The organism is Rheinheimera sp. UJ63, assembly GCF_021568285.1.
Lineage (GTDB): Bacteria > Pseudomonadota > Gammaproteobacteria > Enterobacterales > Alteromonadaceae > Alishewanella > Alishewanella maricola.
This window is the reverse complement of sequence record NZ_JAKGTQ010000006.1, coordinates 1-115,343: the sequence shown is the minus strand read 5'-3', so window position 1 is coordinate 115,343 and position 115,343 is coordinate 1. Positions and strand designations below refer to the sequence as shown.

The window sequence follows — 115,343 nt, the reverse complement described above, 5'->3', positions numbered from 1 at the left end:
AACAAACGAAATAATTCTTCAGGTAAATTACCAAATTTAACCAAATCACCAATAGAAGATTTACTTACATCAAAAATAGCTCCTGCTTTTCTTAACGAAAAAGCCTCCCCTACTTCATTTTTATAATCTTTAATAGAGAGAGCAACATCTAAAAAAGATGGTTTTTCATGCATGTCTGCAGTCTTTGAAAGTACCTGCTTATCAGATTCATCCATTTTCTCTGCGTAATGGACAACAAGACTAGTACCAGGGGAAATGCTAACCGCATAACTTCTTTTCATGCCAGAAAGAATTTCAAACTTACCATTCTCGTCTTTAATTGCAAGAGCAGCGATAGTATTACGACCAGCTTCTCTAATTGAAGGAAGAATATTCATCACCGTAGCGGGTGTTAACAAATTCTTATTACGTGAGTTATAGCGTGATTTATAGACGCTATCCCATACGTTTTCTGATGCAATAACGATTTCTTTTAATGGGATCTTTATACCCGTAGTAGGAGACGCAATATAACTGTTAGAGTTTTCTTTTGGCGGAAGTGCTAAACTACCCTTCCTATCCATGCTATACATTTTAGATGGCCCTGAGTTTTCAGAAAGCTTAGACATATTAGTTTTCCTCACTAAAATCAACGTCTTCAAGTGTAAGCAATAATTCTCGTATCGCATCATTCAAGCTAGAAATTGCTTTATCAAGCTGTCTGTCTGGACACAAATTATCTTTTTTTCTTAAATCAAAAACCGTTCTATAATTTCTGGAAGCTGCTTCAAATGCAGATGAACGTTTGATGGTTGCGTTTAAGACATCTCGACCAAGAACGGTTTTAATTTGATGAAGCATTTCTATGTCCCTACCCTGCTCTTCATCATAATTAACTGTTATTGCTTTGAAAAACTTAACATTATCTCCCTTACTTGGAAGATATGACATTTGCTCTGGCAAATTAGAAAGAAACTGCCCAGTACTTACCCAGTCAAGTTTCCTAGGACAAACGGGTACCAGTAATGCGTTACACGCTTCCAAAGCAGACCAACTAAGAGGATTAACATGGGGTCCAGTATCTATCAAAATTAAGTCATAGTGGTTTGATAAAGGTTCAATAATCTTAGATTTGAGCCTTTTAACATGCATCAACTCACCTGTCTTAGCATATTCCATCCAAGCGGCTTGTGAAAAACGTTCATCCGTTGGAAATGATGGTAAAACATCAAGGTTAGGAATATGGGTTTTAAGTATGCTGTATTCTAAAATTTCCTGGTGAGTATAACCATTAGCAATAAGTTGTGCGTAATCGCTGTCTTTCTCTTCACTGCCCAGCATAATATCAACAGCACTTAAAACTAATTCACTTGAAGCATCACTGTCACGTAATCTTGGAGCTGTAACTTGTTGTAATGTACCCTGAGGATCTAAGTCAATAATCAATACTCGCCTACGCTCATTCATACGTAAAGCGATACCCGCGGCTAAAGAAATAACCGTAGTAGATTTTCCTGTTCCACCCTTCTGATTAACGACATTAATTATAATATTTCCTTTATTTTTGTCTGACCATTTGGGAATTCCCATCCAGTCCATCAATGCATGCATGTGCCCCAGACTATAAAGGTACTTATTTGACTCAAACATAACATCATCGATAACGCCCTGCTCTTTTGCTTCGACAACCCTATCTTTGAACGTATTTAAAGACATCCCACACATTCTGGCTGCGTCAGCTTGTGAAACGCAATGATGAATAATTAGACTATTAATATCATCAGTTGTTTTAGTGCTCTCTATTACCGCTTGCAGTCTTGAAATTTCGTTTTGCTCAATCAGAGGCGTTAAATTACTTAACCGTTTAGAAATGTGCATAAAAACCTAGAATATTTAATATTGATAGCGAAAGCCTATTAGAGTTGGCTAAGACTGTCAAATCCAATCTAAATTTATAAAGTAAGCTTTAACTCATTAAACGCTCGGATTAAACTGATAAACGTTAAAAAAATCAATTTAAAATAAATTAATTGATTAGTTTTCAACACCTTAAATCAACATGTCCAGCGCTGGACATATGATCAATTCTACAAGTTGAGCAAGATTTAAACCATCAACATTAGAGTTCAAGGTGGCTATGTGAAATTTAAAAGTATTGAGAATCTTTTCGGTGTATCTGACGAAAAGGCCGCGCACTTAACCATTAAATCTAAGATTGATAAAGATTAAATGGTATCGTACTGAAAAATTCAAAGATTTAAGGCTATCAAAATGTTTAACTGAAGCACAACGAAGACGAGGGGGAGATCGAACACATCAAAAGGGTAGGGTGATTAACATCATTTAGATTGAGAAATATAAGTATTGAGTCTAAGAATTTCTTGAATAAAGATATTGAGTAATTTAGAAAGTGAATCGCGTAATAATTAAAATAGAAAACAAATCATCATCTACACTTCTATTAAATGTTACTCAAACCAGATAACCAATCATTAATACAGCAAAAATACCAAATGACCAAAGATAAACAGATGAGAGGGGAGGGTGGTAATGGAAGAAAATAAAAACGAATTAAACAATAGATTGTCATTAATTATGAGTAGCAAACAACTAACTTTTACTAAATAGAACGTCTTATTATTATAAATAAATTAGACCAATTACTCGGCAATAAAACCTGAGGTATCCCGACAAATGCGTTCAATAAAAACAATTAGTTAGGCGATAAGGGAACATTCATTGCGGTTCCTGATCTGATCTTTCGCCAAAAAAGTTAAACTGAAGCACACAATGAATGTTCAAGTAATGCTCGCCAATTTTCTGTCGTTTGTCACTCCAAAAAACACACACAAAACCAGGAACGCTGCACTTTGTACATCGTTACAAAGCTTGGTGACCAAAGGAATATGCACAGTGACTGCAATCGACAATGGCATTCGAGACTCTAAGTCTGAAAAAAGTAAAACCATACGCCGAAGGGGGTTTTAAGCAAAAGTCGGTGCAAAATCATTTCATTGCTATCAATTTAGCGTGTGCTCTCTTTGTGCTTAGCAAAAAACTATTATCACAATCAGGCCAAACAGAGTAACAAGAAGACTAAAATTGCTGACTAGTTTATCCGGCTAAAAATAACACACTGCAGTTAAGATTTTGGGATGCTTTTTTACTTTTACGCAACGTGAAGCGCTTCAGTTAGTACCAAAAACGGGTGTTGAGGATTCATAAAGCGCTGGAGCTTAATCTACAGATAAAGCCTAAGTAGCACTCAAAACGAGATAAGTCTAACGTACTGGCCGTGCCGGAGTTCATTAAAAAATGGGTAGTCTATGGATCATATGAATGACCTAATTTAAGTTGGTCACACCTTCAGGCAACTCAATATTATTGATGATTTTAACCGTGAACGCCTAGTAATGACGGTTGATTTCTTACTGCCGACTGAACGTGTTGTCCACACGATAAACTTACTTGTTAAATGGCTTAGCAAGCAAAAGCAAATTCGTATTTGACACTGGGCCTGAATATATCAGTGCGTTAAGGGCTAAGTGTGCTGAAAAAGATGATATTAAACTAAAATTCATCCAACAAGAAAAACATAGCAAAATACTTATGTGGAGCAATAAAACCACTCCGTTCGCTTCTAATGATTAACAAGCAGTATTGCCAAAGTGAAATATCATACAACAGAATGGCTATGATTTTACAGTAATGGACGGCTAAACACGACAATTGCTGTTACACCACCGAAATACAAGCAGGCTTTAATAACGCAACCTTCTGCTTTTAGCGTCATTTAAAAATGGGTGTATTACCCTCTGTTGCTAATAAAGTACACATGATATAAATACTTACTTTTAGATGGAATGCTGTAGTTAAGGAGAAGACATGAGATTGGTAGTAGGTTCTTTAGTTGAGGGCGCACCTTTTTTTAAAGGTATAGGTAAAATTCTATCTACATCTGCAGCTGATCAAAGCGCAACAGTTGGTTTTTTCACTTCTCCAATTAATCCTTATGATAAAAAAATAAAAGTCAAAGGAAGTGATTTAATTGGAAAGAAAAAGTTGTTTGAAAAAACTGTTGTTTACGTAAAGTTCGGATCTACTCAACGATGGAGAATGGGTTTTTATGATGGTGAACGACCTGGAGACAAGCACTTAATTTACTTTAATCATGACGAATCGGATATTTATGAAATTGAAGAATTATTTGTTCCAAACTTACTAGCGCTGTCTTCTTTTCCTGCAGCGAAATTCCTAGCATCTCAGGCTACATCCGCTTTTAAGCATTACGAAAATAGAACAAACTTTATTACCTCATATATAGAACAAAGAGCGGCATGTAACTCTATATCTTCTTTATCAAGTAGCGCAGTAAACCTTGAAATACATCAATTATCAGTTGTATTACAAGTTTTGAAAGACTCAAATCAAAAATACTTACTCGGTGATGAGGTGGGTTTGGGTAAAACCATCGAGGCTGGTTTTTTAATCCGAGAGCATATTCTTGAGTTAAAAGATGATGCTTGCGTCTTAGTTATAGTACCTACTGCTCTGATAAACCAATGGAAACAGGAGTTGACATTAAAATTTCACTTGGAAGATGTACTTGGTATTGAGTTTGAGGAAGACCAGAAAGTTTTTGTCTGTGATTATTTTAACTTGCCGTTGTTTGATACAACTGAAAAAAAACCAACTATGGTCGTAATCGATGAAGGACATAACCTTGCTAACTTGGCATGGAATGATGACAACAACACCAATTATCAAAAAATAGTCTCTTTTTGTTCAGATGCTCGTTCAACAATTATTTTGTCGGGTACGCCAATTGCAGGAAATGCAAAAAGCTTTTTGGCCATGCTGCATTGTCTTAGTCCTGACAACTATAAAATCTCTGAAGAAGGTATTGTTGATTTCAACAAAAAAGTAAGTGAGAGAGAGCTTTTTTCCGGAATATATACAGCATTATCACCCGAGTCTGACGACTTCACACTAAGTGGGATATTAGATGAATTAGAAACTCTAGACCTAGGAGACTTTGAATTATCTAAGTTGATCGAGAATTTAAAGCCGGAAATTGATTTTTTCAATATAAATAAAAATGATGTTAAAAGAAATTGCGCTATTTATGAGCTTAAACAGTATTTTGGTGAAAGGTACAGGCTTTTTCAACGATTTATTCGCAATAGGAGAGGGAGCAAGAACAGTTCGATAGAATTACTTTTTCCAGGCCTTGGTAATTGTGAATTACAAAAATGGGGATCTGCTAAACAGTTACCCTATTTAGATCAGCAGTTAGATGACTATAGAGACTACCTTGTTAGTGAGGGGCAAGAGCATAAACTACCAAGTGTAATGCCTCTTCTTGATGCACTGTTAGATTCACCAAGTTGTCTTTCGTCTGAACTAGATAGATTGATTAATATTGATGATTATCATGAATTTTTTGAAATATTCTCAATTCTGAAGGAATCTGCACTTTGTGAACAAAAAAACAAAGATGAACTTACAAAAAGCATACTTGATGAATGGTTGAAAAATAACACCGATGGTAAAGTAGCTATTTTCTGTGGAAATAAAGCCGCTGCAGATTGCCTTTATTCATTCTTAATGAAGCATAGAGACGATATTGAAAGGCACTCTTCTCATACCACGCCACTTTTTGTTACCAATCCTTCAATTAAGGTACTTATTATTGATGAAAAAGGTGAGGATGGGTTAAATTTACAGGGACCATCTCGATTAGCAATTCATTACAGTTTGCCTCGCTCTTTAGTAAGAATCGAGCAACGTATTGGTAGGTTAAATAGGTATAGCGCGACTTCGAAAGGTATGAAACCGATTGAAAATTATGTGCTTATTCCAGGTTCTGACAGTTTCATTCAAAACTGGGCTCTTTTTTTAAAAGATATTATAGGCGTGTTTAATGAAACAACAGCAAGCATCCAATTAGCTTTAGAAGATGTTATTCAACGTGAAGAGCAGAATCTGCTAACTAATGGGTTCAGGCAATTGAGTAAGATTAGAAAAAATTTAAGCGGAGAGAAAGGAATAATTGCAAAAGAACGGAAAAAAGTCGCAGACCAGGAGGTTTGGAATGAAATGCAGGTTGACCTCACAAAAATAAAGAAGTTTGCTGAGCAAATGCAGAAAATTGATTCAGATGCTGAATCTTTGCATAACTCATTACAAAACTGGATCAGACAGAGCCTGAAATTTAGGGTAACACCTAAAGACGAATCGACATTTGTTTACCAATATAAACTTGGGATAACTCGTCTTAATATCGACGATTTTTTACACCACTGTATTTTAGGGATAGACTTTAATAGTGGTTTACGAAATCCTGCTACAAAACCTATGACACCAAATAGAGAAATCACCGCTAAAACCGGTGCCTACCCACTACGGTATGGTCAACCTTTCATAGATACAATATACAATTTCACACAAGGGAGCATACTAGGGCTTGTGAGTTCAGTTTTGAGGCTAATAAAAATAAAACTCGAAAAGCCAAAAACATTTTTGAAGTTAAATTGGCTAGTTTCTTGCGAGTCAAGCGAAGATTCAGTTGTGGAGCAGAGAAATCTTGACGAGGAATTCGAACCTCACATAAAAACAGAGTGGATAGATGACTCTGGGAACATAGTCGAGAATGAAGCGATACTGAATTTACTGAGAAAGCCGGTACAAGTATCAAAAGGTGAACATGATAACAGTTATAGAGATTTTGAAGTCCTAGTAACTGCAAAACAGGACCTGTGGGAATTATTTAATTCGTTTTGTCTGAGAGATGAATGGGAAAGAGTCATTGAAGGCGCCATAACTCACAGAGAATCTCAAATAATAAAGAGTGTTTTGCCCAAAAATGAGCAATTAGACTTAACAAATAAGTTAACTGTTAGGTTGGTCTCCGCTCTTAGTATGACATTGGTAGGAGGACTATAATAGTGTCTGAAGTAAAGTCATTGAGATTAAATGAGAGTGAGTACGAGTCTGTGACTAAAGAGGTGTCAAAACGCCATTCCACCTTTCAAGATAATTTTTTCTTTAACAGACTTCTTACAACTCTGAAATCCGAAAACATCAATTCAGTAGATACTATGTTAGCTATAAAAGACTTCTTAGTATCCATTCAGCGGACAACTGATCAAAACTACAGTAGTTTCGCCTTTCCACGAGAATTGAGAGGACAAGAGTTAGAAGTTGCTAAAAAAACAGGTTTGATTCAAAGACAAGGGACTAATTTATTACAACTTGATCAAGACAGTCTTCACGAGCACGATTTAGATGTTTATACCCTGCAAAACAAAAGAAAAACGGAACCCGTACAACTAGATGCGTGTTTAAAAATTAAACTTGATGGGCTGGGATATAACAATTACCAAACGGCAGGTCAGAGATTGGCTGTCCGGACGTGCCTTACCGCTAAAAAAGGTTCAACTATCTTTGTAAATTTGCCAACAGGATGTGGTAAAACCCTGATTTCACACGCCTCTATACTATTCCAAAGGGCGCTTGCTAACACCATTGTTATTCTTCCTACTGTTGGTTTGTCAATAGAACAAGCGGACAGAGCTAAAGAAATAATTCATCACTGTGGCATTCCAGTTGTATCCAATTACTGTTGGCATGCAAGTTTAACTCAGGAAGAGAGAGAAGAAATAAAGTTAAATATGCAAACGGGCCGTCAGAAAGTTCTCTTTACATCACCAGAATCACTTACTGGAAGTTTACTTTATTTGCTTTTTTCATTATCGCGTAGCGATCAAATTGCAGAAATTATTGTCGATGAGGCTCATCTAATTGATAGTTGGGGCACCAATTTTAGGCCAGACTTTCAAAAATTTGGAGCATTGCTAGCAACACTCAGAAAGGTTTCAAAAAGTAAGTTTAATACTGTCCTGATGTCGGCAACGTTTACTCAATCGAATATAGAGGCAATCAATAAAGTTTATGGTGATGGAGTTAGCGATCCCATTATCGTCAATGGTAATTTTCTTCGCCCAGAAATTAAAAGCTCTGTGTTAAAAGTTAATAGGCATGAGCATCTTTGCACGGTGTGTAAATATACTTTTTTATTGCCGAAACCATTGATTTTATATACCACAACAAAGTCTGAAGCTGATGAAGTGCACAAGAAGTTAAAGGAATACGGATGTACCAGGGTTGCTAAGTTTGACGGCGACACCAAAAATGAAGAAAAAAAAAGAATCATAGAAAAGTGGAAGAGCAACCAATACGACATCATTGTAGCAACGTCTGCTTTTGGTGTCGGGATGGATAAAGCGGATGTTAAAACAGTTCTACACGCTAGTGTTCCAGATAACATTGATAGGTATTATCAGGAAATAGGAAGAGCAGGTCGTAATGGTGACTCAGCAATAGCGTTAATGATTTATCATCATGAACAGTTAGATATTGCCCAAGGTGTTAATAGAGAAAAAATAATATCAATCGATTTAGGATTTGAACGATGGATGGATATGTTCAAGCGCAAACAGTCTGCCGAAGGTGATTTGTTTGAAAGTGATGATATTTATAAGCTAAACACCTCATTTTTTCGAAATAAATTAGGCCAAATGAGCGATAAAAATAGCGAGTGGAATTGGTTGACCTTGCTGTTTATGCAGCGCGCTGGCGCTATCAAAATATACTATGAAGTTCCTAAATTACCTTCAACGTCAGATGAAAGTTATGAACAATTACAATTTCAAAAGTTCTGGGAAGATTATTCTGAAACAATAGTAATAGAGTTGTTAGAGCCCAAAGCACTGAAAAAGGATTATTGGGAAACTGAAATTAATAGATACCGAGAACGTGAGTTAACTGTGCAGAATGACCGATTTAATGTTTTGAGGCAGTACCTAGAAAATAACTCAGTAACACTTTGTAAAACGCTGTCTAAATACTATTCGATTAATCATGTACCTGCACAGCGAGCCTGCAGGGGGTGTCGCAATTGCGACGGATTCTCCCCTACTGTTGGAGGGGCAGCCTATCTGGATAACTATACATCTCAGGCAACTTCGACGCCCAGATTACAACCGCTGATTTCTAACAGGAATATGTGCATGGTTTACTACGATAATAATGATATTTTCGATTGGAAAGGTTTACTGAAATCAATGTTAGTGAAAAATATTATTTCGGGTATTCAGGCATCTGATAGGTTTTTGGCAGAGCTCCAAGAAACCTTACCAATTGGCTTTGAACGGTTCTGGATTTCTCAAGAATTTGAGGATGAATCGAGCTTCTGGCCTACCATATTGATTGCTGAGGAAAGTGCAAAAGTAATTGATGTACCAAAGGCTAGAGAGAAGGTGACGTATTTCTTTGCAGAAAGGTCACAAAAAGAGTCAGGTAAGGAATATCGCAATTGGTACGAAAATTATTCATCGTCATTATCAATAAGTAACTTTAGAAATCTGCTAGGACAAAACTGATGTCAGTAATAAACAATGCGAATCCAGGCAGCCATATAGCTTCATTACATTTCATTGACCGTTTGGTTAACCGACATTTTTCCAAAAAAAATAAAAGCGAAGAACATTTACCATTGACCGCTATTTTGTCATCGAACATGCCAGATTATCTTTTTATCGATGAGGAGTGTGATTCTCAGGGAGAGTTTAAGAGAAGCACTAACCCCGAAAAAAAGCTGAGAGAAACTTTATTTTTTTGGAAGGAAACTGGTTTATGGCAGCAAAATGAAGAAGGGATCAAGGCTTGGTCAGAGTTTTCATGTGATGACAACCTTGGAGAAAGAATTACTCAAACTTTATTTAAAGAGAAGCTTGATATCGTCGATGGAACTGGAATAGAGCCACTGCTTCGAGGCATGGCTCTTTTTTTGTGTCTGGACTCATTTACATTTGCAGGTGGTAATTTTTTTAAGCCTACAGAAATCGAAGCCATCGTTGGAAAGTATCTACCACCAAGATCTGGAAACGATACTCGCCTTACTATTAACAGTTCCGAGACTGCTACTTTTGCCAACTATGGTCTTCTTTTAGGTTTTCTAGAACAAGTAACCAAAGATACGCTTGTGGTTGATCCAACTCGCTTAATTAGACCTGCGGTTATCAAAATATTAAAAAATTCAGGTGCTGCTAGTGAGATGCCAGTAGAAGAATTTTTAATTCAACTAAGTGGAATACTTCCCGTAATTGATGGTGGAGCGTATCGCTGCACCATCGAGGAACTTATTCGCTCTAAGGTAAAAGATTGGAAATCTTTGCCTGAGCACGAACTATCGGCAAGTCTTTCTCAGGCTTTGTACCGACTTAATATTGAGGGGGTTATTTTTCTTGTGCCTAAATCTGATGCTGAAAAAACAATGCAGTTGAACCTACCTGGAAATAAAAAAAGACCAGTTAGTCACATTAGATTTGGGGTAGAAAAATGAGTTTAGAAAGATACTGGCCATCTGTACAAAACGTAATTGATTGTATCAAAACTGAAGCTGAAGAACTCTCTGATGAGGCATTGCTGGCTGTTCATGAACCGATGCAGTTGACAAAATTTAGTAGCAATACATTCGAAGAAGAGGCTACCGAAAAGGACCTTCTAGAACATTTTTTAAGAATTGATAGGCCTATTCCTATCGTTGCTGATGCAGGGTTAGGTAAATCACACCTCATAAGGTGGCTACATGCGAAGCTTAAAAATGAGAAAATAGTTCAGGAAGAAAACTGGCAGATAGTGCGAATCCCGAAGAATGCAAGTTTAAGACAGACCCTTCACCTTCTTCTTAACGGTTTGGAAGGAGATGTTTTTGAAAACGCGCGAAAACAGGTAGACGAAGTCGGAAATACTCTAGTCGCTAGGAAAATAGCTGATCTTTTTGGTACTCACTTAAAACATGGCATTCAGGATATTGGTGAAGAGAGTGTTCAACTTTTGGATAACTGCCAACCTGGTTCTGCTGAAGCACAAGAAGTAATAAAAAGGATACAATTTGCTAAACAACTCCCTAATTTAGTTGACGATATTGAATTTAAATCAAGACTCATTGGTGATGATAGTTATATTTACAATATAGCAACTAGGTGGATAAAAGGGGCAACAGAGGAAGAGTTGCACCAAAAAGAATTTGCTTTGTCACAGAAAGATTTTGACTCGATGATTGAAGAGATTGAAATAGATGATTTGTCGTTACCAGCTCGTAAAGCGTTAAGTGCACTTAGATTAGACAGCCCCGAGCGAAGTAAAAAGGCTTTAGAAATAATAAATGAAGGGGTTGGCCGCGCCTCACAAACTGCTTTTCAACAATTATTTCAATTTGGCAGTGGTAACTTTCAAGATTTATTTAAAGAAATAAGAAAGCACCTAAAAGCTCGTAATCAAACCCTTGTTATTTTAGTGGAAGATCTCGCTGCAATTTCGGCTATCGAAGATGTCTTGATAGATTGCCTGTTAGAGGAGGCTAAAGATGAATTATGCACTCTGAAATCAGTACTCGCTGTTACAAGTGGCTACAGCGGTTATACAAGAAGACAAAACACTATTAGAACGAGAGCAAAATTTGAGTGGCAAATCAAAAATAATCAGGACAGCCAAGAAGATATCCCTACTAAAATAGTCGACTTTTGTAGTCGGTATTTAAATGCGGCTCGCTATGGGAAGTCCCAATTACAGGATGTCATTAGCCTTGAGAATTGGGATGATAATATTCCTATATGGAATGACGAGTTAGATGAGAGTGATAGCTTGTGTTTGGAAGCATTCGGTAAATCTTCTTTACAGATCCCACTTTTCCCGTTTAATAAAGAGGCCATAGTAAATCTTGCCAAATGGTATTGTTCCAACGATTCCGGTTCGTTAATCTTTAATCCACGAGATGTGTTAAATGATATTTTACTTAATATTTTAAGATATCAACGAAACGATTATGAAGCGGGTATATTTCCTAAGAATGTTGAACTTAAAGAGCGCAAACCAACACTTCTAGCTGAATTGAGCAATTTGGGTCTTTCGACTCCGCAACAAGCTATAACACTTTGTTCAATCTGGTCAGACAAATCTAGCATGGAAGCTTTGAAATCAGCTTTACCCAAAGAAGTTGCTATTTCATTCAATTTACCAGAACTCGCTCCCTACTTAGGAAGTGAAATTCATATCCCTACACCACGCCCTATTGTGGTAGCACCACAGAAACCGCCTGAGCCCGTACCTATTCCTGCCCCAAATAAGGCGGATTTATTGGAGGAGCAACTTGGGAAATGGTTCAACAATGAGGCACCTATCGATTCTAAGTTGGCGAACTTCTTCAGAAGCCAACTCTATACAATGATTGAAGAATCTCCACTTTCTGAATGGACTGGTTTTGAAAATAGTAAAGTATTTGAGGTGGGAAAAACAAAAAAAACAGCCATTGAAGCAATTCTTAAGTCAGATAAACTCTTTTTAATTAGCCTACCAAACTCAAATAATAACAATGCTTTACCGTTAGTTGAATTTTGCTCAGAGCATGATTTCTATGATGAAAAGTCTTCGAATGTACTACAACGGACTGCACTGGCGATAATTCGCTATCACAGGACTAACAAAGATAACCCATCTACGGGGTGGAATTATGAAAAAGGATATGAAGATTTTGCTTATTATAAAAATTTCGCTGAAAAATGGGTTCCACATGTTTTAAAGGTCGCTCTCAAGGCGTTACGTAAGAAGTATTTAGTACGCTCGGTGGATAAGCAGTTGATGTTGCTAAATGGTTTAGGACTAAAAGAGCAAGGTAGTCTTGAAAATACGCTTTTAATGAAAAGTGTACACATCAAATCGATTCTAAAGGAACCGTTAAATTCTGGTTTCGAACAATTAAGGACTGCTTTGTTAGACCAATGGGATGATACGCAAAAAGTTTGGTCCAGTCTTGTTCTTATTGAAAATGTTGCTATCGACTCAGACATATTAAAGGCTGCAATCAAAGAAGCCAGAAAAAATGGCGAGGAGAAGCTTGATCCAGCATTGCGGCGACTTAAGAAAGCGGCAATCGATGAAATAAAGCCTAACCTCCTTAAAATAAAAATGTTTATTAGCGATTGTGAGAACAAAGAGGAATTTCAAGATTTACTTGAAGATATAAGAGAAGTTTACAAATCTATTCAAGATTTGGGATTTTATCCAGATGAAATCCTAAAACGTAAAACGGCCAATCAGGATATCAAAATATTGCTTGAAACTTTAAGTTGGATTGAGGTTAAAAATGCCATCAAGCTAATAACCGTTGAAGATGAGCAAAAAGAGATTGAAATACTAGCCAACCTTGATGGAGGACTCATTACCTTATTGTCAAAAGTTCTTTCGCAATGGGAAACTTTTGAAAGGCTAGCATTACCGAAAATACAATCAGTCAATAATACTGTTGGTAAACATCAGTTGAGTGCACTCAATCAAGGTATAAAAAATACCAATCTTAATTTAAACCAAACACTTTCACACTTAACTACGTTCACGGAGAACGATTGTAAATGAATAGCTTGAAGGAAAGAATTGCCACCTTTAAATCAGAGATTCTTTTGGCAGATAACTCCCAACAGAATGAAGTAATAATTGAAGGTAACCAGGTCATTTACAGTGAATTACGTGCTGTTAATGATAAACTCTATGCGCAATTTGAATTTATTCAGGCTTTGAATTTTGTGAACAATATATTAGATGAAACACCAGACTATTCGTTAGTTTTCTCTGAAAGTGGTGTGTATCGAAATGGTGTTAGTTCTATTGTATTCAATCAGGAGTTAACTGTTTTAATTGACAAAGCTATTGCAAAGTTTAAAGAGTTTGAGCAAGCGTGGGAAAAGGAAAATTATATAGTCCAACAAAAAGATTCATATATCCATGCTCGCGACGTATTAAAAGAATTATTGGCAAGAATAAAAGAGGCCAATGAATACTGTTGGAATGAGTGGTTAACGCTGATAGATAAACGTGTTTTTATTGAAGAGCAGGTATTAGAGAGTCAGAAACATAATCCATCCCAAAAGGAAAACTATCAAAAATTTAATAGCGATATTTCTAATTTAGAAAAACTCAAGCAAACTAGAATAGTCACGATGGATTGTGCAGTTAAAATTCAGGGGTTACGTGATTCATTGGTGAAATTGAAAGCACAATTTGATGTTTCCGACTTTCCGGAAGATGTTGCAAGGTTTTTTAAGGCCTTGAACTCTCGATTTGAACCAGCAACTTTGGATTTACTGACTCCTAAAGTTCTGGAATGGCTTAACGCCAACAGTAAATTAACGAATTTCAAGGTAGAAAGAAAATAATTAGGAAAGTAGTATCTATGATAAATGAAGAAGATCTTCGACGTTGTCTAGATGATTGTCTAGACATTATTGAGCAGAGAGAGTATCGGTTGTTGGCTTGGGGCGATACTGAAGTGCGACATAATAAGAGTGAAATACTTGAAATTATAAAGTCTCAAACCTCACAAAATGCTCAAGATATATTTTTTGAATTATTAAAGAGATGTTTAATTTTTTCTGTAGCTGATATTTTTTCTCCCGATGCCTACCGTTCCAGAATGGCTGAGTCTGTTCACCTTTCTAAAAAGTTGCGACAGTGGTTCCATGGACAAAGTTTACAGAATACTAAGACTCTCGTTTCTGACTACAGATTTATACGTAGAGCGAGAACATATCCAAAAAGGGATATCGCACCTAACTTCATTGTTGATGAGGTATGCAAATCGAATAAGTTAAGCGAAAAATATAGAGAATCGCTCTGTGCCATGCTTGAAGGTAGTCATAAGTTGATGCTTTCTGGATTTCAAAAAAGAGCGACAATAAGAATTCTTAACAAACTGACTAAAAAAAAGAACACTACCTCTGCAACGATAGTCTGTGCGGGAACAGGTAGTGGCAAAACACTCTCATTTTATTTGCCAGCACTAGCCAATTTGGCAGTCGAACTCACTCAAAACCAAGAAAGTAAAGTAAGAATCTTAGCAATCTATCCTAGAAAAGAGTTACTAAAAGACCAATTTCAGGAAACCTTTCACCAAGCAAGGAAGCTAGATCCTTTTTTGCAAAGAAACAACACTCGAAAAATTAGGATTGGAACGTTTTTTGGTGATACTTGGAGTAAAGAACTACTAAAAAAAGAAATGAACAAGGGCAGCGTTTCTTACAATATGTTGAAGTGTAACTGCTCCGGCGTATTAAAATGGAAAAAAGAAGATTTTGACACTAACAAAGAAGCACTAATTTGTGGAGTTTGTGGTGCGAGACACGAAGGAGATGTCATTGCGCTAACAAGAGAATCTCCTGCGCCTGATATCTTGTTCACAACCACTGAAATGTTAAACCAACATTTAGGAGATGGTTATTCTAATCATCTATTTGGTGCTAACAACCAATCTATTCCCTTAGTTCTTTTAGATGAAGTGCATACTTATGAAGGCTCCACTGGGGCTCAGACGTCCTATTTGTTAAAGAGATGGATGAAATACACGAATTCTTCACCACATTTCGTGGGGTTGTCAGCAACATTAAATAATGCATCTAAATTTTTTGCTACATTCACAGGTGTAACTGATGAACAGGTTGAAGCAATTGAACCATTAGAATCCGAAATGCTAGAGGAGGGCGCCGAGTACCTTTTGGCTCTGCGAGGTGACCCCGTATCTCAAGCCGCGTTACTTTCTACGACCATTCAGACTACCATGTTGTTTCAAAGAATGATGGATACTAAAAATCACTCTGTTTCAAAAGGTACTTATGGAAGCAAGCTTTTTGTATTTACAGATGACTTAGATGTAAACAACCGCTTATTTGAAATGATGGCAGATGCTGAAGGGTGGGAGCATGCTTTCAAGAAACTCAAACCGACGAAAATCCCATTAGCATTTCTACGAAGCAGCAAGCACCCCGAGTTTGACACTCAAAAAGAGCAAATGGATGCATTAGGCCAGAACTGGTCTAATTGTGAGCGCATTGGCCATGCGATGAATGAGCATGCTAGAGCAAGAGTTGCCAGGACATCTAGTCAAGATACAGGTGTCGACCGTGATGCTGAAATCACAATTGCCACTGCATCACTTGAAGTTGGTTTTAATGATCCTGAAGTTGGAACTGTAATTCAACATAAATCGCCGAGAGGAATGGCATCATATATTCAGCGTAAGGGGCGAGCAGGTAGAACTAGAGGGATGCGGCCTTGGATGATCACCGTTTTGTCTGACTATGGTAGAGATAGAATTGCATTTCAACGATATGAGAGCTTGGTAGAGCCAAGAATCAAATCTAGTAAATTACCAATTGACAATAGTCATATCCAAAAAATGCAAGCATGTCTCGCAACACTCGATTGGTTGAGTAAAAAAGTGGGTAAAACAAACTTGTGGGCCAAACTGAAGAAGCCACAAGTTGATACGACTAAAACTTATTTTACAAATCTTAGAAACGTACTTGAAACACTGAACACTAATGAGCAAACCATTAATGAACTGAAAAAATATCTAATGGCTGCTTTAGCGTTGTCAGATGAAAAAATCCAACAGGTCTTTTGGCAAGGTCCTCGCTCACTCAGAATGGACTTTATACCAAACCTATTACATAAAATAGAAACTGAGTGGTCAGTAAATGGAATTAAGTGGAAAGGGCTTACTACGAACGGGTCGCCAATGCCTGATTTTTTCCCCCCGACTTTATTTAGTGAATTGGTTTTACCCTCCCTCAATGTTTGTACATTAAGAGGTAAAAAAGATGAAAGGAAGCAAGAATGGCACGATTTACCTCTTTTTCAGGGTTTAAAAGAATTCGCACCTGGCCGAGTATCCAAAAGGTATAGTGTCAATAATAGCAATGAAAGCGATTGGTTGGTTCCAGAGACGTTTTCACCTACTCCAGGTCAAGATATGAAGTGTAGTGTCGAAGTTCAAGAGGCTTTTGGGGAGAGTGCAGAACCAACTAAAAAAATCAAATTAGACTTAAACTGCAGTATTGAAATATTTAAACCGAAAGAATTGTTTGCAAAAAGGCTTGAAAACAAAAACATAACAGATAAAAGCAACGCATTCTTAAACTGGGGCTCAGATTTTTTTGTTGACTCTGATTCGCATCAATTCAAGATACCACAAAGCTCAGATTGGTTTGAATTTCTGAGAAGCGTTTGTTTTTTTAGACACTCTCAAATGTGTCCAATTGAATTAACTCGTTATTCAACCGGTTCTGAAGCCACCATAAAATTTAAAACGGGTGATTCGTCTAATATAGACTTTAATTGGGTAAACAATGGTTCGCCTGTTGGTGTTGGAACAGTGTTCTATGTTGATGGTGTTAGTTGGAAATTTCATTTCAGTGAACAGCGCTTAACTGAGTTATTGAAAGACCCTGTTCTTTTGAAGAGTCTGCGAGGTATTTATGTTGAAGCATTGTTTAAAGAGTCGGCGTTATTTAAAAACCAGTTTCAAGGAGGATGGGTTTTAGATTGTGTAACAACAGCAATATATTATCTTTCACATTCACAGGGCCGAACAATCAAGTCAGTAATAGAATCTATTTCAGAACCGGATATTAAGCGCGTTATTTGTTCAATTCCCTTGGAAGTATTTCAGTTGAAGGAAGTGGATGAAGGAAACACCGAAGAACAAGTTCTTCAAAAAGATATAATTGGATTTCTTTCCAATGACAACAATCTAGCTTCTTTGAAACCCTTGCTTCAGTTTTTATATGAAGAAAATTTGGCCACAAATAACTTTGTATCGTGGTTTAGAAATATTCTTGCAAATACTCTCTGTGGTGGGATATCCGCTACGCTTCATAGTCTTTTGCCCGATGTTAGTGAAACCGATATTAATGTTGATTTTGAATGGGCCAGAGATAATTTAACCGTGTGGTTAACGGAAAATGAAGCCGGTGGCGTTGGTATCGTTTCACGTTTTGAAGAGTTTTATATCGATGATCCGTTGAGTGTATTAAATCATTTATCAAGAAGTTTCGAAATCGGGGAGTACGAACAGGTTAACTATGATATGCATCAGTTATTGATTCAACTGAAAAAAAATAAAGAACTAGAAGATGCAATAAAAGGTTTTAGGCAAGCTTATTGTTACAGCGAACGTGTTTCAGCATTGATGCTACTTAGGTCTGCGATTTCAAAGCTTGGAATAGCTCAAACTCACAGTTTCAACAGTCTAATGCATACAAGGTTGCTAAAAGCCGGGAGTACACCAAAGAACGATGAAGAACTTTTAGATTGGTTAACTCAATGGGAAGAGCTAGAAAATAAATTTCACTTAGAAATACCCTTAGTCGCTATGGCATATCTGATTGCTAAAAAAATAGAACCTAAAGGAGAAGTAAACAAGTTGAAAGATAAAGTTTTGGCACTTCTTTGGCCTAAGGGACAAGCGATAAGACAAACATCTATTCAATTTTATAATCGGTTTGCGAAAACCCCTAACGTGTTTGAAAGACTTGCCGTGACTAGACTGTTCAAAGACAAAGTTCGATTTATCGAATATACATCAAATTGGAAGCAAGATTTATTAATTGCCTTGAGTTCGAAAGATCAAGGAAAAGTTGAACTTCGCTTAGGCTTTGAAGATGTCGATAAATTAAATTCTATAATCTTCCAAATTAATACTGTGGCTATTGAGTACTTGGGGTTGCTATTTCACACTCGTATTATCAAGATATTTCGGCAGAAAAACTATTTATCAATGCACTTGGAAATAGCAGAGACAATACAATGATTGAACTGATTTCGAGAGACATAATGACGAAATCTCCTCTTGGTAAGCGAGAATTAAGAGAAGTTTTGTCGAGCATATTTGCAGGCGTCATTATTGTGCCCCAGGATTTGTGGTTGGTAACAGCCTGGTTAACTGATTTTGATGTTTTGGACAATAGATCTGGCAACTGGAGTTACCTAAATCCAGATTGGGGGCCAAGACAGATAAGTTTTCTAGAACTATTAGAAACAGCGGTCAAGAGTGGATGTTCCCTCAGAGTTGTAGTTAAAAAAGACAATATTAACGAAGCGGCGGTGTATCGCCTTCAGACTAACCTTGGAAAAGAGCCTAGCTTTAGAATTTGCGAAAGCCATGAAGTTCATATAAAGGGTCTCCTTACAGAATCATGTTTTTTGAAGGGGTCAATGAACTTTACCTATTCTGGTGCTAATAAAAATGAAGAGTTGGTTTCTCTCACAGGAGATGAGCATCAACTCTCAAATGCGAGAATAGAATTTAGAGAAACTTATAAGTTTGAACCGAGGCATGACACAACTCAATACCCAACTAGTTATGTTGATAAGCATGATTCGAATATAGAAGAGGGCGAAGATGAACATGAATTCTTCTAATTACGTTGGCTGGTTGGATTCATTCTTTAGTTATGAAAACGGTATTGAGTTCAATAAACCAAATAGCGATGATTTACTCAACACAATCTATCCGTTAATAATAGACGCCAAAGAGAAATTACAGGGAAGTCACCCATTCTTTTTGGCCTCATATAACACCGGTGTTCTGTACTTTTACGGTTTTAGCGATTGCCGTAAAAATTTAGAGGAGTTAAGAAGTAGCTTGCACTTTGGTTTAGGGACTTCTGATACGAGCCATTATAGTTTATTGCAAGAGCCTTCTTTTGAATATGAAAGAGAAGCTTTACAGCTTTTTCCTCATGGGCTTATAAGATTCGAACTTAGTCAGCAAATAAACAAAGACAAGCAACTTGAAAGAGCGAAATATGTAATTGCAAAAATACTTCAGATATCAAAAAGGTTCGAAATAAAGCCTATTTTCAATTCGACTATCACAAGGCCCGTCGGTCGTATATTAAGAGATTTTTTTGTTGCCTGTAGACACCAAGATCCGGATTTAATCACTGGTTATTTTTCGGAAATAAAGTGCTCTGGAAAGCTAAGTCATAGAAACCTTATTAGCCTCGAGTTTCAGGCTTTCAAATCGCAAAAAAAATGGAAAGAAATACTTAGTCATGAATCTTTTAATGACTATGTAAGCGGAATAATCCCTAGTCGCATTTATCATATTTTGGTTAGAGCCATTGCAAATTCTTTTGCAATTAATGACGCTCGTCTTGAAGAGATAGATCTTGAATTAGTTAGGACTAAATTAGATAAATTTCAGCCCCTTTTAACCAATAAGTTAGCATTAAAAAACGACCCCAATTACCAAGAAGATTGGAAATCGTGGACCTTGTTGAACATAATATTAGGAGTAGAAAATGTAGCTGATATTGTCCCTAACTTTATAGATAAAGCTTGGATTGCAAGTACAAAATCATCAATAAAGAAAGCGGCACTTACTCTAGAGGTAAGGCAGTCTTTTAATGAAGAGTTCAAATCTTTATTGGAAGGCCCACAGAATATAGAAACAGCAAATGCCTTATTTAAATATGCTGAAAATTGTTCTTCGAGTGAAATTCCAGAAATCCTTGACTGGCTTGATAAGCTACCACACGAAATACGAAAAGAAATCAAATCGTGTATACCGTTGAGAACGAAATGGGCTGAATATGAAGACTATGTTTACGGTGTAAACGATGAACATATAAATGATTCGAACGAGGTAATAGCTAAAAGTGTGATTCACTCTGAGTTGCAACCTCCCACACTGGACTGGAACACTTGGTTTTCTAATGGTTATAAACGTTCTGTAAACATTGACCTTCTTATGGAATCTAAATTGGAAGGTTTCGATTTAGATCAAATTACAAATATGATAAAGGAATGCAATGAACCTGAAAAAATAAGAGACATATCACCCCACCTTATCAGGTGGATTGAAGAACAACAAGTTAAGACGGATGCCGAATTCTGGTTATCGTTAATTGAACTAATCTCGGTAGACGACAAGACATCATTCACAACAGTCTTACTTCTTAAAGACTTGATTAGTCACTTTTTGGAGGCTCCACACTCGGAAATTCAGTACAAGGAAGCTTTAGTTGCATTTGATCTAGTTCTCTCTGTAGAGTTAAGTCGCAGGTCACTTGGTGTAATAATTGATTTCATCGAGTCATTATTTGATTATCCATTTAAAGATGAAAGTTATTTAAAATACGAAATCTGGCCCAAATTAAGATCATTTTCTGCAGACCATTGGGATGAATATGAAGTAGATACACAAAGCGTCCTAATTTGGCTTGAAAAACAACTATCTCCAGAAACCCATTTATTTGAACAACGGCGTTCTGAAAGCTTCAGAGAGTTTTTCACAGAGAATTCTGAAAAATTAAAAGGTAAAAAAATTGGCATTTCTACTCTCACGGAGAAAGCCGGGAAACGAGCAGCTGAAATTTTGAAAGCCTTGTTCCCAGCCGTTGAAGTCATTTTAAACCATGACAAAGTTGCCACTGATAAATTAAAGAACTTGGTAAAAACAGCTGATTATTTTGTGTTCTGCAACAAAAGTGCTGCCCATCAATCATATTATGCGGTCAAAGACATAAACAAAAATATTATTTACCCAGATGGTAAGGGCAGTTCTTCAATTGTAAGAGCTCTAATCTCAAATTTAGAATTTGTTTAAGATTTATTAACTCAATAATGTGTAAAGTATTAGGGATTATATTGAGGGCGCCTCCCAATTGAATTTTGAAGATGAATACCCGAGTGCGCCCGGATAAATTATCTATTAAGTCAGCTACTTATCTTCATGGAAGAAAGGTATGGTAAAGGATCAAGTTTGTTATTAGCTACAAAGGCTTCTAATCTTTCAACACATGACCCACACTTGCCGCAAGCCTTTTCTAAACCTTTGTAGCAAGTCCATGTTTTTCCATAGTCTAGGCCCATCGATAAACCTTCTTGTAGGATGGTGGTTTTATCAGCATTTAAATATGGAGCTATAATCTCTATAGGCTCAAAGTTTGATACCTTTGCTGCTTGCCCCATAACTTTAACAAATTCTGGGCGGCAGTCTGGATATATAACATGATCACCAGAGTGTGCTCCGTACCAGACCTGAGTAGCATCTATATCGATTGCAAAACCAATAGCCAATGATAGCAAGATCATGTTGCGGTTAGGGACAACAGTTGACTTCATATTTTCCGCTTGGTAATGGCCTTCAGGAACGGGAATTTCGCTGGAAACAAGTGATGAACTGGTAAACAGGGAACTGATGCTTGTAATATCAAGAACTTTATGTTTAACCGCTAACTCATCGGTAACTTGCTTTGCGCACACGAGTTCTTTACTGTGTTTTTGGCCATAGTTAAACGACAGCGCAAAAACTTCATGACCACCTTTCAGCGCTTTGTGTAACACTGTAAACGAGTCCATTCCACCAGAGTAAACTACAACTATTCTCGCCATTTCTATCTCCAAACCTCATTTCTGTACTTGCGAAGTAAGAAATTAGTCAGCGTTTGAAGATCTTTTGAAATGTTCTGCAGTTCGTTCCATTTCACTTTGTGATCGGTACCAAAGTCCCAATAGCCATTAGTCCATTTACAATATGGCTTTAATAACTCTAGATCTTGTTTGAATTTTTCAGTGGAAACCATATCTTCGTGGTCTTCTGAATGATAGCGATCAAAGATTGCGTCCATAAGGTGACCCATTGAAAAAATTCCTGCACCATGAGTTAATCTAGACTCTTTAGGATTAACATTCCATGCTTCAGGGAATACTTGGCTAACTGCTGACCAATAATTACACATTAATTGGAACATTGCTTCTATGTCACCTTCACCATTGTTAGCGTCGCGAAAACGATAGAGCGCCCCCTCAGTTAAGCTACTTTCAATTAATTTAAGAATAGAATTATCCTTGATTTTTCCATTAGGATTTGTTGCAGTTTTTATCATTCGATACATTGGCGAATCAGGGTGATAATTAAGTTCGTCAAGTAACTTAGCAGGGAAACGTTTCCTCTGAAGTGGCCTTGCTAGTTTTGTGTCAGTGAATGGAAGTAACTCATAGATCAAACCTTTAGGAAGTGGCTTTGTTGAGTTAACCAAAATAAATTGCTCGCGTTGCTCTTGTGTATCATTCGTTATGAAAGCTGAGATTGGCATTTGGAACTCTCCACAATTAGCCTCTCGCAATGCTGCTGCACGTTGCTGGCCATCGACTACCCAGCCGGGCTTTTTGTTATCACCATCAATCAAAGGAATATGTATTTCACCAAACGTGCCGTCTTCAGATAGCGGCTTAAAGACCACTCTATCATCAAATGCAATAACAATTGCATTAGGAATCATTGGATTTTCGGACTCTAAATAGCGCTTTATTTCATTGATATGAGATGAAACTTCGGGTCTTTGATATCCAGCTAAGTGATTTTCTTCCCTTTTTACTCGTGATATTGCTGCAACACTATGGATATCCTTACCTTTAAGAGCAAAACTATAAAGCTCACGATTAGGACCTTGCATGATTTTCAGCGCGGGTATTTTTAACATTGTCATAATTTATTCCGATATTTTAGAGAGTTCTTTTTGTATGGTGTTATATGCGTTAAAAAGATTATGAAAACCACGTCTTCTATTTCGTGCAGCACCACGCTTTAACATCACATGAATCCCAATTTCTTTGCAAATATTACAAGGACAACTCACCCAAGGTTTATCCGTTAGAACTTTATTCATTAGCCCTCTTCTGGTTTTTGTATGGGCATCTTTTAAATAAAGCTTTTCATATTCACATAGAGCATCTAAGACTGTTTCCTTCGATACATATCCTTGATCGAATTGAATGATTAAATCCAGACATATTCGTTCAAGCTTAATGGCTAAATCTTGGTCTATTGCCCCACTAGCTATTAATTTTCGCATTGTGTTGTTTCCATCAACTTGTGGTATGGCAATGGAAGTATATTTATGTTCGGGTAGGTGATAGTTAAATTTGTCGTCTTTTAATCCCTGCATAAGAGGCGAGGTAGAGTCAAAACTAGTTACTCCAAAAGAGTAGAATTGCGAGATATGTTCTAAACGATTAATTCCCAACAAATGTAATTGAGTTGTCGGTTTTCTAACCTCTGCGACTTTGGCAAGAATCTCAAGAATATCCTTCGTTTTAAGCGGGATCATGCCACCTAATGCAATTTTATTGTATCCCATTGCCTGAAGTTGAATAACAGATTCACTAAACGAGTTAGGATTCCATCCGTGAGCGACTCCATATGGGTTGAATGGTTCAGACTTTGAGATTTTTAGGAATTTTGACGCATTTTCCAAATTCAGTTCAGTTCGTCTTAAACATTCTATAAGACGCTCGCCTACTATTTTGGAAGATTTAACATCCGCATTTTCATAGTCGAAAATAATGTGATCCATAGCAATGCCGTGAGTAAAACCAGAGTTTGTATAAAACTCTACTACAGCTTCTACTGAATATGGTGGCTCGAACTCTTTCACGTAACTGAAAGCACCACAATCACCAATTGTTTCGTAACTTTTTGGAAGTCTGAAAAATTTGTAAATTCCCTCACGGAAAAAGCGCTGTCTTTGAGCTACTGAATAGCGACCCTTCACCCCGCTCAACCCTTCTACAATGGCTTTAGATACAAGAACTCCATCGTAAACAGGAGCATCAAATATTTCATGGGCGTATTTATCGTCACGCTGGATAACGCGAAACTCATTATTAGTTTCGTTGATAAAGTCAAAAGTAGGATCAACAAAATCATGGCTGTCAGGAAAGAAAAATTTAACTTTTTTCACGGATTAAAACTCGAGTTTCGATATATAATTTGAATAAGGTTGAAAACCTTTTTTGCTCACAGGACATACCTTCTTTTCTTAATGCTTTTAATGCAGATGTAGGTGAGGTAAGGGAGGAATGTGGTAATTTAGATATTGCACACATGACCTGTGAATCTGTAAGCTTATTAGCTTTTTTACGGAAAATATTTTGTGTTGAAAGTTCTAGTTCTTTATATACCTCAATCATTTTTCTTAGCGGCTTTTTAGATTTGATTGATGCTTGTATGAGATATCTGGCCAGCCTAATATTTAAAGATACCATAGAGCCTTTTATTTCTTCGGATTTTGAAAATTTCTCCTTAGAGATTAAAATGTATGGGAATAATTCTGTATTAATGTTGTTTTTACTTGTTATTATTAAAAAGTTTTCTTTATTAAACAAACCTTCTTTGACTAAATCTACAAGATCATTTTCAATCGCTACCAAATATCGTTCGCTCGCACAAAAAATGAATATCTGTCCATGATTATCTTCGACAAAGTTTCGAAAGGCGTTTTTATTTCCATGCAGAAGTGCCCACCAATTTTTAGTTGGTTCTTCAGTGGTGGTATTTAATGTTATGTTGCCTACGAAGTTGGAGTTGGGCTTGTTAAATGTGGCATCGTAAGGCCGTGTCAATTTTGTATGATGAGAGAAACCTAAGCCTGCTGAAATCACCCATAGTGTGACTTTTTCGATTGTATTGATATTTTTAGCTATAGACCAATGGTCACCTTTGTATAAATCAATTATTGGCAACATCTCATGAGGATTACTGCTTAATGTATCAAGCCATTCTTTTGCCGTGCCGCAACCCTTGGAAAAGGTATCAGCTAAACCAACAACTCGACCAACAGAAGTCTTTTTGGCACTCACGCAACTTGTCACCAAATTAACATGCATTCTACTTCCCCTTATAAGAGACACCGCATGTGCAAGTTTCATTTAATTCTACCTCACATAATTGAGGAATTATTGGTTTTACTTTTTTCCAAATCCACATAGCGATCACTTCAGCTGTGGGATTTTCTAATCCTTTGATTTCATTAAGATAGCGATGGTCTAATTGGTCAAGTATTGGTTTGAACTTGACTTTAACCTCACTGAAGTCTATGAACCATCCCTTTAAAGGGTCGATGTTGTCTTTGAAATGAAGCTTAACTACATATGAGTGTCCGTGAAGTCGCCCACACTTATGTCCCTCTGGAACATTAGGCAATAAGTGCGCAGCCTCAAACGTAAATTCTTTATAAATTTTTATAGTCATGGTTTTTTCTCTAAATCTATATGTCAATAATAACCCAGTTCAGTTCAGACAGCTAGTGGAGTTATTGAGTTTTGATGTCGTTTTAGCTTGGTGATGAGTCTAAACCAAGGTGGTTGGACGAATCTTGCATTCTGATGTATATTAGTTGAAGTGTTAAATTACTGAATCAGAGATTTAAATTTTGATGGTACACAGAAAAAAAGAAGAAGAGTTAACACATAGTCTCCAGCGTATTGTTGAGGTTTTATCGAATAACAAACATGGCTGCAAGCAGGAAGCCATTAACATTGCTCTTGATGTTCTCGGCAATGTTGTTGAACATAACTCTTTAAGAGAATATCTTAATTCTACAAAAGAAGATTACCACCATTCATAACTCAAAACACTTACGAAACCTTCAGTTGATCAATTTCTACCTCTTAGACAACTTTCCTTAAATTAAAAAATTTAAAAGTTACTTCAAATTTTTTACACAGGTTAAAGCAGTATTCTTGTAATAAATTGATTGGTTATCATACTTGAGGTTTCCTTCTCTAAGTACTCACTTACCAATTAATACTTATCACTCCTTAGGTTAGCATATCCGAATAGTCTTTGCGGTGTGCACTTAGGATTGTTCTGATATCATTTAGTATGTAGTCTAACTTAAAGATCTACTGTTTCTACATTTATTTATATTTCAAGATAATCATTATTGAGTGCTATATTAACTCTTTTTTTTAAACATCATCCACATAAGGATCACTGAAATAAGATGAACGGTTAAAGTGTAGAAGAAATTCGTTAAAATGGGAATATGTACATAAAAATCAGCACCTTGAATGCCCCCCACTCAAGCTCCTTGAATTTATAGTTAAATAAATCCTAAAATTTATTAATACAACTTGCATTTATGCAGTCTATTTATAAAGAAGGGGATCGTACCACATTAACTAATAACTAAACTTACCGCCCATTTTTTCTCGCCATTTCTGCAGCAGCTGAGTTCTTAGCACGTATTTTTCTTGAATACAGAAGCGGCATTGCTTGATCTCGCCAGCCTCCAGCCAACTGAATTTTTTCGATGGAAATTTCTGCTTTTACCATGTCTAAAACAGCACCAACCCTAGCAGAGTGGCCTGATAGACTGACATTAGCGGCTTTAAAGGCACTAACTATCACTTCATAGCTAACCGGAGGGGATTCTTCATGCGCTATATAGGGTTTTATTGTTCCCGCTGAGGTCAATGCACGTACCAGGTAATCCTCGTTTGATAGCCCAGTTCTTTCTTTCCACTGCTCTATCAACTCCATTGTTGTTTTACTGATATACCTATATGCACCAATTGCTTCACGGTCTGATTTAGTTCTTTCAACGAACACAGTACCAGTTCCATCTTTTTCTCTATCGATATGACTCAGTTTGATCATCCTCATTTCACTAGCCCTGCATAACGAATCATAAGCGAGGTTAACTATCATGGCATTTCTGAGTGACATAAGATTACTCGCATCAATTTTACTGAGGTGTTCAATCAACATATCAGCAGTTAGTGGCTCCGCTTGCCCAGCTGGTTGAGCCACACTTTTTATCGTTAAGCTTATATTCTTCTTTAGTTCATGACTTGTTAAAAGTGGGTTAGGGCAACCGAAATAGCTAAATAATACCTTTAAATGATGCAAACGCCGCCTAATTGTCTTTATTTTGTATTTTTTACTAAGGTAGTCTACATAGGCCAACATGGTTTCAATCATGACATCTTCATCATCTGGTACAGCTATCAGTCCTATTGCCGCGTTCTCTTTTATAAATCGTTGGTAGCAGTTCCAGTCTGACTTCATCGCCTTTTGAGAGTTTATGGGCATTCTGGCAAATATGGTTTTTAAAAACCTAGCGAATTGATGGTTTGCGCGATCTACATTGCCATGAGTAACCAAGCTCTCACTTTTTAGGTTTTTTGCAGGAATGAAGTCACTTTGCATCACAAATCTCAATTAAGACATAAAACGGATAAACAATACCTTAAATTCGTGATAATGCAACAAAACAAGATAAGCCTTATTATTTTGTTATGTTATAAAAACACAAAATCAGGCAAGCAAAGAATTACCTGTAATCATTTACTATATTGCATGAATAGTCACTAGCTACGGAGTAAATCGGAAACAAAAAAGCATTACAGGTAATTAATTTGATCTGTAATTTTTGCTAATGCGAACGCAACCAAAAAGAATTACCTGTAACACTTTTTGTGTTGCGTATATTTATGAGTTGGAGTAGTATTTTTGAAAGATAAAAAAGAATTACAGGTAATTATTAAATGATTAAAGTAAGAGCGTCAAAAGTGGATAAAACACTGTGGCCAGCATTTGTATCACAGCAGAAACAATTTGAATCCATGCCAATAACCTTTTTTAAAGACGCATCATATCCTTTGCCTTATGTGTCCGGTGAAGACTTTGCATCCGACATGGCAGTTTTATCTGAATACCTCACCGCTGAAGCGCTTTCTAAAATTGTGACTCGGTACCGAACCTTTAAAACCCGTTCAAAAAGTAATGTAACAACCATTACCCTAAATAACAAAACAATCCAAAGGTTGAAGCAATTTGCATATTCAAACGGGTATGAATTCGATACCTACGATGGCCTGATTGAGTTGCTAATTGATCCCGAGGATAGAAAAGAAGCTGAAACCCTTGTCGAAGATCCAACATCAGCATTAACGCTTGATCAATCATTTAACATTTCAAGGGCAAAATTAAAACTTCGCAGACATACTTGGTCAACTATTGTGAACTACATAGACTACGCTTATCGCGCTGGTTGGTTAGCATGTAAGCATTTATCGGGTAAGAATAGAACTCAGAATGTATTAGATGAGCAAGCAGAACACTTCATGTTTGAGGTTCAAACAGGCATAAAATCTAAAAAAAACTAGTTATATTTTAGACAGATATAAACGTCTAACTACCATCACAGTTATTTAAAAACGGCAGTAAAAATGTAGTATTACTTAAAAGAATATTCAAAGACCCATCTCAACAAACGTATTACGACTATTGATTGCAAACAAACACGGTGACGATAGCTAAAAAGTAGTTTGTGGATCGATCTGAAATAAGAACTCGTAAGTTGCCTCAATAATCTTTTTATTTTTTCACCAAAAAGGCAGAAATCACTACAGTTTTCTGTACTGGAGTATATCAAAGTAGTCCAGACTAAAATTAACTACACTGGTAAACTTATCCTCTTCAACGGCGAGCATAAGCTTCTTACTTGTCATCCTTGTACTGAAATTCAGGTATGCAAGCATGTTCGGACAATCACCACGGTTTCAGTTTGTGTAAGAGAGCCATCTAGCGTATACAAACCTTATTTCTAATACACATATTCAACTTAATTATGAATATCCAAGCTTAAAAGAGTGCTTACAGCTTATTTCAGATCCAATTAATCATTACACTTACTTATTTACCTATTACTCAAACGTTTAAACGTTCCCTACGACATAGCCTTGGCTAATATTTAAGCTTAATAATAATACTCATATCTTCAAATTTAGATTTTCATCAAAGACAACTGTCGCTTTAAATGAACGTCTTAGAAATGACGTTTAGAAAATGTTCTAAACTGAAATCAAACCTTATTTCTAAGACGGTTTAGTCATCCTTATACCTTATTTATAAGACAGCGAGAGATTTTTATACCTTATTTCCAAGACGGCAGGATCAGAAATACAACTTTTAAAGCTTATTTTTGATCCAGTTCAGATTTATTTCTTAGTTTTAAGCTTATTTCTAATACATTGTATAAAAATCAGTTGATTTCATCAGTTCTTAAGGTAGGCTAGAGTGAATTTGTATTAGAACTAAGGTTAGTTTCAATCAGGGACTTCAAAATATGAGTAAGAAACAGGTTGAGATAAACGAGTTAGATTTTTTGCACAATGACTTTCTTACTGAAGTTAAAGGTGATCAACCTGTCAGCAGTTCTATGTTTGACAAGATCTTTATCATGGGCAACCGTGTGCCAAAAGAATTAATAAGCAGCATATTGTCATCTCCAGAGAAAATAGAACAAATGTTGCTTGCTAACTCACCACTTATCCAAACGCAAATTTTGAAACCTTATTGGAAAGGCAAAGATGCAAAATTTAATAGCATAGATGTCGATATATATGGGGCGGTTTGTCTTGCAGATGATCGGCATTTGCTTGATGTCATAATAGCGCACGGGAGTATGATAAACGATGCGTCTAAATATACATTAAGGCAGGTAGCTGAGGGCTGTAAACTTAAAGATGTGAAGTGGGAATATGTAAGGCAGGATGCTATAGATAGACCACTAATAAACCGTGGCGTCTTTTTTCATATTACATTTAATGAAATTTGCAAAGGTATGGGGATCGCCCCGCAAAAACAAAATAGATTCAAAATTTTAGAACGCTTACAAAGACTTTCTATCATGCATTTAGCTTTAACCCCAGTGAAAGAGGGAGTGCCTTTGCATGAATATAAAACCGCATTTTCTCTTGTTGATAAAGATTATTATGCTTTGCTAGACGTATCTAAAATTAGAAATGGTTCGTTTACGGAAGAGACCCACACTGATTTGATAGTGAGTATTTCTGAATATTACTTAAAAAGTCTAAAAAATGACGGGATAATCAGCAGAAAACGTCTTAAAAACCATTATGTCAGTTTGGTTGGGAAAAACTCGATCGAAGATTTTTATAAGTTTTTAGATAGCCACAAGCGAGATTTTATCCATGGACAAACATTGTCATTTTTATTAGAAAAATACTTTAACAATAAAATGACAACGTTTGGCATAAACCTTCGATTTAAGAAAAAACAACTTTTTGATCAAGTTGTACAAGACAAAGATAAACTACTGACGCATTTCAATTTTATTCTAACACCCGTCGATGAGCATAAATCTGATCATAAGCTTTTATATACAGAGAAACTTAAAGAAACAGAAGGTCTTAAGGCTTAGTCATGTCACTCATAAGAACAAACATAGATAATCTCAATTCTATAAGCAAATCCCAGAACAAAAATTATATTTTAAAAGGCCTTTCTAAGAAACGTATTGGATTTATTCTATCTGCTCCAGACGTAGGTAAAGGTTACTTATGTTTATCAATCGCCTATGAGTTAGCAAGCGATGTTCCATTTCTTAAATTAAAAGGCAGTCCAGGTTATTTTAAAACCCTGTACTGGCCAATTGAGGATGGTGTGGATGAAGTTGCAAAGCGTATGTTAGGACACATGCAATCAATGCCTGCTGAAGTTGTCAATAGAATTACTGAGAACGTCATGCTCTGGGATAGTCATCATCCACTTTGCACTTTACGTAATGGCTTGGAAATAGAAGGGAGCGAGCGAGCGCGAAATGAATTGATTAAAGCATGCCAAGGGGTTGATTTACTTATTATTGATACACTTCGTGAAGCAGCCGGTAATGCTGACGAGGTAGATGATGACCAAACTGTTAAAAGAATTCTACAAGATATAGCAATCCAAGCTGATGTTGCTATTCTCGTTGTTCATCATTTAACTAAGGCTGCTATTAGGGGTAATGAAAAAATTAGTAATGTAAGTGGCTCTGGTTTTTCAACCACTCAAGCAAACAGCCGAATGCATTTATATCTTGACCGTGTTGAAGGCAAGGTTAGGGGAGATTCAAAAACCACTCTTTCACATATTAAAGCTAATTATATTTCAAAAAATGACCGTTTACTCCAGCATAAACTGCAATGGAATGAAGATTCTCTACTTTTTGATGCTTTAAACACTGACCTTTATGCTGTAAGCAATCAAGTAAAATCTATCGAACCATCTTTATCTAATGTAGAGCAACTACCTGATGTTCCGTCACTCCAGGCTATTTTGGCGAATAAGCAAGAAATCGTTGAAGATGAACCTAAGGAAATTACTCTTAGCTCATTGATATTTAGTCAAAGCTCAATTGATAAAAAAGCGTTGCAACAGAAACAAGATGAAATAGTTACAGAAGAAGATAAAGAACAATTAAGGCTGTGGCATGAGCGTAAAAAAAGAGATCAGAAGTAAGTTTAAAAACTAACCAAAGGATCGCTAATAAGCCTTAATTTTAGACGGCTAGATCAGAAATAAGCTTTAATGTATTAGAAATAAGCTTTAAGAGATCGTCATTAAGCTTATTCCTGATCTTTAGATCGAATATAAGCCTCAAATCTTCCTATATAACTATATAACCATATAGTAAGGATCATGAATTACAACCAAAGCTGATGCTTTGGTCGTCAACCTAAAAGCTTTAACGCTCGCTACAAGCGACCATTAAAGCTTTTAGGTTTAAGTTAAAGTCCTGCTGTCACACTCAACGACTAAATACACTACATCCTAAACAAGTAAAAAAATTAATTATTCTTAATTTTCCATATTTAAGGTATTTTACTTTATTAACGAATTTTAACTTTACGTAATTACTAGTTGTTAATGCAGATAACGGCTAATTTAAACATGCTTCTTTTTGTGAGTAGGTTTGTAAATATCCCTTTTTGCCATTTTTTATCTTCTTAGAAAACACTACTAATTTGGTCCTTGCCATTTGTTAATGGATTTTGTTTAATAACTACATAAGTTATGTAAATAATGATTTTATCTGTGCAGTTTTTTCATTTTATTAGTGCAATATGTATGTGTGATATAAATAACTAGTTGTATTGAAACGGTTTCATATTTACACATTCAAGCTTACATCGGCGTTGGTTTTTGTCGAATATCAAGTTCAAGGGAAACAATTAATGGAATATACACTTGTGATAACAGTTTCGTATAAAGGATTAATCAAAGAGGTAAATGAACTTATAAAACAAGGGTGGGTTCCTTAAGGAGGGATTATGGAGGATAAAAATGGTAGGTGTTTACAAGCAATGATAAAAACTTAAATTATCATTAGTGCTTTTTTATGAGTACCGAGGCCCAACAAGGACCAGAATAAAGCCACCGTTTGTTGCTCTCTAACGCTATGTTAATTATTTATAGATTGGAATTACTATGAGATTAGAAAAAGAAATCAAAGTTTTAGAAGCTTTAGCAAAGGGAGTAGATCCAATTACAGGTGAATTTTTTGATAATCAATCTCCATATAATCAGCCGGAGGTAATTAGAGCATTATTTACTATTTTAGCTGAGTTGAAAAACCCAGTAAAAAAAATGAAATCACTAAAGAAAACAATAGAAGAAAAACAAGCTGAAAATATTAAAAATGGTTTACCTAAAAATGCAGGGCTTCCATGGACTACTGATGAGAAAGAACAACTTGTTCATAAATATAAGTCAGAATTGTCGATAGACGAATTATCAGTAATACATGGCAGAACTAAGGTAGCTATTGTTGCTGAGTTAAAAAAACAAGGTTTAATCGAAGATTAGCTGTTTATAAGAGGTCTATGCTCAGTCACTTCTACTATTAGCGTACAGTAAGCAAACTTGCCATAAATTATTGCATATGTCTATTGGGCCCGAAAGTCTCATGGTAGTTGCTTCGTCTCCTTCATTGATAGCTTTAGTACATATATTTTTTTTAGCTATTTATTGCCATATTTAGGAAAGTTGCGGTAGATTAACTTGATATTAAACTATGTGCATTAATTGAAAGGGACTTGAAAAATGCGTATTTTCAAAAAAATGATTATGGCTGGATTAGTTAGTGTATTGGTCGTTAGTTGCGCTAGCACTGATAGTTCTAAAGGTACAAACGGTTATCCAGTATTAAAGATATTATCGAGCAAACCTTATGTGTGGGATGACTCTATTTCAGAAGCGCTAAATGTTGCTCGAATGGCTCAACCCGCCGGCGTTGGCAACGGTATGAAAGACTTTGCTGATGGTACTGAAGCGAACACTGGGCGGATCGGCGGTGGTACACGCATATTAGATGCAGGTTTAGGCTTACTTAGCCAAGGTGTTTTTGGTGTTATCTCTATGGAAGCACTAAATTCTGGTGTGAATCGTAAAGTTGATTGGAAACCATCAATTGTTGATTTTGTACCTGTAAAGTCAATAGACGAGTTAAATAGATTTTCTTCCATTCAAAAAATTCTTAGTGAAAAAATTAAAGATTCATTAGCAGCAGAATATCCAGATCTCATTTGGCATGGTGCATATACTTTAAATGACAAAAGAAGATCTCATTTATTTAACACAGACTTTCTGTTTTTCGATAAAAAAGCTTGTGATGAATCTTATAAATTTTCATTAAGCGATAAAATTAATGCGAATTCTGGCTTTAATAAAATACCACAAGGCACTTTTTTTGAGGATACCAGTAGTATTGAGGAATATTGCGAACTGGGTGGCTTAATCTCTATTGCTGGTAAAACAGTGATTGACGGGGATGAGTACTATATTATTATTTTTAAAGTTGAATTTGGGCATTATTTTAACGAAGCTTTATCAAAGCATTATGATGGATACCTCATAATGCCAGATTATTTTAACTTTGTAGCCATTGATAAACCTGTGCGTATTAATGTAAATAGGGAATATGCTTCAGTATTTAAAAAAGGCAAAGAACTTCTTTTTCAGAGATAATAATGCCCCGCTTTGCGGGGCTTTTTGTTTACTCACCAAGTGGGTTGATGCCCATATTACATAAAAGTGGCCTGGGCGTTACGAAGGAATCATGATTGTTAATAATATTTTTATCTGTTTTTCGCTTTCCATGACACGAGCTTGCGATTTATAAATATAGCCATCGACTCTGACTCAAAATGGCATAGTCCTCCTCTAAATCTACAGGCTATGATTACCACCGCCGATTTAGGCGGGGGGAAAATGTCAAATTTCCAATTGTGATTCATGTAATTAAGCGAAGTGAGTTTTTTGCATCAAGGTAAACTGCGATGAAGACTTTTTCTACCCACAATGTTAGTACATCATACCTATATAATTCCTGCTAAACCCTGGCGCAAAGCGCCAGGTCTGAGCTTCGAATGTGGTGAGTTGATTACTGGAATGTTAGTGTAAAAAATTAATGGCAAATAAGAGCAATGTGCCAACTGTACTCTGGTCTCTTGGAATTTTGACTTGGGTTTGGATGTTGTTAATTTTCGAATGTTTAATATGGTATGATGTACTAACTTTGGTCTACAATATTTAAAAATTTTTGATATTGCGGCTGGATCGTAACCAGTAACCGTTGCGTTCAATAGGGTATCGCTAAAGATTAATAAGAGCACACTATGTCCGATTCACACATCACACCGAAAAAACACCCGTTAGTTGACGATGGCGAATTTGCCGCAAGAGTACAACTCTCCTTTGCCGATATTCGAAGCGAACTGACCTTGTTTGAAAATGAACTGAATGACCATAGCTCCCTAATCCGTGCCGAGGTCTTCCGCTTACCTCCGTTTCACGATGACGATATTGGCGAGTGGCCAGAACATATCTCCGTGGATACCATCACCGGTGATGACGCCTACCAAATTGCCATGGCACACTTAAAAAGTATGGATCTGGAGCATGACCACTCCAATCGTATTATTCCGCGGTTGCCCGGCATCATCTGCGTTTCGCATCCGGATCCGCTATCAATGCTAGCGAGATTAGCCACCATCAATAAGAAGAAAGCGGACTTTCACCAAATGGTGCTAAGTAGCCACTCCAACCGTGATGTACGCTTTGAAGCGTTACTGCGCTCGATGCCCAACGTTGTTAAACTTAAAGCGTTTCGAGGTACCTTGTTTGCTAATCGCGCACTTTACTCCGTGGGTTTCACTTGGAAGAATAGGCGTGCCAGTAAACACCTCACTAAAAAGCAACTGCTAGATATGCTTGATAAAACCATCAGCTATTACGAAAAACGTTTCCCACTGTCTGAAAAAGGCGAAGCAGTTCACGAAGAGAAAAGGGTGATCAGCCAATATCCGGCAACCAGCCGCTTTTTAATGACTCGCCCACTTCGTGTCGCGCCAGCCATGAACTTGCGCTACATAAAAGATGCGCCACTCTATCTGGGGCCTGATCTCAAAGCGCCTGTAGACATGATTGCCCACTCACCTTTATTCGTTTTTAATCAAAATGTGAAGTGCCATCCACTCAAACCGTTTCTCGCCGATGAAGCGCCTAAACCTAAAGTGATTGACCGTCCTTTAGTGATTAAACGATTAAGTGTCTACTTTGATCCGATAGCATCAGCAAAATGATAACTGAGCCGAAGTCACACTAGTCTCAGTTATATAATTGACGGCCTATAGCCGAGATAAATTCTACCTCCACCGAGCTAGAAACAGAGCAGCCGAAATTGCTCGCCTTAAACGTCAATGTGCCGAACAGGCAGAGGATTTAGCTATCCTAAAAAAGACGGTACCTACTTCGCAAAAAAACAAAAATAGCTCGGTTTGAGTTTATTTTTGAGCATCAAAATTCGTTCTCGTTAATCAGAATGGTAGCTGTACTTCAGGTATCGCGTAGAGGGTATTATGCCCAATGTGAAAGCGGCCAGACGCAAGTGTTTAACTTACAAGAATGTTGTCCTGTTATTGTTTAACTATCATGCCGATTGATCTTACCTCCTCCCGCACGCATAAAAACAAATAGCTAACAATAAGTCGCTTAAATGAACAAGTGTGCAATTGTATCCATGATATAGCGTTTATAAGCTGCAAAGGTGGTCTCGTGATTAGAGCAAGGAAATGAATTGTTGGTGTTCAGTAATGGTAACTTCGGATTATCCAAGATTGGGATAACCTAAACTTAGGAAGACATTAATTGAACAAAATTGTAAACATGGGTGAAGAGTGTATGGGAAAAGTCTCGACATCGCGTTTACCTAAGCATATTCGGTCTGAGCTTCGCGCCAGTCACGCTGGCGAGTTTGGGGCAGTTTGGATTTATCGCGGTATTCTGTGCGCAAATTTCATTCGTCGAGACGCGCAGATAAAATCATTTGCTTTGCAGCACTTGGCCACGGAAAAGTCCCATCTGGCAGGTTTTGAAGCTAATATCCAAAGATATCGCGGTAGTTTGTTACTGTTTTTCTGGGGGGTAGCGGGCTTTGTTACGGGTGCTCTGCCAACGCTCTTGGGAAGAAACTGGATGTTTTATACTATTTTTTGCGTTGAGTCATTTGTAGATGAACATTATCGCGAGCAGCTTAAATTATTTGATCATGAATGCAATTCATTCGTTAGGGGATTTTCTCAGCAGATGGCGGCGTTTCATGCTGATGAAACAAAGCACCGAGATGAAGCTCTGCACGCAATGACAGAACAAGCAAGTAAAGCAATGCGTTGTTGGGGCCGTTTAATTGCCTACGGTTCTCAATGCGCAGTGACAGCAGCCAGACTTATTTAAGCCTAATCATGGGTAAAGTATCGCGTGAAAGAGCATCAAAGGCTTGTGGTATGTGTGAGTCGATGACTCATAGCGTGTTATACCGAGTGAAGGCCATGCAAAGTCAGTCTTGGATCTTGGTCTGCAAACAGTGTCAAGAGCGGCTGAAGCAAACCAGTGGAGATTATCAATACGGCGGTACGTGGAAGCAAAAGAAGCGGAATTGATACAAATGCTGAAAAACAAAATCATCAATCATACTCGCGAGCAATGGATAGACCAGTACCTCTATCTAACCCAGATTGTTATGCCCAAAGCAGCACTTATTAAACGACACGATTGGCCTATCAAGCACGACCACTGCTTTCAAAGAGTTGTGCTTGATAATGTATGCAACGGTGCTTGGTATGACTACATTAAGCAACCTGCATATAGACATTTAACTGAAACGCAGGCACAGGCTGCCGTCAAGCTATGTGAAAACATTCTTGCAGGTGAAATAGATTTACATTGCTTAAATAAACGGTCTTTAAGATGGAGACAAAAGCAAAGCAGTTTTGCCTTTTAGTGATGAGAACGACGAGAATATGAGTAAAAGAACCTCCCCTAGGGATGCTAAGCGCGTGATCACAGCCGACGATGTGGACGACATTGTTTCAGACAAACGCAGCAACTGGCGAGCAAGCGCTGCAAAAGCACGACGCCGGCAGAGACGTTACAAGCGTCTGCTTACGCAAGAATTATTACTAGATGCACAAGCCGACTTATCTAAAACCTAAGCAAGTTTTAATGTCATGCAGTGATGCATTTTTGCACAATCGTTATTAGGCGTAGCTCTAGCATCGCAAACAAGGAAGCGAGTCAGCAGAATTGATACTTCTTATGCAGAACATAAATCGAATCGGCTATGTGTAATACAAACTCAGCACACCACACATCACCTGCGTTAGCGGTGTCAATCTTTTCTATCCAAATTAACTATTTTACAATGAAAAACGAAATTACTTGGCACATTACCAACACTTCTGGATACCATCGCTTACAAGAGGAATAATGAAAATGAGCTGTACGGTCTGTTACTCTGTGCTCTGTTGCCAATTACTGCTGCGGAAATTAGCTTGAATATTACTACTTATGTCAATTACGAAAAGTATCAGCAGGCTAACACGCAGCTGATGACGCAACACCCGCAGGGCGTGCCGGTGGTATTTATGGGCGATTCAATCACCGAGTTTTGGCCATACCAACGGCCGGCGTTTTTTGCGCAAAATTACTTTATCTGTCGTGGTATCCGCGGCCAGGTTAGCCACCAGATGTTGCTGCGGTTTCGGGAAGATGTGCTTAACCTGAAACCGCAGGTGGTAGTGATCCTCGCTGGTACCAATGATATTGCACAAAATAGTGGCGCCATTCATGTACCCCGCATAGCCGACAATATTTTTAGTATGGCCGAATTAGCACGCGCTCAAGGTGCCAGTGTTATTCTGTGCTCGGTATTACCGGCCAGTGATTTTCCATGGCGCAGCGGCCTGCAACCGGTGCAGCGTATTGTTGAGCTTAATCAGCTTATTAAGCAGTACGCAGTGCAACAGCAACTTCCTTATGTAGACTATTATGCAGCCATGAATGATGGCAAAGGTGGTTTGCGGGTACCGGATTTTACCAGTGCTGAAGATCTGGTGCATCCCAACGCCGAGGGTTATGCGGTGATGGAATCGTTAATTGCGCCAATGATTGCAAGTGTGCTAGAAGCTCGCAGTAATGCGTTAGTATAGCCTGAAGAGACAAAATGCTGACGCTCAGGTACTTCATTTGAACAACGCTGCCAGTTGACACTATAAAGTTAAATATTGGCTAAAATAAACCTGAAAGTTACATACTCTATCAAGCATAGTAAATTTTGCTTTTGCTCAAAGCGCTATTCAATGACTCGCAAATTATGAACATTTGTATTGAATTTTTAACCGATTAACTTTAATGCCAGACATTAATACCTTTTCAATTTAAACGCCGCAGACATATTACAGCCAAGGGCGTGACATCGTTTCCAGTCGCGCTTGAATACGGTTAAGTACGACGTGTTTAAGTTCGTCAAAACCTGTCACACTATTAAAGGCCTTGTTCAAATTTTGCGACACCTTTTTTACCAAATAATGGATAAGTTTCTTCGCGACCTTTTGGTTCAGCCCAAGTTGAGCGGCAAACGCAACAAAATCATGCTTAGTATAATAGCCATAATTTTTGTATGAACTAGTACTTTCTGCGTCTCTCACTTCACTTTCCATAAGCCAGATACTGAGCTCAGAGCCATCGTATTCTTTGTATGGCGCTACGGACACCATGTCATATATTTTTGAGAATCCGGTTGCAGTGTCACTATCAAGAGGTCTGACTAGGCTCATGTTCTTCATGTGTAAATCGTTATTCCCCACAAGGTACGCCATGAGTACGTGCAAAAAACCATCTTTAAGTATTTGGGCGTGGTAACCGCAGCTTGCGTGGGCCACTTTTAATGCGTGTTCGTAGGATAAAGCTTCGCTACTTTTGTTTCCTGGCGCAACATCCATGACAGAGGCTAAATCTTCAATGAATCCTATATTTCTGCCGGCGGTGTCTAAATCAAACCGACCTGTCACGTAGGCCAGTTCACCACATGAAAACGGCACAAGGGCATGATCTGCAACATTAAACCCCGTCAACTGACAAAGCCGCATAATAATAAACTCGTTGATTGCTAAATGGGGCAAATCTCTTGGGGATGGTTTTACGATGTATGGACCCATACCAATGCTGGCTGTTAATGTTTTCCTGGTGCCAGGTTTATGAGTAAGAAACATTTTAGGCTGAACCCCTGAAATGGAAGCTCTGCCTAATGATCTCATCGCCACTTCATTAAATTCATGTCTGGCAAAATCGATGGTGAAGCCTTTAAGGTTTTTCTTTGGTAACTCAGCGATATGCGCTGCGTCTTCATCTTTGAGTAAACGCGGGAGCACCTTAATTGGTCCGATTAGCTCTTCGCCATGGGCAAGTAGAAGACCAAATTTATCATCTACGTCAAGTCTCGCTAGCTTCGCCTGATGGCGCTTTACCCACCCCTCGCTCATTAGATTAGTAAAAAATGCAGGAAGGTGGTTCCTGTGTAAGGGGAGCTCAGTAAGAGGGAGGTTAGTACCAATCTTCGCAAGCCCGCTTTTTAAATACTTCGTGTCATAACGAAATTCATATTCGTAACCGGCCAGAACCGAATACTCAGTGATCGTTCCCGCTAAGTGATCATTACAATACACAAAACCAATACGTGCTGGCGCGCTCATTACTTATTACCCTGACGCTTACCAATATAAAGCTGCAAACCAACAGCACCTATTAGATGGTTAAGCTTGCCTACAGATACCGCATCCACTCGCTGTATTGAATTGTAATAGGTTTGCATAGATACGCCAGCAAAAGCGACTAGCTCAGAGATGGAAAGATCACCCTTATGTGTCTCAATGCTAAATTGCACTGTCTCGCTACTCACCGGACGGTAGCTATCTAATGCTGACTGATGCAGTTTTGCCCGAATGTTTTCGTCCAAATGCACCATCAACTGCTGTAGTCGATTGCGTTCTTGAATGAGCTCTTGCAGTGATGCTTCGAGAGTAGGCATATTGTTTACTGACATATTAAGACCTCTAAACTTTATTTATAAAAAATTTTACCTGCATAAATTCATCTTATTTTATTTATAGAACATTTCAATGTTATTTTTTTCTTTTCAGATTAAGTTATTTATTTTTTTGTGAATTTGTTATTTTATAAGGTAGATATTAATTAAACATCTGAATTTGATGACCACTTTAACCTGCGTTTTTAGCTGGAAATGCGAACAATCTTATAGGTGCTCTACCTGCCAACTCAATTGTTAATGAATTTTTGCTAATCAATGTCGACTTTAGCCTGGTTTTTAATCATTCGTATTACTGCTTTTATTATTTTTAGTAACATTCTAGGGCAGTTGTCAATAACGTTAATTTTTGATGTGACACAATTTTGGTTTTTTAGGACGGAGTTTTTCGAGGAAGTAGTCCGACTTTCCTGTTTTATGCTGATCCCTAAACTGGCACGATTTCCCGCTCAAGATTCAGACTTGCTGGCCATTAGTCTGCCCGCCATGAGAGTGTAGGGATCTCCGATAGCACAGATCCGGATCCAGCATTCGAAGAGTTTCTTGTTGCATTTTCAGCGTACCGTTGAGATTAGCATGAATTAACTTGTTCAAATCAACTTCGCGTTTTTCCACTTCAGATACGGTTTAGTTGCTATGGACAATAATGTGTGTGTAGCTTCAGTTTCTCGCTTTTAATGTCAAATCATGCCATGCCATCAAACTTTTTCTCTTGCAGTATCTGAAACAACTCTTCGCCTCTCTGCAATTGAAAGGCTCGAGAGAAGGTATTCGTCATCAAGTCTCAATTAGCCTATTAAGTAAAAAATTTAAGATTTATCTAACTAACTTTTGTAATGGGTTTTCCATTGTTTACTGGGTTAAATGAGAGTCCATAAAGTGAAATGCATCCTATATATATACATATAAAATCTTTTGAATTCAACAACTTATTGACGACTATTGAGGTGTCGTCTAGTATTGATGAAAACTGGATTAATTAAGACAAACTTGCTTAATTCAACTCTTTCATGATTAGGAACTTATGTTAATAGGGAGACTTGGAAATAGCTTAATAAATGAGCTCATATTTAAAAAATTGTGGTTTTCAATAGAGAAATTAGATCAAGAAATAATCGAATTAATTGTTAAAAATTTGGAGTTTTAATGATAAAAAGTATTAAGTGTGTAGAAAATCTTCCCGAGCAAGCTAAAAAGCTTGAACCAATTAATGGCTTCAGCAAAAAAAATAAAGAAAAAATTGAGGTGCGTTGTAAATGCAGATTTGTTTTTGAAACAAGCTGGAATAATTTAACAAATAAATCAATAAAGGAGCACTGCTCTGTTTGTAGGCACGCAAGCGAAATTCAGTCCAAATTTAATCTTCTTAAACTAAAGTTCAAGATAACAGAGTATTATCATGACCCGAAATTAAGCCAAGAGTCCAACCCGGGAAAAACAGGCATTCCAAAACATGGCGCAATTGCAAAAATCTATCATTCCCCTTGTGACCAATTTTTTAAAAAACCAATTAATGATTTAAAACGAATTTATATTCAAAGTAACAAGAGTAATGGTTCCAGATCCTTAAAATGCAAATTTTGTGATGAGAATAAAAAAATTTCTCTTCAGGAAGGAGATGTATTAATTGAGAGAGCAAAAAAAACTTGGGGGGAGGACATTATAATTAATGTTACATCAAAAGGCTTTTACATTGATCTGCCTAGTTTTGAAGGTTTGTACCCCAAAAATGAAATACCTATAGAAGCAATACTTGACTCTAGAATCACCGGTAGATTAAGAGGTGGAATTACAGGCGATATCACTAAAATGAAGTTAATTCAGCTTTTAAAACAAGATGAAGTTCTAATCGAGAATTTAAAAAAAAATCAAAATAAAGCAGAGAGCTTTGGAGCTGAGATTAAATTCATTATCTTCCTTGCAGGAAAAAACAAGTATTTTTTAGGCAGTGGTCAATCAAGCTGTTTTTCAAATAATACAGGTGTTTACATTAAGTACATGAAAATCAACAAAACCTTGTCAAACTGGCAGACAATGAATAGGGCAATTAATAGCAATTTTGGTCGAAATAATATTTGGGCTCATCAGACTATGATACTTTGTGTTCTTAATGAATTGTTTAAGTTAAATGAAAATAAACAACCTGTGATTTGGAGGGAGAATATAAAAGGTTTTTTCTCAAATAATAAAGAGCTAGATATACATGGAAGTAATTTACTAGAGAAACTCGGTGGTATTCAAGTTGAATATCAAGGATATATGACTCATAGGAATGATGAAAAAACAATTTTTCGTGATAAAGAAAAAAGATGCGTATTTCGGTTTGTCCGGCCACCTGTTCCGGTTTCATCCGGCCAGGCGTTTCGGTGTGATCCGGCCAGCATGATCTGACCTTCGTTTATGTTCTCTTTTTACCCGACTTCCTCTCCCTGAACCAGTGTTTTTTTACGTTGTGACTCACCTGTTAATTCCAGTCGGTGGGCGTTGTGGATCACTCTGTCTAACAGCGCATCTGCAACAGTTGGATTATCCATTAATCCGTACCACTCCGAGACCGGTAACTGACTGACTATAATTGTGCTGCGTTGCTCGTAGCGATCTTCAATCACGTCCAGTAAATCGCTGACTTGTTTACCTTTAAATCCCTCAAGGCCCCAATCATCCAAGATCAACATATCTACCTTTTGTAGCTGTACCAGTTGTTTAAGATAGCTACCATCAGCATGCCCCATTTTCAGGCTTTCCAGTAACCGACCTAACCGGTAATACAGCACGCGTTTATTCTGTCGGCAAGCTTGCTCACCTAAGGCGCAAGCAAGATAGGTTTTGCCGCTGCCGGTGGGGCCGGTTATCAGGATATTCTGATGATACGTCAGGTGATGTCCTTGCATAAGTGGCGTAATTTGTTCAGCTCGCAAGCCGCGCTTTGCTGGATAGCGTAAGCCTTCAGGTGTCGCTTTAAGGCGCAGATTAGCCAGTTTTCGTAACCGTTGTAAGCGGGTGTTATCCCGCGCCAGATGTTCTTGCTCGACAAGTAATCCCAGTCGTTCATCGAAGCTCAGCTCGGCATAAGTATGGGGCGCAAGGCGTTGTTGCTCCAGCGCACTAGCCATGGCTGCCAGCTTAAGTTGGCGCAGTTGGATAAGTAGTGCATCCATTAGTATTGTCCTTATTGATAGTATTTTGAGCCACGGATGTTGATGTGTGTGCTAGGGATAATGGTGTTTGTTTCATCAGGTTGCCAGCGAAGATCTTCACCGTTTTTCAGCAGCTTTTTGATGACCGGTATATAAGGTAGCTGGCGACTGATGGCCAGTGCGCAGGCACTTTCCAGCCTGTCACTACCGTAGCGTTTTTGCTCACTCAGTAGCGCCAGGCAGGCGCGCTGTGCCTGAACCAGATGGTCTTTACTGCGTTCAACGGCTAATACCACCGCCAGGGTGTTGGAGCCAATATGCTTGGCCCAGCTGCGAATACGCTCTGGGTTCCACTCCTGATAGGCTGCATGGTTTTCTGGCATATGCGCTATGTCAGTCGTGTGCCGGTAAGCGTTATGGCTGCGGGGGTGCTGTGCGACACATTTAGCCTGATGGTAAACCTTCACCAGCGTTTGCGTGGCACTGATTTCAACCCGCTCACCCACTAAACGGTGTGGCACCGAGTACCAGTGATTGTCGTACTGTACGTGGTAATCTTTGGTGACTTTCGCAATGCGATAATCGGTGTACTCATAGGCATAGGGCGGCAATGGTTGTAATGCAGGCGCATCCAGCAAGGTAAACAACTGCTCACGGCTGGCACCGTTGTAATGCTTCATGGGCCGCTGGTTAAGCTCAGTATTCAGTGCCCGGATGGCTTGATTTAGCGCAGCCAGTGAGTAAAACACCTGATGGCGCAGCCGAGCTAATACCCAGCGCTCAACAATCAACACAGCGGATTCGACTTTGCCTTTATCCTGCGGTTTGCGTGGTCGGGTGGGCATCAGCGCACAACCATAATGCCTGGCAAGCGCTTTGTAATTGTCGTTAAGCACCGGCTCGAACTTATCCGCTTTATCAACCGCTGCTTTGAGATTATCGGGTATCAATAACGCCGGCACACCACCTAAAAATGTCAGGCAGCGGCTGTTCGCCATCAGCCAGGACTCCATATCCTGACCTTCACAGGCTTCAATATAGGTGTAGTTCGATGCACCCATGGTGGCGACGAAGATAGCCGCGTGTTTTATCTCGCCGGTTTGAGGGTTCACAATCGGCACCGTCGGGCCACAGAAGTCGATAAACAGCTTCTCACCGGCTTCATGATGCTGCCGCATTGAGCGTTTTTGTACAGCACACCATCGACGATAATGTTCGCAGAATTGCGTGTAACCAAGCGCTTTATTGCCATGCTCAGCTTGATACTCCTGCCATAACAGCAGTTTGGTGACGCCTTTTCTGCGCAGCTCAAGGTGTACCTGCACCCACAACGGCAAGACCCGCTGTGTACTGTAATCACGGCCAGGGAATAACTGTTTGTCGAGACTATCAAGCGGATAATCGGTAGCCAGCGGCCAGCTCAGGCCTAAATTGTTAAAGCGGATAACCAAATCACTGATGGTTGCCCGGCCAATATTTAAAGCCTGAGAGATTTGCCGATCGCTTAACTTGGCCTCGAATTTGAGGCGAAATATATCCAGATAAGTTTGCATATCTGTCCTTACCATTTTCTTTTTACGTGTCATGACTACTCCGGCGAACAGTTAAAAAACTGTTATGCCAAAGTCCGTAAAACGAAGGAAGAACAAACTGGCCGGACGATACCGAAACAGGTGGCCGGATGATACCGAAATGGGTGGCCGACTCATGCCGAAATCGCTGGCCGGATCATCCCGAAATACGCAAAAGAAAAGAGGCTGAACAAAAAGGCCACTTCTTCATGCAGATTGACCGTATCAATCACATCTCACCAAATAATGCCTTATCCGCTGTATTAAACGCAATCGAAGAGTCAAAATCAAAAGTAAAAAATGAATTTTTGAATTACATAAATAAAAAACCAAATACCAAAGAAATTCGAAGAGAATATACTGAACGTTTAAAAGTGAGTGCAGAAAACTGCACAAAACAATTAAAAGATTTTTGTCAAAAGCATAAACATCAGCTTTTAACTAAAAAAAACCAATATTTAAAATCAGACGATGTTAAGTATCTATGTGGTAATTGTGGAGCTGAACGGAATTTAAATGTAAAAACACTAATAGAAACAAAAAGTGGCTTTTGTAATATTTGTAAAAGACGTGATTTTAATAGTAAAAGACGAGAATACGAATTATCTTCTCGACTTGGTTATATTTTCTATAACTTGCCAATTGATATTAGGGACCAGTTAGTTAAAAAACCGATTAGTTCTCATATCATATGCCCCAAATGCAAAAAAGAAAATAGTAAATTAAGAAACATTGGACGATTAGTAGATCGCATCCAAAACTTTAACGGTTTCCTTTGCTATTATTGCCTAAATACTGGTGATATAAAGTTTCCAGAGGGCTTTTCCCTTGGGGATTGTACTCAGCAGAAACCTCACATCATCGATGTAATTAAAAAAACTGGACTGGGTGACTCTGAATATTGGTATAATTATGTATCATTCATTAAAACGCCTGTCAGTGTAGCACGAGAGGGTAATTTTGAAATCGTTCTGAGCCTTAGTTGTGCAAACGGACATGATAATAAAAAGACATTAAGAAAATGGCGTAAAATTATTAATTCACAGAAAAGAAATAATCAAAATAGCTTTTGTGATACTTGTAATTGTAAATAACATTGCGAGTGATTCAATAATTATGAATTCTGACTTTCTTAACTATTTTAACTTAGCCTAGAGTGGCTGATTTTTACTATGTGATGCAGGCATTAGGCTTAGCGCTCCAGAGAATTATTTAGAGTGCATCGTTCTGAACCGCATCTAAATACGTAATGATAATCTGCTTTGCCTCTGAGCGTACTTCTATTTTTGCAAGAGCTAAGTTTAGCACCTGCACAGGTCTGAGGTATCCTCAAAAATGGATTTAATCAGCGGTGTGATAAAAGAGCTACCTACAGCCAATTACCGCGAACATCCGTAACATCTCCTGCCTTAATGATCAGCAACCACAACGAAAGGTGTGGTTGCTGTTATGCTTACAATGATACTGCTATTTTAGCCTCGATATGGTGTACAAAATTTAGTATGAGCAAGAGCATTAAACATCGAGTATTTGAATTTCAGCTTCTGAGGATATATCAGGCTCGTCATTTGTTGTTGTAAAAAGGCTGAATTCCCTTCAAAAGGATATTCTTTTGCTAGTGCTTCTAGCGTATGCTCCAACAAAACATCACCAAGATAACTTTTTTTACTCGGTGGTATGAAATAAGATATGTTACTGTTATTAGTTAAATCTTCATATTGCTCATCAATAGCGAACGAAAAACCACCACCGACTCTAAAGCGAGTATCTAAAATTGATTCTATTCGAATAATATCGTTAAAGTATTCCTTGTCTGTAATGCCGTAATAATCGTACAAAATCACATTATACTTTGTTATTTTGCAGTTCTGAGTATTAGGGTTGCTTATAAATTCTGGATATTCAATATTTTGGGTAAGCTCAAGACACAAATCTAAATTCCAGCGTTTTGCGACTTGCGGCAATTGCTTTAGTTGGTTTTTCTGATTATCTAGCCATATTTTTTCTTCTGCAGTTACATCGCTTAAATCAATATGAAGTTGTTCAAAAGCCAGTTGATATTTGCCGAAAGACTCTAGCGGAGTAAAGTTTCGAAGAATATCATTTATCAATGCACGAAATAATCTTTGTTTTTTTTCAGCGGTTGAGAGGCCTGCGCCTCTATTTGTTGTCCGATTAAATATTAAGTTGGCATCATCATCAATACCAACATTTAGCGTATATATCGCTTCAAGTTGCATCAAGTCGCTGACAATTGTCTTTCTGTCAGAACTGGTGTGCAAAATCAGGTACTCTACGAAAGCATTTTTGTCACAACGCCCTATGGATTTAATAAGGTTCTCTATGAAAAACATCCGGTTAGAACGCGCTTCAATTCTGCTTTTCGTTATATCAGGATGATTTTTTATGCTTGCTGATGATTCAAGAAAAGGACTATCGGTTTCGTCAGTATCAAAACTCATTATCGCAGTGGGATTGTTGCCTATACTGCTGTGAGAACCGTTTTCTGTTGTCGCATTATGTTCTGGCCAGTTAAGCAGAATTGATTGATAAAATTCAAAGGTTTTAGTATAAATTTGGAAAAAAACGGCGAGGCGAGAGTTACGCCGTCTGAGCAGCAAATTATCGGTTATATCAGAACTTGAGGGGAGTCTAACAATCGCGCTAATGACTAAATCAAATGAGTGCAACTTAGACATATAGCCATAATCGAATGATATCTGTTTAAACAGTTCTTCGTAGATTTTATCATCTAACCATTCAAAGCCTTCAAGTTTCTCATTTTTAGCAAGTCCTTCATCACTCTGAGAACTATTTTCCTTATTAAACCTGTGTTGTTTAGTGTTACCTGTGTGTTTTATTAAAAATATTAAAATTTGATTTATGTTAGTCCTCACGTTGTTTAGATAATAATCATCTTCTTCATAATGATTATGTTCATCATCATCACAGTTAGTCTTCGCCCAACAATTAAAAGCTTGAGAATAATTAATGGCAGCAGGGGTGGAGTCTAGCGAATAAGATTCTTGGAGTTTTTTGTTTTCACTGAGTGATAAAACATGATAAATAAAAATCGTTAGATCAAAGGTTGTAAAATCTACATCTTGGTTGTTTACTTTATGACCGTTTCTATTCAACTCTTTCTGTTCATTACTGGCCTTGCGTATAAAGTATTTCAGTTTTAACGTCAGTGTGTTGCAAAATTGCTTTGCAGGGTTTTTGAGGTTTGACTCTTGTATGTTATTAACTAGCCAAATATTATTTTGCGATGACAAAGGGGCAAGTTCGATTAATCGTTCTAAGATAAGTGACGATATAATGGTACTGCCACCATTCACAACGTGACTATAAGCACAAACACCACAAATAAGATCAGATAGATGCTTTGCTAAAGTATTTTTGACCCATGCTTTGTCTGCAATTCTATCAATTGTCTCCTTGCTCAATAAGATTTTTATTAAGTTTTTCAAGGCGTTCATAGATTGGGACTGAAAAAATTTTAAGATAGACTTTTTAAATGAGTGTCTAAATGCTAAAGGTTGTTGAATATTTTTAAACTCATGAGCTTTTAATTTCTTAATGTTTGGTAACGTATTTATGCCACTCATGCACTCATGAAAATAGTTAGAAAAATCATAATTATAAGATGAAGCAACTCCAGAGGCATAAGCTTGAATGGTGGTATCTAGATATTCCTCTAATGACGGGGAGAAAGAGTAGGGAGTAAATTTCTTTACAATTAAAGCGAAGATGATATCACTCTCGGTTAAGCAGGCTAATGCATCGTTTTTTTTATTCCGAAACCATTTATCATGTAATTTATTAATGCGATTGGTTTGTTCTAGGTAACTAAGTGCGGACAGAGTGTTGTTTTCTGTTATTTGATAATGTTTAAACGATTCTCTAAATCGATACGTTAAAGACTTGCAGTCTAATCCGTTTTGATACTGGTCTAGGCTGTGTAAGATGAATCGATAGAGTAGGCTTTCTTTCTTGTTAATTTCTTCACTCATAAAGTCATCTAGGCTTTTATCAATACATATCTTAAAAACCTTAGCATAAGCAAAATTGCCTGCCAACAACTTTAAAACGTTGTAGCAAGCAACTCACAATTCAGAGGTATATTACCTAGAACATTTTTGCTGTTGAAATACATGTGTGGATGCTGAGTGATCAGGGTTGTTTTTTACAATGTTAATTGAAGATGCTTTAATTATTTCATGAGTATTCTCATGCGAAAGAAATCCATGGATCACTAGCTGATTATTTTCCTCAGACAGCGAATGAACTTTCATAGAGTAAACTTTACTTGCAGATTCATCAGTTGTGTACTTGAAGGCAATATCATGATTAAGACTCTGCATTAACGCTTTTAGTAGGGCATTATCTATAATATTCTGTCTTTCAAACTTGATAATGAGATCCCTATTTTTTTGCCACTCAAATATACGATGTTTAGGGTTCACTTTGTGCATCACGGCTTGTTTTTTGCTTAAATCGGCTAGCTTTTGATTTAAGCTTTCTTGGGTAAATGCAGGAAAAGTGTCCATATTTTCCTTTATCAAACTAAGGATGGCCATGTCAGTTTCTGAGATTGTTGCTGCCGATGGCGTTTTGCTAAAACGCTGCCAACATTTACTACCTTCGTAAGAAAACTCACATTCTTGCACATTAAAAAATGCAGCATATTCGTTTAAATCTCGGCTTAGTTGGCTTTGAGAAATGTCCATACCAAGCTCAGCTAACTTCGCAGCGATCTGTTTTGAAGAGAGAAAGTTGGGGGATGCAGGAATAATTTCAATAAAAGTCGTAAGTACGCGAAAAATTGTAGATGAAGACATAGCCACCTCGTGTTAATATTGGTCTGTGCTGTTGTTGAGAGATATCTTATCGTTACTCTTTAATAATTTTTCCTTGAAATAAGCACTTTTTTTATTTTTTTATTTATATTTTTAAATGGTCGCTTTTAGATTGTAAGTAACTGTTTTTGAAGTATTTTTCTTTTTAAAAAATCGCTTTTTATTTTTAATTTTTTTTGTAAAACGCGATTTTGCAACACATATCCCGCCTTTCTTTTTTTACTTTAATTTAACAAATCAATTTTTACGTTAGCGGTTTTTTCTCCATTTTGTGGAATTCCTTTGGATTCTTTAGTTATTTACATTAAACTCACAGCAAATTAGCGTTATATTCTATTAGTAGCCAATTTTTTGCGTAAAAAAAGCGGGGTGCTCTAGAGTCACCCCGCTTTTTTCATTTTATGAATGGTTATGCTTTAGCATTCTTCTTATTTGGCAGCGTTGCAATGTTGTCTAGCTGATCTTGATCTAACGTTTCTTGCTCAAATAACACTTCAGCAATTTGTTTCACTAAAGCCCAATTTTTCCGCAAGTACGTTTCGCTGGCTATAAACGCGGTATTCAACCATTCTACTACTTCGTTTTCTACCTTGGTCTGTAGCATAGGTAATTGCTTAAAATCAGCTAAACCTAAGCTGTCTGAGAAACCCAGATCCGATATAGCACGTTTCGCGAGTAGTGTGGCCTGCTGAATATCATGACTGGCGCCAGCTGAAATATCATCGTCATGTTCACTGAGTAGTTTCTCCGCTGCGCGTCCAGCCAAAAGCACTTGCAACTGAGCTTTATAATTTGCTTTTGTGTTGCTTAACACTTGCCCGTCCAAATCAAACATAGTAATTCCGCCAGATCTTTCATGTTCTTGGATCGACAAGTTGGTGCACCTCGCTTTGGGGTGCAAATGTTTGTACATAAGGTAATGGCCTGTTTCATGATAAGCAATGGCCAAGCGGTCTTTATCATTATAGGAGCTAACGGCTTTTTTATTTCCAATCGTAGCCGCTAGCAATTGTTCGTCTAGCATACTCGCACTAAATTGGCATTGCTTAGTGAGAAGCGTTAGCTGTAGATCGCGAAACAGTGTTTCAAGAAAACCATATGATGCACCGCTAACGCGTTTGGCAAAACTGAGTAAGGCAGCATCTGTTAATTGAAACTTATATTTATTGCAGCATTGTTCGATAAAGCGTGTGCGTGCGGCGAGATCGGGTAATGGGATAGTTACCATTTTATCAAAACGTCCGTGACGCATCACAGCGGGGTCAAGCTTATGTGCAAAGTTGGTTGCGGCCAACACAAAAACCGGATTATCACTGTTGTTAAAGCCATCTAACTGGGTTAGCAGCGTATTAACCGCTAAACGGCCATGTATAGAGTTTTGTTCACGGCTCAACGCGATGGCGTCAATTTCGTCAAGAAAGACAATACATGGCGCATAACGTGCAGCCACCTCAAATAAGTGATTAATGTTGATAACCACATCTCCATTCATCAAATCTGCTGCGTTTACCGGAATAAAGGGTACTTGACACTCGCCTGCAATGGCTTTTGCAAAATAACTTTTACCTGTCCCAGGTAAACCTGCAAAAAGATAGCCTTTTGGCATATCCAGTACAAAGTCATTTGCACCACGTAGCCGTTGTAAAATGAATGTCATACTCTGTTTTAGCTCATCTTGACCAATAATATCTTGAAAGCTAATTTTGGGAATGCAAGGTTCCTGCATGTAGGGTGCTTCAAAATCGTTAGGATCAAAGCGTTGCTCATAAACAGGGTGTTGCAGGGTGACTTTGAAACCATCATCAATGCGCGTGAGTTGATAATCAAACTCAACCATCATTTTACGCTTACGTAGTTGCTCAGCGCTGGTTAATAGGCGACAACGTTTAGCAACCTGCTTAATAAATGCGGTTAATGATGGAACGGTAAAATCAACAAGCTTAAAGTGCCGTTCTATTTGTGTTGGTTTTATTGCTTCGTCAACACCCTGATGTTGATAGCCAAAACTGTAAAAGTGTAAGTTGCCTTTATGTTCAGCAGCCAGTTCGGTCGAGCATTGCGGTTGATCAATGAGTACCGCTTGGATATTTTGCTCGCTAGATAATTGCTGGATTTGCGATACGTCCGTTAATACTTTGCAATTTGGAAAGTACTTTTTAAGCAGCCGCGTTAACAGGCGATCCTGAGTCACCACAGCATAGTGAAAGTTCGCAATATCTTCTGCTATTTCAACTTCGATACGTGGGTCGTTTGCGGTTTCTTCGATTGTTGATAACACAAACTCTACAATCTTGCCCTGTAGTTTCGAGGCTTGAGCTAGGATGGTTCTTGGTGCAAGGTCCCCACCCAAGGTTTCAACGAGCATCTCAGGTAAGTCTTCAGGCCAGCAAAGCGTCTTATCTTCGCGCGCAATATTTGCTGCATGCTCTGCCATATTGAGTAAGTCTTTAATCTCTAGCTCTCTGAATAGCGCTACACTACCACGTGATAAGCGGCTGATCAGTTCAGATGACAAACCGACTTTCCCCGGTTTTTCAGCAAGTAATGCACTTAAATCGAGCGGTTTATTTTTTGACAGACTTTGTTTAGCGGCTTTTTGCCCGAGATTTGTCGTGAACACGAAAATACATTGGCTAAAATCAACGACCTTGTTGGTGGTTTGATCGGTCATTTCACCTTTTTCCAATAGGGTGAGTAATGACTGGATAACCGTACGATGCGCTTTTTCAATTTCATCAATGATAATAACGGTACGGGGGGCGATCAGCACTTCGGTGGTAAGTTCGCCCAATGCTGAATCAACATATTGAGACCCCGTACCAAAGAGTTTCATTGATGAACGATCATCACTGTACATTTCCATATTAAGTAGTAGTTTCCGATAGCTAGCGCCGTACACTTCATTTAAAGCATCAACAAGTGTTTCGGCCAATGCCGTTTTTCCTGTACCGGATGCTCCCATAAAAGTCACAATGCCTCTTGGACCGGTTTTTTTAGCGTTAAAGGCACTGGCTACCATTTCCGTAACCGCTGAAATGGCATGCGTTTGTCCTTTAATCTTCTGCTCACAGAGCTTTTTGAATTGCTGAATTTTGCGCTGTTTTTTAAACACCGATGGTTTTTCTTGGTTTAACCGCCCTAACTCTGAGAGGACATCTGATTCAAAATCCAGATCCAGATTGTTTTGAAACAGCAGTGCAAGGTTCGCGTAATCAAACACAATACCGCCACTTCTATCTTCAGTGTATTTGAAGATGAAATGTAAAAATTCAAAAGCACTCTTTGAGCTATTTAAACTGTTCTTGAGCTCTACAGCAAAATGAAACCAATCATTGCTGGGGCTTTTTTGGTCAGGTGAGAAAGTTCGGCGCTGATATTTATCATGTAGCACTTTTCGGCAGTCAATTACGCATTCAGGAAATTGCAGTTCTTGCGGGGCTTTACCTGCTCTAGTTGCAATTTTATGCAGAACGGTTGGAACGCCAAACAATGCAGCAAGTATCATAGTTTCATTAAATCTCAAAGCATTATACTCTGACGTATCAGCCTTAAACTGTTTGAGATTACCCAGTGACATGCTTTGACTTACTGCGATATAGGTCAACTGTTCAATAAATAGCATAACCTCATCATTTGTATCTGATAACAGCATCTTGTTAATAGGCTCAGGAAAAGCATTACGCTTACGACTATTAATCAACGAGTTTGATTTAGCGCACGCTTTTCTTTGCTCAAAAACCTCAGCACGTTGTTCCTCTGTAAGAGTTGAATAGCTAGAACTATTTTTTACTCTTTTCTTAGAAATATTACTGCTTTGTTTACGTTCAGAAGCGATGGCTTGAGAGAACGCTTCAGCTATCGCGTCATCATTGACTGACGAATTTACATCTTCAAATGAGCTGTCTGATTCATCGTCGTATTCAAGCAAAGGCAGTAATTCGTGCGCTGCAGCCATGATGCCTTCGGCTAAGGAATCATAATTCAGTTCATCTTCATTAATTAAGTCGTTATGTTCAAAATCGAATTCTAGAATGGAGTTTGCGTCGTAATTGTTCATATGTGCCCCTAAGAAGAAATAGTTTAGTAAGTGCTTAGGGGTATCTTATTAATGAGGAATGCAACTGACGCATAGGCAAACAAATAAATTGGTTTTTTTGAAAAATTTAGTTAGAAAACATGTTTGCAAAAAAGCGGTTGATAACGGGGGGTTAAAATAGCACCCCTTAGAGCGGGGTGTTTACTCATTGTAAAATGATGACACTAGATTACCACATGTTTCACTTTAAAAGGACCATGGGTTGCAATTGCTATAGGCCATAACTTTCACCATCAAGGACCATCGATTGCAGCAATCATTCATTAATTTCAAAGATTGCTTTGAGCGCAGGCTGTGCAAAACCTCAAGATTTTCTGACTTTTGATCAGGTTAATCCTGAGCATCGGTAAATTGCAGGATTCAGGTTTTGGTCTCAAATTCAGAAATCTTTGCCACACGAAGGCCGACCATCAGAGCTATCTCTGCTTGAGTAAAATCGTGCTCTTTGCGATATGCTTTTACCAGTATGCTAAGTTGTTCTGGACGAGTGATCCGCATATAACACACTCCACCTTGTTATATGTAATTTGCTATAAAGATATACGCCTTACCGTAATTTTTTTCAATATACGCTATAGCGTAACAAAAGGAATTGAGCTTGGTGGTGGTCTATGGCGGGAGTAGAGTGGGTATGTATAGCAGTTCGAACACTTAAAATTATCTAGAAAGTGTCGAAAAAATTCGACACTGAAACTCATATTTTTTCCTGGTTTGAAAAAGTTTTGTCGTGAGTTTTTCTGGAGGAAGTCACTTTTTCTCAAAAGCAAAGTGACCAAAGATGTGACTATTTGGGCTAAAAAGGTGTGGTTTTTAGTGTTTACAAAGGAACTTAGAGATTATTTTAGCTAAAGATCTCAATTGTAATGCTGCTACTGGCATATGCGGGAGTGGTGAAGGAGGTCGCACCCTACAAGATATTTATAACAGTGACCAAGAGTTTACTTCTAACGGGTTCACCGTTAGCGGCTCAAACTTTTTGAACAAATATTATGTTTCAATCTCATACTCTTTAATAGATACAGATACTGAAAATGACGACAGTGGTTTAGTCGCAGGTGTAGATGAACAACTAGCAATAAGACGAGTGGGTGGATTCGATAGTGAAAAAATTGTCTTTAGCACTGGAGTAGAAATAATAGACGGGCTAACAGTTGACTATCTCTTAATCGTTGTAGCTGGAATTGATAATGAACAGCTAATAAGAGGTGGATATACCGTTCATGATGTTAGTGCAAAATATCAAATGTATTCAGATCCACCACTGACTCTTTATTTAGCAATCAATAACTTGACTGATAAATATTACGCAAATCATTCAACGATTGAAAGGCAGGGTGAATATCGCAGAGATATTGGACGAGATATTCGATTCAGTTTGAAATATGAATTTTAAACCAGTAACAGGCTAGCTGTAACATATCTGGCTGGTAACGATTTTTACCCTGACTTTACCGCCGCCCTGCTTAAAAACAAAGAGGGTTCAAATAAAACCAGACTCTCTTATAAAAATTGACAAATGACATTGCCAAGCGTAAGTCTTTTTCATGTAAACCTTTTTAGAGATGGCAGTAAATGCAGACAAGATATCGTATAGCGGGGTTAGCCAGTACTGATCTTGCTGCTCAAGAAAAATGGAGAAGTTTTTAGCGTGACCATCGGTTGCACCTAGCAGCCAGAATAAAATCTGGCTACGCATGAACGTTTCTCTATCATGTCTGGGATTTGCTGCACCAAGCAGTTCCTGTAGAAGGTGCTAAGTTCAGTAAGCAAAGATCACCGCAAAACAGCACGTGAAATTCACTGACTTTTAAGTAGACAGTAAACTGCAAAATATATGTTATAACTGTCTACTTAAAAAATTGAATGTCAGCAAGTGTACACATATACTATAGTTAAGTGTATTTCACGTACAGATATTAACTATGCAACAAACCACCGCGATCCAGCGTTTAAGTGAGCTAGACCAGCAAGGACGTTATGTATTTAGCCAGCGCGATCTGGAAAAAATCTTTTCTGAAGATAGCAAACGCACCTTGCATGCCGGGGTTGAGCGTTTGGTACGACAGAACATTCTGGAGAGGGCGGCTCGTGGCGTCTACCTCTTTGCTTTGTCACATCATAAAAAAGGTCCAGACACTCTGGAGCTGATTGCCAAAACCCTGCGGCGTGGTGAATATAATTACGTCAGCCTGGAATCCGCGCTTTCCAGTTATGGCGTGATTTCGCAAATCCCAATGGACAGGCTGACCGTGATGACCACAGGACGCAAAGGTGAATACAAGACTCACTATGGCACCATTGAATTCACGCATACCAAGCGGCCGGTCAGTGAAATTATTCAGAGTTTCATCTCCATCAACCGGCCACTGCGGATGGCTACAAAGCAAGCGGCCTGGCGAGACCAAAAACGGGTTGGCCGCAATACTCACCTAGTCCAGAAGGAAATGCTGAATGAAGATTGATCCGGCAGATTTTAGTGCCTTAGTGGCTATGGCAATGCAACAGGCTGAAGTTGCCACCATGCGGCCCGTGATTGAAAAAGAGTTACTGCACTACGATATTTTGTACTGTCTTGACCAAGCAGGTTTGCTGAACGAGTTGGTGTTTCAAGGCGGAACCTCGTTAAGGCTTTGTCATGGTGGCAACCGCTTCAGCGAAGATCTAGATTTTGCCGGTGGAGTCGATTTTTCATCGGAAAGGCTGGCTGAGATGAAAACTTGTATTGAAGACTATATTGGCAAACGTTATGGCCTGGAAGTCACGGTGAAAGAGCCTGCGTCGCTGAAACAAGAAAAAGAGTACGCCGAACTGCGGATTGATAAATGGCAAATTAACATCACCACAGCCCCAGGCCAGAAGAATATGCCGAAGCAAAAAATTAAGCTTGAAGTGGCGAATGTGCCAGCTTACACCAAAGAAGCTTTGCCTCTTCGCAATAACTATGATTTCTTACCTGATGGCTACGAAGACACGCTGGTGTTTACCGAAACACTGGACGAAGTGATGGCAGATAAGCTGATTTCTCTACCAGCCACTCAACGTTACATTCGGCATCGCGATTTATGGGATTTGGTCTGGCTACAGCAGCAGAACGCCCGGCTCAATCCTGAACTCATTCGCTTAAAGCTGGCTGACTACAAAATTCCTGATTACCAACAACTATTGGAAAGCCGGATTGCTTCACTGGATGAGATTGTCGCAAGTGCAGCATTTAATAATGAGATGAAACGTTTTTTACCAACCAACGTCTATGACCGAACTTTAGGGCAAGACAAATTTAAATCCTTTATGTTGAGCAGTTTGAAGAAAATGTTGACTGAGTCACATACGCAGCTTTTCGGCAGTTTAACTCCTGAACCTGAGTTCAAACTGTGAACGACGTTGTGATAGAGCATACGCATACCCGATTTTGAGAGCTAACAGAAAAATTTCGCCAATATACACAGTGTCGTATGTAAACTTAATTGACACTGTAGCGTATTTTTTGGTCGTCTAAAGATGAGTTATCTGATTATTTTTGAATGAACTTAGTGCAAAAAGTGTCGAAAAAATTCGACACTAAAACTCATGTTTTTTTCTGATTTGAAAAAGTTTTGTCGTGAGTTTTCCTGGAAGAAGTCACTTTTTTTCAAAATCAAAGTGACCAAAAATGTGACTATTTGGGCTAAAAAGGTGTGATATTTAGTGGATTTCAAAGTGTGTCGCCACTTTAACCTTATTATATATAAATAAATGTCTTTTAGCGCCCTAAAATTATCTACGCTCCGGAGGCAGAGGTCAGAGGTTCGAAGTGCTGATTAGGTAAAAATCCGGATACTTTTACATGCAAGTTTTAGACTCGAAATCTTATACCTTTATTATCTTTTAAAGTTTATAAAATTTCATAAATACGTTGATTATTGACGGTTAATTTCAATTTTGTAAACTTGCGTCAACTATTTAGGTTTGCTAATGCTTTAATATACGGTGATAATTGCCGTATATCTTCTTATTTATAAACTCTGGATGACTAATGCTAAATATAGAGGCGAGAAGGCAGCTGAAAGCATTATTGCCGGTAGGAATGCTAGCAACAAAACCCTGGCTGGAAGCGCAGGGCTTAAACCTACATTTTCTGGATAATGCGGTTCGCAGTAGTACTTTAACACCGCTGACTCCAGGTGTTTATTTGCGGGAAGGGATCGTCAGTTGGCAGGGCGTTGTGGCATCCTTGCAGCGAATGACAGACACCCCCGTCCATGTCGGTGCTTTGTCAGCGCTTGAGCTGGAAGGCGTAGCGCATTATTTGGCTGGTTCAACGTCGCCTCGTATTACGTTATGTAGTGCAAAAGCACTACCAAGGTGGCTGAATAGAATTGCAGTATCAGCTGAATTTGAATGGCAGGGTACTCGCAGGCTTTGGGCTGAAAATGTCATGTCGGATACCTATTTTATAAGAGAGCATAGCTGGCAAGCATCTTTACCGGCTCTTTATTATTCTTGTCCTGAAAAAGCCATTTTGGAGTTATTACTACAGGTTCCTGATGTAATAAGTTTTGAACATGCCGATCAACTGATGCAGGGGATGCACAATTTGTCGCCGCGTAAATTGGATAAGCTGTTAAGGGGTTGTATAAACGTTAAAGTAAAACGACTGTTCTTTTGGCTTGCTCACCGGCACCAGCATGCTTGGCTGAAACATCTTAGTAGTGAGAATTATGCACTAGGTACAGGCAAACGCATGATTGCAAAAGGCGGTAGGTACGAGTCAACTTGGCAGATAACTGTGCCTAAGGAGATGTAAAACTTTGGATAGGCACAGCATTTATTACCGACAAGTCCAGCTTTTATTGCAAATCATCCCTTATGTCGCCAAGCATGACTGTTTTGCGTTAAAAGGCGGTACCGCTATCAATTTATTTGTCCGTGATTTTCCACGGTTATCGGTTGATATTGATTTGGTGTTCTTACCCATGATGGAAAGGGATGACGCCTTAACCTCGATTAAAACCAATTTGAATACCTTGGCATCGAGCATTGAGACCACACTCCCAGTGCGAGTTGTACGTGCTTTTCAGGAAAAAGCAGATGCATTGCGTTTGTTGGTTGAGCGCAATGGTATCCAGATTAAAATTGAGTTGTCACCTGTTCTGCGTGGTACGGTCTATGAGCCGAAGATCCATTCTGTTAGCGAAGCTGTCGAAGCTGAATTTGGTTACGCAGAGATGGCGGTTGTCAGTTTTGCTGACTTATACGCGGGAAAAATTTGCGCGGCGCTGGATCGCCAACATCCCCGAGATCTATTTGATGTGAAACAGTTGCTGGATAACGAGGGTATAGATGAGCCGCTTCGCAAAGCCCTGCTGGTATACATGATTAGCCATCCTCGTCCGATTGCTGAATTACTTCGTCCTAATTTTAAGGACATTTCCGGGCTTTACGACGGTGAGTTTAAAACAATGTCTGAACAAGAGGTTTCGCGAGCCGAATTGGAAAGTGCCCGTGTTCAGTTGGTTGATAACATCCATTCCTTGTTGACGCTGCAGGAGAGACAGTTTTTGCTGTCGTTCAAAAGACTGCAACCTGACTGGAGCCTGCTGGGTATTGAGGGTATTGATCAATTGCCAGCCGTTCGGTGGAAAATGCATAACTTATCGAAAATGTCCGCCATTAAACATGCGGAAGCCTATGATAGGTTGAGTCGCATCTTGGGTCTTGCTTAAATGCAGTCATGCTCGCGAATTTCGCTAGAGTCGGGCAGTAAGTTGTCAAAAAAGTTATAGACTTGCGGCCCAATATAACTTTCTGGTCGAAGCGTTAAGGGAAGCGATAAGCTTCGACGTCCTGGCGATCTCAGCCAATCAGTATCGTAAGTGAAACTATTCGCACCCCGTCTATCGCGCAGGTATTCACCAACCCTGATCCCATTCATGTGCATATCAAGCGTGTCCATTTACCAGCCTTCCTGCCATGTACTTTGGTCTGGGTCTGCGGATTTATCGCCACGGGGGGAGATATCCAGCTGTAGCTGCAACGCTGCAAGGATTTTGAAAAATGTGGCTAACTTGCAGGATTCAGGCTTGTTCTCAAAATCAGAGATTGTCGCCACCCGCAGGCCGACTAGCTGCGCGATCTCTGCTTGTGTAACACCGTGCTTTTTGCGATATATTTTTATCAGCGTGCTAAGTTGTTCTGGACGAGTGATCGGCATCAAACACACTCCACTTTATTAGATAACTTTGTTATGAAGATATACGCTCCACCGTAATTTTTGTCAATATACGCTATAGCGTAACAAAAGGAATTGAGCTTGGTGGTCTATGGCGGGAGTAGAGTGGGTATATATAGCAGTTCGAACACTTAAAATTATCTAGAAAGTGTCGAAAAAATTCGACACTGAAATGGTTAAAGGTTCCAAATGCTTCTAAATGTGTATTCAATGGTGCCGGTGGTTCTCTCGCTCTCAACGAGTAATGTACTCAAGTCGCTCTTACTGCCTGGACTGCCATTGGATGTATTTTTAATCTTTCTAAACCCTCAATTAAACTGACACATAGAGCCTCATTCCAATCGTTGGCCGGAAAGTGAGGACGCAGCTTCAAAAACAATTCATTGCATTTATCAGGATCAAATTTGAAACTATGAAAAACTATGCTATTTGCGTAGCTTAAGCTGACATCAGCTTGTTTTAATGAGTTTTGCAGAGCAGCACTATGATTTGTTTTTAAGTGGCTGAAAAAGAGTGCTGGAAAATTTGGTATCTCTGGTAAAACAACGGTTTTACGAGTGGCAAAGGACCAAGATAACAAGAAGTATCTTTTGCAAATTCACAACACCACCACTGTTAATGCAAGTACCGCTTCTTTAATCATGGCTTTGTGTCAATATCGGACATGTCAATGTCCAGATATTAAAGTCTGCTTTTAGGTAATAGCAGAACATATTTGTTGAGTAGACTTTATAAATTTCTAACAAAGGATCAAAGAATAGTCGCACTCTAACGCCAGCTAAACCAAGTTAAGCTAAACTGATGACTAGAACTTATAGCAAAACCAGTATTGGCGGAGCTGTTGTTGGAAACACCACTGTCGGTAGATATGCTCTGTAAAAAAGCTCGAAAATGGTGATTACCATATCAGCGCCACAATACATAAAGACTGGCAACTAAATTTATGGCTGATATCGCAAAGTGGTTATTTAACCGTGTCGGCTCATTTTGATGTAGGTGAGGATATTAAACAGCAGTTAACTGAGGCGCTGGCGAAGTACTAATCGATGCTTAGCTGCATCAGTCGGTAAGCGATGTTTTATCTGGAGCACCGGGAACAATGAAAGACTTTAACTTTAGCAACTTTGTCACTGCAGATTACAACTACAGTGCAATCGATATTGGCCGAAAATTTATTGCTGATCCTAAGTTAGTGCAGATGGTTATCGACAGTCACTCTGGTAACGGCGACGGTATGACGCATTTAATGATGAGTTTGGCTGATGAACTTCATAGCACCGGCGTTAAGGTTGTTACCTACAGTGCAGAGCGTTTGCTCAGAGCAGCTGCATCTGATGCAGATTTGCTTGGCCAATTGCAGGGCATCGATTGCCTGCTACTGGATGATATAAATTTCTTATTTGATAAGCCCACTGCAGTAAGCGAAGACATTTTTAATATGCTGGTGGCCAGAAACAGTGCCGGCAAGAAAACGATCTGCACGGTTGCAATTGCAGCTGATGACATCGACAGTTCAATTCATAATCCGTATCTCGGTTCATTGTATTCAGCAACGGTATGCCGCCTGGGTACTCCAACACGGGCTGATAAATTTAGAATAGCGATAGTCAGAATCAAGAGTCTGGGCATATCTTTCGATACTAGTGTCGAAGAAATGATTGAACAGGCTGGGAATATCAGAGAATTAGAAGGTAATCTAACCCGATGCGCTGCGTTACAAAATATCCAGCGCTACGCGCAAACTGTTGCTGTCTAAATACTACAACAACACCCATGATTAGAAATAGTGACGGACCTAAATGGTAACAGGACAGGCAGCTATCTTGCGTATTATTGATAATGCTGTTCAAGTAAGCCAAGCATATCAGCTTGATGTTGTTTTATCCCAACCTCATCCCACTGATTAGCCATCTTTGCATAAGTGTCAAACAACGCTTTTAGCTTGAGCGAGTCATAGCGTGGTTTGCTTGCAAAGTCGGCTTTTTTCTTGAGAACGGTTTGATTACTGTAAGAGGAGTTTTCCCCAGGGCTTAGTAATACCAGGTTGCCAAATGCGTCCAATAACTCCTTGGGTAACGTGTTTTTATATTCTTCATGCTGCGGATGTACGTGTTCTAAAGAATTCTTGGACGTAATACGGTAGCTTCTAAGATTGCTATCGGTTTTATCTCCGTGTTTCCAAAGTAAGTATTCCAGCTTTTGAAACCAGTAATGTTCGAAGCTTGTGCCCTTAGGCTCAGTAAAATATGTCAAATATGTTTGCCAGTCAGTCAGCGCTGGAGTTAAGCCTTTAGCGAGACTAAAGCTGGCCTCTTTCTGGGTATTTGTTGTTAACGATAACGGGTTATCAAGTTGCTCTAAAACAGCTAATACACTTGAATATTTTAGATTAGGGTTAGAAACTAATTTTGCGAGAAGAGCGGTCAACCAATAATGTGCTGAGCGATCACCAGTGAAATTAAGTACTGCTTGTAGCTGCACTAGCTCATTTAACTCTGTTGCTGTGCGGTTTATATAATAATTACCACTTGAATTAGAACGAGAAATAGTGGTCAGCCGCAGCATGGGATCTTCATTGTCATCATGCTCTACCCACTTTACAACCCACTTATCAAACTGAAAACGCACCTGCCATAAAAGTAATAAAAAGGCTTTTATGGTTTCTTCGCTCTGTGACAACAAACCGTCAAAGCAGGCCATCAAATTGGCCGCTTTTATACGGGGTGATAAATCTGACCAACCTTGCTGTGCACAGAAAATGCGCAAACTGTGGATCAACAGCAGCTCAAAACCGACGATAGAGCGGCAGTACACGGTTTCATCTTCAATTTCATCAGTACCATCTTTAGCCTTTACATCTTCAGCATTGGTAGGTTTATCACCCGCTTGTACCTGTGCAAACAATTCTGCCAGCGTTGTCGAGGTTTGATTATTAAAGGTGGAATTATTTTCAGAGCGGAATATTTCTCGTGAAAACTGGCTCAAATCCTCAAATTTAAGTGCATTCCAATCCGCATCCGGAAATAACTGCTTTAGATTACGCTCGAAATAGTTGTTCGTATGTTCACATGCTTGCCAAATTTTGTTGTACAGGGCTTTTTCTGTATTGATTAATTTAAACAGTTTTGCTTTCAGCAGATCTACCGGTTCCAGTTGTATACCAGCAGTGTTCATACTGGCGAATAGCCGGTTTAAATCCAATACATCCGGCACAATGTTGTTTACCCAGCTCACCTTGCTGTAGATATAATCAGCAAATGATTTAATATCAAACGATTGTTTGCTGGCAAGCGTCTCAACCCTCTGTTTCAAAACCTCTAAATTGGAATAAAGGTGCTTGAGATAGGGATCTTTGTTAATAACGTCTATACCCGGTTTAGACAGATGTTCCAGCCCGGCATAACTGCCAAGTAAGTTGCGAACGGACTCTCGTATAGCAAACGATAGTCGAGGCTGATTCCCCAGAATTGCAACATTGGCTAGCGGAGTGGCTATTTTGGCGCTTTTAAAGGCTACTGAAATCAGCATCATGGTTGTTATGCGTTGCTGGCCATCTATAAGTTCATAAACCAGATTGTCAGTGGTTGGATGAACAGCCGACAAGGCACTGCCGATAAAATAGTGCTGCTCTTTTGCTTCAAAAGCATTTTCAATATCACCAAACAGCTTTACAACGTCTTCTTCTTTCCAGACATAGGGACGTTGGTAGCTGGGGATTATAAATCCCAGCATTCTTTCGCTCACCTGCTTCAAGGTGAGTAATTCTGTTTGTACTGTCTGTTCGTTTAGCATGTAAGTCATTGCAAGCCCTCTGTGACCGCTAAGGTAAGTGCCTGCGCAAAATCTTTCTGGTAATTGTCAGACTCTATTGCCAGCTTAAAGTGTCGTACCACCGCGTCCATAAACCTTTTCTTAGTACTATTAATATTCAAATTACTGCCTTCAACGACCAAAGTGAACGCATCCAACAACTCAAAACATTGCTCTGGGGTATAGCTTAAGGCTATCCAGTCTAATACTGGGGTATCTCTTGTAAACGCTGGCACAGTCTGTTCGCGTACAGCTTTCTGGTTACTAACTCTGCGTGAATAAACCACCCGAAACAGCTTCTTGGCCGCCTGTTCAAGCTGGTGTTCACCGAACTGGCTGATATAAAGCATTAAACAAGCCTCATACAGACCGTGCAGATAACCACAACCCTCTTGCTGCTTTAGCCAAGCAATAAATTGCTGATAGCCTTGTAAATGCGGTAAGTCGGGCTCACGCCAATAACGGCTATAAAGTGCTTGAAAATACGCCAGATAGTGAATGGTGTTAATGCCCTGATTTAAAGGTTGGCGCACATCATAGCCTTGCTGAGCCGATTGTAAGAACATGTCGCCAGACAGTCCTTTTTTACGACTAACTCGACCATAAGCCAGATCAGGGCCATAGCCTGTTTGCTGAGCTAATTCCCAAACCACAGCATCACGTAGTTGTTTCTGCTGTTGATGTGATGGCAGCTCCCTGTGCTTTAATAATTGCCAGTAACGTCCTTTTAGCAAGGCCTTTATGGCATCATCAAGTTCACCAAGTGCTTCCCAGGTTTTTGCGAATTGCAACTGGTGTAGTTTCTCTACTGCGCGAAGATGATGTGCCTTAATAATATCCGGACCACCTAAGCGCACACCGCCTGTATTTTGCGTTTCAAAGAAGCGATAAGCATCATCTTCTGAGCTTGTTACCACTAGTGTGAACTGTAAGCGCTCCAATGTGATGGTCGTTCTTACGCTATCTGCTCGTTGCTGAAGCCAGGCAAGATTATGCTTAATTTGTTGCTGGCTAATTGGTGACTCAAAACTCAGATCGATGTTTGCACTGCTACCAGAAATGCAGCTAATAAGCGCCAGAGTAGTTACCCGTTGCTGACCGTCAATGATATTTAGCTGCCCATTTGCCTGATGCAGAATCAAACTGCCAAGATAGTAGGGCAGCTCTGGCGTATGTTTGCTCTGTTCATTATGTGCTTTAATATCTGCTAACAATTGAGCTAGTTGTTTATCCCGCCAGCAGTAAGGCCGCTGATATTCCGGAATGGTTAATTTGCCGCTTACTTGCTGGCTATCACTTCCTGTGAGTACTTTACTGTGCAAAATATCCGCTGCTGAGCAGGTTAAAACGGTTACTGTCATCCTTTATCCTTTATCCTTTATCCTTTATCACAACATCGTTTATCTGTTCCGGAATTCACGCCTCGAAGCATAGCAGCAATAAAAATTCAATGTTATACAAACGACTAAAATAGATCTCTGTTGATATACTTGATTGCGACACATTGTGGCGCATGAAAGTTTTAAAATGCTGATTTGCACTTCTGACCAAACTGAATGAAAAAAAGGCATAACAATTCCTGCCATACGGAGCCTGCGGCCCCTACAACACTCACCCTCTATTAGAACAATTGCTCATATTCTTCTGTGACATGCTTCTGTGACAAATATTGCAATAAACACGTTTAAAGATTGCTATAAATTTTGTTTGCAGCTTCATGCTTCATTAAGCGGCTTAGCCTGAATTGAACCATGCTTAATTGAGACACTTCATGTTGAGCTTTGACAATATTGACTCAATATGAGGTCTAACGTTTGTTGGCTCAGCGTTTCATTTTCAAATAGCGCTTCAGCAACATACTTAACTAAGGACCAGTTTTTTTGCAGATAGGCCTCACTGTAGTCATAAGCAGCATTAAGCCATTCCACTATTTCATCATCGACCTGTTTTTGTAACATTGGCAGTTGACTATAATCTGCTAAAGCTAACTTTTCAGAAAAACCACACTCAGTAATCGCAAACTTTGCAAGTTGCGTAGCTTGCTTGATGTCATGGTTTGCACCCGAAGAAATAGCATCATGATGCTTAACAAACAGCTTTTCTGCTGCTCGTCCTGCTAATAATATTTGTAACCGCGCTCTAATATTAGTTGGGCTGTCGGTTAAATCTTCATCTTCAAAGTCAAACAAAGCAACGCCACCGCTAGATTGATGTGCTTGTATAGATAAACAGGTACAGGCTACCTTCGGAAAATGAAGCTTATGCAATAAATAATGACCGGTTTCATGATAAGCAATTTGTAACCGTGTTTTAGTACTACTCAAATTCATTTCTGGTTTATGCTTTTTAGTCGACTTATTTATCTCGTCATTAAGCAAAGAAGCATCAAATGGGCGTTGCTCAATTAATCGATTTAGCTGAAGATCTCGAAATAACGTATCGATAAAACCAAAGGATACACCGCTGATCTTATTAGAGAAATATGTTAACTCTTCGTCTGATAGTACGAAGTTATAGCTAATTGCACACTGCTGAATGTATTGTTTGAGAATAGCCTGATCTGGATGTGAAAAATTGACAACCTTGTCAAAGCGACCGTAACGCACTATAGCAGGATCAAGTGCTTGTGGCGTGTTAGTTGCTGCAAGTACAAAGACCGGATACTGACTATCATTAAACCCATCTAGGCGAGTCAGAAGTGTATTTACTGCTAATCTACTTAACATTTGACTTGCTTCACGATTAATCGCAATTGCGTCTATTTCATCCAGAAATACGATACAAGGCGCATATCGCTCTGCTACATCAAATAAGTGATTAATATTTTTAATAGGGCAACCGTCCATTAAATCTGCGGCATTAACCGGGATAAAAGGGACCTGGCATTCACCGGCCACTGCTTTGGCAAAGTAGCTTTTGCCTGTACCAGGTGCTCCTGCTAATAGATAGCCATTAGGCATGTTCAGAACAAAATCATTTTTATCTTGTAATCGTTTTAGGATTAATGACATCGATTTTTTCAGTTCATGCAACCCCATCACGTCTTTGAAGGCGATAGTGGGTATGCAGGGTGCTTTCATAAATATAGGTTCAAAGTCATCTACGGCAAAGCGTTGTTCATATATTGGCCTCGTTAATGTCACTTTAAAACCCTGCTTAAGACTGCTTAGATGATATTCAAATTTTACGCTTTTCTTACGTTGACGTGTCTCATCTAAACTGGTTAACAGACGAGTTCTTTTTGCCGCATGCTGCACAGCAATATGCAAAGACTCAACCGTAAAATTATGCAATTTAAAGTGTCTTTCAAGTTGCGGATAATTGGCAGGGCGGGCAGTTAAGCCAAAGCTGAAAAGGTGATATTGTGTCGAAACGGGAATAGCTTGGCTAACCGTTAAGAGAGACTGATCAATCAGAACTGCCTGTGATTTAATATTGGTAGTATTCAGATCTTCTAATCTGTTTAGAACAGAACATTGGGTATATTGGTGTGAAAAGAAAGCCTGCAGGTCGAGGTTTTTTGTGACAACGGTAAAAAAGAAGTTTGATAAGTCTTCAGGGCATTCAACAACGATCCTCGGAGTAGTATTTGTTCTATTTATAGATGAGCATACTAGGCTGAGCACTTTATTTTGCAGTTTTGCTGCTTGTGTTTGAATTGTTCTTGGTTCCACATCACAACCGAGACTCTCTAGAATAATGTCTGCAAAATTAGCTGGCCATTGCACAGATTTATCGATGCGAGCTTTATTGGCAGCAGCTTCGGCAAGTGTCAGTAAACTCTTTGCGGATAAATTCTCAAATAAAACGATACTGCCTCGTGATAATCGACTGATGAATTCTGGCGAAAGTCCACACTGGCCTGATTTTTCTGTTAATAATGACTTCAAGTCAAGCTGTTGTTTATTAATGGTATTTTTTGTTGTTGCGCGCAAGCCTAAGTTGGTAGTAAAAATAATAAAGCATTGGCTAAAATCCACTGTCTTATTTGTTGTCTGATCAACCAACTTTCCTTTTTCCAGTACCGTGAGTAGCGCTTGCTGAACGGATGGATGCGCTTTTTCTATCTCATCAAAAATAATCACAGTTCGTGGTGCAACGCTGACTGCTGAGGTGAGGTCACCTAAAGCGGCATTGGTGTATTGCGAGCCTGCGCCAAACAGTTTTGCTCCTGATTTCTCATCGCTGTACATTTCCATATTCAACAGTAATGTATCGAAATTAGCAGCAAAAACCTCATTTAAACCACTGGCTAAGGTTTCAGCTAATACCGTTTTTCCTGAGCCTGATGCTCCCATAAATGTAGCAATACCAAGCAGCCCATTTTTTTGTGTTTGAAAAGCGGTTGTCACCATTTCAGTCACACTTTCAATCGCTATCGACTGGCCGATAAGGTTCTTGCTTAAATACTGTTTAAATTGTTGAGCTTTTTGATAGGTATCAAAGAGTGAGGTGATACCTTTATTTAAGTTACTGACTTCGCTAATCATGTCAGACTCGGGTGCTTCGCTTGCGCTAAAATCAATATCTAAATTTAACTTACCCTGAAATAGGAGCCCTACATTTTGATAATCAAAAATGACAGCGGCTTTATTGGTTGGATGTTGTCTAAACAGAAAAGCGATGAGTTGTTTTGTCGGGGTTGAAAAAGTGATCTTTGATTTCAACTCTAAGGCATAATCAAACCAATTAAGATCCCCTGTTGATGGATTCAATGCGAAAGTACGACGCTCGTATTTATCTTGTAAGACTTTCCTACACGTTAAAACCTCTTCGGGAAAACGCAACGCTTGGCTAACCTTACCTGTAGTGCCCGCAACTTTCTTTAACACAGACGATGTGCCTAAAAGGGCAGCTAACAACATTGTCTGATTACATTTTAGTTTAATGTCATGAGATGTATAAAGCCTCCGGATGTTAACTGATTTACACGCTTGGCTTACCACGATATAAGCAAGTTGCTCTACAAATAATGCGATATCAACGTCGTTATTTTCATCAGAAAGCAACAACTTGCTGCTATCATCAAAAAAAACATTTGGGTGTTTTACTAAACAGTTATCAAGGTTTATAACCTCATGTCTGTCCTTATGAATCGGGGCGTTAGACTCTGAATCAATGGGGTTGTTTTGTGTCTCTAAAGCGTTGGGTTTTCCTAGACGCCCCAAGTTATTTTGACGTTGATGGGTAAGGCTATCAATAACATCAGCTGGTAAATCCTTGTCATATAAAGGATCTTGGTGCAACCCTGAATTACGTGCATTCGCTATTAAGTCGGTTTCGACATTCGTAACAAGGGCTGCTGATGACTTTTCATTAGCAAAGAATACCATTGGTAAATTTTTTGCGATTTTACTCATACAACTCCCAAGAATGCGTTATTAGCGATGTGTCTGGGAGTGATTATATTTCTGGGCAATGCAACTGGCGCATAGACGAAAAATAATAAACGAATTATGTAAGATTAAGCCGTGGCGTAGCTGTTAACTTCCGCAAAGCAATTAAAGGCATCCCACTGCTCAATGAAGTCCTCGAATGAGAGGTTTTTATTATCACTATGAAAGACTTGTAGGCCTTTTAATATGCATTCCACCTCATATTCGTGCAGACCACTTCTATTACATATAGTTTTTACTGCACGGTTAAAGATTCTTGATTGATTAAATTTATCAGGGTCGAAATTTTTTACGGAAATCGAAGTGTTGCATTCAATAATGTTATGCACACTAAAAGACTCATCAACTAGCACCCCCATACACTCCTGCTCAAAAAGATCAAACTGATGCGTGATATTGTTGTTAGTTTTTTGAAAAGTCATATGGCACCTCGAATTAATAAAAGTTTATTAGGATTTTCTAAGAAAACCCCGTGAACAACGCCTAGCAAAGTCGCGGGGTAATTCAGTAAATCTATGAAGCTCAGCCGCTAAAATATTACAGGGTGTTGCACTGCTTTATTATTTTCCGCGTTCTTTGGCGGATTGCAGCAACAAGCAGTAGCAATAACGCTGTTAAGTTAAAACTACCGCCGCTACTTTCATTACTTGATGCAGGTTTCGGTGGCGCTGGTGGCGCGCTTGAAGCTAAAACAGTGACTGCAACGGTATTCATTGAACCGACAATAAGGTTGTTTCCCGTGAAGCGCACTGTAAATGTTTCGGCGGGTTCTTCGCTGATATCGCTGTTGATTGACAAGTTTAGTGATTTTGTCGTCTCGCCGTTTAAGAATGTAATTTCTTGGTCAATGGCAACAAAGTCATTGGCATCTGCTGTACCGTATTCAGTAAACACTCTGACCGTATAATCGCCATCAGTACCATTTGTTCTCGTTAAGGTTAACGTACTGTTTTGCCCTTCTGACAACGTTAAGCTAGCAACATCAAAGTTAATTGTGCCGGGATAGCCAATATCATCAGATAGCATTGTTATGGTTTGCGATGATGATGCCGTATCTAGTGCCAATCCATTTGGGTAGACTAACTCAATGATAAACTGCTCGGGCATTTCAAAGTCTTCATCATCTTTAGTGCTAAAAGTCAGTTTTTTTACGGAACTGGTTTCATCGAAGTAGACTGTTTTTAGCGTTGAAACAAAATCGCTATTGTCTGCAGAGCCTTGTCTCGTAATGACTTGGACCGTATCGCCAAGTTCAGCGCCTGTAAAAATGACCTCGACCTCGATGTCTTGACCTTCATTAACAGTTGGATTGAGCACAGATAATGAGGCTGTTCCTGTTATTGCTCTTGATGGCTTATTATTCGCAAACGGTAATAATCGTTGCGGTATCTTATTTTGTAATGCTTCTAAGTAGGCACGTGCCGCATCGGAAGTATTTTCTACACCACACGCTTCACTTTGTGCGTTTTTAACTAATGGTGAAGAGATAAATGCTTCGGAACGATTACCACTACTGCTTCGCATAATACTGTCAAAAGTTCCGCAGCTTGCACCAACGGCATAGCTTGCGGCCAAGAATATACGGTTTGACGAAGAGTAACCTTCGTAATGCTCTACATCATGTATAAATCCATCGTTGTGGCCTAATTCATGTGCCAAGGTTGGGTCTGCATTAAAACCACGATAGGGTGAAACCCAAGAATATTTCCCACTTACTTCGGCAAGGCCAATACTCGACGTTTTTTCAGGATAATATCTGTTTAATGCGACAACATAAGACGCATCAAAAAAGAAATTAAAGCGATATCTTGAATCAGCATACAGGCGACGCAAGCTTGATAAACGTTCAGAGCCATCTATATTATCATCATATCCAAATGGCTCCGGTATATTGACAATACCTATGATTTTTCGGCGTAAAGGAATATCTTGTCTGCTAAACGCTTTATTATTAATTTCAATCGCGCCTTCCACATATTTTGTCAGTGCTTCAACATTATTTTCAAAGTAATCAAGCATGTCATTGGAATAGAAAAATACGACGTCGTGAAAGATCTCATCAGATTCTAGATGAGTTTTTTCAGGGTAGGTAAAACCGTTGTTTCCCTGGCTCTTGATGTTGTGTTGTTCGCTTGGCGGTAAGTCTGATGGGAAAGACTCGGCTAGAACTGCGCAAGATGTCGCTGTAAGCAATGTTGCAAATGCAAGATTTTTAATCATGAAGGAGCCCTTTGTGTAGTGATATTTTAGAAAACGAAAATAATGTTTATTACGTGGTTACTGGATAAATTTAGGAACTAAGTGGTTTATGATTTTATTTAGCTCAGGTTTACCGCTTATGTTTTCAATATAAGGCATCAGTTCATGAGCGGTGCCGTGTATCGCGCCATAGATACCTCCGGCTAGTGCACATACTGTATCTGAATCACCGTTGTGCCAAGCTGACAGGCGTAACATTTCATGACCTGTTTTAGCTTTTAGATTTGCGTATATCGCTAATCCCAAAGCTTGAGGGCTAACCCATCCTTCGCCTATAGCCGCTATGGCATCATTAGTTGGCGTGTTACTTTTAGCTAAGGCAACGACATTCAAAAGCAATATTGTGACGTCAGTGATATGTGCTTTGTCGATATATAAGTTATGAATGTTTTTATTTGTGAGTAGAAAATGAAGTGACACTTTTAAACTTGAGTCGAGATCGAGCCCTTTAAATAATAAAAACATCAGTAAGTTGAATATGCCTGCGCTGACAAGCGCATGGCCATGGCCATGCGTTATACCCGCTATTTCTGATCCAAGTTTGAATACGGTTAGATAATCATCATCTGATAGAGTATTTAGACAAAAAGCAGCATGAGGTATCAGCCTTAGTAATGCTCCCGCACCGGCACTAAAATTACATGCTGGTTGTGAAAGTCGTTGCATGTCTTTTAACGCGTCAATGCATGTTGCGCCGGGAGAACGTGTTTGATAAACAAACGGATATTCCAGTAATCCACCATTTAATCTAATAGGGTCTTGGCAAATACTCGACATATCTTGTGTAAAAAGCCATCGTTGAAAAGCATGAGAAACCGCTTCAATCAAAACATCACTTTTAATGGGGCTTGTTTGATTTTGGGTAGCATAATCAGCTAATCCTTCGGCGGAAAAGATAAGTAGTTGAGTATCGTCCGTGAAGTTACGATGTTCTGTACAAAAAGGGCTATCAATTATCGGTAATACACAATTATGCGTTGGGGATACGGTTTTAAACTCATAAGGCGAACCAAATGCATCACCAATAGCCGCACTAAACATGCTAGCTTTGGTTTTTGCTCGAAGTTGGGCTTTATCCATAATTTCTTGACCACCTAATTTTTGACAAAAAAAACCTATCATGAGCTTGGGGTAACTCATGATTCTTAAATAATAATGTCTAGGTATGTATCTGACGAATATCGTTACAAATTAAAAATAATTTTTTTGAAAAATTTAATTTTTTGATTGAATCAAAATTTTGTGTGATAAACGTTAGTGGCTATACTGCTTTGCAGTACTTTGATAATTTAAGGTTATGTCATCAAGCTGAGCTTGATCGAGGGATCCCTTTTCAAACAATATTTCTGCTATCTGTTTTACAAGGTGCCAGTTGTTACGAAGATAAGTTTCACTGTTATGATAAGCCTCGTTTAACCACTCTACTACCTCGTTTTCTACCTTAGTCTGTAGCATAGGTAATTGCTTAAAATCAGCTAAACCTAAGCTGTCTGAGAAACCCAGATCCGATATAGCACGTTTCGCGAGTTGTGTGGCCTGCTGAATATCATGACTGGCGCCAGATGAAATATCATCGTCATGTTCACTGAGCAGTTTCTCCGCTGCGCGTCCAGCCAAAAGCATTTGCAACTTGGCTTTGCAAGACGCTTTTGTGTTACCTAAGCCTTGTCCATCTAAATCAAACACCGTCACACCACCTGCACCTTCATGCTCTTGTATAGATAAGTTGATGCATTTCGCTTTTGGATACCAATGTTTGTATAAGAGGTAATGGCCTGTTTCATGATAAGCAATGGCCAAGCGGTCTTTATCATTATAGGAGCTAACGGCTTTTTTATTTCCAATCGTGGCCGTTAACAATTGCTCATCTAGCATACTCACACTAAACTGGCATTGCTTAGTGAGTAATGTTAACTGTACATCACGAAATAGCGTCTCAATAAAACCATAAGTAGCACCGCCAATACGTTTGGCAAAGGCGTCTAAAGCGTCGGCTGTCAGCGTAAATTGGTAATTGTCGCAGCATTGCTTTATGAATCGCTTACGAGCAACTAAATCCGGTAGCGGTATAGTCACGATTTTATCGAAACGGCCATGACGGATCACAGCGGGGTCAAGCTTATGTGCAAAGTTGGTTGCGGCCAACACAAAAACCGGATTATCACTGTTGTTAAAGCCATCTAACTGGGTTAGCAGCGTATTAACCGCTAAACGGCCATGTATAGAGTTTTGTTCACGGCTCAACGCGATGGCGTCAATTTCGTCAAGAAAGACAATACATGGCGCATAACGTGCAGCCACCTCAAATAAGTGATTAATGTTGATAACCACATCTCCATTCATCAAATCTGCTGCGTTTACCGGAATAAAGGGTACTTGACACTCGCCTGCAATGGCTTTTGCAAAATAACTTTTACCTGTCCCAGGTAAACCTGCAAAAAGATAGCCTTTTGGCATATCCAGTACAAAGTCATTTGCACCACGTAGCCGTTGTAAAATGAATGTCATACTTTGCTTTAGCTCATCTTGACCAATAATATCTTGAAAGCTGATTTTGGGAATGCAAGGTTCCTGCATGTAGGGTGCTTCAAAATCGTTAGGATCAAAACGTTGCTCATAAACAGGGTGTTGCAGGGTGACTTTGAAACCATCATCAATGCGCGTGAGTTGATAATCAAACTCAACCATCATTTTACGCTTACGTAGTTGCTCAGCGCTGGTTAATAGGCGACAACGTTTAGCAACCTGCTTAATAAATGCCGTTAATGATGGAACGGTAAAATCAACAAGCTTAAAGTGCCGTTCTATTTGTGTTGGTTTTATTGCTTCGTCAACACCCTGATGTTGATAGCCAAAACTGTAAAAGTGTAAGTTACCTTTATGTTCAGCAGCCAGTTCGGTCGAACATTGCGGTTGATCAATGAGCACCGCTTGGATATTTTGCTCGCTAGATAATTGCTGGATTTGCGATACGTCCGTTAATACATTGCAATTTGGAAAGTACTTTTTAAGCAGCCGCGTTAACAGGCGATCTTGAGTCACCACAGCATAGTGAAAGTTCGCAATATCTTCTGCTATTTCAACTTCGATACGTGGGTCGTTTGCGGTTTCCTCGATTGTTGATAACACAAACTTTACAATCTTGCCCTGTAGTTTCGAGGCTTGAGCTAGGATGGTTCTTGGTGCAAGGTCCCCACCCAAGGTTTCAACAAGCATCTCAGGTAAGTCTTCAGGCCAGCAAAGCGTCTTATCTTCGCGCGCAATATTTGCTGCGTGCTCTGCCATATTGAGTAAGTCTTTAATCTCTAGCTCTCTGAATAGCGCTACACTACCACGTGATAAGCGGCTGATCAGTTCAGGTGACAAACCGACTTTCCCTGGTTTTTCAGCAAGTAATGCACTTAAATCGAGCGGTTTATCTTTTGACAGGCTTTGTTTAGCGGCTTTTTGCCCGAGATTTGTCGTGAACACGAAAATACATTGGCTAAAATCAACGACCATGTTGGTGGTTTGATCGGGCATTTCACCTTTTTCCAATAGGGTGAGTAATGACTGGATAACCGTACGATGCGCTTTTTCAATTTCATCAATGATAATAACGGTGCGGGGGGCGATCAGCACTTGGGTGGTAAGATCACCTAAGGCTGAATCAACATATTGAGACCCCGTTCCAAAGAGTTTCGCTGATGAGCGTTCATCATTGTACATTTCCATATTAAGTAATAGTTTCCGATAGCTAGCACCGTACACTTCATTTAAAGCATCAACAAGTGTTTCGGCCAATGCCGTTTTTCCTGTACCGGATGCTCCCATAAAAGTCACAATACCTCTTGGACCGGTTTTTTTAGCGTTAAAGGCACTGGCGACCATTTCCGTAACCGCTGAAATGGCATGCGTTTGTCCTTTAATCTTCTGCTCACAGAGCTTTTTGAGTTGCTGAATTTTGCGCTGTTTTTTAAACAACGATGGTTTTTCATGGTTTAAACGCCCTAACTCTGAGAGGACAGCAGATTCAACATCTGGATCCAGCTTGTTTTGTAACAGCAAAGCCAGGTTTGTGACATCGAATTCAAGGCTAGTCATGGTTTCGTCAGTGGCCTTAAATATAAAGGGGAACAATTTAAAAGCGATTTTTGTCGGTTTGAGTTTTTCTTTTTGCCCAGCAGCCATCTTAAACCAGTTGGTATTGAAGCCATCGCTATTCGTTCTGAAAGTCCTTGGTGGAACTTTATCTTGAAGTACATCACGGCAGTGATAAACAGCCTGTGTAAATTTAATTTCTTGTGAGGCTATGCCAACTTCTGAGGCAATTTTTTGCTGAATGGCTGGAACGCCAAATATCGCCGCTAGCAACATTATTGTATCAAATTCATATTCTTTTTTAGAGGGTGTTGAAACCTCTAATGGCTTTATATCGCCAGCATTAATACTCTGACTGAGCGCAATATAAGCAAGTTGTTCTTTGAACCGCACCATATCAGGGTGGGTTGCCAACTTAAACATTTGGCTGATCATATGAGGAAACTGATTACGCTGTTTTCTCTTAACTGTAGAATTCGGATCAATCGATGTAGTTCGTTTTTCGTAAAATCGACACTTTTCTTCATGCCATGCGTCGTGAATGCACGCTGTTGTTGTATTTTCAGCGTCGACGTCTTGTTTTTTGTCAATGATAACAGGCCCCAATTCTTCTTCTGAAAGGTCTAATTTTGCAAAGAAATCTTCTAATGATTCATATGGTACTTCTTCCTCTTGTAGATCCTCTTCTTCGTGTAATGTTTCGTCATCACGTAACTCAACTTCAGTACAAAGAGCTTTGTCTTGTTCAAAAAATTTATCGTGATTGTTCATATAAACCTCTATGAGTATGATTTCTTGAAGTAATTGATGCATAACAGCAAAATACGATTCGGGCATGTAAAGAAGTTACCTGCCTTTCTTTTTGTAAAAGAATTTTGGTATTAAAAGGGGGAAGATCCACTTCTTAGCATTTGCTTAGATAAATATTTTATTTCTCATTTTCTATAACTGCTGTGGGGTAAGCGTTTTCGTGTAGGTTGGCAAAGTATTTATGAAAGCCCTTTAAAAATAACAGAAAAACATTCCTACAATCATAAGATAGAGCGGTCTGTCATTGAGAAGGTACGACGGTATCACGCGTAATACCATTCGGGCGCCCTAAATCGATGGAGTATGATTTAGGTATTTTACATTCGTCATGATCTCGCACTGCAAAGGTAAATTGTGATTCAGCATCATAGAAGTAAGATGTTTCAATAAAAGAAACCCAGCTATTCGAGACAGCGATAAATATGTTCAAAGCTTGTTCGTCAAGTTGATGATATGTATATTTATTGACCATACTTTATTCACCCGCCGTAATTTTTGACAAAAATAACCCTTCCTGAGCGTTGGAAGCTCAAGCGTGTGTATAGATTTTAAGCGCGTATTGGATGCGGTAATTAAGAGTAAAAAAACATTATTTGCTGATTTCAGTTGTTTATCACTGAATCCTTCGTTTAAAACGGGTTGTTTAACGTCTAGTATGAAGTTTTGTTCATTGAGTTTGTGTTATCAAGCTGAAAAGCTTTGGCAATCTTGCATTGCCCAAAAATATAAGCTGTATGTAGTGAATTGTGTAAGTGTACTTTTACACCTTTTTTATTACTCGCTTTTGCTAATAAGACCTCCACGGCTAAAACACTCTGAAATAAAAGGTTAGTTACAATTATTTTTTGCAGATTTTTCTTATATATGCTTATTAGCAGCAGCATTCATTTCATCAACAAAGTCTTTATCTAAAAAGAACACTGTTATAACACCCAAAGTAAAAGCTAATCCAAAAAAATCACCTCCATTACTCAGGCTCAAAAAGAAACCATATAAAGTTCTAGCAAACTGGTCAAGTCCCACAAAATAAAAGAAACTTAAAGAAAATTCAGCTAAGACTGCCCAATAAGAATGCTTAACATTATAAATTAAAATCCACCAAAGAAGACCGTAAAAAATAAAAATCATATGTACCTCTCGAAAATTTTATACATTATTGTGTTTTCATACTAGATCTTACGTTTGAAATGGGTTGTCTATGGTTTAGTTTTAAACTCTTGTTCTCTTAATTAATTTTTAGCAAGCCGAAAGGCTAAGGCAATCTTGCATTGCCAAACATAAGTGATATGAGGTTATTTATTAGAGGGTTAAAATTGTAATGAGAAAATCTTTAACGTAAGTAAATGAAGTGAATTTTTCATCAACTTAGGCCACGCATTATACACAAAACCAATCAAAAGTCAATTGAAAAATCATAAAATAAACTCAAAGTCAACTATTTTTATCGAGTAAATCTACTTTTAATCTTTTTTATTCTTTATTTGCTAATAAGCCCTTAATGGCAGAGGGGCTCTACAGAGAGTGTCATCCTTCAAGTTGTGTTTTGTACTAACAAACATTTTAGTCGTTTTACTGTTCATTTTTAGTAAAGTAACGTCATTTACTAGAATTTACATTAACCCATCTTATTAGCTCTTCATTTGGAAATCCCAGCATTCTTACAGAACTGTCTTTATTAATGCAGATCTCGACTTCATTCACTGACTGTTGTTTTTGTTTTTCTCTTGAATTTGCTGAGTACAAAATACATTGATTATTAGAACCAATCCATTGCTGCTGTGTGTTACGCTGACTTGAGATATAGCGACCCACTGCAAGCATGTCACAAACCTCTAACAGTTGACCAAGCAAACCTTGCGATTGAAGTTCTTGCTCTTCAAAACCAGTAAAAACGAATATTGTTAAATTGGTTTGTCGGCGAATTTTCTTAAGTAACCATAAAAGATTGCTTTCTTGATGTAACGGTTCGCCACCCAAAATAGTGATACCTTTGATATCGGTTGCAGATAATATTTGCTTTAGCAGCGTTTCTCTATGAATGAGATCCTTTGCTTTAAATGACCACATTTCCGTATTCCAGCACCCCTCGCAAGCAAGAGAGCAACCTTGTAACCAAATAACATATCGAGTACCAGGCCCGTATATACGACTTTGTAATTCAATATGAGCCACATTAAAATATTCACCATAATTGCGTTTCATCAGAATTCAGACCATTCGTGTTAGAACAAGTTGGATTTGTCCTTGGCTATTAATTGATTCTTTGACAGCATATCCTTGAGCTTTTGCTTTAGCGATTGCCTGTTGCCTAGTTTTTTCAACACGAATCTTACGTTCTGCTTCCAACGTTATGCGTTCTTGCTCTGCGATCTGATCCAAATATTGCTGGTAAACTACGTTATAATTATCCCCAAGGAGGGCAAGAAATTTAGATACTGATATATACTTTTTGTCTGCAAGTTTGCTACTCACTCTAGCATCTATTTCGTCCTCGTCATGTATCAGTACCCATCGGTCATTAATAAATCTGAAAATTTGGCAACCATAATAATCGCTTCGATTAGTAACAATATCCCCATACTGAATTATGCTGCTATGGCCATCATCGGTAATATTTACTGTGACTTTTTCGGGCTCAGCTCCAATATCTGTGAGCGCCTTCATCAGCAGACTTTCATTCGTAAACGGGGTAACCGTTTTAATGACGGCACTCATTAGCTTTTACCTTTCAGTGTTTGTATATTAATGGAGTGTAAAACGCGTTGCTCGTGATATTCATCGGTTTTTTTTACATTACTGACTACTCCTTGTAACTCTAGGAGTTCATCCAATGCCTCAAAACAACTTTCACCTTTAAAGCCGCTAGTTTTTGCCATAATCGCACCTTGCTCATCAATAATGAGTATTATTTTTTGCTCAGGCATTTATTGACTCCTTATCACACACGATGCACGCATTGAGTCGCTGAGCATCTTTACGAGCAAGGCTCAACTGCGCTTCATTAAACACCACAAGATATCGCTTTTGCTGTAATGCTCTTAATTCGGTGCCGGTTGCAGGTAGGTCCTCTGCCGGCCAATTAAAATGCATGAAATCTGTGTTATTGTTGTTTAGTCCAAGCTGCTTATCCAAAGCCAGAGATTTAGCTTTATAGGCAAATGATTCACCATGTTCGCGCAGTTTCTGTTCTGTGTGAGATAACTGCGATTGGCTTCTTTCAACGGTTTTTTTTGCATCGTCCAGGTCACGACTAAGCTTGTTTTTGGCTTGCAGGTGGTTTGCAAGTGCGCGATCAAGCGCTTTAAAATCCTTTTTCCAAATGTGCTCTTTAACGTTTGCTTTTAAAGCCTTTGCTTGTTCAACGCCGATGCCAATTAGGTCACTGCGACGGCACTCAGCAGCCTCGGTTGTAGGCTTTGCTAACGCTGACCTTTCATTGGAAGTTCCCAAAGTATCGTTAGATAAAACGGTTTTTAGTTGTTTGTCTGACAAGGCATTTACCGCTTCACACCAGGTGCGAGCAAATTGCTGCTCTATTTGGGTAAGCCTTTGGTTGCTAGTAGTTTCTAGTGATGTCAGGTCGTCTTTGGCTTTTTTTAACAGTACGAAAGCGTCAGTATGGGCGGTTTGCAATTCAGTCCGTTTTTGTTCCCACTGTTGCTGCTGATGTGCTTTTTCGAGTTCTTGGTTGGTATCAACGGCCCGATTTTTTATTTTTTGACTGAGTACATGCAAGTTCTGACGATACTGTTCACGCTCGGCAGGACTGGCTTTGCTGGCTGCCCAGTTTTTTAGTGTTGCCAACTCTTGTTGTAATCCTTTTGCAGATTGGGCTTGGCCGAGCAAGAAGCCTTTAATAAATCCTTTTAATTTATCGGCTACTCCATTTTGTTGACGTTCTATCTTGGCCATGAGAGCTGCCAACGAATCAATCTGCTGTTGCCAATTTTTTTCAATGGTTTCCCATTTTTGATATATTCCATCTAGTTGTGCATTAGCAGGGCAATAAGGTGGATGTATTACTACGTCGTAGTCGATGACATGAGCCAATGCATTCTTTTGCCAATAAGTGTATGGGGATGCTAAGTCTCTAACATCATCATTCAAAAAACTATCAATGGTCTCTGCGTGTATATCGGTAAGTTGTATTTTTCTTGCGAACTCAATTGTACGAATAGTGTCAGGGCTATCAATAAAGCGGACCTGTTGCCAGGGTGATAAATCTCTCAGCGTGAGGTCATCTTTAAACTGCCATGCGGCTTGTTCAAATACCTCATTGAATGCCTTGTACAACTGAGCACTTTGCAAGTCAGATAGCTTTAAACACCAGTTTGCATTCGATAAATCGGTTTGATCTGGCAGAAGCCAATGGCCATTTTGAGAAAACATTAAAACGGGAATGGCTGATTCACTTAGCGCAACCCCGGTGCGGGCTTTTGCTTTGATATCGGCTGACTGAGACTGCATGAGCAGTTGGAATTCGTCACTTGGGGCAGCAAAATCATCGCCGCTAACTGCAATTAATGTTGCTAGTGTATCACTTACACAGTCATGTAAGGCGCCGCTCAGGTGATGTGAGTGGTTGGTTATGACGTGGCCATCGGGATGCGCGGTGCAAGCTTTGTTCCGGTTTTGTTGTAGATATTCGCCAGAAGCATGTTCCCAGAAAAGCTTACAAAAACTGCGAAAGGCGTCTTCAATTTGCTCTGGCTCGAGTGTTGTAGCCCAAGCTAACTGCTCGGTTTGCCTTAGCGGAGCACAAGACGTAAGTAATGTTGCATGAGCATCAGAGGTCGCATGATCTCTAATTAACAGCGCTCCTTGCTGCTTGATGCCAGTTCGAATTAAACAGCGTCCGGATAACGTGTCGATAGCCCGTTGGTTTGCTTTCTCATCACCCAGTAATAAATATACCCGAATACCTGCGTCTGCCAGATTTCTTAACTTGGAGATCAGAGAAGCTTCTTTTAGCTGCTCACAGGCAAGCATTAAGGTAACCCGTGTTTGTGCTATCTCTATCCCTAAATCCATAGCCGTTTTGATAGAGAGTACATGACTAAAATCACCCTCTGATGATGTAGTGTCCTTACAAAAAAAAGACGGCAATGATACATCGTAAAATTCTACTTCGAATTTTTCATGACGGGGAGTAAACCTTGTCATCAGTAATTCTCCTCTGTCGTCAGATCATTAAGGTGTTGTTGCAGATAACCGGGAAGTTCATGTTTTGCTTTTGGTGTAAACGTTGGAAAGCCATCGACTGTCACCCATCCGTTTTCGTTTTTGATAAAATCTAGTCCACTGGTGCATTCCCAGCAATAGGTTCCTATTGTGCCAATAAAAATCCAGTAGCGGCCATGGTTGTCACTGTTTTTGTCGATGTAATTACGTTCCCAGTTTTCGGGTATCCGAGTCGGTTTCCCGTTTTGAGGTTTTAACGTCAACAGCAAGCCGTTTGCATCTGAACAAGCTCGCGCTAATGTTGAAAGGTTAAGGTATTGTTTTGCGGTGTGAACATATCGATCGGAGTAAATAACGTGTTCAATAACATCCCTGTCTGTTAGCTTGCTTACCAATTTATAGATATCAAACTCATCACCACCAATAAGGCTAAAAGGCATATGCAGTTTATTGCTGTTATTGGGTGATAAATCTGCCACAGCTGCAATGTGCCAATAAGCTTCTGGCTGTTGCTCTCGGTTGATTTCTGCTATCAGGCTTTGTGGCTGTTTCAATGGCAGCTCAAAACTAGCTAGAGCAGGGCTATCCAACCATTTACCTTGTTGCCTGTTAGCATCAGAAGGACTGCGATATGACATTCGATAAAAACTATCTAACCAGAAGCGGTGCCAGTTCTCTGCATCATCCTGGTCTTGTGGTTGAATGGGAATATGCGCCGCCTGAACAGAGGTGAAATTACCATAGTCTGTTTCAAATGCTTTGCAGTTGAAGTTACCGATGCGGAAGTTTGACACTGCAGAGGCAAAACCTTCCACCTGTTCCAGTGTGGTCGATAGACGTTTTGTTGAATTATTCCAATTTCCGCTCAGTGCGGTTGCAACGCTGTCCATAAGCGATGGTAAGTGCTGCTCATTCTCAACCAAAGTTAGGTCAATAGACTCTGGCTGTGAACTATGATTTTTTCCGCTAAATTGACGGATATCCAATTCACCGGTTAAATGAATTTGAGAGATTTCAGGGGTTATCGTCCATTGCATCTCCAAGTTTGCCGATTTATCGGGTGAGCAAATTACCTCGGGCTGCATTGCTGCCATGATTAATTGTGTTTTTTGCAATTCAGTGTTTTTGCGGTCTTTGTATTCCTCCTCCATAACCACCAGTTTCAATCGCGTCTGTTGTACAAATTCTGAATTGACAGCATCGCGACCTTTTTTCCAAACCTGATATTTTGGTGCCTCTGAGCTGCTATCGCGCTGCATTAAAATAGGGCGCGTACCTAATAGTGGGTCGTTGTCGGTAAACCAGATGTGGTAAAGGTTACGCTCTGAAGTGTTAAATAAGCCCGTTTCGACAACTTGTTGGCCATGACTTGTGATTGCATTGTTCATTTCATCCCACAGGTTTTCTTTTACTAAGTAGGCTTTTAAACGCGCTGGCATATCCGACGTGCTTGATGTCATGGCTTTTAGCAAAGCAACCAAATCTGACCGCTGCCGGCAAAACGTTACCTTAGCAATAAGTGGGAAGCGCTTAAGTTGTACCTGTCGCTTTAACGTAAGGCTTAGCCTGTCCACACCCATATTATTTGCGTTTGGCTTTTTATTATTAGCAGTTTTTTTACCACAAGGTTCCGCAATTGCCTCTCTATTAAGGGTGTTATTATTCATCGGTGTTAATTCCTTTTACCGCTTTGCACAGCAGATTGCTGGTCAGCTTTTCTTTGATCTGACAGGGTGTAAGTTTTAGCGAGATTTTTTAATTCAATTGTATTTGAATATGAAAAATAACGATGGTCTCCGATAATCACTATTTGATAACGGGCCCGGGTAATCGCAACATTTAAACGATTTGGTGAGTCCATAAAACCATCTCGTGTGGTATTGACCATTGACAGCAATACTACATCGGCCTCTTGGCCTTGAAAGTAGTCTACGGTGGCAAGCTTGATTGACACCGCCTTGTAGTTAAAACGCGCGTAGCAATTCGTGTTTGGCTTTCGATGATTGGGCAGTTTTTGTAATGCTTCGCGTAGTGCTTTTTCCTGGCCTTTATAAAAGGTGAGAACTGCAACCTCGAAGGGTTCTGCCTTTTTATTTTTTGTTTTACCCTCGGCCCAATCGCAAAAGCGTTTTAATTCAGCGATCAACACCTGCACTTCCTCTTTGTTACTGTTACCTTTTTGGGTGGTGCCGGATACGTGCTGCCAGATACTGCGGCGTGCGTAGCCTGGGTAGCCCCAAGCGCGGTCAATAGTGGTTTTACTGCCATCCGTCAGGACACCTTTGGGGTAAAATTGTTCACGTGGAAAGGCGGAGATGTCTGGATGCATTCGATGCTGAAAGGTCAGGGTAGTATGTCGCTGCACCTTTTCCTTGTTGTTAAATCCCTGATTAAGGGTGGTGGGCATATCATTTTTGAGTTTAACCAAACCATCGCCTGATAACGCTTCCAAAATAGATGGGAAAGCGATGTTTTTGAGTATATGAATACGGCCATCTGCGGAGACTGACTTGGGAAATAATCTCTCCAGTGGTTCCTCAACATAGGCTATTTTTTTGTTTGGCTCCTTAGATAAACGTAACCAATATTCCCGCTCTAATCGCCAACAGATTTCTTCTGACCATTTGCTGGTATTGAATCTTTCCAGTAGCTTGGCATGAAGTTGACTTGTATCGGTGCAATCGCGTTTATTGATTCGGAATGGTTTTATTGCTGTCTTAGCGCTACTGACATCTCCTTGGTGTGTTGACGCTTGCGCAGTGCGTTGCCATGCAGGATGCAATACCAACATGTCACTGGGGATGCAGTGGCTTAGCTGACTTAAGCAACCTTCTTCAATAAAGCACAATGGGTGTTCATAAAGACACTGCGGTTTGTGTAATACGTCAGCTAGCTGTTTTGCATAACCTCCGGGTGTATTTAGGGGTTGGATAATAAGAATATTGCTTAGCCCTTTGGCTAAATGCGGTATTTTTTGTCTGGCCTGAATTTCCGCTTGTAACGCGTTTGCGACGCTCATGCTAACGGGTACTAACAGCGGTTGTGTATAGGGTTGATCCTTGCTGCCCCTTAGCTCTTCCAACAAGAAGCAGGCTTCTTGTATTTCGGGGGCGAGAGTCTGCCCTGGCTGTTTTCCTCTGGGCGGGCTTAGCATCAGATTGTCCAGGTTGGCCACGATTTGTTCACGGTCAGTAAAAGGTGATAACTGACGCACATCACCTACGAGCACCCAGCGTTTGGCAAAGCGTGCCGGAACCATAAATTCTTGGAACGTGGTTTTACTGCATTCGTCGATTATCATTACATCAAAAGGTGGTTCACCGGCCTGTAAATTAAGACTGGGTTCTCTGAATAACTTAAGAATGCCGATCGTGGTGCCACATACCAGATTCGATGAATCTACCATCAGCTGTTTGCTTATAGCGCTGCCACCATCTACACGGCTTAACTCATTAAACACATTGTCGAACTGAAACTCTTCTACGCCGATGGCGTTACTTTCATCGCCAATTCTGAGCGGGAAAATGTGTTGGTTAAGTTTGGTATTCTCTTTAATCCGCTCTAGCACGTTGTTAATAGCTGCGTGAGTCGAAGCTGACAACAACACCCGTTTGCCTTGCATAACCAGTTGCATGATTAGTTCCAGAATGGTTGTGGTCTTGCCGGTTCCTGGAGGGCCATCAAGTATACTGAAATCGGGACTTGCCAATGCTTTAGCAACAAATTCGCGCTGGCGATCGCAGCCGTCAAAATGTGGATCAGTCAAAACTTGCCATGACAGTGCATGTTGCGGCAGAGGTTCTATATGTGGCCAGGATGTTAACTCGCGCTGCTGCAGCAGTTGTATTAATGGCCAGTGGCTGGCCAAGGGACGGTGCATCAGGTTTTTAATTGCGTCTCTCTGACGTATAAGCTGGCTGGTGTCGACACTGACATGAATTTCGCATTTACCGTCCTGAGATGGGTATACGCTGTTCCAGCTTTTTTTACCCCGGATATTAGCTGCAAGCAAAAGTTGCCGTTCTTCCGGTCGTGCTTTTAATACCCTAAATCCACCATCATTTTTGCGCTGGGTATGATCGAGAATAGTAATGTTTTGGTCATCGGTAAAAAAATAGTCTAGATCTGATTTGCCAGTGTCATCTTTCTGATCTTTCTCTATCAGTTGGATCCATTTCTCTTCAACAAGTTTTTGCTCAACTGACCAGGTTATTGCTTGGTAAGTTGGACAAAAAATTCCTGATTTTTCTAATTGCTCTCCCGACTGGCCCTGCAAAAAAAGATGTCCAGTTTCATTTTTATTATCGCCGTAACTTAAGACCCATTTATCAGAAGAAAGAGGATACTTGCGATAATGAAAATGCTCGCAACTCAGTTCAGCGAGCTGTTTTTGTGTAACGTCTTCAACGGATTGCCCGCTTAACACTGGTTTTTCTTTTGAAAACAACAACCATCCGCTTCCTTTTGGCTGCCCCTGCCACTGCGCAAGTTGTTTTTCATCGATGCTTTTCGTTAAATTAAAGCTGATATCCTGACCATCAATAGATAACTTACTGCTCTCTCTAACATGTCCGGCTACAAGCAATAAATTGCCAGTTCGCCTTGCCACCTTACATTTTTGGCCGTCTATATATACAAAAGCCACACCTTCCAGCGAGGTGGCAAGTGACCGTATTTCCAATTTATAACCACACCAGTTTATTTCGTCACCGTAGTGTTCCAAATCGGGCAGATACAATTGATAGTCAGGTGATAAACGGACCTCGTCTTGGGAGATTAGAAATTCGCGATAGCTTTTTCCTTTACCAAAAAAAATAGGTGCCTTTTTATCCGGTTCAAACTCTGCGTCAGGTGCTTTACCATCAACGCTAACAATTTCAAACCATCCCGCCTGGTCTGCTGTAATGTCTATTTCTGACTCGGGATATACCAGCCAAATGCGCTTATCTGGCTTAAGTTGATAGCGTACTTTAGCCACTGGCAGCCAGTGGCAACTTACTTGCTTTTCTTTCAGTGCATTGATGCTATTCTCTAGGTAATGAACGAATGGCATCAAAACACTGTTGGTTTGTGTCGCTAACGATGACGTTTGAATTTTAGACTTTTCGAGCGCCGCAAAAAAGGGGTTTTCCATTACAACTATCCCTGTTTATTTTTTATAAAAGGATTTTCACCTTCTTGTCTGAGGCGAGGTTTAGCCTTGGTTTGTGCTGTTAATAGCTCTGGAAGTTGAGATGACGCACTTACCGCTCTACCTTTAGCCCATTCGCGTGTATCGTTGATCATTTCATGCATGGTTTGAGACAGAGGTGATGTTGCTTGAATAGCCTCGAGAATATCGTTTTTTGTTAATTGATGCCCTGCATCAAATGCCAAAAACATTCCTTCTTTAACCGCTTCCTCCAACTCAGCACCGGTAAACCCTTTGCTGACTGATGCCAATTCATCGAGCTCCTCTGGCAAAAAATCGTCTAGTCGTTGACGGTGCTTAAGATGAATAGCAATGATATCTTTGCGATCTTGATGAGTGGGTAAATCAACAAAAAATATTTCGTCTACACGGCCTTTACGCAGCAATTCCGGTGGTAGCTGGGCAATATGATTTGCGGTTGCGACAACAAAGACAGGTTTTTCTTTTTCTTGCAGCCAGGTTAAAAATGTACCAAGCACCCTTGAGGTTGTGCCGCCATCTGTAGCACCAGAGCTTTGCATGCCAGACAAGCCTTTTTCTATTTCGTCCACCCATAGAATGCTGGGAGCTAAGGCTTCCGCTGTTTGCAACGCAGAGCGGATGTTTGCTTCAGATTGACCGACAATACCACCATAAATCTTGCCCATGTCGAGCCTGAGTAATGGAAGCTGCCACGCATTTGCAACGGCTTTTGCCGCAAGGCTTTTACCGGTCCCGGGTATACCTAATAGTAATACGCCTCTTGGCGTTTCCAGGCCAAACTCACGCGCATTTGCCCCAAAAGATTGCTTCCGACGTTCTAACCACGATTTGAGATTGTCCAGACCACCAACATCGTCAAGTGTCGCTTTGGGATGGAAATACTCTAAATGTCCATTTTTACGGATGACTTGTTCTTTTTCTTTGACGATAAAAGGAATTTCAGTGTCGGTTAGACGTTTGAACTGACATGCTGCTTTGGCAAACGCTAATTGTGCTTCGCTGGTGGAGAGACCTAATGCGGCATCAATTAACGCGGGCGACTCTTGGAAGTCACGCTCATGTATGTCGTAACGTTGGCGAGCTTGCTCCATAAGCTTTTTCAGATCATCAGAATCAGGTAGTGGCATATGCATTACCTGAATTTCTTTTTCTAATTCGGGCGGCAGTAAGGCAACAGGCTGAGATATAACGACGCAAATACCATTTATTTTTTGACTGGCAACGCCAACGGCAAAGCTACGTAAACGGCTAATTAATGTGTGCTCATGAAGATAGTGATGGAAGTCTTCCAACAGTAAGATGAATTCCTCTTCATGATTGTTTGTGTCTAATAGCCATTCAAGCACTTCTTGTGGTTGGCCAATGTCATCGATCTCTAACCAATCTCCTGTTTCGAATTCATATTTTCTAAGACCTAATGAGCTGCTCCATATAAGAAGGTCTTTCTGCAAGGTTTCTGCCACATCAATACAATAAGCGTGAATTCTTAATGTTTCATGGCTAATAATTTGAACGAGGGCAGCAGAGGCTTGAATATTAAGTTGGAAATTATTTAAAAAAGACACTAGATGTTCACTCATCCTGAGTATATGTTTAAATGAAATATTATCGGATTAATAATTGTTTGACGAACATTTTTTCGATTTTCAGTTGATACTAGATGCATCGGTGGTGCTCTTTCACTCAACTCATAAATTTCATTAGACAAAGCTTTTTTGCTGCCTCTAATCTGATTTACCCTCAAAAAACTATTGTATAATTAACATGCTGATAATTTTAAATGAGAAAAATCAATCAACGTTTTGTATTTTCTCGAAGAGTTATCCCAAAGTCATGCTTCTTAAAAAGGGGTTAAATAATTTCTCATTATTCTTATTATGTGTAGCAATAAAAATTGTATACTTGGCATAATTCTCTTAAGGATTAGCCTGGCATGATTAAACCTTTACTCTCAATCCACGATAAAAAACCTGTTTATATCAGCAAACCACCAGCCTTTGAGCCGGGTTTTAATCGTTCTGATTCGATGTCAATGCTCGAATCCGACGGCGATTGGCATGTCATTATCGAATACCTTCAGCAGTTTCAGGAGCAACCTAATACGCTCGCTAGCTATCTTAAGGAAATCGAACGCTTTGCACTTTGGTTGATCCATGAAAAACAAAAACCCATTTCAGCGGTTAATCGCGCAGATTGGTTGTCCTACTTGGATTTTATCCAATCACCACCCCCAAACTGGTGTTCTGGCAAGGAGCGAAAGTATTTACCAGACGGCGTAACGCTCAATCCTCGCTGGCGCCCATTTGAGATACGCACGGTGCATGCGCCTTTAGCTACAAAGTCAATCGATATTCAAGATGAACCTGAGTTGGTTACCGGTTTAAGTAAAACTAGCCAAGATCTAGCAAAACGTATCATTGAGTCGATGTATACCTTTCTCGTGGTGGCCGGCCACCTAAATGCTAATCCAGCGATGTCTCCACGAACTCGAAACAAGTCCAGTGTGACTAAAAAATCGGTCACTGAACGCACCCTATCAGATCAGCTAGTCGATTTTACAATAGACACCCTATATAACGCGCAAAAACAAGCGGTTACTGAGCGTGAAGTATTTCGTTTTCTTAGGGCTCGATACATAATCCAGCTGTTCATGGCAACGGGGTTAAGATTAACTGAAGCGGCCAAGCACTCTTACGCAGATATCACAATTCGCGATGACCGATGGTTCCTTAACATTGTCGGTAAAGGCGACAAACCGCGCAGCATAGAGCTTTTTGAAGAGGTCATTTCTGTTATGAAAGAGTTTCGCCTAGCCGTTGGGGCCAACTCACCTACTCCATTGTACAACGACCCAATGAAGCTTATTCCGTCGAAAAATATTAACAAGGCCATTTCAGGCCGTCGTATCGATCAAATACTTCGTGAGTCTTTCGATTTGGCTTGTAGGGCAAAGCTAACTGCAGCTGAGGCGATATCAAATATCAGTTTAAAAGGTCAGTTATTACGAGAAGCAAGTTATCTGGAAAAAGCATCAGCCCACTGGTTACGACACGCTCACGCAACTTATTTTATTAAATACTCAGGGCAAAACCTGAAGGCGACTATGCAACGGTTAGGACACAGCGACGTTGGTACCACAATGATCTACTTGCACGAAGATTAAAAAATTTGGTTGCTAGTAACAATTAAACATAAAGGCTCGTTCATAACACTCAGTATAATGAGCCATGCAGTCTTGGAAGTACAAATTAACAATTGAAATTAAACATGTCGCAATCAATCGTTATCAAACGTTTTTAAGCATCTTCGTTTAAAATTTACTTATATCATTTCATACACAAATCTTTTTGTGAAGGTGATTTCGTATGAGTAATCTACTTCCCTACTTAGCGTTAATACCGTTGTTAAATCAGTGAAACTTGAAAATAAACGGTCGCGGTAGGAATGGCCATTACTGGCCACCCCCCGCATAGATCCGGACGTGCGCTACTAACGCATCCGGCTCCTATCTTGGGTATTTGGCGAAGAACCGCTGTTCAGGATAAGGATGAACTATTTGTGGACTTGGCAGCCATTTCTTAATCAACACATTAAAACGATCCCAGCTCATCTTATGGCGTTGGCTTCTTCTTCGAAGAAACTTCAGCCAGCTTCGTTTGACTTGGTGGACAAATCTACTCAGGCTGCGACCATTAAATGGCACCCCGTAATAGTTGATATGGCCTGACACTACACGGTGCAGCCACCTCCCCGTATCACTTGGTTTCCAATGTAGCCGCTTCCTTAGCTCCGCTTTAAGTATTTTCAGTTGATTCAGCATTCGGCTTCGTTTGGTTTTGCGTTTCACCACGACTTCACCAGATTTCTTTCGTCCAATGTAATGGGTAAAACCCAGAAAATCGAATGTGCCTGGCTTACCACGCCTGGGGTTTTCAGCATATTGCGCTAAGGCATATCTGCCAAATCGAACCAGACGGGTTTTGTCTGGATGAACCTTCAGCCCAAATTTTGCCATACGTTCTTTCAGAAAATGAAGAAACCATTCTGCGTCAGCATGCTTTTGAAAGCCTAACACGCTGTCATCGGCGTACCTGACCACTACCATGTCGCTCTTCAATTTCTTCCGATACTGCGCAACCCATAGGTCGAAGCTGTAATGCAGGTAAATGTTAGCAAGTAAAGGCGAAATCACAGCGCCTTGGGGAGTTCCCACTGTGGCTGGAAGTCGTTTTCCTGTGTCATCATAAATACCCACTTTAAGCCATTGCACCAACAGTCGCAGTAATCGCTTGTCCCCCACTCGGTGTTTTATAAACCGGACGAGCCAGTCATGTTCAACGGTATCGAAGAACTTACTGATATCCAGATCTAACACCCAATTCACCTTCCATTTCATCAGGCCAACATTGAGCGCATCCAAGGCATCATGCTGCCCTCTGCCACGTCTGAAACCATAGGAAAATCCGATGAAGTCAGTTTCGTAGATTTGGTTCAGAACCTGGACTACGGCTTGTTGTACAACTTTGTCTTCCAGACAGATGATACTGAGTGGCCGCTGACTACCATCTTCTTTAGGGATAAATATCCGCCTCGCGGCTTTAGGACGGTAGGCGCCTAATTGCACCTTTTTCCACAGTCCATGGATATTATCTTTCAGATTTCCATGATAGTCAGACCACCGAACACCATCTGTTCCTGCTGCAGAGTTCCGCTTTAGTTGCATGAAACTTTGCATCAATAGTTCTGGAGTGATGTGATGGAACAGATTTGTGAATCGCTGTTTCTTTTCCTGCTTTGCGAGTACTCGCACAGTATCCAGCCGAGACATAGTAGTGGCCCAATTCAGTGATTGGCTACCGGCGAGCTGTAAACTGTTCCCCTTGATCAAACCCCTTCCCTCCATAAATTCCGCGACATCAGTCTTGTTCACTTACTTCCCCGGTACTATGGGTTTGTCCGACTTCCTTCACCATGTCTATCTTGCCTTGAGGGTTTGAATTCACATGACCTGCTGCTCAAACAGGCTGTGTGAAGGATCTCCCAGGTTCCGTACGACAAATTTACTTACATGCTCCGGGTCTACGACCTCGACAGTGGATCAACTAGCTCACCCTACCGCTTGTTGATCTGTTGGCTTCTGCTTCGCTTAACAGCATCGCCCACTGTAATTAGTATTACGCGGCTCAATACCGGGCCTGTAAGCATCTCCGCTAACACTTCACGTCAGAAGTTACCCGCTGCCGCGCATAGCTAGAGAACCGGGCGACTGGTTAGATCTTACCCAGGGTGGACTTTCACCTCCTATTTGTCGCCAGCTTTGCCTGGCGAACTAAGCGTAACGCCAACCACACATTCCTATCCTAACTGATCAACATTACCCTGTCTGCCACTGTTAATTATTAGGGTAATGATCATGAAACGCACTAAAGAACAATGGCTGGCCTTATTCGCCGAGCAAGCCCAAAGTGGCCTCACTCAAACGGCATTTGCTAAACGACAAGGGATTATCCCGACCTATTTCAATCTCCGTAAACGCCTGTTGTTGGCTCATCAGAATGATGACACCGGTTTCATTGAATTAGCACCACAAAGCTCGCCACTGGCCCGGCATATCCTGCTACGCAAGCGTGATATGGAATTGCAGTTTCCACCTGGCACTGATGCGCTGTGGTTAGCCGCCTTGCTCAGGGCACTTTGACCATGAAAATGTTCCTCGATGTGCCTAAGGTCTATTTGCACAAACAGTCGGTCGATTTTCGCAAATCCATTAATGGCTTATCGTTGCTGGTCGAGCAAGAGATGCAGCTCTCGCCATTTAGCGGCGCGTTGTTTGTGTTCTGCAATCGGCAGCGTACCCGATTAAAAGTGCTGTACTGGGATAGCACTGGATTTTGTCTGTGGTACAAGCGACTTGAAAAGACACGTTTCGCTGGCCAAGGCAGATGCCCGGAAAAATACTGTCTATTAGCGAGCAGCAATGGCATTGGCTGTTGCAAGGTGTCGATATTCAAAAAATCACCGCGCACCAGCCACTGCATTACCAGAGTGTGGGTTGATATGCCGATCGGCTATAAATCCTGTAGATCGCATCCAAAACAATCTAAATCTTACCAAGCACTTAGCCAAATTGGCCGTTACAATAGCGGCCATGAAAAAGATACCAGACACCCTACCTGATGACGTTGAACTGCTTAAGAAAATGCTGCTTGAGCAGACAGCGCTACTTGCCAAGCATGAGCAAAAGCTTGAGCGAAAACTGGCGCAAAAAGACAAACGCATCGCTAAACTAGAGCGGGTTAACCAGCAGCTGTCGGATAAGCTGCAGCAATTGCTGGAGCGTTACAATCTGACGCAGTACCAGAAATTTAGCCCCAGCAGCGAGACCTACGAAGGTGAAGGCGAAGTCTTAAATGAGGCCGAACAGCTTATTGAAGACAAGTCCGTAGCGACAGAGCCAGACACTCAGACGACCGAGAGCGCTGAGAAAGCCGCTAAGCCACGCCGACCGCGCATTGCTCCAGAACTCCCCCGCGTTGATGTTATCCATGATATTAACGATAAAACCTGTGCCTGCTGCGGCCATGCGCTGCATCAAATGGGTGAAGAAGTCAGTGAGCAAATCGAGTTCGTACCGGCGCAAATCCGGGTGCTTAGAAATGTCCGGCTGAAATACAGCTGCCGGCAGTGTGAGACCAACGGCACTAAGGTCGACATTAAGATTGCTGATGTGCCAGCTGCGGTTATCCCTAAGAGCATGGCCACTCCAAGTCTGCTTGCCCAAATCATCAGCAGCAAAATGCACTATGGCTTGCCGTTATACCGTCAGGAGCAGTTGTTTAATCAGGCGGGTATTGAGCTTAGTCGTCAAACGATGAGCCGCTGGCTGATAAGCTGCGCAGAAAAACTTAAACCACTACTGGCGTTAATGAAAGCTGAGCTGCTTAAACAGCCGGTGCTGTGGGCAGATGAAACCACGGTCAATGTGCTGGATGTTGAGAAAAGCACCTGCTACATGTGGGTGTATGGCTGTGGCTTAGAAAAAAGTACCGGCCCCAAACTGGTGCTGTTTGATTATCAGGATAGCCGCAGCAGCAAACATCCCTGTGACTTCTTATCCGGCTTTAACGGTTATCTGCAGGTAGAAGGTTATGCCGGATATGAGAAAACTCACGCAACCTTAGTCGGTTGCTGGGCGCATGCCAGACGCAAGTTCGTTGAAGCCCAAAAAGCACAGGGCAAAGGCAAAACGGGTAAAGCGGATGTGGCCCTTAACCACATCCAGAAACTCTATGCACTGGAGAGTAAATTAAAAACCGTACCGCCTGATAAGAAGTATGAAGCCAGGCAAACGCTAGCCAAGCCACTGTTAGAGCAATTCAAAAGCTGGCTGGATAAATCAAGCGAGAGTGTCACGAAAGAAAGTTTACTGGGAGTCGCTATCACGTATAACCTGAATCAGTGGCCCAAACTAATCCGCTATCTGGATGATGGTAGACTTAATATCGACAACAACCGTGCTGAGCGCGCCGTCAAACCGTTCGTGATTGGACGCAAGGCGTGGTTGTTTGCCAATACTGAAACGGGCGCAGAAGCCAGTGCTGCAATATATAGCCTAGTCGAAACGGCCAAAATCAATGGTCTGGAACCGTATGATTACTTATGCTGCTTGCTGAAAGAGCTACCCAAAGCCAATACCCACGAGCGACTGCAACAACTCCTGCCTTATTGATCAGCAGCCACACCGCAAGGTGTGGTTGTTGTTACGCTTACCATCTATCAGGTAGTGATTTTCATTAATGATTTATTGTATGAGAGGAATAAAGTTTCATACTAAACAATCAAGAACCCCTGCTCGTACCGTTCTAGATTAAATATGACCGAAAATGTCGCTAGGTATTAAAGATTAAAAATTTTGAGCGTCACAATCCCATATTCGCTAGTTACACTGCATTCCACTGCCGAGCAAAAGCGGCTTAGGCTGCTACAGCAACTGATTGATTGCCATAGCAAACAGAGCTTTGCCTTCTGCAGTGCACAGCAATTTTTGGGGGCATTATTTTAATAGCCGCTAAGTTTATTTTTTGCATACATTTTTGATTTCGCTTTAAGTGCATGCTAACTAACTATCTATGATGAGTCTGCAAAGGTGGCATTGCACTGAACAGCTAGAGCAAGCTTTAGCCATGCAAGCAGAGCTTACCGATCAGGAGTGACAGGATGCACCTTTAACAAATGATGATCTAGCATGGTAAACCAACCTAAGCGGTTTGAGGTTTGGTTAGTCAACTTAGATCCGACCCAAGGGCGAGAAATTAATAAAACCCGTTCCTGTGTTGTGGTTTCCTCCAACGAGTTAAGCAAATTATCCACTGTGTTGATGGCGCCAATGACCAGTCAGGTCTTGACTTTTGCCTATATCTTGCATATTCGTTAGGCAATTAGCCCAGCTAAGCCTTTTCTGATAAAGTAAATACACTTAATACTGGTAAATACCTGCTTTATGATCAACACAAGCCCGATATTACTGAAGATTAAAAAGCTAGCTCGGCAAAATTCCGATATTGGGGCTATTTGGTTATATGGCTCAAGAGCTCATGGGCGCGAAAGGCCAGATAGCGATTATGATCTCGCTATCGCTTTTAATAACTTTAATCTGGATGCTTTAAACCGATATACCCGCCCACAATGTATAGCGCTTGATTGGGCTGCAGCGTTAGCTCTTCCAGAAGCTATGCTATCTATTGTAGATATTAACCAAGCCCCTATTTATTTAGCATATCAAATCATTGATAGCGGTCAGCTGCTTTATAGTGATGGCAGCGCTCGGGCATGGCAAGAGATAACACGTATTAATAGCCTATTTGAATACCAACAGCGAGAGGCTAAGCAATGAATAACAATGAAAACGGCTTGCAACTCTATTTAACCGAAGCAGCAAACCATGTACAAGAATACTGTCAGCAACTTGATGAGCTTCGTGCAGATCTTGCGCAAGGCGAACTACGCAGGCGAGATTATTTGGCTACAGAACGTTTATTACAACTTTTAACAGAATTGAGCATTGGCTTAGCTAAACATTGTTTAAAGAGATACCAGCAACAAGCGTCTGTAGATGCCTATCAAACTTTTTCTAAGCTGCAGCAGCACGGCATGATAACAACAGATGAACTTAAAGAATGGCGTCAGATTATTGGTATGCGCAACGCACTAGTCCACGATTACCTGAACATTGATGTTAATATTGTTCGTTTAATCGTAGCGCAAGGCCGTTATAACGCACTTGCTAATTTTTGTGGTAAAGCAATAAACTTTTTAAAGGAAACGACCTAATATGCACAAAGGATCAGGTGTACTAGCTGAAACTTGAACTGACAGTTACCAGTTTTTCATTGTGCCTGTCAGGGCCACAGGGTCAGATCCTATCGTACAACAGGGTCAGGTCTTGGCTTTTGCCTCTATCTTATTCACACGCTGGCTATGCGAGCCACGAAACCAATAATTTTCTCAGGGCATACTAACTAGAACAGTTCTTAGCAACAAGAGCCTTAGGTAGTCTGCCTCTGAGAGGGATGGAAAAGTCAAAAAGCATGTATGACTCGCCTCCAGGTTGCAAGCACTGATAACAAATAAGTCTGCGTCAATGTATCAGGAGTCTATTAGCACGTTCTTAGTGTGCACGCCCGCTATGTTGTTCGCCCATCATCGTCCTTATAAGACCTTCAGTATCAAGATACTTTTGCTTTTGCCAGGTTTCCGATCATGGTTTTTGCCTTATTGCCATCGTGTTGCAAACTCGGTGTGACCCGGTTTATGCAGCTTGAGCTGCGTAATTCTGCTCTTTCGTTAATACTGCCCAGATTATCCGAGCAAGTTTATTCGCCATTGCCACTATTGCGACGGTTTTTTTCTTGCTGACTAGCAATTTCTTTATCCATGGGCTCCAGGCATGATCCTCTTCGAGCTTCCATTGAATAACCGAACGTGCGCTATGGATCAGATATTTACGCAACGTGTGGTTGCCGCGTTTGCTGATCCCAAGCAGGTTACTTTTCCCGCCTGTTGAATGTTGTTTCGGTACTAAACCTGCCCAAGCGGCAAAGTCTCTGGCACTTTTAAATTGTGTGCAACTGCCTGCCCAAGCCTCAATAAAACTGGAGGTGATTAAGCCTATTCCTGGAATGCTTTGCATCCGTTTACAGTTGTCGTTTTGATTGTTTATTGCTGCAATCTCACGCTCTAACTCACTGAGTTTAGTGTCAATTGCTTGATAGCGTTTAACCAGCCGAAACAGGGCGCAGCGTAACGCAGCGGGTAAATCAAACTCGGCATCCTCGGTGATGTCAGCCACTTAACTAATAAAGCTTCGGCCTTTTTTCTGCTGAATACCAAATTCCAACAAAAAGGTATGTGCTTGGTTACTGATGGCGGTGCGCTCTTCAACGAACTGCTCACGTAATTTAAGTAAACAACCAAAAGCTTGCTGCTCTTCGCTACGTAGATGAGCAAAACGCATCGTTGGCCGCTGTGCAGCTTCACAGATGGCTTCTGCATCGTTAAAGTCATTCTTGTTCGACTTTACGAAGGGTTTAACAAATTGAGCAGGTATCATTTTAATTATATGGCCCAGGCTTTTGGCCTTACGGCACCAATGGTGAGCACCACCACAGGCTTCGAAAAATACCGCACAGGCTGGCAAATTTGCCAGGTATTCTGCAAACTTGCTTAATGGGATTTTGCGTTTTTCAATGATTTTGCCATGCTGATCCTGCCCAATTACATGACAACTGAACTTGCCAAGATCAACGCCTAATGTTCTTATAGACATGATGATTCGCCTCTATCGGTTTGGTCACCAACATCCTAAATCAGGATATAAGGCGAGTCATCACATTAGACCTGACCCCAAGAGCTTCCAACCTCAAAAATTTATTTACTTAGTATATTGCGTATTTCGGGATGATCCGGCCAGTTTGTTCTTCGTTTTACAGACTTACTTTCGATTCATCAGCTCGGGGATATTTACAGAGAATTGAGACATAATTTTCTCAATGATACCTTTCGCGACAGTCTCAATTCCAGGTAAGTGTTTAAGCTCAATAAACTGCTGCACATAGCTCTGTTTGCTTTTAGATAACGTTCCACCATTGCTTAATAGCAACGAAATCAGCACATCGATATTTTTGTTCGATATATCGAAGGTGCTATTGATATGATCTTTCAGGGTATCAAAACAGATAATCAGGCAGACTTCTTCGATGAGCTCTGAAGAAACTGCGGTTTCCATCATGTCGTAGACAAATTTCACATGCTCGGTAAAGTCTGGGTAGCGATACATGTATTCGATGTCATTGTTAATTACGATCTTTGAGTCATCAGAAAAGGAATAATCAAGCATCGATAAAATTGGTCTGGAAATACTCTCCAGAACCTGATCATACTTTTCCGGATTTCTTAAAATTGACGCAGAAACAGGAATAATAAACTTATGTTTCGCTTCACGTTGTTTCATCACGTCATGGATCAGATATCGATGCAATCTGCCATTACCATCAATAAAAGGATGGATATAAACTTCACCAAACGAGATGATGCATGCATGGATCAGGGCAGGCATAGATCTGTCTAACATCAGATTCTCATGCGTAGCTAACAACCCAGTCATCATTCCAGGTACATGTTTAGCCAGTGGGCCTATGTAATGCACATCCTCATCAACGATATTATACCGTTGGATCGTGCTGCCAACATAGATTTCATCCGTTCTGTAATCGTTAGCTCTAACCCGCTCTTCGACAATCTGATTTTGGATATCAATCAGTTTGCCTTTGTTTAACTCAAACAGACCAACATTTTTGACCGCATTCAAAAACCGCTGCATTCTCTGTTTATCAGGGCGCTCATTCTCAATTTCAGTCGATGATTTGGTTTCTTTCGAGTAGAGATAATTTATAGAACGTCCCAAAATATCGGTTGATAATACATCCCCCAACGATTGCATTTTTGTATAGGCAGTTTCATAAACATCTATGCCGGCAATTTTCTGAATTTGCTTTGTTTTTCTTACTGTTGGGCAGTAGTCTCTGTTCCCAATAGCATTGTTTATGACACGCATTCTTTTGTGCCGAATGCCGTCTTTTAAAGTATAGTAAAACGCATCATCAAACAGCGTGATGTAGTTCCCACTGGTCAATGCGGGTATGGGGAGTTCTGCATCAGTTAGCCATTCGAACAAAAACCACAGCACTCTGTTATATTTTGATTGTGGTGATGCTCGAATGAAATCTGCAAATTCATTTACATCAATGACTTTGAATATTGCAGCAAAAAAATGAAGACGAATACCTTGGTATTTAATTGCAGCGCACATGTGCTCATAGGGTGAGTCGATAATTTTTCTTGTGGCAGGTATCACTCTTCTTTTAGATGAACCAAAATCTACTATGCTGTCTGCTGACACTGATTTATCAGCAAAAACCTCGACATTCAGCTTCGGAAGCAGTAGTTTGTAAAACTGATTTAGGTAGGTGTACCCTATTGGACTCATCTGTAAGAATACCTTGTTAGTTATCACTAAAGATAAATTACTTATATATTTAGAGTAACACTTACAAACTAACCATTCCACTTACAAGCCACTCGTTTTACTTAAAAAACACAGTTTTACTTATACTCTTTTTACAGACAGTAATGCACTTCATGATGGAGGAATAGCAGACTATCAACGCACATTTTAAAACCCGAACATACTGACACTGCTGTCTATTACTTTACTACTCAAAATGAATGGTTTGTCATGTCGTTGGCCAGAGCGTGTGGCCTGTCTGTGCCGGATGTACACCATATTTATCTACCTGCACCGGCTTATATTGTAAAAGATCACACTAAATTACCACCTGTTTCACTTTAAAAGGACCACTGGTTGCAATTTCTATAGGCCATAACTTTCACCATCAAGGACTATTGATTGCAGCAATCATTCATTAATATCAAAGACTGCTTTGAGCGAATAGCAGAAATTTCTCCCCACATCATTAGGCACATGCGAATGTCTGCTTTACTGCACAAGCTGACATAATGCTTTTTAATTTGATTGAAGACTCATCGTATAGCGAAAGCCTAATATCCATCATTCACATTAATTTTTATGCTTTTTTAAGTCGAACTTAAATGACTTAGATGCCAAAGTATAACGACCTTACCAAAGTCTTAATCACCAGACTGGACTTCCCAGACTATTTCTAAGTCAGTGAGTGGCATGTTTTAATGGAATACCACCGGCTTTAACCCATAACTGCAGTTGCCCCCCTTAAAAACGTTTTGTTAAAATTGACGTTGTGGTGATTCAAATAATTAACACATCCAAATGTTAAATATAAAAACATTTTTTCATTACATTCTTGACATGGTTATTCATTGGGCTACCTTGTTAAATCTTAGGTTAATAAAAATAACAATATAAACAAATAATTGATTGTAAATCAAAACACGGAGGTTGCACTTATGTTTAGGGTCTTACTCATTGCTTTTTTATTCCTACCACCAACACTTTATGCAAAAACGAGTGCTGAACTTTCTGAAGAAACAAAACAAACGCAAGAGCAAGCCTCACTTATGATGGAATGTGATGTGGCGACAATTGGGGGGTATTGCGCGCCTCAAGTGCCGCAATACACGCAAGCCACCCTTTCTGGGCAAACCGTAAGTTTACAATGGGTAGTAAACAGCAGTTATGATTATTTTCTTATCGGCCAGGCAACCAATAGCAGCTGGGGTAACGATGATATTCTTTACAATAATAGTCAAAGCCGTTTCCTTCAAGCCGGAAATAGTTACCTATTTCGCGTCGCGGCTTGCAGTAATTTACATGGTTGCAGTGATTACGCCTACACACAAACGTTTAATATTACAGGTGGCAGTCCGACAGGGGCATATATCAAAGCACCTGCAGATTTAACGGCATCATTCTCCGGCAACACTTTAACAGTAGCATGGGGAGCTGTTTCTAACGTGTCATCATATCGGATCAGACAGAACGTCAACGGTGTTTGGCAACCTGAAATCAATAAAGGTACAACCCGGACCCATAATGTCGCCATCAGCACAAATAACATTTATAGCTATCAAGTTCGTGGATGTAACGCCTCTGCACAATGCTCAGATTGGTCTCATGTCTTAACGATTAATACCTCCGCAGCAGTGACCTACATACATACCGACATCCTAGGTAGTGTGATTGGTGAGAGTAATCAAGCGGGTAGCATGCTTAAAAAGACGGAACTTAAACCCTTTGGTGAGCGCAAGGAGCAATAATCATGAATACTAAATTGACTGTATCGGTTCTCATTTTTGGGTTTTTATCGTTCAGCACACAGGCATACTCTCAAAAAGAGCGAGAGGAGCTATCAGCCTTGTTTATGAATGCGATGGAAAGTCATTCGGGCTTGCGGTTACTTGAAGCAGAGCAAGCAAATTCATCCCGGGTAATGTCTACGGGCAGTCACGATAAGCTAAAACTGATGACTGAGCTTGCGCTATCTAGGATGGAAGTTAAAGAGCATATTACACCAGAGACAACCGCCTTATTTGGTGACAAGGTTGACTTAAACACAGGCTCAATCACTTTTCAACATACTGACATTGCATTAAAAGGCAATAACGCATTGCCTGTTGAAATACGTCGCAGCTATCGAGGCTCTAAGAATAATCGCGGCAACAATGCCAGCTTTGGTGATTGGAGCTTGGAGATCCCAAGTATTACCACAACCACGCTTGAATATCGTCCGGGTCAACTCAGCCATTTTCCAGGTTGTGGACGATTGGAGCCTGAATGGGTTGATACCGAGTTTGCAACAGTAGGGGCTATGCAATATTGGAGCGGTGACACACTGGATATTCCAGGCGTGACCAATCAGAAGCTCAGAATGGCCTACGATGCAGGAGGGATGATACAAAATGCGCGGTATGCTGATAACTGGAAAATTAATTGCCTTACAAACCGATACGGTTTTGAGGCAACGTCTCCCGAAGGCGTTATCTATACGTTCGATGTCGTCAGACTGGTGCCCTCAACCTTGGTTCAGGTAGAGCAAGAAGCTGACGTGCTCAATCCAAACTACGATGCTGCCGTGCTATTGCGTTCATATACCCTCAACATTCAGGTCAGTAAAATTCGTGATCGCTTTAATAATGAAGTCAATTTTGAATATCAGTCAGCAACATTACCGTATGGCAGCGCCAGTCAGTTTTTAACATACTCCAATAAATTGACTAAAATTTCTGCTACAGATGGCCGAGAAATCAATATTGTCTATGAGGCGGGGCAAAATACGGACAGAGTATCGAAGATCACTTCTCATGGTAGAGAATGGCATTATGCGTATAACACCGTATATGACAATCGGGATTTACTGTACAAAGATGTACTCAAGTCAGTTACTCGCCCTGACAACAAAAAATGGGAATTTAATTTAACGTTTGATCTCTATGGCGGTATCAGCGCATCGCAACCAACACTGGCAGACTGTGCTGTTATATCACCTCAGGATAACGTGTCTACGTTAACCCATCCTGAGGGAGCCGTGTTTGTTTTAACGCACAGAGGGGCCCAATTTGGTAGAACCAATGTCCCCTTTTCTTCATCCGGCGGAAGTGCCTCGCCTTGGGTTGGTCATCATAATGTTGGACGGTGCTTGACGAACCCGGCCATTGCTAAAAAAGAGCTTCAATTTAACAATAATTCACTCGTTTGGAATTACCAATACTCTCAAAACGCGGGCTCACCAAGACAAATGACGACAACCCCTCAGCCTGCAGCATTATCTGGATTACCTTTTGCGCCGGCGGGTCATTCCCTGATGAATTTGCGCTCTACATCCGTCGTCAATCCAGACGGAAGTAAAACTGTGCATGTGTTTAACCGAAATTTTGGCGTACTTGAAGGCAAAGAGGTATTGACACTTTACTACGATACTAATGCTTCTAGCTTATTAAAAGCGGTTGAAACCAGCTACGTCACAGCACCTAAAGTGGGTAAGGTAAGGATGGTTTCTTGTAAGCCTTCACAATATCCTGTTTTTGAACTTATCAGCGATGAATGTCAAAAAGTGTTTGAAAATCAAGCAATGCATGAAAACAACATTTACCCTGGGAACCTTAAAACCACCCTTTATAGTAATGGCTCACCAACGACGTTTTCTACCACCTATAGTCAGTATAATATCTACGGACAACCAGGCTTAGTGTCAGAAACGGGGCCAAGTGGTACGCGCTACAAGCGGTTTAACTATCAACATGACACTGCATTATGGGTGCTGAACTTACCCACAACGACTGAGTTATCGTCTAACAATAGTAGCTGGACGACTGTCAACCAAACGACTTACTATGCTGCTAATTCTGCGAGTAAATTACTTCCTCATCAGGAATATCAATTCGGCTCACTCATCAGTTCAAACACTTACCATACCAGCGGTGGTGCTATCGGAAATCTGTTACGCCAGACTTACAATTCGCCAAATCGTTGGGTCGAATTCAATAATTATAAGCGTGGTATCCCCCAACAAATTACCTTACCTGGCCGTTATACCGCATCTGCTGTTCAAAGTGCCTATCAAAGTGTCAACGACCGTGGTGAAATACAAAGTGTCACCAACTTTAGAGGCCACACGTCAAGCTATGCTTATGATGCCCTAGGACGATTATCGTTAATTACGCCTCCCGCACCTTGGGCCCCTACGGTCATTGATTACAGCAGCCAAAATGGGCGTTTTGTTCAAACAATAACACGGGGGGCTTATGAAAAGCGGATTGAGATGGATGCGTTGTTCAGGCCATTATTAACCCGTGAACGTGATGCGGCGCGCAATATCAACGTGTATGTACGCCAGCAATTTGATGCTTACAACCAACCTGTATTCACGTCGTTTCCTAGTGAGAATGACGACGAACCCAATGGTCAGGCAACCCTTTACGATGGATTACAGCGGGTTAAAAGGCAATACTTCACCGTCGATAACACGGGTGTTGACTATTATTATTTAACGAACAACCGGGTAGAAACAGTTGATAGTTTAGGCAACCGCAGCACAACCACCTTTCGGGCGTTTGGCTCACCCGAGCAGAAACTTCCCACCCTTATCAGTCAACCAGAAGATGTTTCAACCGCGATTAATTACTCTGTATTTGATAACGTTTCAAGTGTCCTTCAAGGGGGCGTGACAGAATTGCGTTTTTACAATGCGCAGCAGCGGTTATGCCGTTTGTATCGTCCTGATGTAGGCGCGACGGCATATGATTATAACATCGTAGGTGATGTCATCTGGGAAGCTAAAGGCGCATCAGGTGCGAATAACGCTTGCTCCACGGCCAGTGTACTGGCAAGTGAAAAGATTAACTTTACGTATGACAACATCGGAAACATCCGGCAAATCAGCTATCCAGATGGTAGTGGTAACAGTGTATATACGTATGATAATCAGGGAAGCTTAACAAATCTGACCTCGGGTTCAACAGCTTGGGAATATCAATACAATTCACAAAGCATGGTTGAGAAGGAGACCCTTTTAGTGGATGGTCTCGCGTTTGTTCTCGACCCATCCTACAACGGTCTGGGACACATGACATCACTAAGCTATCCGTCAGGCCGAAATGTTAGTTTTACGGTGGATGCATTAGGGCGTTCGCTTAGCAGCGGCAGTTATGCGACGAATGCGCAGTACTTTCCAAACGGGCAGCTTAAAAGTTTCAACTATGGTAATGCGTTAACGTTTAATCAAACTTTGGATAATCAGCAAAGGCCAGAGCTACGCCGAGTGAGTCAATCGGCTAACTTACTGTCTCAACTTTATAGTTATGATAGCAATAGTAATCTTACTTCAATAACCGATGCTGTAACGCCGTCAAATAGTATGACTAATATGACGTATGATGGCCTTGGCAGATTAAAAACAGCGAATGGATTTTGGGGCGCTGGCAGTTTTAGTTATGACGCACTGGGGAATATTACCCGCAAGACGTTGGGTGCACAGGACATTATTTATTCCTATAATGGCAATAACCAGCTTGCCAGTATAAGTGGTAGTCTGAGTCAAAGTTTTGGTTACGATAACCGGGGTAATGTTACCAATAATGGTGTAAGGGCCTTTAACTTTAACCGCGCTAATCGCTTAACCAGCTCAGGCACTAACAGCTATGTATATGACGGCCATGGCCGACGGATAATCAAAAACAAAAACGGCGCAAAAACCTATAGCTTGTACAACAGCGCCGGGGTTTTGATGAGCACTTATGAAAATAATGGTTATACCGACTATTACTACTTAGGTAGCCAACTGGTCGCCAAATATGCCGATCCAAGAACTCAATCGGACGAACCAGGCTATACCGGCCATGTGGAAGATAACGATCTGCAGTTAACTTATATGCAGCAGCGGTATTATGACCCGGTTGTTGGGAGGTTCTATTCGAATGATCCGGTTGGGGCCGTAGAGCACCTTAGTAACGCAGAAGGGATAATGGGTTTTAACCGTTACTCTTACGCAGTCAATAATCCATATAAATATACCGACCCAGATGGACGTGTAGTAGTGGTTGCTTCAAGGAACTTGGACATTGATTACGGTATTGGAAAAGCTGGATCTCATTCAATGGTTATCGTATCCACTGGCAAGGGAGATCCTGTCATACTAAGTAGTTTAGAAGTAAATGGTAAGAATGTATTTGGTAAAAATCATGCTGCTGATGTTCAAGCGCTAGCAAATGGCGATATAACTGATTCTATAGTTATTCAGCCTCCTGAGGGCATGACATCAGACCAATTTGACCGAGCAGTATTGAGCCAAGGTGAATTTATGGCAACTTTGGAGCCTCTGGACTATTCGGCGATACCCGCATTGGATGGTGGAGCAACCCCTAATGAAGGAAACTGCCATACTAGCACTAGAAACTTAATCAATGGTGCTGGGGGAGCAATTCCTAAGGAATTTAATCCCTCTGGATTTAACCCAGACTTGCATAGTGGGCGGTCAACTAGTGAAAGACCAGAGAATCAGTGAAATGAATAAAATCAAACTGTTCACAATCGCTTCAATTGCAATTTTCATTTTGATAATTTTTGATTTGTATGTGTTTAGACCTTCTGGTGTTTATTCATATTCAGCAGGTGAAGCCTATGGCTTTGCTATTGGAATGAGTAAAAAGCAGGCTTTAAATGCGATATATTTAAAGAGTCAGAGTTCGGTTCTTAAAACTAGAGAACCTTTCAGCGAGCGAGTTATTACTAATGAATATAAACTCGAATTAAACGTTGAGCAAATTCAGTCAGATTATTGGGTCATATATGAATCTGCAAAGTTTAGTTATTTATTAATTTTTAAAGACGAGCATATATCAAGGATTTTAGGGTTTTCCCGCAGGTTAGGTGAACTGCAAACAGGGCTTTCTTTGTTTACCGTAATGGACAAAAGTGAAGACAAGACTTACAGGGATGTTTTCAAAGGTCTAAACCAAGAAGAAATAGACTCCCTGATTCTAGCGCAAAAAGAATGGGCAAATGTATACATAAAGTAGATTAGCGACTCTAATCTCTACGCACGTTAGCCAGAGAAATAAAGAAAGCAAAGTAAAATTTGGCCCCGATTGAATCCAACCACATCGCCTCGCACTCGCGGGGCTTTGTTTTTTGCTCTCAATAAGCCCAAATCCATAAACTTAGCTATACTGATAACATGCTGTAATACATAAATTTATTGATGATATGTTTTGTTTCTTAGTGTCGATAAATGTATATGCAGGCACGATACTATGATCCAGTTATAGGGCGGTTCTAGAGTAATGACCCTGTAGATTTCTTAGGGCATATGCAACGCGGAAATCCAACGATGGGTTTTAATCGTTATGCATATGCTAATAACAACCCATATAAATATACTGATCCTGATGGCGAGTTTTTACAATTAATTGGTATGGCAATCGGAATGTATAGTGCGGGAACCTCAGGGTCAGGTCTTGCTTTTTGCCTTTTCTGCCAGATGGGCTAGAGTTTAGCCACAGCCAACACCACCTGGAGTATGCAACATGGCAAGGCCACTGAGATTGGAATTTGCAGGGGCGCTTTACCATATCACCAGCCGGGGCAATGAGCGTAAAGCCATCTATTTTGACGATACCGATTTCGAACTGTTTTTAACGCTGCTGGATAAGGTATGCGAGCAGTATAACTGGTTGGTACATGCCTATTGCTTGATGACGAACCACTATCATTTGCTGGTAGAGACACCCGATGCCAACCTCAGTAAAGGTATGCGGCAACTTAACGGCACTTTTACCCAGGCGATAAACCGAAAACACCAACGGGTAGGGCATTTTTTTCAGGGGCGCTATAAAGCCATATTGGTCGACAAAGATGCCTATTTGCTGGAGCTAAGTCGCTATATTGTGCTTAACCCCATCCGAGCCAATATGGTACAGGTGTTAGATGACTGGCCATGGAGTAGCTGGCATGCGGTGATGGGGGCAACAGTTTCCCCCTCCTGGTTGGCAACAGATGCGTTACTGAGTATGTTTGGCAAACAACGTAAAACTGCCAGAGAAAAATACGCAGACTTTGTGCAGCAGGGCCAGGGTATTGCCGTATGGGATAAGTTGACGAATCAGCTTTTTTTAGGTAGTGACGACTTTGTGCAAAGCCATTTAGCACTGTTAACTGAGCCGGATAAGTTAGCTGACATTCCGAAAAAGCAGCGGCGCGTTGCTGCTAAAACGCTGGCAGAATATGAACAATTAGCAAAAACGCGAAATGAAGCTATTACTGCAGCGCACAATTCCGGCGCTTATACTCTGAAGCAGATTGGCAATCATTTTGGCTTGCATTACTCGCGGGTGAGTAAGATAGTGGCAAAAAGCAAGACCTGACCCTGAGGTATTATAATGCTGCTCAGAGATATGTCGATGTTACAGATAAGTTAATTTACAATGATTCAGGGTATAAAAAGCACGGCAACTCACCAAAAAAATCTTCGGGTGAAATTATTTCCCCTAAACCAACTGATGGTCAAGCTGCCCTAGATAATTCTGTGCCGCTTGGAAAAAATACTGATGCTCGTGTAGGCGTCGACGTCAATAATAAAGAAGTTGTTATTCTCAAAAATAACGGAACACCAAGTAATGAATATCATGGCTATGTCCCAGAAAAGCTAAATACTAAAGAAGCAAATGTGGTGAGGGAAAAATTTGATGGCATTGTTGACGTTAGTAACAATGGAACCTGCAAGGTTAAGTGCTAAGGACGAAACATGAAGCCATTGAACTATTATGGTTCATCTATTAAAGCCACCCCGCTACATTATTGTGAGACATATGATGAAGCGATACAATACCTTGAGCAAGGATGGCGAGGTGATGAACTATGTAAAGGTATTTCCCCATACTTGCATTGTTGCAATGATATCCAGATTCTCGAAGAGTGTCTTAAGCGTGGAGCCAAGACAAGCAATGATTTTTTGCAGACATCGGCTTTGCATAGCCATAGCAAACTTAGTTTCATAAAAATATTAGTTTCGTATGGTGCCGATGTTAACTACGTAAATTGGAATGGTTCAACACCTTTACACAAAGCAAATAATTTAGGAGTCATAAAATTTTTAGTGTCGAAAGGAGCGAATCCAAATATATTAAATAATGACGGATTATTACCAGGAGACGATTATCCTTCAGGAATTAAATGGGAAAAAATGAAAAATTATCTCGCTCACATTCGTAATTTAAAAAAGCACGAAACTTGAGATAAATTTTTTGCCTTATACAGCGAGTGGACGCCCATAACCCGGTGTCCTTTTTTCTATCCAAACCATGCAAAATCCCCAGCAGCCTGATCAGTCATTTCCAGTAGAAGTGATCAGTGCTCACCAGCAGGGCTGGCATTTTGCTGCAGCGCCTACAGCTGGCGGTGCTGCACAAATTGATCTTTTCTGCTGGCGGTGACTGATCAGTTCTGCTGCTTAATGCTGATCAAGCTGCTGTCATTTGCGGTTTAGAGTGCGTTCAAATAATAGGTGCTTAAAATAAAAAAATTATCCGGAATTGGTGCGTCTTGATAGAGGATGTCTGTTATCTCAAATATCTAAGTTTTCTGATGCTTCAAGAGCGTCCTGCACGTCAATTCCTAAATAACGGACGGTACTCTCAATTTTCTTGTGTCCCAGCAACAATTGAATTGCACGAAGGTTTTTGTCGCGTTTGTACAAAATAGACACTTTAGTTCTGCGCATTGAGTGGGTGCCGTAGAGGCTGCTATCTAGACCAATCGATCTGACCCATTTATGCACAAGTCGGTCATAAGCACGTGTGCCAAGGTGCGGCACAGTATGCTTACGCGAGGGAAATAAATAGTCATCGTGGCTTAACTCAGCGTGGGCTATCCAAGTGCGTAACGACTGACGGGTATGAGTAATTATCTCAAACATCACCGGCGTACCGGTTTTTTGCTGTACCACACTAGTACGAGTCAGAATATCGCCAGAGCGCATCACGTCTGAGACTTTCAACGCGACTAAATCACAGCCTCTAAGTTTAGAGTCAATCGCGAGATTGAATAGAGCCAGTTCCTTTAGGTTGTTGGCTATTTCCAGCCGGGCACGAATAGACCAAATCTCTTGTTGGCGCAGCGGCGCTTTTTGGCCGATAATCTTGCCTTTGTTCCAAGGTATGCGACTTGCCATGATGATGTCTCGTTGTTTTGTAGTGACATCGGGTTATCGACTGAGTCGCAGAAAAAATAACCGCATTGGATTTAAGCAGGCCCAACTAATAGCAAGCTTGGTCACGCACTTCATAAAAAGGTAGCTACGGTTGAGGAATTACTGCTTAAGATGATGTGCAATTAAAAGCAGCTACATCAGCTTGATACTAGCTGAATTAATGACTGCTTTAGAACTCAAAGCGGTCATCGGGGCTTGCCAAGGTAAATGTCTGCTATTGGCACAAAGCCACATTCTGAAGTGGTTTTCCCAATTTGAAATTTTGACGGTTAAGGCACTGCTATCAGACTAGAATTTTGATTTAAGTGGTAAGTTCTTTGCAACGAATGGTCCGATGGATTTGCAAAGACTGGTAAGTTAGCTCTGCAATTGGGTCGTAAATTAAATGCTATTGATCACTCAAAGTTATTTAACTGGAAAGTCTCTGCTTACATTTTTCGCAGTACCATCCGTTTTGAAATCTAAATGCTGTTGATGTAGGAAGGTGGCTCACTAGCTTGTGAAACATTTTTTCAGCTCTACATTTCTGGATTGGTGGCGGTGTCCAATCTGATAAATCCATATTTCACTTGTTATTCTTCAAATAGAGACTCAGCCCCAATCAACGGGATAAATCTTAACAAAACATCTTCCATCACACCGTTTTCAGCGGTAGTAATCATCTTCGCGCTACGGTCTTTCCAAGAGAGCGTTTGAATCAAACTTGAGGTAACAACACTAGGCTTTTCAAGGTTTTTTACGGGTACTTCGGTAGCTTGACCGCGAATACTGGTACTAATCGGACAGCAGATAAGTAGCCCTGTTTGCTGATTGTATTCTTTACTTGAAAGGACAAGAACTGGACGGTACTTGCCGATCTCTTTGTCTTTCACTGGCTCAAAATCTAACCAGATAATGTCATTGCGTTTTGGAATGTACTGCGCCACTACTCGCCTAACTCCTCAACAGAGACAACAGCCAATTCATCAGCATGTGCCGTATGAGCATCTAAGCCGTTTAGAAGTTCTTTTTCGCTAAACGGGAAGCGTTTCTTTTGACGCTTAATAGGTTCAATAGTGATCTTCTTACCATCCGCTTTAACCTCAATCTCAGCCCCTTCAACCAAGCCAAATTGACGAATAAACGCAGCAGGAATGATGTTGCCAAGACTGTTGCCAATTTTTCGTACTTGAGTCCGCATATCTCAACCTCACAAGTGGGTACATTGTTATAACCAAATTGATTGTATACCTTTTAACCTCGGTGCCAACATTGTTATAACTAAAAAGCTAACTCAGCTGCCTTAGATATTGCGCTAATACGATCCTCATTTTAATTCTAAAAAGTTTTTAACTTTAAAGTCATAGCTTCAAACGTTATTGTCTACCGACAGAAAAATAAAGATTTATGCTAATTACTACTACTACGCCAGAATCGAACTACAACCGAGTATTAAAGTATCATACTCTTTGTAGCTAATCTCTGGACAAAGGAAATTTAGAATTGATGCCTAAAGTATTCAGCTATCAACCCCAAATTATGCATGATAGTTCGATAACGGGCTTGCTCTTGAGCGTCAGGTGCAAGGATGGCGATTAACAGAAAACAACTAAGTATGATTCTTTATTACTTAGTATGAATCTTTATCCTACTCACACATTTATACTGTTTAGTAGTGACGATTTAAATACCACCTAGCCGCAACAGGCGCATAGAAAAACGGATACAGCAGGGCATATAGTACTGAATAACCTTTAGTCTTGGCATGAATGTTATAAAAAAAGTACCCAATGCAACCCCAAATATTGATCGTAATTAACACAGAGATCAAATAACAAAAACGCTCTTGATCGGGTTCTAACAGTGCCAATTTTATTAAGGGGCTCATCATGGCGAGTACCACAAACCCACCCAACAGTTGGCAACTATAAATTTGTAGTGTTTTCATGTTGTTTCTCTTTTTTAAATACCAACTACGCCAACCTAACCTTCGGTACCCATACCGCATAATCCATAAATAGTGTCATATTTACTCTCCCGGCGCGATTACCAATCATCTGAGCCAAAACTACCGAAAGAGTCATCCAGTCCACTACTATATGAGTCGCTACTGCTAAAATCTGATACACCACCGTCGAACATATCTATCGTTGAATCACAACCAATACCGCCTATTGAATCAATACCGTAGGCGTTACCTTCAATATCAACGCTTCCCATACCACTAATCATAATGTTACCATTTGCCGGATTTACCACGGCATCATCAGTAGCAAAATCAGTTACAGACTCAAACTCTGCAGTGCCTTCATCAAAAAGCCCGCCAAACCAGCTGAACAATCCCAATTTCATTCTCCTAAACAAATTAAAGTGCAATTTCCTTACACAGGCTTTTCAATGAGTTGTCGATAATGACAGCACAAATGCTTTTCCGAACTTAATTATTTTCGATTAAATAGCAAGTTATTTTTTTAATGGGGGTTGTATATGTATGGAATTCAGATAAGTGGCCGCTAAGCAATTTTGATTAAGTGAACTACTCGGCACTAAAGTACCGAGCTTCTGATTACGCAGCAGGTGCAACCATCTTTTGTTGACGCTTCGACGCCTGATGCACAGCACCTTTAGTTTTATACATGGCTCCACGCCTGATATCTGAGGCTGGCTTTAAGGCGCCTTTGTCAGATAACTCCGTTCCAGAGTGTAGTACTAAATTAATTGCTGTTGATCTTTACCCGCACCAGGGGTGCAATACACTAAGCACTGCTCTGAAATTCAAAAATTTTTTGTTCTTGCATACTGAATTTTTATAAAAATAAATTAATTAGCTTAACCCCTAAACGGTTCCTTAATTCTTCATCAAAAGGCAATACGGTACCTTCTCGGACCAATTCTATTGAATTGCCTAGTAGTATCCTTGAGAGTCGGTTGCTTGGGTCTAACTTAGGGTCCTTTATCATTTGTTGACATAGTTTTTGCTCTAACAGCAAATATTTTGCTTCGCTGTATAAGGCCCAACAGTCATAACTGACATCTGGTAATAATAAGAACCTATCATGTTGTAGCATCGCTTCGGTGCAGATAATTCCGCCAGCATCAAGTGTCAACCTCACCATACTTCCTTACTCTGTTTTAGGTTATTAAGTACAGTGTAACTCTGTCTGCGACCTATTGTGTCGCACATAATGATTATGCTTCCAGCAGGCCACAGTTTGAAAAATATCAACATCATTGCCCGCTGCCAATTCGAACCCAGCGAGTTCAACGCATTGCAAATGAAGCCGGAAGACGAATGTGCTGGTGTAGGTTATTTTATGACACCTAAAAACTGCATCGACGCACTAACCAAACTGAGCTTGGCGGTGAAATTTAAGTTCGTCACTGATAAAAGCTGTGAATAATTTTAATCTTATACAATTGGAATCAGGGCACCTATATTTTTTAAAACAGAATAATATAACTAAAAAAAGACTTGCTGATACAGCAATCAAAATCTATATTTTTTCTTAGTAAAAGGTACATTATGAGAAACGAATTACCACAAGAAATTAAACAAAAATATGGTGTCTCAGAAGAATGGCAAGTTCCTTATGCCCAAGGGATTGAGTTAATAAGAAATGGTGCACAACAACTTCGTAGTGTCCTACAGGAAAATAACCCGGTTCGTCAGGAGCTTGAGTCAATTCGTGACTTGCTAAATGACCTTGAAGAATTCGAGACTGATTTTTTTGAGATTGTTGAATGGCTAGAGGATGGTGAAGACATAGATAGCAATGAAATTTTGGAACAAATAGATAATTCAGGTTTTATCGAAGGAATTAATGAAGATGCTTACGAGAACGTACTCGAGGTTTTTCGTGTTTATATTCACGGCGAGGGCATTGCCCAAGAATTAATTAAACCTTCAATAGACATATTATATGATGGATTTGGCAAAATGCTTTCAGCACGCGGTCTTGCTTAAAGTTTATTTTTAAGGAAAGAAATAAGATGAAAAAAAATGCGCTAATAATCTTAGAAGCACCATGGGATTTAAGAAAGAATGATCAAAACGTCGTCAGCGTTTTACCATTCTTTCAGGGGCTGGAGCGGCTGAATGGGAATTTTGATCTATACCACTCCCAATTTTACGAAACCAATAGCTTTGAAATGGCGCTAGATCAGTTAACCAAACTAGATTACAAGCGTTACTACATTTATATAGCTAGTCATGGATATGGTAATAGGCTTCAGAATATTAAGCTCGAAACTGTTTTGGGAAAAATAAATAACAAAGCACAACATAAAAACATTGTCGGCGTTGTTATCGGTGCATGTCTTGTTGGGCGAAACACTTCATATTTTGGGGCTTATACCGAGTCTTCTAATATTGTCTGGAAATTTGGCTACAAATGCGCTGTTAATTGGCTTGATGGTACGTTATTGGATTTGAAAATTTTCGACAGTCTGCTCAATTCAAAAAATAATGATTTTCTTGAAGCCAACAAATTAATAAGAAGATTCAGAGGAGCAGTCTCACTTTATGACCCAACAGAATCTATAGGTACCGATATTTCAAAAATTGATGAAAATGGTAAAGAGCATGAGCCAGATATGGCTATAAAGGATTCACTAACATTAGTGATCCAACCCAAAGGGCAAGGCCATAAAGCCAAAGACTACAGTAGCGAGTTATTCGATATTGATGATTAAATATGCTCCACCAATAACAACTTAGCGTTGCATCCCTTATACTATCGCTTTGTGCCTATATCACTGCTTATTGGCATAAAAATGATATTACAGGGTAGCGCGGTGTTGACGCAATATCACTTTAGATATGAAACACAGCCTGGTAAAACTGCCAAATGTTTAGATGGCAATGGCTATTATATTTTGGTTTTCAGTAACATATACACTACCCGAGCGCGGCTCGCTTGTCGCGCAGGTAGTCGATAACATCCTGCCAAGATGCGAGCGCTTCAGTACCTTGCCTCTGAACTATTAACTGCAGCAAATACCGCAACTCATCCGTAAGCGTCCGGCGATCACAGGTTAGCGCTCTGATTTAAGTGTCCACTTAATTTTAGTGGACACTTAGTGTCTTAAATCGCGTCACCTGACTGTTTAGATAGATCGATATTCCAAGGTAACAA

85 protein-coding genes and 3 pseudogenes (1 of these 88 running past the window's edge) are annotated in these 115,343 nt (G+C 39.9%); 45 read left to right on the top strand and 43 right to left on the bottom strand.

What is annotated here, in order from left to right; all coding sequences use genetic code 11:
• Positions 1-608: the 5' portion of a hypothetical protein gene (locus L1N97_RS14730; protein WP_236130325.1), read on the bottom strand. Its footprint begins 385 nt before the window's first position; the window shows 608 of its 993 coding nt (coding positions 1-608); its start codon is at positions 606-608; its stop codon lies beyond the left edge, outside the window.
• A 1-nt stretch (position 609) separates the two neighbouring features.
• Positions 610-1,857, bottom strand: coding sequence for a ParA family protein (locus tag L1N97_RS14725; RefSeq protein WP_236130324.1), 1,248 nt, complete (start codon positions 1,855-1,857; stop codon positions 610-612).
• 2,007 nt (positions 1,858-3,864) lie between these two features.
• Between L1N97_RS14725 and dpdE the strand changes: the two genes are divergently transcribed.
• From dpdE to dpdD, 8 genes are read left to right on the top strand one after another with little or no spacing between them, the layout of a single operon-like run.
• The gene (gene dpdE / locus L1N97_RS14720) at positions 3,865-6,924 is read left to right on the top strand and encodes a protein DpdE (RefSeq protein WP_236130323.1); all 3,060 of its coding nucleotides are present in this window, start codon (positions 3,865-3,867) and stop codon (positions 6,922-6,924) included.
• Positions 6,925-6,926: 2 nt separating this feature from the next.
• Complete coding sequence (gene dpdF / locus L1N97_RS14715; protein ID WP_236130322.1) at positions 6,927-9,422, top strand: protein DpdF; 2,496 nt, start codon at positions 6,927-6,929, stop codon at positions 9,420-9,422.
• A complete protein-coding gene (dpdG, locus tag L1N97_RS14710; protein ID WP_236130321.1) occupies positions 9,422-10,384 on the top strand; it encodes a protein DpdG in 963 nt (320 codons plus the stop codon). The genes dpdF and dpdG overlap by 1 nt, the downstream gene beginning before the upstream one ends.
• Positions 10,381-13,455, top strand: coding sequence for a protein DpdH (gene dpdH / locus L1N97_RS14705; RefSeq protein WP_236130320.1), 3,075 nt, complete (start codon positions 10,381-10,383; stop codon positions 13,453-13,455). Before dpdG ends, dpdH begins: the two co-directional genes overlap by 4 nt.
• Positions 13,452-14,252, top strand: a complete 801-nt coding sequence (locus tag L1N97_RS14700) for a hypothetical protein (protein ID WP_236130319.1) — start codon at positions 13,452-13,454, stop codon at positions 14,250-14,252. Before dpdH ends, L1N97_RS14700 begins: the two co-directional genes overlap by 4 nt.
• Positions 14,253-14,269: 17 nt before the next feature.
• Positions 14,270-18,682 carry a protein DpdJ gene (dpdJ, locus tag L1N97_RS14695; protein WP_236130318.1) on the top strand — a complete coding sequence of 1,471 codons (4,413 nt, stop codon included), beginning with the start codon at positions 14,270-14,272 and terminating at the stop codon, positions 18,680-18,682.
• A 23-nt stretch (positions 18,683-18,705) separates the two neighbouring features.
• On the top strand, positions 18,706-19,293 hold the full coding sequence (gene dpdK / locus L1N97_RS14690; protein ID WP_236130317.1) for a phospholipase D-like domain-containing protein DpdK: 588 nt from the start codon (positions 18,706-18,708) through the stop codon (positions 19,291-19,293).
• Positions 19,274-21,484 carry a protein DpdD gene (dpdD, locus tag L1N97_RS14685; protein WP_236130316.1) on the top strand — a complete coding sequence of 737 codons (2,211 nt, stop codon included), beginning with the start codon at positions 19,274-19,276 and terminating at the stop codon, positions 21,482-21,484. Before dpdK ends, dpdD begins: the two co-directional genes overlap by 20 nt.
• A 110-nt stretch (positions 21,485-21,594) precedes the next feature.
• Here dpdD and queC read toward each other — a convergent pair whose 3' ends face one another.
• From queC to queD, 5 genes are read right to left on the bottom strand one after another with little or no spacing between them, the layout of a single operon-like run.
• Positions 21,595-22,272, bottom strand: coding sequence for a 7-cyano-7-deazaguanine synthase QueC (queC, locus tag L1N97_RS14680; RefSeq protein ID WP_236130315.1), 678 nt, complete (start codon positions 22,270-22,272; stop codon positions 21,595-21,597).
• Between the two features lie 2 nt (positions 22,273-22,274).
• Positions 22,275-23,369 (bottom strand): DGQHR domain-containing protein DpdB, encoded by a 1,095-nt coding sequence (dbpB, locus tag L1N97_RS14675; protein WP_236130314.1) that lies wholly within the window; start codon positions 23,367-23,369, stop codon positions 22,275-22,277.
• A gap of 3 nt (positions 23,370-23,372) precedes the next feature.
• Positions 23,373-24,623, bottom strand: coding sequence for a tRNA-guanine transglycosylase DpdA (gene dpdA, locus L1N97_RS14670; RefSeq protein WP_236130313.1), 1,251 nt, complete (start codon positions 24,621-24,623; stop codon positions 23,373-23,375).
• The gene (locus tag L1N97_RS14665) at positions 24,610-25,590 is read right to left on the bottom strand and encodes a hypothetical protein (RefSeq protein WP_236130312.1); all 981 of its coding nucleotides are present in this window, start codon (positions 25,588-25,590) and stop codon (positions 24,610-24,612) included. The genes dpdA and L1N97_RS14665 overlap by 14 nt, the downstream gene beginning before the upstream one ends.
• Positions 25,550-25,912, bottom strand: a complete 363-nt coding sequence (queD, locus tag L1N97_RS14660) for a 6-carboxytetrahydropterin synthase QueD (protein ID WP_236130311.1) — start codon at positions 25,910-25,912, stop codon at positions 25,550-25,552. Before queD ends, L1N97_RS14665 begins: the two co-directional genes overlap by 41 nt.
• 181 nt (positions 25,913-26,093) lie before the next feature.
• On the opposite strand from queD, the gene L1N97_RS14655 reads away from it, so the two are divergent.
• Positions 26,094-26,288: a hypothetical protein gene (locus L1N97_RS14655; RefSeq protein WP_236130310.1), complete on the top strand. Its 195-nt coding sequence runs from the start codon at positions 26,094-26,096 to the stop codon at positions 26,286-26,288.
• Positions 26,289-26,857: 569 nt separating this feature from the next.
• Here L1N97_RS14655 and L1N97_RS14650 read toward each other — a convergent pair.
• Entirely contained in the window at positions 26,858-27,874 is a 1,017-nt protein-coding gene (locus L1N97_RS14650) for a tyrosine-type recombinase/integrase (RefSeq protein WP_236130357.1), read from the bottom strand.
• 338 nt (positions 27,875-28,212) lie between these two features.
• Here L1N97_RS14650 and L1N97_RS14645 point away from each other — a divergent pair, with 338 nt between their 5' ends.
• From L1N97_RS14645 to L1N97_RS14595, 11 genes and pseudogenes are all read left to right on the top strand, one after another.
• Entirely contained in the window at positions 28,213-28,833 is a 621-nt protein-coding gene (locus L1N97_RS14645; protein ID WP_236130309.1) for a hypothetical protein, read from the top strand.
• Positions 28,834-29,795: 962 nt separating this feature from the next.
• Positions 29,796-30,893 carry a hypothetical protein gene (locus L1N97_RS14640; protein ID WP_229587706.1) on the top strand — a complete coding sequence of 366 codons (1,098 nt, stop codon included), beginning with the start codon at positions 29,796-29,798 and terminating at the stop codon, positions 30,891-30,893.
• Between the two features lie 2 nt (positions 30,894-30,895).
• Positions 30,896-31,972, top strand: a complete 1,077-nt coding sequence (locus L1N97_RS14635; protein ID WP_229587708.1) for an AAA family ATPase — start codon at positions 30,896-30,898, stop codon at positions 31,970-31,972.
• A 969-nt stretch (positions 31,973-32,941) separates the two neighbouring features.
• Positions 32,942-33,319, top strand: coding sequence for a hypothetical protein (locus L1N97_RS14630; RefSeq protein WP_236130308.1), 378 nt, complete (start codon positions 32,942-32,944; stop codon positions 33,317-33,319).
• Between the two features lie 237 nt (positions 33,320-33,556).
• Entirely contained in the window at positions 33,557-34,480 is a 924-nt protein-coding gene (locus tag L1N97_RS14625; protein ID WP_236130307.1) for a hypothetical protein, read from the top strand.
• A gap of 650 nt (positions 34,481-35,130) precedes the next feature.
• Positions 35,131-36,096 (top strand): DNA replication terminus site-binding protein, encoded by a 966-nt coding sequence (locus L1N97_RS14620; RefSeq protein ID WP_236130306.1) that lies wholly within the window; start codon positions 35,131-35,133, stop codon positions 36,094-36,096.
• Positions 36,097-36,187: 91 nt separating this feature from the next.
• A pseudogene (locus tag L1N97_RS17110) lies at positions 36,188-36,368 on the top strand (IS3 family transposase); the annotation flags it as partial.
• A 293-nt stretch (positions 36,369-36,661) separates the two neighbouring features.
• Positions 36,662-37,246 carry a demethoxyubiquinone hydroxylase family protein gene (locus tag L1N97_RS14610; RefSeq protein ID WP_236130305.1) on the top strand — a complete coding sequence of 195 codons (585 nt, stop codon included), beginning with the start codon at positions 36,662-36,664 and terminating at the stop codon, positions 37,244-37,246.
• A 181-nt stretch (positions 37,247-37,427) separates the two neighbouring features.
• Positions 37,428-37,793 (top strand): hypothetical protein, encoded by a 366-nt coding sequence (locus L1N97_RS14605; protein ID WP_236130304.1) that lies wholly within the window; start codon positions 37,428-37,430, stop codon positions 37,791-37,793.
• Positions 37,794-37,812: 19 nt separating this feature from the next.
• The gene (locus tag L1N97_RS14600) at positions 37,813-38,004 is read left to right on the top strand and encodes a hypothetical protein (RefSeq protein WP_236130303.1); all 192 of its coding nucleotides are present in this window, start codon (positions 37,813-37,815) and stop codon (positions 38,002-38,004) included.
• Positions 38,005-38,343: 339 nt separating this feature from the next.
• Positions 38,344-39,000, top strand: a complete 657-nt coding sequence (locus tag L1N97_RS14595; protein ID WP_236130302.1) for a GDSL-type esterase/lipase family protein — start codon at positions 38,344-38,346, stop codon at positions 38,998-39,000.
• Positions 39,001-39,246: 246 nt separating this feature from the next.
• Here L1N97_RS14595 and L1N97_RS14590 read toward each other — a convergent pair whose 3' ends face one another.
• On the bottom strand, positions 39,247-40,542 hold the full coding sequence (locus L1N97_RS14590; RefSeq protein ID WP_236130301.1) for a type II toxin-antitoxin system HipA family toxin: 1,296 nt from the start codon (positions 40,540-40,542) through the stop codon (positions 39,247-39,249).
• Positions 40,542-40,892 carry a hypothetical protein gene (locus L1N97_RS14585; RefSeq protein WP_236130300.1) on the bottom strand — a complete coding sequence of 117 codons (351 nt, stop codon included), beginning with the start codon at positions 40,890-40,892 and terminating at the stop codon, positions 40,542-40,544. The genes L1N97_RS14590 and L1N97_RS14585 overlap by 1 nt, the downstream gene beginning before the upstream one ends.
• 1,149 nt (positions 40,893-42,041) lie before the next feature.
• Here L1N97_RS14585 and L1N97_RS14580 point away from each other — a divergent pair.
• Entirely contained in the window at positions 42,042-43,286 is a 1,245-nt protein-coding gene (locus L1N97_RS14580) for a hypothetical protein (RefSeq protein WP_236130299.1), read from the top strand.
• Between the two features lie 20 nt (positions 43,287-43,306).
• Here the strand turns inward: L1N97_RS14580 and istB are convergent, their stop codons facing one another.
• Together istB and istA are read right to left on the bottom strand one after the other, a co-directional pair.
• On the bottom strand, positions 43,307-44,053 hold the full coding sequence (gene istB / locus L1N97_RS14575; protein WP_229588528.1) for an IS21-like element helper ATPase IstB: 747 nt from the start codon (positions 44,051-44,053) through the stop codon (positions 43,307-43,309).
• 11 nt (positions 44,054-44,064) lie between these two features.
• A complete protein-coding gene (istA, locus tag L1N97_RS14570; protein WP_236130298.1) occupies positions 44,065-45,618 on the bottom strand; it encodes an IS21 family transposase in 1,554 nt (517 codons plus the stop codon).
• A gap of 95 nt (positions 45,619-45,713) precedes the next feature.
• Here istA and L1N97_RS14565 point away from each other — a divergent pair, with 95 nt between their 5' ends.
• A complete protein-coding gene (locus tag L1N97_RS14565) occupies positions 45,714-46,697 on the top strand; it encodes a hypothetical protein (RefSeq protein WP_236130297.1) in 984 nt (327 codons plus the stop codon).
• A gap of 378 nt (positions 46,698-47,075) precedes the next feature.
• On the opposite strand, the gene L1N97_RS14560 is transcribed toward L1N97_RS14565, so the two are convergent.
• From L1N97_RS14560 to L1N97_RS14550, 3 genes are all read right to left on the bottom strand, one after another.
• A complete protein-coding gene (locus L1N97_RS14560) occupies positions 47,076-49,616 on the bottom strand; it encodes a hypothetical protein (protein WP_236130296.1) in 2,541 nt (846 codons plus the stop codon).
• 111 nt (positions 49,617-49,727) lie between these two features.
• Positions 49,728-50,444 (bottom strand): hypothetical protein, encoded by a 717-nt coding sequence (locus L1N97_RS14555; protein ID WP_229587738.1) that lies wholly within the window; start codon positions 50,442-50,444, stop codon positions 49,728-49,730.
• Between the two features lie 427 nt (positions 50,445-50,871).
• Complete coding sequence (locus tag L1N97_RS14550; protein ID WP_236130295.1) at positions 50,872-54,519, bottom strand: AAA family ATPase; 3,648 nt, start codon at positions 54,517-54,519, stop codon at positions 50,872-50,874.
• Positions 54,520-55,534: 1,015 nt separating this feature from the next.
• Here L1N97_RS14550 and L1N97_RS14545 point away from each other — a divergent pair.
• Positions 55,535-55,951 carry a TonB-dependent receptor gene (locus L1N97_RS14545; protein ID WP_236130294.1) on the top strand — a complete coding sequence of 139 codons (417 nt, stop codon included), beginning with the start codon at positions 55,535-55,537 and terminating at the stop codon, positions 55,949-55,951.
• An 87-nt stretch (positions 55,952-56,038) separates the two neighbouring features.
• Here the strand turns inward: L1N97_RS14545 and L1N97_RS14540 are convergent, their stop codons facing one another.
• On the bottom strand, positions 56,039-56,296 hold the full coding sequence (locus L1N97_RS14540; RefSeq protein ID WP_268964792.1) for a HipA domain-containing protein: 258 nt from the start codon (positions 56,294-56,296) through the stop codon (positions 56,039-56,041).
• Between the two features lie 184 nt (positions 56,297-56,480).
• On the opposite strand from L1N97_RS14540, the gene abiEi reads away from it, so the two are divergent.
• From abiEi to L1N97_RS14520, 4 genes are all read left to right on the top strand, one after another.
• The gene (gene abiEi, locus L1N97_RS14535) at positions 56,481-57,020 is read left to right on the top strand and encodes a type IV toxin-antitoxin system AbiEi family antitoxin (RefSeq protein WP_236130292.1); all 540 of its coding nucleotides are present in this window, start codon (positions 56,481-56,483) and stop codon (positions 57,018-57,020) included.
• On the top strand, positions 57,010-57,933 hold the full coding sequence (locus tag L1N97_RS14530; protein ID WP_236130291.1) for a nucleotidyl transferase AbiEii/AbiGii toxin family protein: 924 nt from the start codon (positions 57,010-57,012) through the stop codon (positions 57,931-57,933). Before abiEi ends, L1N97_RS14530 begins: the two co-directional genes overlap by 11 nt.
• A 637-nt stretch (positions 57,934-58,570) precedes the next feature.
• Positions 58,571-59,341 (top strand): type IV toxin-antitoxin system AbiEi family antitoxin domain-containing protein, encoded by a 771-nt coding sequence (locus L1N97_RS14525; RefSeq protein WP_236130290.1) that lies wholly within the window; start codon positions 58,571-58,573, stop codon positions 59,339-59,341.
• Between the two features lie 4 nt (positions 59,342-59,345).
• Positions 59,346-60,260 (top strand): nucleotidyl transferase AbiEii/AbiGii toxin family protein, encoded by a 915-nt coding sequence (locus L1N97_RS14520; protein ID WP_236130289.1) that lies wholly within the window; start codon positions 59,346-59,348, stop codon positions 60,258-60,260.
• Here the strand turns inward: L1N97_RS14520 and L1N97_RS17105 are convergent.
• From L1N97_RS17105 to L1N97_RS14510, 3 genes are all read right to left on the bottom strand, one after another.
• Positions 60,257-60,469, bottom strand: a complete 213-nt coding sequence (locus L1N97_RS17105; protein ID WP_442967252.1) for a HipA N-terminal domain-containing protein — start codon at positions 60,467-60,469, stop codon at positions 60,257-60,259. The genes L1N97_RS14520 and L1N97_RS17105 overlap by 4 nt on opposite strands.
• Positions 60,470-60,490: 21 nt before the next feature.
• The gene (locus L1N97_RS14515) at positions 60,491-60,748 is read right to left on the bottom strand and encodes a helix-turn-helix domain-containing protein (RefSeq protein ID WP_236130288.1); all 258 of its coding nucleotides are present in this window, start codon (positions 60,746-60,748) and stop codon (positions 60,491-60,493) included.
• Positions 60,749-61,016: 268 nt separating this feature from the next.
• Entirely contained in the window at positions 61,017-61,346 is a 330-nt protein-coding gene (locus L1N97_RS14510) for a hypothetical protein (protein ID WP_236130287.1), read from the bottom strand.
• A 519-nt stretch (positions 61,347-61,865) separates the two neighbouring features.
• Between L1N97_RS14510 and L1N97_RS14505 the strand changes: the two genes are divergently transcribed.
• Positions 61,866-62,522 carry a DnaA ATPase domain-containing protein gene (locus L1N97_RS14505; RefSeq protein ID WP_236130286.1) on the top strand — a complete coding sequence of 219 codons (657 nt, stop codon included), beginning with the start codon at positions 61,866-61,868 and terminating at the stop codon, positions 62,520-62,522.
• A 74-nt stretch (positions 62,523-62,596) separates the two neighbouring features.
• On the opposite strand, the gene L1N97_RS14500 is transcribed toward L1N97_RS14505, so the two are convergent.
• The 15 genes from L1N97_RS14500 to L1N97_RS14430 all read right to left on the bottom strand — a co-directional run bounded on the left by L1N97_RS14500 (position 62,597) and on the right by L1N97_RS14430 (position 89,040).
• On the bottom strand, positions 62,597-64,558 hold the full coding sequence (locus tag L1N97_RS14500) for a DUF262 domain-containing protein (RefSeq protein ID WP_236130285.1): 1,962 nt from the start codon (positions 64,556-64,558) through the stop codon (positions 62,597-62,599).
• A 5-nt stretch (positions 64,559-64,563) separates the two neighbouring features.
• Positions 64,564-65,937 (bottom strand): DUF262 domain-containing protein, encoded by a 1,374-nt coding sequence (locus L1N97_RS14495; RefSeq protein ID WP_236130284.1) that lies wholly within the window; start codon positions 65,935-65,937, stop codon positions 64,564-64,566.
• 408 nt (positions 65,938-66,345) lie between these two features.
• Positions 66,346-69,936, bottom strand: a complete 3,591-nt coding sequence (locus L1N97_RS14490; RefSeq protein WP_236130283.1) for an AAA family ATPase — start codon at positions 69,934-69,936, stop codon at positions 66,346-66,348.
• A 104-nt stretch (positions 69,937-70,040) separates the two neighbouring features.
• Positions 70,041-70,394 carry a hypothetical protein gene (locus tag L1N97_RS14485; protein ID WP_236130282.1) on the bottom strand — a complete coding sequence of 118 codons (354 nt, stop codon included), beginning with the start codon at positions 70,392-70,394 and terminating at the stop codon, positions 70,041-70,043.
• A gap of 115 nt (positions 70,395-70,509) precedes the next feature.
• On the bottom strand, positions 70,510-72,192 hold the full coding sequence (locus tag L1N97_RS14480; RefSeq protein ID WP_236130281.1) for a Calx-beta domain-containing protein: 1,683 nt from the start codon (positions 72,190-72,192) through the stop codon (positions 70,510-70,512).
• Between the two features lie 57 nt (positions 72,193-72,249).
• Positions 72,250-73,371 (bottom strand): ADP-ribosylglycohydrolase family protein, encoded by a 1,122-nt coding sequence (locus L1N97_RS14475; RefSeq protein WP_229587805.1) that lies wholly within the window; start codon positions 73,369-73,371, stop codon positions 72,250-72,252.
• 114 nt (positions 73,372-73,485) lie between these two features.
• Complete coding sequence (locus L1N97_RS14470) at positions 73,486-77,082, bottom strand: AAA family ATPase (RefSeq protein WP_236130280.1); 3,597 nt, start codon at positions 77,080-77,082, stop codon at positions 73,486-73,488.
• A gap of 897 nt (positions 77,083-77,979) precedes the next feature.
• Positions 77,980-78,249, bottom strand: a complete 270-nt coding sequence (locus tag L1N97_RS14465) for a hypothetical protein (RefSeq protein WP_236130279.1) — start codon at positions 78,247-78,249, stop codon at positions 77,980-77,982.
• Positions 78,250-78,717: 468 nt separating this feature from the next.
• Complete coding sequence (locus L1N97_RS14460; protein WP_229587813.1) at positions 78,718-79,323, bottom strand: 4Fe-4S single cluster domain-containing protein; 606 nt, start codon at positions 79,321-79,323, stop codon at positions 78,718-78,720.
• A 6-nt stretch (positions 79,324-79,329) separates the two neighbouring features.
• On the bottom strand, positions 79,330-79,836 hold the full coding sequence (locus L1N97_RS14455; RefSeq protein ID WP_236130278.1) for a hypothetical protein: 507 nt from the start codon (positions 79,834-79,836) through the stop codon (positions 79,330-79,332).
• A complete protein-coding gene (locus tag L1N97_RS14450) occupies positions 79,836-80,045 on the bottom strand; it encodes a DUF2997 domain-containing protein (RefSeq protein ID WP_229587816.1) in 210 nt (69 codons plus the stop codon). The genes L1N97_RS14455 and L1N97_RS14450 overlap by 1 nt, the downstream gene beginning before the upstream one ends.
• Entirely contained in the window at positions 80,038-82,284 is a 2,247-nt protein-coding gene (locus tag L1N97_RS14445; RefSeq protein WP_236130277.1) for a hypothetical protein, read from the bottom strand. Before L1N97_RS14445 ends, L1N97_RS14450 begins: the two co-directional genes overlap by 8 nt.
• Entirely contained in the window at positions 82,284-83,969 is a 1,686-nt protein-coding gene (locus tag L1N97_RS14440; protein WP_236130276.1) for a hypothetical protein, read from the bottom strand. The genes L1N97_RS14445 and L1N97_RS14440 overlap by 1 nt, the downstream gene beginning before the upstream one ends.
• 5 nt (positions 83,970-83,974) lie before the next feature.
• Positions 83,975-87,436, bottom strand: a complete 3,462-nt coding sequence (locus L1N97_RS14435) for an AAA domain-containing protein (RefSeq protein ID WP_236130275.1) — start codon at positions 87,434-87,436, stop codon at positions 83,975-83,977.
• Positions 87,437-87,441: 5 nt separating this feature from the next.
• On the bottom strand, positions 87,442-89,040 hold the full coding sequence (locus L1N97_RS14430; protein ID WP_236130274.1) for an AAA family ATPase: 1,599 nt from the start codon (positions 89,038-89,040) through the stop codon (positions 87,442-87,444).
• Positions 89,041-89,408: 368 nt separating this feature from the next.
• Here L1N97_RS14430 and L1N97_RS14425 point away from each other — a divergent pair, with 368 nt between their 5' ends.
• Positions 89,409-90,638, top strand: a complete 1,230-nt coding sequence (locus L1N97_RS14425; RefSeq protein ID WP_236130273.1) for a tyrosine-type recombinase/integrase — start codon at positions 89,409-89,411, stop codon at positions 90,636-90,638.
• 342 nt (positions 90,639-90,980) lie between these two features.
• Here the strand turns inward: L1N97_RS14425 and ltrA are convergent, their stop codons facing one another.
• The gene (ltrA, locus tag L1N97_RS14420) at positions 90,981-92,405 is read right to left on the bottom strand and encodes a group II intron reverse transcriptase/maturase (RefSeq protein ID WP_236130272.1); all 1,425 of its coding nucleotides are present in this window, start codon (positions 92,403-92,405) and stop codon (positions 90,981-90,983) included.
• Between the two features lie 483 nt (positions 92,406-92,888).
• On the opposite strand from ltrA, the gene tnpA reads away from it, so the two are divergent.
• The 6 genes from tnpA (at position 92,889) to hepT (ending at position 96,805) form a co-directional block, all read left to right on the top strand.
• Positions 92,889-93,173: an IS66 family insertion sequence element accessory protein TnpA gene (gene tnpA, locus L1N97_RS14415; protein ID WP_236130271.1), complete on the top strand. Its 285-nt coding sequence runs from the start codon at positions 92,889-92,891 to the stop codon at positions 93,171-93,173.
• A gap of 2 nt (positions 93,174-93,175) precedes the next feature.
• Positions 93,176-93,652: an IS66 family insertion sequence element accessory protein TnpB gene (gene tnpB, locus L1N97_RS14410; RefSeq protein ID WP_236130270.1), complete on the top strand. Its 477-nt coding sequence runs from the start codon at positions 93,176-93,178 to the stop codon at positions 93,650-93,652.
• Positions 93,624-95,204: an IS66 family transposase gene (tnpC, locus tag L1N97_RS14405; protein WP_236130269.1), complete on the top strand. Its 1,581-nt coding sequence runs from the start codon at positions 93,624-93,626 to the stop codon at positions 95,202-95,204. Before tnpB ends, tnpC begins: the two co-directional genes overlap by 29 nt.
• Positions 95,205-95,720: 516 nt before the next feature.
• On the top strand, positions 95,721-95,909 hold the full coding sequence (locus L1N97_RS14400) for a type II toxin-antitoxin system PemK/MazF family toxin (RefSeq protein ID WP_236130268.1): 189 nt from the start codon (positions 95,721-95,723) through the stop codon (positions 95,907-95,909).
• A 66-nt stretch (positions 95,910-95,975) separates the two neighbouring features.
• A complete protein-coding gene (mntA, locus tag L1N97_RS14395; RefSeq protein ID WP_236130267.1) occupies positions 95,976-96,368 on the top strand; it encodes a type VII toxin-antitoxin system MntA family adenylyltransferase antitoxin in 393 nt (130 codons plus the stop codon).
• Positions 96,365-96,805: a type VII toxin-antitoxin system HepT family RNase toxin gene (hepT, locus tag L1N97_RS14390; RefSeq protein ID WP_236130266.1), complete on the top strand. Its 441-nt coding sequence runs from the start codon at positions 96,365-96,367 to the stop codon at positions 96,803-96,805. Before mntA ends, hepT begins: the two co-directional genes overlap by 4 nt.
• A gap of 478 nt (positions 96,806-97,283) precedes the next feature.
• On the opposite strand, the pseudogene L1N97_RS14385 reads toward hepT, so the two are convergent.
• Together L1N97_RS14385 and L1N97_RS14380 are read right to left on the bottom strand one after the other, a co-directional pair.
• Positions 97,284-98,300: pseudogene (locus L1N97_RS14385) on the bottom strand (IS110 family transposase).
• A gap of 165 nt (positions 98,301-98,465) precedes the next feature.
• Entirely contained in the window at positions 98,466-100,019 is a 1,554-nt protein-coding gene (locus L1N97_RS14380) for a Fic family protein (protein WP_236130265.1), read from the bottom strand.
• Between the two features lie 177 nt (positions 100,020-100,196).
• Between L1N97_RS14380 and L1N97_RS14375 the strand changes: the two are divergent.
• From L1N97_RS14375 to L1N97_RS14345, 7 genes and pseudogenes are all read left to right on the top strand, one after another.
• Positions 100,197-100,382, top strand: a pseudogene (locus L1N97_RS14375) (hypothetical protein); the annotation flags it as partial.
• 593 nt (positions 100,383-100,975) lie between these two features.
• A complete protein-coding gene (locus L1N97_RS14370; protein WP_236130264.1) occupies positions 100,976-101,785 on the top strand; it encodes a hypothetical protein in 810 nt (269 codons plus the stop codon).
• 2 nt (positions 101,786-101,787) lie between these two features.
• Positions 101,788-106,527 (top strand): RHS repeat-associated core domain-containing protein, encoded by a 4,740-nt coding sequence (locus L1N97_RS14365; protein WP_236130263.1) that lies wholly within the window; start codon positions 101,788-101,790, stop codon positions 106,525-106,527.
• Position 106,528: 1 nt separating this feature from the next.
• Entirely contained in the window at positions 106,529-107,041 is a 513-nt protein-coding gene (locus L1N97_RS14360) for a hypothetical protein (protein WP_236130262.1), read from the top strand.
• Between the two features lie 507 nt (positions 107,042-107,548).
• Positions 107,549-108,385, top strand: a complete 837-nt coding sequence (locus tag L1N97_RS14355; protein ID WP_236130261.1) for an REP-associated tyrosine transposase — start codon at positions 107,549-107,551, stop codon at positions 108,383-108,385.
• Between the two features lie 161 nt (positions 108,386-108,546).
• Entirely contained in the window at positions 108,547-108,756 is a 210-nt protein-coding gene (locus L1N97_RS14350; protein WP_236130260.1) for a hypothetical protein, read from the top strand.
• 9 nt (positions 108,757-108,765) lie between these two features.
• Positions 108,766-109,254, top strand: coding sequence for an ankyrin repeat domain-containing protein (locus tag L1N97_RS14345; protein ID WP_236130259.1), 489 nt, complete (start codon positions 108,766-108,768; stop codon positions 109,252-109,254).
• A 330-nt stretch (positions 109,255-109,584) separates the two neighbouring features.
• Here the strand turns inward: L1N97_RS14345 and L1N97_RS14340 are convergent, their stop codons facing one another.
• The 6 genes from L1N97_RS14340 to L1N97_RS14320 all read right to left on the bottom strand — a co-directional run bounded on the left by L1N97_RS14340 (position 109,585) and on the right by L1N97_RS14320 (position 112,560).
• Complete coding sequence (locus tag L1N97_RS14340; RefSeq protein ID WP_236130258.1) at positions 109,585-110,190, bottom strand: tyrosine-type recombinase/integrase; 606 nt, start codon at positions 110,188-110,190, stop codon at positions 109,585-109,587.
• Positions 110,191-110,801: 611 nt separating this feature from the next.
• Positions 110,802-111,155 carry a type II toxin-antitoxin system PemK/MazF family toxin gene (locus tag L1N97_RS14335; protein WP_236130257.1) on the bottom strand — a complete coding sequence of 118 codons (354 nt, stop codon included), beginning with the start codon at positions 111,153-111,155 and terminating at the stop codon, positions 110,802-110,804.
• Positions 111,155-111,409, bottom strand: a complete 255-nt coding sequence (locus L1N97_RS14330; protein WP_236130256.1) for an AbrB/MazE/SpoVT family DNA-binding domain-containing protein — start codon at positions 111,407-111,409, stop codon at positions 111,155-111,157. Before L1N97_RS14330 ends, L1N97_RS14335 begins: the two co-directional genes overlap by 1 nt.
• 296 nt (positions 111,410-111,705) lie before the next feature.
• Positions 111,706-111,810, bottom strand: a complete 105-nt coding sequence (locus tag L1N97_RS17100; RefSeq protein WP_442967251.1) for a hypothetical protein — start codon at positions 111,808-111,810, stop codon at positions 111,706-111,708.
• Positions 111,811-111,877: 67 nt separating this feature from the next.
• Positions 111,878-112,156: a hypothetical protein gene (locus L1N97_RS14325; protein WP_236130255.1), complete on the bottom strand. Its 279-nt coding sequence runs from the start codon at positions 112,154-112,156 to the stop codon at positions 111,878-111,880.
• Between the two features lie 98 nt (positions 112,157-112,254).
• Positions 112,255-112,560 carry a hypothetical protein gene (locus L1N97_RS14320; protein WP_236130254.1) on the bottom strand — a complete coding sequence of 102 codons (306 nt, stop codon included), beginning with the start codon at positions 112,558-112,560 and terminating at the stop codon, positions 112,255-112,257.
• Between the two features lie 860 nt (positions 112,561-113,420).
• Between L1N97_RS14320 and L1N97_RS14315 the strand changes: the two genes are divergently transcribed.
• From L1N97_RS14315 to L1N97_RS14305, 3 genes are all read left to right on the top strand, one after another.
• Positions 113,421-113,609, top strand: a complete 189-nt coding sequence (locus L1N97_RS14315; RefSeq protein ID WP_236130253.1) for a hypothetical protein — start codon at positions 113,421-113,423, stop codon at positions 113,607-113,609.
• Between the two features lie 122 nt (positions 113,610-113,731).
• Entirely contained in the window at positions 113,732-114,172 is a 441-nt protein-coding gene (locus L1N97_RS14310; protein ID WP_236130252.1) for a hypothetical protein, read from the top strand.
• A 26-nt stretch (positions 114,173-114,198) separates the two neighbouring features.
• The gene (locus L1N97_RS14305) at positions 114,199-114,900 is read left to right on the top strand and encodes a hypothetical protein (RefSeq protein WP_236130251.1); all 702 of its coding nucleotides are present in this window, start codon (positions 114,199-114,201) and stop codon (positions 114,898-114,900) included.
• Positions 114,901-115,343: the final 443 nt, after the last annotated feature.

Coding starts and splice junctions, on each gene's coding strand:
- L1N97_RS14480 (WP_236130281.1), bottom strand. CDS start 72,192: ATGATTAAAAATCTTGCATTTGCAACATTGCTTACAGCGACATCTTGC.
- queD (WP_236130311.1), bottom strand. CDS start 25,912: ATGACTATAAAAATTTATAAAGAATTTACGTTTGAGGCTGCGCACTTA.
- L1N97_RS14355 (WP_236130261.1), top strand. CDS start 107,549: ATGGCAAGGCCACTGAGATTGGAATTTGCAGGGGCGCTTTACCATATC.
- L1N97_RS14580 (WP_236130299.1), top strand. CDS start 42,042: ATGATAAAAAGTATTAAGTGTGTAGAAAATCTTCCCGAGCAAGCTAAA.
- L1N97_RS14505 (WP_236130286.1), top strand. CDS start 61,866: ATGAAAGACTTTAACTTTAGCAACTTTGTCACTGCAGATTACAACTAC.
- queC (WP_236130315.1), bottom strand. CDS start 22,272: ATGGCGAGAATAGTTGTAGTTTACTCTGGTGGAATGGACTCGTTTACA.
- mntA (WP_236130267.1), top strand. CDS start 95,976: ATGATCAACACAAGCCCGATATTACTGAAGATTAAAAAGCTAGCTCGG.
- L1N97_RS14590 (WP_236130301.1), bottom strand. CDS start 40,542: ATGAGCGCGCCAGCACGTATTGGTTTTGTGTATTGTAATGATCACTTA.
- dpdD (WP_236130316.1), top strand. CDS start 19,274: ATGAACATGAATTCTTCTAATTACGTTGGCTGGTTGGATTCATTCTTT.
- hepT (WP_236130266.1), top strand. CDS start 96,365: ATGAATAACAATGAAAACGGCTTGCAACTCTATTTAACCGAAGCAGCA.
- L1N97_RS14360 (WP_236130262.1), top strand. CDS start 106,529: ATGAATAAAATCAAACTGTTCACAATCGCTTCAATTGCAATTTTCATT.
- L1N97_RS14305 (WP_236130251.1), top strand. CDS start 114,199: ATGAAAAAAAATGCGCTAATAATCTTAGAAGCACCATGGGATTTAAGA.
- L1N97_RS14515 (WP_236130288.1), bottom strand. CDS start 60,748: ATGCCGATCACTCGTCCAGAACAACTTAGCACGCTGATAAAAATATAT.
- istB (WP_229588528.1), bottom strand. CDS start 44,053: ATGGATGCACTACTTATCCAACTGCGCCAACTTAAGCTGGCAGCCATG.
- L1N97_RS14365 (WP_236130263.1), top strand. CDS start 101,788: ATGAATACTAAATTGACTGTATCGGTTCTCATTTTTGGGTTTTTATCG.
- tnpC (WP_236130269.1), top strand. CDS start 93,624: ATGAAAAAGATACCAGACACCCTACCTGATGACGTTGAACTGCTTAAG.
- L1N97_RS14585 (WP_236130300.1), bottom strand. CDS start 40,892: ATGTCAGTAAACAATATGCCTACTCTCGAAGCATCACTGCAAGAGCTC.
- L1N97_RS14440 (WP_236130276.1), bottom strand. CDS start 83,969: ATGAATAATAACACCCTTAATAGAGAGGCAATTGCGGAACCTTGTGGT.
- L1N97_RS14380 (WP_236130265.1), bottom strand. CDS start 100,019: ATGAGTCCAATAGGGTACACCTACCTAAATCAGTTTTACAAACTACTG.
- L1N97_RS14485 (WP_236130282.1), bottom strand. CDS start 70,394: ATGACTTTTCAAAAAACTAACAACAATATCACGCATCAGTTTGATCTT.
- L1N97_RS14455 (WP_236130278.1), bottom strand. CDS start 79,836: ATGAGTGCCGTCATTAAAACGGTTACCCCGTTTACGAATGAAAGTCTG.
- L1N97_RS14445 (WP_236130277.1), bottom strand. CDS start 82,284: ATGACAAGGTTTACTCCCCGTCATGAAAAATTCGAAGTAGAATTTTAC.
- L1N97_RS14435 (WP_236130275.1), bottom strand. CDS start 87,436: ATGGAAAACCCCTTTTTTGCGGCGCTCGAAAAGTCTAAAATTCAAACG.
- L1N97_RS14310 (WP_236130252.1), top strand. CDS start 113,732: ATGAGAAACGAATTACCACAAGAAATTAAACAAAAATATGGTGTCTCA.
- dpdH (WP_236130320.1), top strand. CDS start 10,381: ATGAGTTTAGAAAGATACTGGCCATCTGTACAAAACGTAATTGATTGT.
- L1N97_RS14400 (WP_236130268.1), top strand. CDS start 95,721: ATGGTAAACCAACCTAAGCGGTTTGAGGTTTGGTTAGTCAACTTAGAT.
- L1N97_RS14490 (WP_236130283.1), bottom strand. CDS start 69,936: ATGAGTAAAATCGCAAAAAATTTACCAATGGTATTCTTTGCTAATGAA.
- dbpB (WP_236130314.1), bottom strand. CDS start 23,369: ATGACAATGTTAAAAATACCCGCGCTGAAAATCATGCAAGGTCCTAAT.
- L1N97_RS14530 (WP_236130291.1), top strand. CDS start 57,010: ATGAAGATTGATCCGGCAGATTTTAGTGCCTTAGTGGCTATGGCAATG.
- L1N97_RS14340 (WP_236130258.1), bottom strand. CDS start 110,190: ATGGCAAGTCGCATACCTTGGAACAAAGGCAAGATTATCGGCCAAAAA.
- L1N97_RS14625 (WP_236130307.1), top strand. CDS start 33,557: ATGCGTATTTTCAAAAAAATGATTATGGCTGGATTAGTTAGTGTATTG.
- L1N97_RS14425 (WP_236130273.1), top strand. CDS start 89,409: ATGATTAAACCTTTACTCTCAATCCACGATAAAAAACCTGTTTATATC.
- L1N97_RS14645 (WP_236130309.1), top strand. CDS start 28,213: ATGATTAAAGTAAGAGCGTCAAAAGTGGATAAAACACTGTGGCCAGCA.
- L1N97_RS14325 (WP_236130255.1), bottom strand. CDS start 112,156: ATGAAAACACTACAAATTTATAGTTGCCAACTGTTGGGTGGGTTTGTG.
- L1N97_RS14470 (WP_236130280.1), bottom strand. CDS start 77,082: ATGAACAATCACGATAAATTTTTTGAACAAGACAAAGCTCTTTGTACT.
- L1N97_RS17105 (WP_442967252.1), bottom strand. CDS start 60,469: ATGAATGGGATCAGGGTTGGTGAATACCTGCGCGATAGACGGGGTGCG.
- L1N97_RS14630 (WP_236130308.1), top strand. CDS start 32,942: ATGAGATTAGAAAAAGAAATCAAAGTTTTAGAAGCTTTAGCAAAGGGA.
- dpdE (WP_236130323.1), top strand. CDS start 3,865: ATGAGATTGGTAGTAGGTTCTTTAGTTGAGGGCGCACCTTTTTTTAAA.
- L1N97_RS14500 (WP_236130285.1), bottom strand. CDS start 64,558: ATGCTAAACGAACAGACAGTACAAACAGAATTACTCACCTTGAAGCAG.
- tnpB (WP_236130270.1), top strand. CDS start 93,176: ATGAAAATGTTCCTCGATGTGCCTAAGGTCTATTTGCACAAACAGTCG.
- L1N97_RS14640 (WP_229587706.1), top strand. CDS start 29,796: ATGAGTAAGAAACAGGTTGAGATAAACGAGTTAGATTTTTTGCACAAT.
- L1N97_RS14620 (WP_236130306.1), top strand. CDS start 35,131: ATGTCCGATTCACACATCACACCGAAAAAACACCCGTTAGTTGACGAT.
- L1N97_RS14560 (WP_236130296.1), bottom strand. CDS start 49,616: ATGAGTGAAGAAATTAACAAGAAAGAAAGCCTACTCTATCGATTCATC.
- L1N97_RS14565 (WP_236130297.1), top strand. CDS start 45,714: ATGATACCGAAATGGGTGGCCGACTCATGCCGAAATCGCTGGCCGGAT.
- L1N97_RS14495 (WP_236130284.1), bottom strand. CDS start 65,937: ATGACAGTAACCGTTTTAACCTGCTCAGCAGCGGATATTTTGCACAGT.
- tnpA (WP_236130271.1), top strand. CDS start 92,889: ATGAAACGCACTAAAGAACAATGGCTGGCCTTATTCGCCGAGCAAGCC.
- L1N97_RS14465 (WP_236130279.1), bottom strand. CDS start 78,249: ATGATTTTTATTTTTTACGGTCTTCTTTGGTGGATTTTAATTTATAAT.
- abiEi (WP_236130292.1), top strand. CDS start 56,481: ATGCAACAAACCACCGCGATCCAGCGTTTAAGTGAGCTAGACCAGCAA.
- dpdK (WP_236130317.1), top strand. CDS start 18,706: ATGACGAAATCTCCTCTTGGTAAGCGAGAATTAAGAGAAGTTTTGTCG.
- L1N97_RS14330 (WP_236130256.1), bottom strand. CDS start 111,409: ATGCGGACTCAAGTACGAAAAATTGGCAACAGTCTTGGCAACATCATT.
- L1N97_RS14600 (WP_236130303.1), top strand. CDS start 37,813: ATGAGTAAAAGAACCTCCCCTAGGGATGCTAAGCGCGTGATCACAGCC.
- L1N97_RS14550 (WP_236130295.1), bottom strand. CDS start 54,519: ATGAACAATTACGACGCAAACTCCATTCTAGAATTCGATTTTGAACAT.
- L1N97_RS14555 (WP_229587738.1), bottom strand. CDS start 50,444: ATGTCTTCATCTACAATTTTTCGCGTACTTACGACTTTTATTGAAATT.
- L1N97_RS14650 (WP_236130357.1), bottom strand. CDS start 27,874: ATGCAAAGTGACTTCATTCCTGCAAAAAACCTAAAAAGTGAGAGCTTG.
- L1N97_RS14525 (WP_236130290.1), top strand. CDS start 58,571: ATGCTAAATATAGAGGCGAGAAGGCAGCTGAAAGCATTATTGCCGGTA.
- L1N97_RS14450 (WP_229587816.1), bottom strand. CDS start 80,045: ATGCCTGAGCAAAAAATAATACTCATTATTGATGAGCAAGGTGCGATT.
- L1N97_RS14635 (WP_229587708.1), top strand. CDS start 30,896: ATGTCACTCATAAGAACAAACATAGATAATCTCAATTCTATAAGCAAA.
- L1N97_RS14370 (WP_236130264.1), top strand. CDS start 100,976: ATGTTTAGGGTCTTACTCATTGCTTTTTTATTCCTACCACCAACACTT.
- L1N97_RS14725 (WP_236130324.1), bottom strand. CDS start 1,857: ATGCACATTTCTAAACGGTTAAGTAATTTAACGCCTCTGATTGAGCAA.
- L1N97_RS14320 (WP_236130254.1), bottom strand. CDS start 112,560: ATGAAATTGGGATTGTTCAGCTGGTTTGGCGGGCTTTTTGATGAAGGC.
- L1N97_RS14700 (WP_236130319.1), top strand. CDS start 13,452: ATGAATAGCTTGAAGGAAAGAATTGCCACCTTTAAATCAGAGATTCTT.
- istA (WP_236130298.1), bottom strand. CDS start 45,618: ATGACACGTAAAAAGAAAATGGTAAGGACAGATATGCAAACTTATCTG.
- L1N97_RS14345 (WP_236130259.1), top strand. CDS start 108,766: ATGAAGCCATTGAACTATTATGGTTCATCTATTAAAGCCACCCCGCTA.
- dpdG (WP_236130321.1), top strand. CDS start 9,422: ATGTCAGTAATAAACAATGCGAATCCAGGCAGCCATATAGCTTCATTA.
- L1N97_RS14460 (WP_229587813.1), bottom strand. CDS start 79,323: ATGAAACGCAATTATGGTGAATATTTTAATGTGGCTCATATTGAATTA.
- dpdJ (WP_236130318.1), top strand. CDS start 14,270: ATGATAAATGAAGAAGATCTTCGACGTTGTCTAGATGATTGTCTAGAC.
- L1N97_RS14475 (WP_229587805.1), bottom strand. CDS start 73,371: ATGAGTTACCCCAAGCTCATGATAGGTTTTTTTTGTCAAAAATTAGGT.
- L1N97_RS14665 (WP_236130312.1), bottom strand. CDS start 25,590: ATGAAACTTGCACATGCGGTGTCTCTTATAAGGGGAAGTAGAATGCAT.